Annotated in this window: 90 protein-coding genes, 1 tRNA gene, 1 pseudogene and 1 riboswitch; of the genes and pseudogenes, 41 read left to right on the forward strand and 51 right to left on the reverse strand. The window is 64.1% G+C overall.

Going from position 1 to position 113,422, the window contains the following annotated elements; genetic code table 11:
• From treY to PQQ53_RS27590, 8 genes are all read right to left on the reverse strand, one after another.
• Window positions 1-2,701 (reverse strand): malto-oligosyltrehalose synthase (treY, locus tag PQQ53_RS27555; protein ID WP_408327573.1); only part of this gene is annotated, 2,701 nt, incomplete at its 3' end.
• Complete coding sequence (gene malQ / locus PQQ53_RS27560; RefSeq protein WP_408327575.1) at window positions 2,698-4,923, reverse strand: 4-alpha-glucanotransferase; 2,226 nt, start codon at window positions 4,921-4,923, stop codon at window positions 2,698-2,700. The genes malQ and treY, both read right to left, overlap by 4 nt.
• Window positions 4,920-6,878 carry a malto-oligosyltrehalose trehalohydrolase gene (gene treZ / locus PQQ53_RS27565; RefSeq protein ID WP_408327578.1) on the reverse strand — a complete coding sequence of 653 codons (1,959 nt, stop codon included), beginning with the start codon at window positions 6,876-6,878 and terminating at the stop codon, window positions 4,920-4,922. Before treZ ends, malQ begins: the two co-directional genes overlap by 4 nt.
• Window positions 6,879-7,046: 168 nt before the next feature.
• Window positions 7,047-9,266 carry a glycogen debranching protein GlgX gene (glgX, locus tag PQQ53_RS27570; RefSeq protein ID WP_408146811.1) on the reverse strand — a complete coding sequence of 740 codons (2,220 nt, stop codon included), beginning with the start codon at window positions 9,264-9,266 and terminating at the stop codon, window positions 7,047-7,049.
• Between the two features lie 116 nt (window positions 9,267-9,382).
• Window positions 9,383-11,593, reverse strand: coding sequence for a 1,4-alpha-glucan branching protein GlgB (gene glgB, locus PQQ53_RS27575; protein WP_408327581.1), 2,211 nt, complete (start codon window positions 11,591-11,593; stop codon window positions 9,383-9,385).
• On the reverse strand, window positions 11,586-15,053 hold the full coding sequence (gene treS / locus PQQ53_RS27580; protein WP_408155725.1) for a maltose alpha-D-glucosyltransferase: 3,468 nt from the start codon (window positions 15,051-15,053) through the stop codon (window positions 11,586-11,588). The genes glgB and treS overlap by 8 nt, the downstream gene beginning before the upstream one ends.
• A complete protein-coding gene (locus PQQ53_RS27585; protein ID WP_408327583.1) occupies window positions 15,050-18,502 on the reverse strand; it encodes a maltotransferase domain-containing protein in 3,453 nt (1,150 codons plus the stop codon). Before PQQ53_RS27585 ends, treS begins: the two co-directional genes overlap by 4 nt.
• A gap of 455 nt (window positions 18,503-18,957) precedes the next feature.
• Window positions 18,958-19,620 carry a DUF1345 domain-containing protein gene (locus PQQ53_RS27590; protein WP_408155721.1) on the reverse strand — a complete coding sequence of 221 codons (663 nt, stop codon included), beginning with the start codon at window positions 19,618-19,620 and terminating at the stop codon, window positions 18,958-18,960.
• 384 nt (window positions 19,621-20,004) lie between these two features.
• On the opposite strand from PQQ53_RS27590, the gene PQQ53_RS27595 reads away from it, so the two are divergent.
• The 4 genes from PQQ53_RS27595 to PQQ53_RS27610 all read left to right on the forward strand — a co-directional run bounded on the left by PQQ53_RS27595 (window position 20,005) and on the right by PQQ53_RS27610 (window position 24,680).
• On the forward strand, window positions 20,005-20,640 hold the full coding sequence (locus PQQ53_RS27595) for a sugar dehydrogenase complex small subunit (RefSeq protein ID WP_408146822.1): 636 nt from the start codon (window positions 20,005-20,007) through the stop codon (window positions 20,638-20,640).
• 102 nt (window positions 20,641-20,742) lie between these two features.
• Window positions 20,743-22,344 (forward strand): GMC family oxidoreductase, encoded by a 1,602-nt coding sequence (locus PQQ53_RS27600; RefSeq protein ID WP_408327586.1) that lies wholly within the window; start codon window positions 20,743-20,745, stop codon window positions 22,342-22,344.
• An 18-nt stretch (window positions 22,345-22,362) separates the two neighbouring features.
• Window positions 22,363-23,796, forward strand: a complete 1,434-nt coding sequence (locus PQQ53_RS27605; protein WP_408327589.1) for a c-type cytochrome — start codon at window positions 22,363-22,365, stop codon at window positions 23,794-23,796.
• A 146-nt stretch (window positions 23,797-23,942) separates the two neighbouring features.
• The gene (locus PQQ53_RS27610; protein ID WP_408146828.1) at window positions 23,943-24,680 is read left to right on the forward strand and encodes a metallophosphoesterase; all 738 of its coding nucleotides are present in this window, start codon (window positions 23,943-23,945) and stop codon (window positions 24,678-24,680) included.
• 39 nt (window positions 24,681-24,719) lie between these two features.
• On the opposite strand, the gene PQQ53_RS27615 is transcribed toward PQQ53_RS27610, so the two are convergent.
• Both PQQ53_RS27615 and PQQ53_RS27620 read right to left on the reverse strand, forming a co-directional pair.
• Window positions 24,720-25,421, reverse strand: a complete 702-nt coding sequence (locus tag PQQ53_RS27615) for an RES family NAD+ phosphorylase (protein ID WP_408146830.1) — start codon at window positions 25,419-25,421, stop codon at window positions 24,720-24,722.
• On the reverse strand, window positions 25,418-25,780 hold the full coding sequence (locus PQQ53_RS27620; RefSeq protein WP_408146971.1) for an MbcA/ParS/Xre antitoxin family protein: 363 nt from the start codon (window positions 25,778-25,780) through the stop codon (window positions 25,418-25,420). Before PQQ53_RS27620 ends, PQQ53_RS27615 begins: the two co-directional genes overlap by 4 nt.
• Window positions 25,781-26,024: 244 nt before the next feature.
• Here PQQ53_RS27620 and PQQ53_RS27625 point away from each other — a divergent pair, with 244 nt between their 5' ends.
• Window positions 26,025-26,564, forward strand: coding sequence for a hypothetical protein (locus tag PQQ53_RS27625; RefSeq protein WP_408327591.1), 540 nt, complete (start codon window positions 26,025-26,027; stop codon window positions 26,562-26,564).
• 145 nt (window positions 26,565-26,709) lie between these two features.
• Here the strand turns inward: PQQ53_RS27625 and PQQ53_RS27630 are convergent, their stop codons facing one another.
• Entirely contained in the window at window positions 26,710-27,564 is an 855-nt protein-coding gene (locus tag PQQ53_RS27630; protein WP_408155709.1) for a LysR family transcriptional regulator, read from the reverse strand.
• A 101-nt stretch (window positions 27,565-27,665) separates the two neighbouring features.
• Between PQQ53_RS27630 and PQQ53_RS27635 the strand changes: the two genes are divergently transcribed.
• Window positions 27,666-28,049, forward strand: a complete 384-nt coding sequence (locus tag PQQ53_RS27635) for a tautomerase family protein (protein WP_408327594.1) — start codon at window positions 27,666-27,668, stop codon at window positions 28,047-28,049.
• A 128-nt stretch (window positions 28,050-28,177) separates the two neighbouring features.
• On the opposite strand, the gene PQQ53_RS27640 is transcribed toward PQQ53_RS27635, so the two are convergent.
• Window positions 28,178-28,822 (reverse strand): hypothetical protein, encoded by a 645-nt coding sequence (locus PQQ53_RS27640; RefSeq protein ID WP_408146838.1) that lies wholly within the window; start codon window positions 28,820-28,822, stop codon window positions 28,178-28,180.
• A gap of 66 nt (window positions 28,823-28,888) precedes the next feature.
• A complete protein-coding gene (locus tag PQQ53_RS27645; protein ID WP_408327597.1) occupies window positions 28,889-30,562 on the reverse strand; it encodes a methyl-accepting chemotaxis protein in 1,674 nt (557 codons plus the stop codon).
• 208 nt (window positions 30,563-30,770) lie between these two features.
• On the opposite strand from PQQ53_RS27645, the gene modE reads away from it, so the two are divergent.
• Window positions 30,771-31,607 carry a molybdenum-dependent transcriptional regulator ModE gene (gene modE, locus PQQ53_RS27650; RefSeq protein ID WP_408327600.1) on the forward strand — a complete coding sequence of 279 codons (837 nt, stop codon included), beginning with the start codon at window positions 30,771-30,773 and terminating at the stop codon, window positions 31,605-31,607.
• A 68-nt stretch (window positions 31,608-31,675) separates the two neighbouring features.
• On the opposite strand, the gene PQQ53_RS27655 is transcribed toward modE, so the two are convergent.
• The 4 genes from PQQ53_RS27655 to PQQ53_RS27670 form a co-directional block, all read right to left on the reverse strand.
• Window positions 31,676-32,377 carry a sulfate/molybdate ABC transporter ATP-binding protein gene (locus tag PQQ53_RS27655; RefSeq protein ID WP_408146844.1) on the reverse strand — a complete coding sequence of 234 codons (702 nt, stop codon included), beginning with the start codon at window positions 32,375-32,377 and terminating at the stop codon, window positions 31,676-31,678.
• Between the two features lies 1 nt (window position 32,378).
• On the reverse strand, window positions 32,379-33,053 hold the full coding sequence (gene modB, locus PQQ53_RS27660; protein ID WP_408146846.1) for a molybdate ABC transporter permease subunit: 675 nt from the start codon (window positions 33,051-33,053) through the stop codon (window positions 32,379-32,381).
• A gap of 24 nt (window positions 33,054-33,077) precedes the next feature.
• Entirely contained in the window at window positions 33,078-33,851 is a 774-nt protein-coding gene (modA, locus tag PQQ53_RS27665) for a molybdate ABC transporter substrate-binding protein (RefSeq protein WP_408146848.1), read from the reverse strand.
• Between the two features lie 135 nt (window positions 33,852-33,986).
• Entirely contained in the window at window positions 33,987-34,688 is a 702-nt protein-coding gene (locus tag PQQ53_RS27670) for a phosphatase PAP2 family protein (RefSeq protein WP_408327663.1), read from the reverse strand.
• Between the two features lie 366 nt (window positions 34,689-35,054).
• Here PQQ53_RS27670 and PQQ53_RS27675 point away from each other — a divergent pair, with 366 nt between their 5' ends.
• Together PQQ53_RS27675 and PQQ53_RS27680 are read left to right on the forward strand one after the other, a co-directional pair.
• Window positions 35,055-36,251, forward strand: coding sequence for an extracellular catalytic domain type 1 short-chain-length polyhydroxyalkanoate depolymerase (locus PQQ53_RS27675; RefSeq protein ID WP_408155701.1), 1,197 nt, complete (start codon window positions 35,055-35,057; stop codon window positions 36,249-36,251).
• A gap of 108 nt (window positions 36,252-36,359) precedes the next feature.
• Window positions 36,360-36,536 carry a DUF3563 family protein gene (locus PQQ53_RS27680; RefSeq protein WP_074766744.1) on the forward strand — a complete coding sequence of 59 codons (177 nt, stop codon included), beginning with the start codon at window positions 36,360-36,362 and terminating at the stop codon, window positions 36,534-36,536.
• Window positions 36,537-36,638: 102 nt separating this feature from the next.
• On the opposite strand, the gene PQQ53_RS27685 is transcribed toward PQQ53_RS27680, so the two are convergent.
• From PQQ53_RS27685 to PQQ53_RS27715, 7 genes are all read right to left on the reverse strand, one after another.
• Window positions 36,639-37,097 carry a TspO/MBR family protein gene (locus tag PQQ53_RS27685; protein ID WP_408146855.1) on the reverse strand — a complete coding sequence of 153 codons (459 nt, stop codon included), beginning with the start codon at window positions 37,095-37,097 and terminating at the stop codon, window positions 36,639-36,641.
• Window positions 37,098-37,142: 45 nt separating this feature from the next.
• Window positions 37,143-38,642 carry a cryptochrome/photolyase family protein gene (locus tag PQQ53_RS27690; RefSeq protein ID WP_408327603.1) on the reverse strand — a complete coding sequence of 500 codons (1,500 nt, stop codon included), beginning with the start codon at window positions 38,640-38,642 and terminating at the stop codon, window positions 37,143-37,145.
• Between the two features lie 198 nt (window positions 38,643-38,840).
• Window positions 38,841-39,260 (reverse strand): organic hydroperoxide resistance protein, encoded by a 420-nt coding sequence (locus PQQ53_RS27695; RefSeq protein ID WP_408155697.1) that lies wholly within the window; start codon window positions 39,258-39,260, stop codon window positions 38,841-38,843.
• Between the two features lie 171 nt (window positions 39,261-39,431).
• Window positions 39,432-39,884 (reverse strand): MarR family winged helix-turn-helix transcriptional regulator, encoded by a 453-nt coding sequence (locus PQQ53_RS27700; RefSeq protein ID WP_408146861.1) that lies wholly within the window; start codon window positions 39,882-39,884, stop codon window positions 39,432-39,434.
• A gap of 171 nt (window positions 39,885-40,055) precedes the next feature.
• Window positions 40,056-40,862 (reverse strand): BPSS1780 family membrane protein, encoded by an 807-nt coding sequence (locus PQQ53_RS27705; protein WP_408146863.1) that lies wholly within the window; start codon window positions 40,860-40,862, stop codon window positions 40,056-40,058.
• Entirely contained in the window at window positions 40,853-41,848 is a 996-nt protein-coding gene (locus tag PQQ53_RS27710; RefSeq protein ID WP_408146865.1) for a homoserine kinase, read from the reverse strand. The genes PQQ53_RS27705 and PQQ53_RS27710 overlap by 10 nt, the downstream gene beginning before the upstream one ends.
• Window positions 41,849-42,086: 238 nt before the next feature.
• A complete protein-coding gene (locus PQQ53_RS27715) occupies window positions 42,087-42,482 on the reverse strand; it encodes a hypothetical protein (protein WP_175165477.1) in 396 nt (131 codons plus the stop codon).
• Between the two features lie 200 nt (window positions 42,483-42,682).
• Here PQQ53_RS27715 and PQQ53_RS27720 point away from each other — a divergent pair, with 200 nt between their 5' ends.
• Window positions 42,683-44,209 (forward strand): AMP nucleosidase, encoded by a 1,527-nt coding sequence (locus PQQ53_RS27720; RefSeq protein WP_408146868.1) that lies wholly within the window; start codon window positions 42,683-42,685, stop codon window positions 44,207-44,209.
• Window positions 44,210-44,356: 147 nt separating this feature from the next.
• Here PQQ53_RS27720 and PQQ53_RS27725 read toward each other — a convergent pair whose 3' ends face one another.
• From PQQ53_RS27725 to PQQ53_RS27735, 3 genes are all read right to left on the reverse strand, one after another.
• A complete protein-coding gene (locus PQQ53_RS27725) occupies window positions 44,357-44,887 on the reverse strand; it encodes a chromate transporter (protein ID WP_408146870.1) in 531 nt (176 codons plus the stop codon).
• Window positions 44,884-45,465 carry a chromate transporter gene (locus PQQ53_RS27730; RefSeq protein ID WP_408146871.1) on the reverse strand — a complete coding sequence of 194 codons (582 nt, stop codon included), beginning with the start codon at window positions 45,463-45,465 and terminating at the stop codon, window positions 44,884-44,886. The genes PQQ53_RS27725 and PQQ53_RS27730 overlap by 4 nt, the downstream gene beginning before the upstream one ends.
• A gap of 272 nt (window positions 45,466-45,737) precedes the next feature.
• Window positions 45,738-46,481 carry an LOG family protein gene (locus PQQ53_RS27735; RefSeq protein WP_408146873.1) on the reverse strand — a complete coding sequence of 248 codons (744 nt, stop codon included), beginning with the start codon at window positions 46,479-46,481 and terminating at the stop codon, window positions 45,738-45,740.
• A gap of 1 nt (window position 46,482) precedes the next feature.
• On the opposite strand from PQQ53_RS27735, the gene polA reads away from it, so the two are divergent.
• The 3 genes from polA to PQQ53_RS27750 all read left to right on the forward strand — a co-directional run bounded on the left by polA (window position 46,483) and on the right by PQQ53_RS27750 (window position 51,690).
• Window positions 46,483-49,224, forward strand: coding sequence for a DNA polymerase I (polA, locus tag PQQ53_RS27740; protein ID WP_408327607.1), 2,742 nt, complete (start codon window positions 46,483-46,485; stop codon window positions 49,222-49,224).
• A gap of 155 nt (window positions 49,225-49,379) precedes the next feature.
• Window positions 49,380-50,735 (forward strand): NAD(P)/FAD-dependent oxidoreductase, encoded by a 1,356-nt coding sequence (locus tag PQQ53_RS27745; protein WP_408146877.1) that lies wholly within the window; start codon window positions 49,380-49,382, stop codon window positions 50,733-50,735.
• Between the two features lie 82 nt (window positions 50,736-50,817).
• Window positions 50,818-51,690 carry a dienelactone hydrolase family protein gene (locus PQQ53_RS27750; RefSeq protein ID WP_408146879.1) on the forward strand — a complete coding sequence of 291 codons (873 nt, stop codon included), beginning with the start codon at window positions 50,818-50,820 and terminating at the stop codon, window positions 51,688-51,690.
• 102 nt (window positions 51,691-51,792) lie between these two features.
• Here PQQ53_RS27750 and PQQ53_RS27755 read toward each other — a convergent pair whose 3' ends face one another.
• Together PQQ53_RS27755 and PQQ53_RS27760 are read right to left on the reverse strand one after the other, a co-directional pair.
• On the reverse strand, window positions 51,793-52,662 hold the full coding sequence (locus PQQ53_RS27755) for a sulfurtransferase (RefSeq protein WP_408146881.1): 870 nt from the start codon (window positions 52,660-52,662) through the stop codon (window positions 51,793-51,795).
• Between the two features lie 179 nt (window positions 52,663-52,841).
• On the reverse strand, window positions 52,842-53,948 hold the full coding sequence (locus tag PQQ53_RS27760) for an aromatic ring-hydroxylating oxygenase subunit alpha (protein ID WP_408155687.1): 1,107 nt from the start codon (window positions 53,946-53,948) through the stop codon (window positions 52,842-52,844).
• A 287-nt stretch (window positions 53,949-54,235) separates the two neighbouring features.
• Here PQQ53_RS27760 and PQQ53_RS27765 point away from each other — a divergent pair, with 287 nt between their 5' ends.
• The 4 genes from PQQ53_RS27765 (at window position 54,236) to folE2 (ending at window position 58,524) form a co-directional block, all read left to right on the forward strand.
• A complete protein-coding gene (locus PQQ53_RS27765) occupies window positions 54,236-54,544 on the forward strand; it encodes an exodeoxyribonuclease VII small subunit (protein WP_121320277.1) in 309 nt (102 codons plus the stop codon).
• Complete coding sequence (locus PQQ53_RS27770; RefSeq protein WP_408146885.1) at window positions 54,541-55,422, forward strand: polyprenyl synthetase family protein; 882 nt, start codon at window positions 54,541-54,543, stop codon at window positions 55,420-55,422. Before PQQ53_RS27765 ends, PQQ53_RS27770 begins: the two co-directional genes overlap by 4 nt.
• Before the next feature lie 87 nt (window positions 55,423-55,509).
• The gene (dxs, locus tag PQQ53_RS27775; RefSeq protein WP_408327610.1) at window positions 55,510-57,417 is read left to right on the forward strand and encodes a 1-deoxy-D-xylulose-5-phosphate synthase; all 1,908 of its coding nucleotides are present in this window, start codon (window positions 55,510-55,512) and stop codon (window positions 57,415-57,417) included.
• 300 nt (window positions 57,418-57,717) lie between these two features.
• Window positions 57,718-58,524, forward strand: coding sequence for a GTP cyclohydrolase FolE2 (gene folE2, locus PQQ53_RS27780; protein WP_408327613.1), 807 nt, complete (start codon window positions 57,718-57,720; stop codon window positions 58,522-58,524).
• 91 nt (window positions 58,525-58,615) lie between these two features.
• On the opposite strand, the gene tsaD is transcribed toward folE2, so the two are convergent.
• A complete protein-coding gene (gene tsaD, locus PQQ53_RS27785; protein ID WP_408327666.1) occupies window positions 58,616-59,644 on the reverse strand; it encodes a tRNA (adenosine(37)-N6)-threonylcarbamoyltransferase complex transferase subunit TsaD in 1,029 nt (342 codons plus the stop codon).
• A gap of 131 nt (window positions 59,645-59,775) precedes the next feature.
• Here tsaD and PQQ53_RS27790 point away from each other — a divergent pair, with 131 nt between their 5' ends.
• The 7 genes from PQQ53_RS27790 to PQQ53_RS27820 all read left to right on the forward strand — a co-directional run bounded on the left by PQQ53_RS27790 (window position 59,776) and on the right by PQQ53_RS27820 (window position 69,473).
• A complete protein-coding gene (locus PQQ53_RS27790; protein WP_408327614.1) occupies window positions 59,776-60,993 on the forward strand; it encodes a BaiN/RdsA family NAD(P)/FAD-dependent oxidoreductase in 1,218 nt (405 codons plus the stop codon).
• Between the two features lie 68 nt (window positions 60,994-61,061).
• Complete coding sequence (rpsU, locus tag PQQ53_RS27795) at window positions 61,062-61,274, forward strand: 30S ribosomal protein S21 (protein ID WP_028196180.1); 213 nt, start codon at window positions 61,062-61,064, stop codon at window positions 61,272-61,274.
• 224 nt (window positions 61,275-61,498) lie between these two features.
• Window positions 61,499-61,945 (forward strand): GatB/YqeY domain-containing protein, encoded by a 447-nt coding sequence (locus PQQ53_RS27800; RefSeq protein ID WP_408146975.1) that lies wholly within the window; start codon window positions 61,499-61,501, stop codon window positions 61,943-61,945.
• A gap of 78 nt (window positions 61,946-62,023) precedes the next feature.
• On the forward strand, window positions 62,024-63,892 hold the full coding sequence (dnaG, locus tag PQQ53_RS27805) for a DNA primase (protein ID WP_408327617.1): 1,869 nt from the start codon (window positions 62,024-62,026) through the stop codon (window positions 63,890-63,892).
• 92 nt (window positions 63,893-63,984) lie between these two features.
• Window positions 63,985-66,372 (forward strand): RNA polymerase sigma factor RpoD, encoded by a 2,388-nt coding sequence (gene rpoD, locus PQQ53_RS27810; RefSeq protein ID WP_408146894.1) that lies wholly within the window; start codon window positions 63,985-63,987, stop codon window positions 66,370-66,372.
• Between the two features lie 152 nt (window positions 66,373-66,524).
• Window positions 66,525-66,612 (forward strand) — tRNA-Ile (locus tag PQQ53_RS27815).
• A 1,697-nt stretch (window positions 66,613-68,309) separates the two neighbouring features.
• Window positions 68,310-69,473, forward strand: a complete 1,164-nt coding sequence (locus PQQ53_RS27820) for a porin (RefSeq protein ID WP_408146896.1) — start codon at window positions 68,310-68,312, stop codon at window positions 69,471-69,473.
• Window positions 69,474-69,590: 117 nt separating this feature from the next.
• On the opposite strand, the gene PQQ53_RS27825 is transcribed toward PQQ53_RS27820, so the two are convergent.
• A complete protein-coding gene (locus PQQ53_RS27825; protein ID WP_408327619.1) occupies window positions 69,591-70,730 on the reverse strand; it encodes a porin in 1,140 nt (379 codons plus the stop codon).
• Between the two features lie 275 nt (window positions 70,731-71,005).
• Here PQQ53_RS27825 and PQQ53_RS27830 point away from each other — a divergent pair, with 275 nt between their 5' ends.
• Complete coding sequence (locus PQQ53_RS27830) at window positions 71,006-71,359, forward strand: transposase (protein ID WP_408327622.1); 354 nt, start codon at window positions 71,006-71,008, stop codon at window positions 71,357-71,359.
• A gap of 112 nt (window positions 71,360-71,471) precedes the next feature.
• Here the strand turns inward: PQQ53_RS27830 and PQQ53_RS27835 are convergent, their stop codons facing one another.
• A complete protein-coding gene (locus tag PQQ53_RS27835) occupies window positions 71,472-72,215 on the reverse strand; it encodes a Crp/Fnr family transcriptional regulator (RefSeq protein ID WP_408327625.1) in 744 nt (247 codons plus the stop codon).
• A 158-nt stretch (window positions 72,216-72,373) separates the two neighbouring features.
• Between PQQ53_RS27835 and PQQ53_RS27840 the strand changes: the two genes are divergently transcribed.
• Complete coding sequence (locus PQQ53_RS27840) at window positions 72,374-74,005, forward strand: acyl-CoA synthetase (RefSeq protein WP_408327628.1); 1,632 nt, start codon at window positions 72,374-72,376, stop codon at window positions 74,003-74,005.
• A 129-nt stretch (window positions 74,006-74,134) separates the two neighbouring features.
• Here PQQ53_RS27840 and PQQ53_RS27845 read toward each other — a convergent pair whose 3' ends face one another.
• The 3 genes from PQQ53_RS27845 to PQQ53_RS27855 all read right to left on the reverse strand — a co-directional run bounded on the left by PQQ53_RS27845 (window position 74,135) and on the right by PQQ53_RS27855 (window position 75,796).
• Complete coding sequence (locus PQQ53_RS27845; RefSeq protein ID WP_408146905.1) at window positions 74,135-74,359, reverse strand: hypothetical protein; 225 nt, start codon at window positions 74,357-74,359, stop codon at window positions 74,135-74,137.
• A 291-nt stretch (window positions 74,360-74,650) separates the two neighbouring features.
• Window positions 74,651-74,854 carry a cold-shock protein gene (locus PQQ53_RS27850; RefSeq protein WP_121320308.1) on the reverse strand — a complete coding sequence of 68 codons (204 nt, stop codon included), beginning with the start codon at window positions 74,852-74,854 and terminating at the stop codon, window positions 74,651-74,653.
• Between the two features lie 306 nt (window positions 74,855-75,160).
• Window positions 75,161-75,796, reverse strand: coding sequence for a LysE family translocator (locus PQQ53_RS27855; RefSeq protein ID WP_408146908.1), 636 nt, complete (start codon window positions 75,794-75,796; stop codon window positions 75,161-75,163).
• A 433-nt stretch (window positions 75,797-76,229) separates the two neighbouring features.
• On the opposite strand from PQQ53_RS27855, the gene PQQ53_RS27860 reads away from it, so the two are divergent.
• Window positions 76,230-76,493 carry an H-NS family nucleoid-associated regulatory protein gene (locus tag PQQ53_RS27860; RefSeq protein WP_408327631.1) on the forward strand — a complete coding sequence of 88 codons (264 nt, stop codon included), beginning with the start codon at window positions 76,230-76,232 and terminating at the stop codon, window positions 76,491-76,493.
• A 152-nt stretch (window positions 76,494-76,645) separates the two neighbouring features.
• Window positions 76,646-77,875, forward strand: coding sequence for a serine hydrolase (locus tag PQQ53_RS27865; RefSeq protein WP_408327634.1), 1,230 nt, complete (start codon window positions 76,646-76,648; stop codon window positions 77,873-77,875).
• A gap of 196 nt (window positions 77,876-78,071) precedes the next feature.
• Here the strand turns inward: PQQ53_RS27865 and pcaG are convergent, their stop codons facing one another.
• Both pcaG and pcaH read right to left on the reverse strand, forming a co-directional pair.
• On the reverse strand, window positions 78,072-78,659 hold the full coding sequence (gene pcaG / locus PQQ53_RS27870; protein WP_408146914.1) for a protocatechuate 3,4-dioxygenase subunit alpha: 588 nt from the start codon (window positions 78,657-78,659) through the stop codon (window positions 78,072-78,074).
• A 3-nt stretch (window positions 78,660-78,662) separates the two neighbouring features.
• The gene (pcaH, locus tag PQQ53_RS27875; protein ID WP_408155667.1) at window positions 78,663-79,367 is read right to left on the reverse strand and encodes a protocatechuate 3,4-dioxygenase subunit beta; all 705 of its coding nucleotides are present in this window, start codon (window positions 79,365-79,367) and stop codon (window positions 78,663-78,665) included.
• A gap of 108 nt (window positions 79,368-79,475) precedes the next feature.
• Here pcaH and pcaQ point away from each other — a divergent pair, with 108 nt between their 5' ends.
• Complete coding sequence (pcaQ, locus tag PQQ53_RS27880) at window positions 79,476-80,465, forward strand: pca operon transcription factor PcaQ (protein ID WP_408146918.1); 990 nt, start codon at window positions 79,476-79,478, stop codon at window positions 80,463-80,465.
• A 311-nt stretch (window positions 80,466-80,776) separates the two neighbouring features.
• Window positions 80,777-81,907, forward strand: coding sequence for a 4-hydroxyphenylpyruvate dioxygenase family protein (locus PQQ53_RS27885; protein WP_408146920.1), 1,131 nt, complete (start codon window positions 80,777-80,779; stop codon window positions 81,905-81,907).
• 31 nt (window positions 81,908-81,938) lie between these two features.
• On the opposite strand, the gene PQQ53_RS27890 is transcribed toward PQQ53_RS27885, so the two are convergent.
• Complete coding sequence (locus PQQ53_RS27890; protein WP_408327637.1) at window positions 81,939-82,871, reverse strand: LysR substrate-binding domain-containing protein; 933 nt, start codon at window positions 82,869-82,871, stop codon at window positions 81,939-81,941.
• A 166-nt stretch (window positions 82,872-83,037) separates the two neighbouring features.
• Here PQQ53_RS27890 and PQQ53_RS27895 point away from each other — a divergent pair, with 166 nt between their 5' ends.
• Both PQQ53_RS27895 and PQQ53_RS27900 read left to right on the forward strand, forming a co-directional pair.
• Complete coding sequence (locus tag PQQ53_RS27895) at window positions 83,038-84,075, forward strand: DUF1338 domain-containing protein (protein ID WP_408327639.1); 1,038 nt, start codon at window positions 83,038-83,040, stop codon at window positions 84,073-84,075.
• A gap of 62 nt (window positions 84,076-84,137) precedes the next feature.
• Complete coding sequence (locus PQQ53_RS27900; RefSeq protein WP_408327642.1) at window positions 84,138-87,155, forward strand: FAD-binding and (Fe-S)-binding domain-containing protein; 3,018 nt, start codon at window positions 84,138-84,140, stop codon at window positions 87,153-87,155.
• Between the two features lie 52 nt (window positions 87,156-87,207).
• On the opposite strand, the gene PQQ53_RS27905 is transcribed toward PQQ53_RS27900, so the two are convergent.
• The 5 genes from PQQ53_RS27905 to PQQ53_RS27925 form a co-directional block, all read right to left on the reverse strand.
• Complete coding sequence (locus tag PQQ53_RS27905; RefSeq protein WP_042328876.1) at window positions 87,208-87,840, reverse strand: helix-turn-helix domain-containing protein; 633 nt, start codon at window positions 87,838-87,840, stop codon at window positions 87,208-87,210.
• A gap of 359 nt (window positions 87,841-88,199) precedes the next feature.
• Window positions 88,200-89,024 (reverse strand): isocitrate lyase/PEP mutase family protein, encoded by an 825-nt coding sequence (locus PQQ53_RS27910; RefSeq protein WP_408327645.1) that lies wholly within the window; start codon window positions 89,022-89,024, stop codon window positions 88,200-88,202.
• A gap of 490 nt (window positions 89,025-89,514) precedes the next feature.
• Complete coding sequence (locus PQQ53_RS27915) at window positions 89,515-89,805, reverse strand: DUF4148 domain-containing protein (RefSeq protein WP_408327648.1); 291 nt, start codon at window positions 89,803-89,805, stop codon at window positions 89,515-89,517.
• Between the two features lie 166 nt (window positions 89,806-89,971).
• Window positions 89,972-91,057 carry an aldose epimerase family protein gene (locus PQQ53_RS27920; RefSeq protein WP_408155753.1) on the reverse strand — a complete coding sequence of 362 codons (1,086 nt, stop codon included), beginning with the start codon at window positions 91,055-91,057 and terminating at the stop codon, window positions 89,972-89,974.
• Window positions 91,058-91,089: 32 nt separating this feature from the next.
• Window positions 91,090-92,307, reverse strand: coding sequence for a XylR family transcriptional regulator (locus PQQ53_RS27925; protein ID WP_408146940.1), 1,218 nt, complete (start codon window positions 92,305-92,307; stop codon window positions 91,090-91,092).
• Window positions 92,308-92,590: 283 nt separating this feature from the next.
• On the opposite strand from PQQ53_RS27925, the gene xylA reads away from it, so the two are divergent.
• The 6 genes and pseudogenes from xylA (at window position 92,591) to PQQ53_RS27955 (ending at window position 101,025) form a co-directional block, all read left to right on the forward strand.
• Window positions 92,591-93,913, forward strand: a complete 1,323-nt coding sequence (gene xylA, locus PQQ53_RS27930; RefSeq protein ID WP_408327650.1) for a xylose isomerase — start codon at window positions 92,591-92,593, stop codon at window positions 93,911-93,913.
• Between the two features lie 166 nt (window positions 93,914-94,079).
• Window positions 94,080-95,108, forward strand: a complete 1,029-nt coding sequence (gene xylF / locus PQQ53_RS27935; RefSeq protein WP_408146944.1) for a D-xylose ABC transporter substrate-binding protein — start codon at window positions 94,080-94,082, stop codon at window positions 95,106-95,108.
• A gap of 98 nt (window positions 95,109-95,206) precedes the next feature.
• On the forward strand, window positions 95,207-96,766 hold the full coding sequence (gene xylG / locus PQQ53_RS27940; protein ID WP_408146946.1) for a D-xylose ABC transporter ATP-binding protein: 1,560 nt from the start codon (window positions 95,207-95,209) through the stop codon (window positions 96,764-96,766).
• Complete coding sequence (locus PQQ53_RS27945) at window positions 96,763-97,962, forward strand: sugar ABC transporter permease (RefSeq protein ID WP_408146948.1); 1,200 nt, start codon at window positions 96,763-96,765, stop codon at window positions 97,960-97,962. Before xylG ends, PQQ53_RS27945 begins: the two co-directional genes overlap by 4 nt.
• Before the next feature lie 267 nt (window positions 97,963-98,229).
• Window positions 98,230-100,497, forward strand: a pseudogene (locus PQQ53_RS27950) (xanthine dehydrogenase family protein molybdopterin-binding subunit); the annotation flags it as partial.
• Window positions 100,486-101,025, forward strand: coding sequence for a (2Fe-2S)-binding protein (locus PQQ53_RS27955; RefSeq protein WP_408327669.1), 540 nt, complete (start codon window positions 100,486-100,488; stop codon window positions 101,023-101,025). The pseudogene PQQ53_RS27950 and the gene PQQ53_RS27955, both read left to right, overlap by 12 nt.
• 238 nt (window positions 101,026-101,263) lie before the next feature.
• Here the strand turns inward: PQQ53_RS27955 and PQQ53_RS27960 are convergent, their stop codons facing one another.
• The 7 genes from PQQ53_RS27960 to PQQ53_RS27990 all read right to left on the reverse strand — a co-directional run bounded on the left by PQQ53_RS27960 (window position 101,264) and on the right by PQQ53_RS27990 (window position 110,353).
• On the reverse strand, window positions 101,264-102,814 hold the full coding sequence (locus PQQ53_RS27960) for an efflux transporter outer membrane subunit (RefSeq protein WP_408327653.1): 1,551 nt from the start codon (window positions 102,812-102,814) through the stop codon (window positions 101,264-101,266).
• Complete coding sequence (locus PQQ53_RS27965; protein ID WP_408155652.1) at window positions 102,811-103,836, reverse strand: efflux RND transporter periplasmic adaptor subunit; 1,026 nt, start codon at window positions 103,834-103,836, stop codon at window positions 102,811-102,813. Before PQQ53_RS27965 ends, PQQ53_RS27960 begins: the two co-directional genes overlap by 4 nt.
• Window positions 103,833-104,042: a DUF1656 domain-containing protein gene (locus PQQ53_RS27970; RefSeq protein ID WP_408146954.1), complete on the reverse strand. Its 210-nt coding sequence runs from the start codon at window positions 104,040-104,042 to the stop codon at window positions 103,833-103,835. The genes PQQ53_RS27965 and PQQ53_RS27970 overlap by 4 nt, the downstream gene beginning before the upstream one ends.
• 43 nt (window positions 104,043-104,085) lie before the next feature.
• On the reverse strand, window positions 104,086-106,188 hold the full coding sequence (locus PQQ53_RS27975) for an FUSC family protein (protein ID WP_408327655.1): 2,103 nt from the start codon (window positions 106,186-106,188) through the stop codon (window positions 104,086-104,088).
• A 6-nt stretch (window positions 106,189-106,194) separates the two neighbouring features.
• The gene (locus tag PQQ53_RS27980) at window positions 106,195-106,863 is read right to left on the reverse strand and encodes a MarR family winged helix-turn-helix transcriptional regulator (protein ID WP_408155647.1); all 669 of its coding nucleotides are present in this window, start codon (window positions 106,861-106,863) and stop codon (window positions 106,195-106,197) included.
• 309 nt (window positions 106,864-107,172) lie between these two features.
• Entirely contained in the window at window positions 107,173-108,831 is a 1,659-nt protein-coding gene (locus PQQ53_RS27985; protein ID WP_408327658.1) for an ATP-binding protein, read from the reverse strand.
• 4 nt (window positions 108,832-108,835) lie between these two features.
• Window positions 108,836-110,353, reverse strand: a complete 1,518-nt coding sequence (locus tag PQQ53_RS27990) for an ATPase domain-containing protein (protein WP_408146961.1) — start codon at window positions 110,351-110,353, stop codon at window positions 108,836-108,838.
• Window positions 110,354-110,663: 310 nt separating this feature from the next.
• On the opposite strand from PQQ53_RS27990, the gene PQQ53_RS27995 reads away from it, so the two are divergent.
• The gene (locus PQQ53_RS27995; protein ID WP_408155645.1) at window positions 110,664-111,104 is read left to right on the forward strand and encodes a hypothetical protein; all 441 of its coding nucleotides are present in this window, start codon (window positions 110,664-110,666) and stop codon (window positions 111,102-111,104) included.
• Window positions 111,105-111,146: 42 nt separating this feature from the next.
• Here the strand turns inward: PQQ53_RS27995 and PQQ53_RS28000 are convergent, their stop codons facing one another.
• Window positions 111,147-111,773: a histidine phosphatase family protein gene (locus tag PQQ53_RS28000; RefSeq protein ID WP_408327661.1), complete on the reverse strand. Its 627-nt coding sequence runs from the start codon at window positions 111,771-111,773 to the stop codon at window positions 111,147-111,149.
• 104 nt (window positions 111,774-111,877) lie between these two features.
• Window positions 111,878-111,964, forward strand: a riboswitch (adenosylcobalamin (AdoCbl) riboswitch).
• Window positions 111,965-112,016: 52 nt separating this feature from the next.
• Between PQQ53_RS28000 and PQQ53_RS28005 the strand changes: the two genes are divergently transcribed.
• Together PQQ53_RS28005 and PQQ53_RS28010 are read left to right on the forward strand one after the other, a co-directional pair.
• Window positions 112,017-112,238: a CbtB domain-containing protein gene (locus tag PQQ53_RS28005; RefSeq protein ID WP_121320359.1), complete on the forward strand. Its 222-nt coding sequence runs from the start codon at window positions 112,017-112,019 to the stop codon at window positions 112,236-112,238.
• An 11-nt stretch (window positions 112,239-112,249) separates the two neighbouring features.
• Window positions 112,250-112,990, forward strand: coding sequence for a CbtA family protein (locus tag PQQ53_RS28010; protein ID WP_408146969.1), 741 nt, complete (start codon window positions 112,250-112,252; stop codon window positions 112,988-112,990).
• Window positions 112,991-113,422: the final 432 nt, after the last annotated feature.

Genomic DNA, 113,422 nt, shown 5'->3' on the forward strand with positions numbered 1-113,422 from the left:
CCCCCCTGGGCGCCTTACCCCCCTCGGCGTGGGCGGGGGGGGCGCCGCGGGGGGGGGGGGCGCGCCCCCCCCCCACCACCACCGCCCAGGCGTTGCCATGCCGCCGCGCAAACGCAATCACATTCGACGCATGCGCCCCGCGCACCGCGAGCGGCAGATACGTGCTCTGACTCAGCAACTCCGGCAGATGCGCGCGCAACGCGAGCACCCGTTGGATGACCGCGAGTTTCACGCGTCCATTGCGCCAGTTCGGCAGGAATTCAGATGGCGGCGTCTCGACGAGCCACGCCTCGCGTTTGGCGAAATCGACGGGTCGCCGGTTGTCTGGGTCGACGAGGCTGAAGTCCCATAACTCGGTGCCCTGATAAAGATCGGGAATCCCAGGCGATGCCAGCCGCAACACCGTCTGCTGCAAGCTGTTGAGCGCGCCCGCGCGGCTGATTCGCGCGACGAACGCAGACAGTTCCTTCAGGAACCCATCGCGCCGCTGCGGCGCCAGAATGTCGAACAGAAAATCGCGGCAACCGGCTTCGTACGCTTCGTCGGGTGCGAGCCAGTTGGTTTGCAGCTTCGCTTCACGCAGCGCCTTCAACTGCCATTGCGCGACGCGCTCGGCCAGTTCCCGCACGGCCGCTTCGTCGTCTACTTGCAGTTCCGGCGGCCAGCAGCCCACCAGCGTTTGATACAGCATCGCTTCGGCGGCGGGGCCGGGTGCCCACGCGGCGCTTGCGCCCTGACCCGGGCCAACGGTGCTGATCGGCTTGCCGTCGAGCGAGCGCCGTTGCGGCGCATTCAACGTGGACCATGCACGCAGCGTCGCGCCCCAATCGTCGGCGATTTCGCTCAACACCGCGAGCCGCGCGCGGACATCTTCGCCACGCTTGTGATCGTGCGTGGCCGTGGCGAGCAGCGCGTGCGGGAAGCGTTGCGAACGCTCGAGATTCGCCGCATGAAACTGCTCGACCGATAACGCGAATTCGCCCGGGTCCGAGCCCACTTCGTTGCGCGACAGCAATCGGCCGTAGCGATAGCACGCGGTATCTTCGATCGCCTTCGCGGCGACCGGCGCGGTCAACTGCGAAAACAACGTCTGCGCGGTGCGCCGCGAGGAATTCGCATGACTCGGCGGCACACCGTTCTGTGCCTGCTGCGGCGCTATGCCGGCCCGCGTGGGCGGCGTGTCGTCGGCACTGCCGCCGAGCCACGCGTTTACGCGCTCCAGCGCGACATGGTCCGCGCGCGACAGCGCTGCTCGCGCGCCGGCCAACGCCTGCTCGAAATCGTGGTTGTCGGCGGCGCTGCGCAAGCCGCTCTGCGGATAGATCCGATACACCGGGAAATGCACGACCAGTTCGGTCAGCACGCGGCGCAACGTGGTGAAGGTGAAGTCGCGCGTCGTCAGTGAATCGCGGGCGATGCGATGCAACGCCCGCGCCGCGCGGTCCAGTTCCGCGGAGAGGTTCTCCGCGAGAATCTTGCGGCGCGCGGCGAGCGCTTCGTCGGCGAAACGGGGGCTGCGGCCGGTGAGTTCGGCCCATGTCCGCGCGAGCGGTTCGGCGCCGGCCGGATCGTGCAGCAGCGCGCCCACGTCGTTCATGAAGTCGTAGCCGGTCGTACCGTCGACGGGCCAGTCGTCGCGCAGCGGCTCGCCGCGGCCGAGAATCTTTTCGACCACCACATAGGGCGCGGTGTCGCGCAGTTCGGTGAGCCGCTGCCGCAACCGCTGGCAGTATTCGCGCGGCTCGGCGAGACCGTCGATATGATCGATCCGCAAACCGTCCACGAGGCGTTCCTGATACAGCCGGAAAACCAGCGCATGCACGGCGTCGAACACTTCGGGCCGTTCCACCCGCACACCGGCCAGCGTCGAGATATCGAAGAAGCGCCGCCAGTTCACTTCATCGGAGGCGGTGCGCCACCATGCAAGCCGGAAATGCTGCCGCTCGATCAGCCGATGCAAACGGTCGCGCGTGACCGGGTCTTCGGGCGCATACGCCTGCAACACGAACTCGATGGCCGATTCGCCGTTTTGCGTGACGAACTCGCGCAGTGCGTCACGCCCTTCGGCGGCGCGCGGCTGATCGGTGGGCTGCGTCGTCAGTCCGTGGAAGCGTTCGGCGAGCGCGCTGAGATCGGCCCGGTCGGCGCTTTGCAGGATCGACGCGTAATCGATCGGGCATACGGGGAACACATGCGGACCGTAGCCGATATAAAAGCGCCCGCTGGCGGCCGCGAAACGCAGCGCGATCCGACCCGCCGCGAGTTCGTCGCCGTAGGCCGCGCCGAGCGTGGGCAGCAGCACCTTGCCGCGCAGCGCGGGATCGGGCGAATGCCAGTCGACGTCGAAATGCCGCGCATAGGCGCTATGGCGGCCCCATTCGAGGATATCGAGCCACCAGGCGTTGCTCGATCCGCCGACGCCCATGTGGTTCGGCACCATGTCGACGATCAGCCCCATGTTGTGCGCGCGCAGCTTGTCGACGAGGCGCTTCAAGCCCGCCTCGCCGCCGCATTCGGCGCTGACCTGGGTGTAGTCGACGGTGTCGTAGCCGTGCGTCGAGCCCGGCTCGGCGGTTGTGATCGGCGACGCGTACAAATGGCTGATGCCGAGCGCGGCGAAGTAGTCGACGTGTTGCGCGGCGTCGTCGAACGTGAAGCCTCGATGGAACTGGAGGCGCAGCGTGGAGCGCGGGGCGGTCATGGCGTATCAGGTTCCGGGGGAGTGCCAGAGGCAGCGGTGGAAGGACGGGGCGCGCCAGGAGCACGAACGCCGGAGGCGGCGCGGCGCGCGCGATCCACCGCCAGCAGGCGATCGTCGAGGGTGCCGTCGGCGAACATCTCCTCGATCGGCAGGCTCATGCGGCGGCGCCAGTTCGGATGCTCGTCGATCGAGCCGGGCAGATTCGGCTGATCGACCAGCGCGAGCAAGTCTTCGAGCGGAAACGTGACGAGCGGCCCGGGCGTCGCCGCGACGAACGCCAGCGCTTCATCGACCGGCGCGCTGTCGGGCGGCGGCGGGCCCACCTGCGGCGCGGCCACGCCGGCTTGCTGGAACGCGCGCCACAACGCGGCGCGGTCGGCCGCGCGCTCCTCCTGGGCGGCCTGCTCGGCGTCGCGGCCGTCGGCGCGCGCCATCGTCTGCCCGATCCGGTTGCGCCAGGTGATGTCACTGCCGCGCCACCAGCCGGCCACGGTCGGCAGATCGTGCGTGGTGGTGGTGCCGACCGCGTTGCGATCCCACTCCTGCGGCGGCTTGAAACCGTTGCCATCGTGCGCGCCCTCGAACCACAGCACGCGAATTCCGGCGATGCCGTGATCGTCGAGACGCTCGCGAAAACCGGGCGGCACGGTGCCGAGATCCTCGCCGATCACGATGGCGCGATGCCGCCACGATTCGAGCGCGATCAGGCGCAGCAGGTCTTCGAGGGGATAGCGCAGGTAGGCGCCGTTGCGCGCGCTCTCGCCTTCGGGCACGAGCCACAGGCGCCGCAAGCCGAGAATGTGATCGATGCGGATGCCCCCCGCGTGCGCGAACGTGGCGCGCAGCATGTCGATGAACGCGGCGAAGCCCTGGGTGCGCATCGCACGCGGCGAGAAGGTGGTGAGGCCCCAAGCCTGGCCGGCCTGGTTGAACAGGTCCGGCGGCGCGCCGACCGACACGCCTTGCAGCATGTCGTCGCGATACGACCATGCGTGACTGCCGGCGCTGTCGCAGCCCACCGCGAGATCGGCGATGAGGCCGACGGCCATACCCGCTTCGTGCGCCGCGTGCTGCGCGTGCGATAAACCCTTCGCGGCGAGCCATTGCAGGAACAGATGGAAATCGACCTCGTGACGGTTGGCGTCGGCGAACGCTTCCACTTCCGGGCTGCGCGGATCGCGCAACGCTTCGGGCCAGTTGCGCCAATGGCCGTTGCCGCCTTGCGCGAGTTGCGCCGCTTGCAGCGCTTCGAAACGCGCGTGGTCTTCGAGTGCGCGTCCGGCGCGCTCGCAGAAGCCGTGGAATTCGAGCGCGCGTGGCGTGTCCTGTGTGCGGTCGTGCGTGCTGAATTGTTCGTAGAGCGCGCGCAGCAGCTTCAGCTTCAGCGTGACCGCGCCCGGCCAGTCGATCAGCGGCAGACCTTCGAGCGCCGACCAGGCGTCGCCGGCCTGCGCGGCGTCGAGCGCCGCGCGCATGGCGTCCGTGCCGAACACCGCGGCGGGGTCGATATGCGTGACGTTCAGCCACAAGCGCGACGACGGCGAATAGGGGCTGAAGCGATTCGGCTCGGCGCTGAACATCGCGTGCGTCGGACTGACGGCGAGCGCATGCGCGCCACGCTGCGCGCTGTCGACGGCGACACGCGCGAGCGCCGAATAGTCGCCGATGCCGCCGTCACCGCTGCGCCGCAAGCCATACAGTTGCGCGGCGATACCCCACAACGGCGGCGTCGGTGTGGCACCGTCGGGATGCAGCGTGCGCCACGCGTCGTCGACGGTGTAGCAGCGCGAGGGTGCGATGGCCAGCGTCACGCGTTGCTCGTTGATCACGAGCGTGTGATAGCCGGGTTCGTCGATCGGCGCGAGCAGGGCCTCTTCGCCTTTGGGCGCGGTAAAACGGCCGTCGATGATCGAGCCGCTTTCGAGTTCGATCCGGTAGTGGCTGCCCGATTTGACCGCCGCGATGTGCAGCGCGATGCCGCGCCCGACCTCGGCGGTCATCAGCGGCGGCATTTTGCGGCCCGACGATTCGGCCTCCAAAGCAGCGGTGCTGTGGCGGATTTGCGTCGCGTTGCCGCACGGCAGACCCATCTGTTCGAGCAGCACCGCGAGGGTCTTCTCGGGGACATGCTGTGTCTTCTGGTGCGCGTCCTGCCACTCGACCTCGAAACCGGCGCGAGTGGCGAGGGTGGCGATCGTGTCGCCGGGGCGTCGGGTAGTCACGCGTGGCGCTCCTGTTGACCCGCGACGCGGGCATCGTGGCCGATGGCGTAGTCGCTGACGTCGCCGCTCAGCCATGCAACGAACGCGTGCGCCGGCAGCACGCCGGCGTCGATCTGCTCGCGCACGCGCGGCGGCGTTTCGAAAATGACCTTGCCGGCGGGGACGTGCTCGAACGCGACGTTTTCCTTCGACAGATTCAGCGCGATCGACAAGGTCTCGCCGTCGCCCAGTTTCCAGCGGGCGACCAGCGCGTTCGCATCGGCGCCGTTCGCCGTGCCCAGCACGCTCGCGCCGAGCGCCTTGCTGTGTTTCAGGCGCGGCGTGATCAGCTTGGCGCGTACGGCGAGCGCGGATTTATAGAAATGCATCCAGTCGAGACGGTCTTTCGCATCGGCATCGGCATCGGCATCGGCATCGGCATCGGCATCGGTATCGCCTTGCGCAGGCGCTTCGGCAAGCGCAGGCGGCGAAGATGCGGCGAACGTCTTCACATCGTTCGGGTCGGGAATCTGCGCGCGCCGCTTTTCATCGCTGAACGACGAGAAGCGCGCGAATTCGCGGCGGCGTCCTTCGCGCACGGCGTCGGCAAGTTCGCCGGTGTAGTCGGTGAAGAACAGGAACGGCTGCGTCGAGCCATATTCCTCGTCCATGAAGAGCAGCGGGATTTGCGGCGACAGCAGCAACAGGCCGGTGGCGGCGCGCAACGCGTCGTCCGAGGTCAGCTTGCGAAGCCGCTCGCCGAACGCGCGGTTGCCGATCTGATCGTGGTTCTGCAGAAACATCACGAACGACGTGGGCGGCAAATGCCCGCTCGCTTCGCCGCGCAATTTGCCGTCGTGAATCGGCGACGGGTCACCCTGATACGCGAAGCCCTCCGACAGCACGCGCGCAAGACGGCGGATCGGCTGATCTTCGTAGGCGTGGTAGTAGCCTTCCGTTTCGCCGGTCAGCAGCACGTGCAGCGTGTTGTGCGCGTCGTCGTTCCATTGCGCGTCGAAATGCGTTTCCAGCAGACTCGCGCTGTTGTGCTCGTTTTCCAGCACCAGATGCACGTGCCGGCCATGCTGCACCTTCGTGCGAATATGCTCGGACAGCTCGCGCAGCCATGCGTGATTGTCGATCGCGTGCACCGCGTCGAAGCGCAGACCGTCGATCCGGTATTCGTTGATCCAGTAGACAGCGTTGTCCGTGAAGAAGTCACTCACTTCACTGCGGCTGAAATCGATCGCCGGCCCCCACGGCGTATGCGTGCCCTCGCGGAAAAACGAGCGTGCATACGCGTGCAGATAATTGCCGTCCGGGCCGAAGTGGTTGTAGACCACGTCGAGGAACACCATGAGGCCCAGACCGTGCGCGGTGTCGATCAGCGCTTTCAGTTCTTCGGGGCGGCCGTACGCGGAATCGGGCGCATAGGGCAGCACGCCGTCATAACCCCAGTTGTGCTTGCCGGGGAAATCGTTCAACGGCATCAGTTCGATCGCGGTGACGCCGAGCGCGACGAGCGCCGGCAAGCGCTTCTGCACGCCCGCATAGCCGCCCATCGCGCCCACGTGCAGCTCGTACAGCACGGTTTCTTCCCATGGCCGCCCATGCCAGTTCGTGTGTTCCCAGCGGTATGCGCGCGGATCGATGACTTCGCTCGGACCGTGCACGTCCTGCGGCTGAAAGCGCGACGCTGGATCAGGCACCGCCTGCTCGCCGTCGAGCCGGAAACGGTACAGCGTGCCTGCACCGCCCTCCACGGTGGCTTCGAACCAGCCGTTGCCGGCGGCCGTCATCTCGTGCGCGCCTTGCGCCGGACCGTTTTCGATCGCGACCTGCACGCTCTTGCACGACGGCGCCCAGAAACGAAACCGCGTGCACGGCTTCGAACCCGTCGCGCCGAGCAACTGCGCGCTGAACGGCAGGCAATGCGCGTGATGATGCGCGTGAGGATCAATCGGACTTTCGGACATGATTCTTCACCATTCGAATGTGCTGTCGAACCGCGCTACGCGCCTGGCGCATGGCGTCGTGCGCGCGGAGCGCGTTCGCAAAACCGCACGCGTGACAGAGCGTGCCGTCCTGCCTGCTGTTCGTGCCGCGATGCGGCTGCCATCGCGTCGTTACTCAAGTGCCCGGCGTCAAGTGCTCGGCGACGTATCGCTGCTGGGCGGATGCGCGCCCGGATCGGGCGGCAATGCCGTCAGGAGCCGCGGCCCATGCTGCGCGCCGGCTTTCCAGCCCGCCTGCCAATCCGCTTCGCCGACCGGTTGCGCGGCCAGCATCACGAGCCCGTGCGCGGCCACCTCGACCTCGGCCACCGCCAGCCGATGTGGCGCGCTATCCGGTTCAGCAGTGTCTAACAGCACGTGCCATTCCAGATGTGGAGCGGGTGGCTGAAACCGCAGTGTTTCCTCATTTGCGTTGAGCATCATCAACAATACTTCGGTTTCGCCGTTCAAACCTGGTCCGGCGCGACGCAATGTGAATGCGCGGCCTTCGGGGTCCTGCCACGCTTCGATGGTGAGCGGATCGCCGTGCTCGTCGAACCAGCCGACATCGAACAGGCCCGGCAACACTTCGCGGTCGCCGAACAGAAAACGCGTTTCGCGTAGCAGCGGATGATGTTTGCGCAGCGCGATCACGCGCGCGACGAAATCGCTCATCTGGCGGCCGTCCGCCGACGCCGCGCGCTCCCAGTCGAGCCATGATATTTCGTTATCCTGGCAGTACGCATTGTTGTTGCCGTTCTGCGTGCGCAGCGATTCGTCGCCGGCCAGCACCATCGGCGTGCCGAGCGCCATCAGCACCGTGGCGATCAGCGAGCGGGCCACGCGTTTGCGCATGTCGAGAATCGCGGGGTCGTCGGTCGGGCCCTCCGCGCCCCAGTTGCGGCTGCAATTCTCGTTGTGGCCGTCGTTGTTGTCTTCGCGATTCGCTTCGTTGTGCTTCTGCTCGTAGGCGGTGACGTCCGCTAGCGTGAAGCCGTCGTGCGACGTGACGAAGTTGACCGACGCCCACGGTTTCCTGAAGCGCCGGTTAAAGAGATCGGCCGACCCGGTCAGACGCGCGGCGAGATCGGGGCGCAAGCCAGCGTCGCCGCGCCAGAAACGGCGCACGGTGTCGCGAAAACGATCGTTCCATTCGCCGAAGCCCGGCGGATGGTTGCCGAGCTGATAGCCGCCGGGGCCGATGTCCCACGGCTCGGAAATCAGCTTGCGTTGCGACAGGATCGGGTCCTGGCGCAACGCGTCGAAAAAACCCGAGCCGGGATCGAAGCCGTGCTGCTCGCGCCCGAGCGTTACGCCGAGATCGAAGCGGAAGCCGTCGATATTGAATGCCGTCGACCAGTACCGCAGCGAGTCCATCACCATCTGCAGCACGCGCGGATGCGGCAGGTTCATCGTATTGCCGCAACCGGTGTCGTTGATATGGTGGCGCTCGTCGCCTGGAATCAGGCGGTAATAGCTGGCGTTGTCGAGGCCGCGCCACGACACGGTCGGACCCATCTCGTTGCCTTCGCAGGTGTGGTTGTAGACCACGTCGAGAATCACCTCGATGCCGGCCGCGTGCAACTGGCGCACGGCAATGCGCATTTCGTCGAGCCGGTGCGTGCTCAGATACGACGGCTCCGGCGCGAAGAACGCGGCGCTGTTGTAGCCCCAGTAGTTGCGCAGGCCGCGCTCCACGAGGAAGCGATCGTTGAGAAACGCGTGGACCGGCAGCAACTCGACCGCGGTCACGCCGAGCTTCAGCAGATGCTCGATGAACTCCGGCGACGCCAGCGCCGCGAACGTGCCGCGTTCGTGCTGACGCAAATCGGCGCGCAGCATCGACGCGCCGCGCACGTGCGTTTCGTAGATGATGGTTTCGCCCCACGGCACGTTTGGGCGTTTGTCGTGCGACCAGTCGAACGCCTCGTCGATCACGACGCATTTCGGCATGGCCGGCGCCGAATCGCGCCGGTCGATGGAAAGGTCGGCGCGATTCGAGTGCACGCGATAACCGAACAGCGCATCCGACCAGCGAAACTGGCCGACCAGTTTGCGCGCATACGGATCGAGCAGCAGCTTGTGCGGGTTGAAGCGATGTCCCTGGTGCGGCTGATACGGCCCATGCGCGCGAAAGCCGTAAGCGGTGCCCGGATGCGCATTTGGCAGGTAGCCGTGCCAGACCTCGTCGGTGCATTCGGGCAGGGTGAAGCGACGGATTTCCTTGCGGCCGGTGGGGTCGAACAGGCAGAGCTCGATTTTTTGTGCATTCGCCGAGAACACTGCAAAGTTGACGCCGAGGCCATCCCAACTCGCACCGAGCGGATACGGCGAGCCGGGCAGAAGCCGGTCGGGCATTGCATGCGACATGATTCCCCTTTCTCTGTTCTGATTTGTGAACGCCAGCCTGGGTCTTCATGCAACGAGCGAGCGGCGCAAAGCGGGCAGCACCCACACACGCCGCGCGCCCGCTTACGGCAGGTCGTTCACTCCGCGCGCAACACGATCGTCGCGAGCGGCGGCAAGACGAGCGAAGCGGAATGCGGCCAGCCGTGGCTGGCGATGGCGTCGGTATGAATCAGCCCGCCGTTGCCCATGTTCGAGCCGCCGTACACGCCGGCATCCGTGTTCAGCACTTCCGCCCAGCGTCCTTCGCGCGGCATGCCGAGGCGATAGCCGACGCGCGGCACCGGCGTCATGTTGCAGACCACCACGAGTTCCTGGCCCGCGCCGTCGGTGCGCCGGTAGGCGAACACGCTGTTGCCGCTGTCGTCGCCGATCAGCCAGCCGAAGCCGCCCGGTTCGCTGTCCAGCAGATGCAGCGCGGACTCGTTGCGGTACAGGTGGTTCAGATCGCGCACCAGCAGCTGCACGCCGTGATGATGCGGATCGTCGAGCAGATGCCAATGCGGCGACGTGTCGTGATCGAATTCCGCCAGCTGGCCGAATTCGCCTCCCATGAACAGCAGCTTCTTGCCCGGATGTGTCCACATGAAGCCGAAGTACGCGCGCAGGTTGGCGAACTTCTGCCACCTGTCGCCGGGCATCTTGCCGAGCAGCGACCCTTTGCCGTGCACCACTTCGTCGTGCGACAGCGGCAGCACGAAGCGCTCCGAGTACGCGTACACCATCCCGAACGTCATGTTGTGGTGATGGTATTGGCGATAGACCGGGTCTTCTTGCATGTAGTGCAGCGTGTCGTGCATCCAGCCCATGTTCCACTTGAACTGGAAGCCGAGGCCGCCGTCTTCGACGCGCGCCGTCACGCCCGGCCACGCGGTCGATTCCTCTGCGATCGTGATCGCGCCGGGCACGCCCGGCACGTAGCCGACTTCGTGATTCAGGCGCTTCAGAAACGCGATCGATTCGAGGTTTTCGCGGCCGCCGTAAATGTTCGGCACCCACTCGCCGGCCGCGCGCGAGTAATCGCGATACAGCATCGACGCCACCGCATCCACGCGCAAGCCGTCGACGTGATAGCGCTTTAACCACGCAAGCCCCGACGCGACCAGGAACGCGCTCACCTCGTTGCGGCCGAGGTTGTAGATCATCGTGTTCCAGTCCTGGTGATAGCCTTCGCGCGGGTCGGCGTGCTCGTAGAGCGGCGTGCCGTCGAAGTCGATCAGGCCATGCGCGTCGTTCGGAAAGTGCGCGGGCACCCAGTCGAGAATCACGCCGAGCCCCGCTTCGTGCGCGCGGTCGACGAAGCGCGCGAACTGCTCGGGCTTGCCGAAGCGCGCGGACGGCGCGAACTGTCCGAGCGGCTGATAGCCCCACGAGCCGCCGAACGGATGTTCCGCGATCGGCATGAATTCCACATGCGTGAAGCCCATGCTCTTCACGTAGGGAATCAGCCGCTCCGCGAGTTCGTCCCAATCGAGGCCGCGCTGACCTTCTTCGGCGACACGCAGCCACGATTCCGCGTGCACCTCGTAGATCGAGAGCGGCGCGCGCGCGGTCTGCTTCCCGGCGCGCGACTGAATCCACGCGTGATCGGTCCACGGAAACTGCTCGACCTCGTCGACATGCGCGACCACCGACGCCGTGCCCGGGGGCTTTTCCGTTTGCATTGCGCACGGATCGGCCTTCAGCGGCAGCGGATGGCCGTCGCGCGACAGCAACTCGTATTTGTAGCGAGTGCCCGCGCCGACGCGCGGCACGAACAACTCCCACACGCCGGCCTGATGACGCAAGCGCATCGGATGACGGCGTCCGTCCCACGCGTTGAAGTCGCCCACCACCGACACGCGCCGCGCATTCGGCGCCCACACGGCGAAGCGCACGCCGGGCACGCCGTCCACTTCCATCGGCCGCGCGCCGAGACATTCGAGCACCGCGTACGGGTCGCCGTGGGCGAGGCGGCCCAGCGGTTCGTCGCCGAGCACCGGGCCGAACGAGTAGGTGTCCTCGACTTCCTGCACCACGCCGTGCCAGTCGATCCGCAAGCGATACGGCGCCGCCGACGTGACGCGGCCGGCGAACAGCCCGGGTCGCAACTGTTCGAGCTCGCCGAGGATCGCGCCGTCGGCGCGCGCAATCACGGTAACGTGCGCGGCATTCGGCAACAGCGCACGCACCACCGGACCCGCGTCCGTCGAATGCAGCCCGAGCTGCGAGAACGGATCGGGGTGGCGCGCTTCGACGAGCGCGTCGATGTCGAGCGGTTGGAGGCCAGCGGCCGGATCATGCTCACTCATAATCGCCCTCGGCCGGAGTAGGCGGTGTGGCGGCGCCTGGCGCCTGGGTGGATGGATCGTGATGAACGGGGGTGCCGGTGTCGCCGAGCAGACGGCTCGTGAGCGCGGCGAGACCGCGTACGGGCAAGTTGAGCCACGTCGGGCGGTTGGCCGCCTCGTAGCGGATTTCGTAAGCGGCTTTCTCGATCAGGAACAGATCGAGCAGCGCCTGTTCGGCTTCGGGCGCCACCAGCGGGGTGGGGGCATCCGCGACCGCCGCGCGGTACTGGACGAGGAAGGCGTCGGTCGCATGCGCGCGGAAGCGGTCGAACAGCGCACGCTTGCGATCCGCGGTCTGCTGCGGCGCGGCTTCCGTGGTGGACTGCGCCGCCGCGCTCGCATACGACAGCGAGCGCATCAAACCGGCGACGTCGCGCAGCGGACTCGACTTCTGCCGACGCTCCTCGAGCGAACGCGCGGGCTCGCCTTCGAAGTCGATCAGATACGCGTCGCCCTGCGCGACCAGCACCTGGCCCAGGTGGAAGTCACCGTGAATGCGGATGCGCAAGGCGCCGGCGTCGGCGGAGACCAGTTTGTCCACTGCTTCGACGAGCGCGGCGCGGCGGTCGATCAGGCTCTGCGCCAACGCTTTGGTGTCCGGATCGCTCATCTGTTCGATGCGCGGCGCGAGCAGATCGAGCGCGGCGGCGAGCATCGTCTGCGTGCCGTCGACCCACGCCTTCACTTGCGCGGCGTCGGCCGGTTCCGGCGCGAACGCCGGATCGTCGGTCGGCGACGCGAGTGCGACGTGCAGTTCGCCGAGCCGCCTGCCGATGATGCCGGCCAGCTCGCTATAGCCTTCCACCAGGATCACTTCGTTGGCGCGGTCCGGCGCCGTCTCCGCTTCCGTATCGACGACGATCGCAAGCTCGTCCACCGAGCGGCGCAGATAGTCGAGCGACCAGTTCCACGCATCGCCCTGATTGTCGATGAAGCCTTGCAGGATCGCGAGCGTATGCGGCACGCCCTCGGGATCCACGCGCACCACTTCGCCATACAGCGGCGCGGTGTTCGCATAGCCGAGCTGGGTCAGATAGCGGCTGATTTCCGCTTCCGGATGAATCCCGCTGACCAGCCGGCGCACCAGCTTGAGCACGGCGGCATCGGCGATGATCAGCGAGCTGTTGCTCTGCTCGGCCGCGAGCCAACGAATCTCCGGCCGCTCGCCGACGCTGTCCAGTTCGGCGAAACGTTCTGTGGGCAGGAACTTGATCTCGCTCTTCTGCACGGTCGGCACCACTGCGCGTTCACGCAGTTTGCGCATCACGTTGTGCGCAAAGATCGGCAGCGCGAACGCGTCCGTCAGATGGCCGACGTTGCGGCCGCGCCGCACGCGCGCCAACGCGAGCTGCATGAAAAGCGGCGTGGTGGTTTCGCCGCCCCACGTGATCGCGATCGGCACCACGTAGCGTTCGGTGTGGTCGCCCACGTCCACTTCGATTTCGGTGAACGCGAAGCCGCCGTTCGGGATCGTGGTCAACGCGGCGAGCCGCACCGCGTGCATCTTCTGATCCTTCGACGCGAACCAGCGGCGCCGGGACAGCCATGAAGGCAGCACTTCCGATTCGAGCAGGCGCACGTTCTCCGGCGTCGGGCCGGCCTGACCCTCGCGGATCACGATCGTGACGAATTCCGGCAGCGGCTCCGAATGCGCCTGCGCCCACGTCGGACGCTGGCCGCCCGCACACAGCATGAACCACAGGAAGCCGTACGGCGGGAAGGTCAGCAGATAGGTCAGCTGGCCGATCGCGGGGAACACGGAGTCCGCGGTCATTTCGATCGGCACCGCGCCGTTGAACTCGGACAGATCGAGTTCGACCGCCTGCGGCGCGCGCGACAGATTCGCCACGCAGAGGATCGGCGGCTCGCCCGGTATCTCGCGCAGATACGCGAGAATCTTGCGGTTTTCCGGCTTCAGGAAACGGATCGTGCCGCGCCCGAAGGTCTGCTTCGCGCGCCGCGTGGCGAGCATGCGGCGCGTCCAGTTCAGCAGCGAATGCGGATCGCGGCTTTGCGCTTCGACGTTCACCGCGTCGAAGCCGTACAGCGAACCCATCACCGGCGGCAGCACCAGTTGCTCCGGATCGGCGCGCGAAAAACCGCCGTTGCGGTCCGATGACCACTGCATCGGCGTGCGCACGCCGTCGCGGTCGCCGAGGTGGATGTTGTCGCCCATGCCGAGTTCGTCGCCGTAGTAGATCACGGGCGTGCCGGGCATCGACAGCAGCAGCGAATTGATCAGCTCGATGCGGCGGCGGTCGCGCTCCATCAACGGCGCGAGACGGCGGCGAATGCCGAGATTTAGCCGCGCGCGGCGGTCGCTCGCATAGGTGTTCCACAAATAGTCGCGCTCGGAGTCAGTGACCATCTCCAGCGTCAGTTCGTCGTGATTGCGCAGGAAGATCGCCCACTGGTTCGACGCGGCCAAGTCCGGCGTTTGCCGCATGATGTCGGTGATCGGGAAGCGGTCCTCGCTCGCAATCGACATGTAGATGCGCGGCATCAGCGGGAAGTGGAAGGCCATGTGGCATTCGTCTTCGTCGCCGAAATACTCCTTCACGTCTTCCGGCCACTGGTTCGCCTCGGCGAGCAGCATCCGGTTCGGATACTCGGCATCGATGGTCGCGCGGATCTTCTTCAGCACCGCGTGCGTTTCCGGCAGGTTCTCGTTGTTGGTGCCTTCGCGTTCGACCAGATACGGCACCGCGTCGAGCCGCAGCCCGTCGATGCCCATGTCGAGCCAGAACCGCATCACCTGCAGCACTTCCTTGAGCACCGCCGGATTGTCGAAGTTCAGATCGGGCTGGTGCGAATAAAAGCGGTGCCAGTAATAGGCGCCCGCGACCGGATCATGGGTCCAGTTCGACGGCTCCGAGTCGATGAAGATGATGCGCGTTTCCTGGTATTTCTGATCGGTGTCGGACCACACGTAGTAGTTGCGGTGATTCGAACCCGGCTTCGCGCGGCGCGCGCGCTGAAACCACGGGTGCTGATCCGACGTGTGGTTGATCACCAGTTCGGTAATCACGCGGATGCCGCGCGCGTGCGCTTCCTGGATGAAGCGCTTCACGTCCGAAAGCTGGCCGTAGTCGGGATGCACGTTGCGGTAATCGGCGATGTCGTAGCCATCGTCACGCCGTGGCGATGGATAGAACGGCAGCAGCCAGATTGCGTTCACGCCGAGTTCGGCGATGTAGTCGAGCTTCGCGATCAAACCGGGGAAGTCGCCCACGCCGTCGTTGTTCGCATCGAAAAACGACTTGATGTGCACCTGGTAGATGATCGCGTCCTTATACCAGAGCGGATCGTCGCTCAGGGCCGCGGGTTTGCCGCGCCGCTGCGAACGCGGCCTGGCCGTGTGGGCCGGGGCCGTGCCGACTGGCGCCTGCACCGTGGATTGGGCTGAGTCGTCACGCTTCATGTCGCACCTTCCGTTGGGGTTGGGTTGCCAGCGTCTGCGTGATGGGCGCTGTCGGGGTCGCTGTCGGCGTCATCAGGCCGCTCGGCGGGCAGGCCGCCGAGCGGCGCGATGCGCCAGATCGAAAACGGCTGGCCCGAGCCGAGTTGCACGTGCTGCCAGCGGCCATGCCATTCGAAGCGCGCACCGGTCATCTGGTCGGTGACTTCCAGCGCGCCATGATCGTGCAGATGCCAGCGCTGGAACGTGTCCCACGACAGTTCGATGTCCGCGCCCTGTTCGTTGAACGCATCGAGGTTGATCGCGACGACGATCACGTTGTCGCGTGCCTCGGTCGCTTTCTCGAACAGCAGGATGTGGTCGTTGTGTGCGGTGAGGAAGGTCAGGCCGAGATGCGTTTGCAGCGCCGGGTTGGCACGGCGAATCCGGTTCAACGCGGTGATCTCGCCGGTGATGTTGCCGGGCCGGTTCCAGTCCCATGCGCGCAGCTGGTACTTCTCGGAGTCGAGATACTCCTCGCTGTTCGGCAACGCGGCGGCTTCGCACAACTCGAAGCCGCTATACACGCCCCACAGGCCCGCCAGCGTCGACGCGAGCGCCGCGCGAATCAGAAAGCCCGAACGTCCTTGCGACTGCAGATGCCGCGGGTTGATGTCCGGCGTATTGACGAAGAAGTTCGGCCGGTAGAAATCGCGCGCATCGGTTTTCGTGAGTTCGTTCATGTACTCGATGAAATCGCGCTTCGATTCGCGCCACGTGAAGTACGTGTACGACTGCGAGAAGCCGATCTTGCCGAGCCGGTTCATCATGCGCGGACGCGTGAACGCTTCGGCGAGGAAGATCGTGTCGGGATAGCGCGCGCGCACGTCGCCGATCATCCATTCCCAGAACGGCAGCGGCTTGGTGTGCGGATTGTCGACGCGGAAAATCTTCACGCCCGCTTCGATCCAGAACAGGATCACGTCGCGCAGCGCGAGCCACAGGTCGGGCTTGGCGTCGTGCGCGTAGAAGTCGGGATTGACGATGTCCTGGTACTTCTTCGGCGGATTCTCCGCGTAACGCAAGGTGCCGTCCGGGCGCCACGCGAACCACGTCGGATGCTCCTTGAGCCAGGGGTGATCGGGCGAGCACTGGATCGCGAAGTCGAGCGCGATTTCGAGGCCGTGCGCGTGCGCGGCGGCGAGCATCGCCTTGAAGTCGTCGAGCGTGCCCAGTTGCGGATGCACGGCGGTGTGGCCGCCTTCGGCCGCGCCGATCGCATACGGACTGCCGACGTCGCCCGGCTGCGCGGTCAGCGTGTTGTTGCGGCCCTTGCGATTCGCGAGGCCGATCGGGTGGATCGGCGGGAAATACAGCACGTCGAAACCCATCTCGCGGATGCGCGGCAGTTTCGTCGTCACGTCCGCGAAGGTGCCGTGGCGCGATTCGTCGTCGCTCATCGAGCGCGGGAAGATCTCGTACCAGCTCGCGAAGCTCGCGGCGGTGCGGTCCGCGTCGATCTTGTAGATCACCGGATCGCGGCTCAGGAACGGCCGGTGGCGCGCGGCGGTCATTGCCTTCGCGGTGGTCGGCGCGAGGATCAGCGCGAGCTTCGTGTCGACGTCGGCCTTGGTGAAGAGCTTGACGATGTGTTCGAGCGGTTCCTTGACCGCGCCTTCGGTCGTCTCCACTTCGGCGAGCACCAGCGCGAACAGGTGCGTGGCTTCGTCGAGTTCGAGCTCGACGGTCTGGCCCGCCTTCAGCTTCTTCTGGATGTGCTCGACGAGTGACGCGAAGTCGTCGCGCCACGCGACCACCGTGAATTCGTGACGGCCCAGCCGTTCGAGCGGAATGCGCGCTTTCCAGATGTCGAGGCCCGCGGGCTGCGCCGGGGCCATCAGCACTTCGTGCCAGGCGGTTTCGTCGGCGGCGCGCCAGATCACGGCGGCGGCGATCTTGTCGTGACCTTCGGCGAAAATCGCGGCGCTGATTTCGGCGCGCTCGCCCACCGTGCGCTTGGCGGGAAAGCGGCCGTGGTCGACCGAGGGCGTGACGCTCTCGATCGCCACGCGCGGCGCGTCGAGCGCTTCGAGCACGGTCTTGCGTCCGCTGCGCTTGCTGTTCGCCTTGTCGATGGGCGGCGCGAGGCGGATCGGCTTTTCGCTCACCGCGCGGAACAGGCGCACGGCGCCGGGCGCGAGCGTGAACGGCGTCAAGCCGGCGGGCTCGGTGTGCCCCGCCGTATCCAGCGGCACGAAGCGCGTGAAGTTGCCCGGCACGCCCGCGAGGAAGCGCGCCGGATCGACGCGCAGCGGCGCGCCGAGTTCGGGATTGATGGCGATCAGGATCGCTTCGGCGGCGTCGCGCAGATCCGGCTGGTCGGCGCGCAACAGCAGGGCGGCGGGCGCGCCTGGCCCGCTTAGCGGGCGCAATTCACCGTTGGCGTGCAGCGTCTTCGTCGTGCGAGCGAGTTCGTTCGCGCGCGTGACCCGTTCGGTGAGATCGAATTTCTTCGCCTGCACGGCGAGCGCGAATTGCGAAGCGTCGCCGCGCGTTTGCGACATCGGCTCCGTGATGCCGTATTCGAAGCCCATCGGCATCATCCAGCCGGTGCCGAGCGCGGCCGACGTGAAGAGCGCACGCCGGTAAGCCCGTTCGACGATCGCGGCGTCGTGGACGTCGCTCAACTCGGCGGCGAGCCGCGTGCCGTACGGCGCCTCGGGGAAGGCAATCGGCGCGCCGGCGCGCGCGAGCGCCGCGTGCTCCTCGACCATCCAGCTCGAGCGGAAGTCCCACCAGCGCACCGACGAGAACACGCTGTCGAAGCCCGCATCGGCGAGGCCGAGCAGATCGCCGCGCGCGAGACCGGGCGTCGCGGCGAGGAAACGCACGTCGGGATGCTTCTCGCGCAGCGCGTCGCCGAGTTGCCGCCAGACGGCCGCCGGCACGCGATGCGGCGAATCGAACCGGAAGCCGCCGACACCGGCGTCGGCGAGCGCCAGCAACTGTTGCGTCCACCAGTCGACCAGCGCGGCGCGGCTGCCCGCGTCGCCGAAGTTCGCATACGCGACGTTGTCCTCGCGATGCACGTGGCGCGGATCGAGCCGCGCCTCGTCTGACTCGAATGCATGAAACCAGCCTGCATGTTCGGCGTACAGCGCGCCATCGGCGGCCATCCGGTCGATCACCAGATCGACCAGCAGCGTCAGGCCGTTCTGGCGCGCGGCGTCCGCGAGCGTGCGGATCGCGTCGGTGGCCGGTTGCGCGGCCTCGAATACCGAGTGCAGCCGGGCGTGGTTGCCGACCACCTGTCCGTGGCCGGCCTGTCCGGGCTCGAAGAGACTGCCGATCACCGCGTGATCGAAGCCCAGCGCGGCTGCGTGAGCGAACTGCGTGGGCCATGCATCGAGCGGCCCAACCAGGAGTGAATGAAAAAAGTAAATCCGCGGCGCGTACCCGTTTGGAGATTCCATCGGTCGTTTCCAGATTCGTCCTGCTGCGGTGTGGATGCAAGTGGCATGCGATCACAGCGCTCATTGGGCTTCCAGAGCCGGATGCCGCGCGGTGCAAAAGCGAGGGCGCGTACTGGTCAATGTAGTGCAAAGATCGTCACGCCGCTTGCCAGTCGAAGGTGCTTTGACGCCAGAGGCCGGTCGCATGAGGCGGGTCCGAACTATTCGGAGGACCGAGCAAACGATGTGCCAGTCGGCGCAGGCTGGGATCGGGGGGGGTATTCGCGCGCCTGGAAGGAAGGCGCGCCGGGGAACAGGACACGGCGAAAGCGTGGCGGCGCGCGCTTCGCGTGTAAAACGGTCGGGCGCCGGGCGGGTTTTACACAGCGCGCAGGACAGGCCGGGCGATTACCGCAAAAGGCGAATTTGCGGCGGCGGGCGGGTGCGGGTGGGCCGCATAGGCCGCATAGCCCACGTTATGAGCCGAGCAGGCCCGCGGCGATATTCACGCACAAGCCTAGTACGGCCACATTGAAATAAAACGACAGAATCGATTGTGCGAGCGCGGTGCGGCGAATCGTACGCGAGCGCAACACGACGTCGGACGTTTGCGATGCCACGGCGATGGTGAATGAGAAATACAGGAAGTCCCAGTAGTTCGGTTGGAGCTTGTGATCGGGAAACAGCAGCGCGGTTTCCTTGGCATCGGTGTCGTAATAGAGCCGTGCGTAGTGCTGCGTGAAAATGGTTGGAATCAGAAACCACGCGCCGATCAGCGTGAGACCGGTCAGCAGGTAGTGCCATGCGCTCGACGACCCGGCGGTTCCTTTGGCCGACGCCAGCTCCATCACGATCGCCGCGATACTCGCGATGGTCGCCAGACAGATGACGAACAGCACGACGCCAGCGTTTTCGTCATCGCGTACCGCGGATTCGCGGACCCGATGTTCGTCGGCGAAGGCCATGTGCACCCAGATCATCAATAGGTAACTCCAGACCGCGGCGTCCCAGCCGATCAGCGCGCGCGCCGTCGAACTCGTGTGGATGGGCACCATCAGCGCGACCACGATGCCGATGACGAGGCCGATCACCGTTCTGGGTCGATTGCGAAGAACCTGCGGATAGTATTTTGTGAGCATGGAGTCAGGGGCCAGGGCGTGGTGTCGCGGATTCTACTCGCGTGCGGGCGAGCATTTGGCGAATCGGTCGGTCGCGGCTATAGTCTCTCGCAGCGGCCTTGCGTGCCGCTTTCAGTTGAAAGGCAACCGGCAGGGAGCGTCGCGCAACGCAGGCCGCGAATGTGCCGCATAGCGAGCACCGCACCGTGCAGGCGAATCACCTGTCACGAGGTGTCACCGGCGCGAGGCGAGGTGGCTTGCATGGCTTCATGCGCGCACACAAGACCGTTTGAGCGGCGTCGGAAGATCAGGGTTGGGGAAGCGCACAATCGAGGCAACGCGCGAACGGCGTCACACTGGCGCAGCGTTGCACGTTGAAAAATGACTCACCATCTGGGAGTCCCCATGACAGATGTTCCTGAGGATACCGATGCGCACGAGGCCGTGACGCATCCCGCCGGGTTATCGTCATCCGCTTTGTCTTCGCCGTCACCGTCGCTTCACTGTTCGTATTCGGCCTCGCGCAGAGCATGGGTCCTCGGCGCCTGCGCCGCTTCGGCGGCGCTCGCGTTTGGCGGCGCGGGCCGCTCATTGGGTTCGTTCTCGTGGATCGCGCCGGCGCTCGCCGACGCGCCGCCCGCAGGCGGCGGACTCGACGCCTTCCTCGCATTGTCGCAACGTCTCACCGGCCGCCCCGGCTTCGATGCTGTGCTAGGCCAACGTGTCTACGGCGCGCTCGGGAGATCAGACAGCCAGTTCACGCAGCACGTCGCCGCGCTCAACACGTGGCTGCAAGGTCATGGCGGCGTGCCGTCCGACATCGTCACCCAGGCGTTGCAGGCCGAGCAGCCGGCGCTCGCGGAATCGGTCGGCGCGATCATGCGCGCGTGGTATCTGGGCCTCGTCGGCGACCTGCCGCGTGTCGAGGTGATCGCGTATGAGAAAGCGCTGATGTTCGACCCCGTCAAGGACGTGCTGACCGTTCCCTCCTATTGCCGCGACGTGCCGTTCTACTGGACACGCAAGCCGTTGAGCGGCTGAATGACATGCGCGCTTGCGCGCGCCGCATCGTTCGGTCGAGCCGTGCGACGGCGCCGGTACGCGCCATAGCCAGCAACAATAAGCCAGCAAAAGAGGGCAGCGATGGCAAACTCACAAAGCGCCGATATCGTCGTGGTCGGCTCGGGTGTCGCAGGCGGACTGGTCGCGCATCAGCTGGCGCTGGCGGGCGCATCGGTGATTCTGCTCGAAGCCGGGCCGCGCATTCCGCGCTGGCAGATCGTCGAGAATTTCCGCAACTCGCCGGCCAAGTGGGACTTCTCGACGCCGTATCCGTCGACACCTTACGCACCCCATCCCGAGTACGCGCCCGCCAACAATTATCTGATCCAGAAGGGCGACCATCCGTATGCCGCGCAGTATGTGCGGCTGGTCGGCGGCACGACCTGGCACTGGGCCGCCGCCGCGTGGCGGTTGCTGCCGTCGGACTTCCAGTTGCACAAGCTGTATGGCGTGGGACGCGACTGGCCGTATCCCTATGAAACGCTGGAGCCGTGGTATGCGCAGGCCGAGGTGCAACTGGGCGTGTCTGGGCCGGACAGCGCGATCGATCTCGGCTCGCCGCGCTCGAAGCCTTATCCGATGAACGCATTGCCGCTGTCCTACATGGATCAGCGTTTTAGCGACGTGCTCAATGCGCAGGGCTTCAAGGTCGTGCCGGAGCCGATGGCGCGCAACAGCCGTCCATACGATGCGCGGCCGATCTGCTGCGGCAACAACAACTGCATGCCGATCTGCCCGATCGCCGCGATGTACAACGGCGTCGTACACGTGGAAAAGGCCGAGCAGGCCGGCGCGAAACTGATTCCCGAAGCGGTGGTGTACCGCGTCGAAGCGGACAACAAGGGGCTCATTACGGCGGTCCACTACAAGGACCCGAGCGGCAACAGCACACGCGTGAGCGGCAAGCTGTTCGTGCTCGCCGCCAACGGCATCGAAACGCCGAAGCTGATGCTGATGTCGACCTCCGACAAATTCCCGCGCGGCGTCGGCAATAGCGCCGACCAGGTGGGCCGCAACCTGATGGACCATCCGGGCGCGAGCGTGAGCTTCCTCGCCAACGAACCGCTGTGGCCGGGCCGCGGCCCGATGGAGATGACGTCGATCGTCAACTTCCGCGACGGCGCGTTCCGCTCCGATTACGCGGCGAAGAAGCTGCATCTGTCGAATGGCGTGCCGACTCTGGGCGTGACCGCCGAGTTGCTGAAAAAAGGCCTCACCGGCGCGGAACTCGACCGGCAGATTCGTGACCGCGCGGCACGCACGCTGAGCATCGGCAGCTTCCACGAGCATCTGGCGGAGCCGCACAATCGCGTCGTGCCGTCGGCGGATCACAAGGATGCGCTCGGCATCCCGCAGCCCGAGATCTACTACTCGATCAGCGATTACGTGAAGAAGAGCGCCGCCAACACGCGCGACCTGTATGGGCAGATCGCGGCGCTGTTCGGCGGCACTGAGATCACGTTCGACGATTCTCTCGTGCCCCACAGCCACATCATGGGCACCACGATCATGGGCGACGATCCGGCGGATTCGGTCGTGGATGCGGACTGCCGCACGCACGATCACTCGAATCTGTTCATCGCGAGCAGCGGCGTGATGCCGAGCGCCGCGTCGGTGAATTGCACGCTGACGATCGCGGCCTTGTCGCTGAAGCTGGCCGACAAGCTCAAGCGCGAAATCTGAGCCGATCGGGGAGCCGCCATGACGAAGAGCACCTCTCGCGCGCCGCCCGAAGATGCGCACGTGCAGCGTGCGCGGCGTCGCCGCATCAATGGTGCGATGCTGGCGGCGGCGTTTTCGCTGTTCGCACTGGGTGTCGCGTGGCATGAGGCGCACGCGCCGAAAGCGCGGCCCGCAGACGAATTGCCGATCATGCAGGCCCGCGCCGACGACGCGTCGCAACCGGCCCCTGCCCTCGCGACACCCGTGGTGTCGGGCGGCATCGATCTGGTCAAGCGCGGTGCCTACCTGGCGCGCGCCGGCGATTGCGCGGCCTGCCACACGGCGGACCCGTCGCGTCCGTTCGCGGGCGGGCTGCCGATCGACACGCCGTTCGGCATCATCGTGACGCCGAACATCACGCCGGACCCCGACACCGGCATCGGCCGATGGAGCGACGCCGATTTTCTGCGCGCGATGCACGAGGGCATCGGCAAGGGCGGCGAACGGCTGTACCCGGCGTTCCCCTATGCGGAGTACACGCGCGTCACCGAACAGGACCTACTGGCGATTCGCGCCTACCTCAACACGCTCACCCCGATCCACTTCACGCCGCCGGCGAACAGTCTGAAATTCCCGTTCAACCAACGCTGGCTGATGGCGTTCTGGAATCTGTTCAATTTCACCGAAGGCCGCTTCGTTCCCAATCCGAAGCAAAGCGCCGAGTGGAATCGCGGCGCGTATCTGGTGCAAGGCCTCGCGCATTGCGAGGAGTGCCACACGCCGCGCAATTTCATGCAAGGGCTGAAATCGAGCGCGCGCTTCTCGGGCGCGGTGCAGGCCGGTTGGCACGCGTTCAACATCACGCCGGACAAAATCAGCGGCGTGGGCGAATGGCGCGATGACGAACTGATTGCCTATCTCTCGACCGGCGCCGCACCAGACCGCGCGAATGCGGCCGGTCCGATGGGCGAAGTGGTGGCCGACAGCACGCAGTATCTGTCGCGGGTCGATCTGCGCTCGATCGTCATCTATCTGCGCTCGGTGCCACCGGTCAGCGGCGGCGAAGCGCGCCCGCGCCACCAATGGGGCAATCCCGCCGACGACGTCAGTGCGCTGCGCGGCGCCGCGATAAAGGGAGTGAACGGGGCGCAGCTCTTCGTCGCCAATTGCGCGAGCTGCCACAGCTGGACGGGGCAAGGCGTAGGCGCGAGTGCGCCGGGGGCGTATCCGTCGCTGATCCACAATTCGACGGTCGGCGCGAGCGGCGCCGACAATCTGGCGCAGGTAATTCTGCACGGCGTCAGACGCACGACGAAGCATGCGGACGTCCTGATGCCCGCTTTCGGCAACCAGTTGACCGACGCGCAGGTGGCCGCGATCGCCAACTACGTGACGCGGCAGTTCGGCAATCCCCAGTCGACAGTGACGGCCGAGCAGGTCGCCAGCCTGCGTCCGCCGTCCCGCCCGCAATAGACTGCGCCGGATTGGTGCGTTTCCGGTAAGGAAGCCCGGAAATGCGCCGCTTTTGCGTCGATTTACGTCATTTTTGCTCACTGAGGCGCCAGGATACGATAGGCACCCCGCATACGCACTCGCGGATGCAGCATTATCATGAGCAAATGTCCACCGTACTCGTCAACCCAGTTCAGCATCATGCAGCCAATGCGAGCGGCCGCGATTTCGTGGTCGGCGATCTGCACGGCTGCGTCGACGCGTTGCGCTATCTGCTGCGCCTCATCGCGTTCGATCCGGCGCGCGACCGGCTCTTTTCAGTCGGCGATCTGGTCGATCGCGGCGAACATTCCGAGCAGGCGCTGGCACTGCTTGAGAAGCCGTGGTTTTTCGCCGTGCTCGGCAATCACGAAGACACGCTCTGCGCTGTCGCAGAAGGGCGTTTGCGGCGTCAGTGGTGGTATGGAATCGGCGGCGCGTGGGCGGCGAATCTGTCCGACGAACGCTTGCAGCACTATGCGGAACGGCTGCGGCCGCTGCCGCTCGTGCGCGTGGTGGGCAGCGGCAAGGAGCGCTTCAACATTCTGCACGCCGAATTTTTCGGCACCGACGCCGAGCTCGACGCCGGGAATTTTTCGGCCGACACCCGCCAGCAATTGCTCTGGGGACGCGAGCTCGCGGTAGGCAACGCCGATCCGCTGCGGCAACGCGGGCTCTCGCTGACCTATTGCGGCCACACGCCGATGCGCGACATCACGCAGATCGGCTCGCAGGTGTTCATCGACACCGGCGCGTTCGGCCCCGGCGGCAAGCTGACGATCGTGCAGCCGCAGGCGCTGCTGCGCTGGTCGATTTCGGTCGAGGAAGCGCGCGCCGAGGGGGCGGCCGCGCTGGCGCTGCCCTGATCCGTGCGCGCGGGGCTTCGCCCTGACCCATTCGGCCAGTCAGCCGACCTGGCTGAGTTCGAACACCATATCCACGCTCGTGCCGTTCCAGTTGTATTCAAGATACGCCGCGTGATGGCAGTCGCGCAGCAGCGTGGTCCGGAACGCGGCAAGGCACTCGCCATCACTGTCTCGCACCGACGGATACACGATGCCCGGCGCACCCGCCTCGCGCACGGCGCGGCCGAGCGACTGCCCGGCCAGATAATCGTCCGGCGAGAGCACGGCGAGATCGAGTGACGCATCGTTGCGCAGATCGACCACGCTGCCTTGCGCCGCTACCGTGTAGAGGCGCATCTGCTGCCGCATCGGCGGCTCGGCGGTTGCTTGCAGAAATTTCCCCGTGTGATAGCGCGTTTCGGCGATCGCGGTGGCGCGCGAACGGGCGCAGTAGAACACGCCGTACGTGCCGTCGGAGAAGCGGCTGCCGAGCGGGTTCAGATGCGTCAACGCGGCCATGATCGGGCCATAGCCCGGGCCGAAGCGGCGCTCTTCGCGCGGCACCAGATCGAGTTCGCCGACTTCGGTGCGCAGCCGGTCGTTAGTCATTGCTTCGAGCGCGTACAGCGCGTCGAAATCTTCGGGGGAGGCGACCCGGTCGAACAGATTCACGGCCGGAAAACGCGTCGGGATCACACGATACGCGGGCGACCAGTCGAGCGGCGCGGGTGGCCAGCGGTCCTGCCAATGCGGTTGTGTCACGCCCAGCCGCCTCGCATTGCGTCGAGATACTGGCGCACGGCCACGAGATCGCTGATGTTGCCCGCCAGCATGCGGTCCAGCGCGCGGCGGCCGCCGAACGGCGGCGCGCTGTTGGGGCGTTTGATCCAGGCGTCGGCGGCGCTGGGTTGCGGCAGCAGGATTTGCAGCGCCTTGTAGATGCCGAGCAGCAGCGACAGACGCTCGAGCGTGTCGCGCCCGAGGCGCGCCGTCTCTGGCGCCGCTTTCCATTTGAAGAAGGTGGAGCGGCCCGGCGAGCCGAGCAGCACGATCTGCTCGTCGGCGTTCAGGTCCCAGTCGCGCGCGATGTTGAAAAACGCGCGCAGACCCGCCGCCGACATCTGCGGGAACGTGGGTGCCGAAACGGGCCGGCGAATCGGCTCTTCGGGCGAGTTGAGGCGGGCAGCGTGAGCCATATGGGGGTAAGTCCCTACGTGTACTGAATATTGATATTAGTCCAAATGTGGATTTTTGCAAGAGAATATAATCCCGACTCGTTATGCAGTCGAAGATCAGGAGAAGCAGCAGATGTGGGTTCGAGCAGTAGCAGCGGCGCTCGCCGTTTGGTGTGTATCGGAGGCGGCTATGGCTGCGGGTTACACGGAAGTCTGGAATCCGCCCGAAGCGAGCAGGCATGCCGCGAAGCCGGAGAAAAAGAAGGGGGCGGCGGGCAAGCTCAAGGCGGGTTCGAAGGTCGAGGCAAAGACGGGTTCAAAGCACGCGGTGAGCGCTGCGGGGCATAAGGCGCCGCGTGTGGCGTCGGCAGGCGGAGCCGCGGCGCATGGCGGAGTGAAGAAGGTCGCGGCGAAGGGCAACGTCAAGGGCTGCCCCAAAGTATCGGCCGCGTGCAAATCCGGCACGAAAGCCATCGTGACGGTGCAGGCTAAAAAGCCCCATGCATCGCTCGCGCAGACGCAGACGAAGTCGCATCAAGGCAAGATCGTCCATGCGAACCTGGTTCAAAGCCGCACTGCGCATGCCCATCCGGTCAAGGTCGCGGCGAAACCGGCGGCCTCGCATATGAACGCGCCGGCCGCGTCCGCAAACGTTAGCGCCGCGCCGCTCGACGCGGCCGCCAATCCGGCGACCGCCAGCAGCGGATCGCTGCCGCCGATTCTCCGCTGATCGCGACTCACGCGGCGCATTTGCGTCTGGACTTGCCGCCCGGCGGTTCCAACGCCGTGCGGCGAGGCTCGACGAACGCCGCCGATGCTAGCCGGTAGCGCATCGCGCTGAGCCTGATCCGCGACTGAGCGCGGCGACCGGCGCGTCACGCGGTCGCTAGCCCGTTCGCCACCAGGCGCAGCGTTTCCACCGAGCGCGGGTCGCGCACCCGCGAATGCAGCGTAACGCGTGACTCCGGCAGCGCCGGCAAGCCAAGCCGCGCGCCGACATCGACCAAACCGCGCGGCGCCACCCTGCGCGCCAGCGGCGACACGGCCAGTCCCGCCGCCACCGCTGCGCCGACCGCCGCGACCCCGCCGCCGATGAATACTTCCTGCCACACAATTCCCGCCTCCTTCAGCGTGCGCAGTGCCACGTCGCGCACGTTGCACGGCGGACTCAGCAGCGCCAGCGCCAACGGCTCGCCGGCCCTCCTGGGCAGCCACGCGGGTGTCGCGAGCCAGCCGAGCGGCTCGCTGAACAGCACTTGGGCGTCGTCGCGCGGCGGTTCGTCGGCGCCATAGCGAACGATCGCCGCATCGAGCCGACGTTCATCGAATTGCGCGAGCAGTGCCGCCGACTGGCCCATGTGCAATTCGACCACCAGACCGGGGTCGTGCGCATTGAGCCGGCCGAGCAGCAGCGGTAGATCGGGCCCGGCGACATGCTCGCTGAGTCCCAGCACGAGCCGCCGGCGCTCCACCGACAACGAACCCAGCGCGCGCTCGTGCGCGTTCAGCAATTCGCGCGCGGCGGCAAGAAACGCGTGGCCGTCGGCGGACAGGCGCACCACGCGCGGCGTGCGCTCCAGCAATTGCTTGCCCAGATGCGCCTCCAGCCGTTTGAGCTTCAGACTGACGGCCGATTGCGTCGTGTCGAGCGCGTCCGCTGCACGCGTGAAACTGTGCAGATCGGCGACCAGAACGAAGGCTCGCACCGCATCGAGATCGAGGACTTTCATTTCCAATGAATATAGATGAAATAGCCAATGATGTCTGTTTATTATGGATTGACGCGCCTAAGCTGTGTTGACCTAATCGAAGCAAGCAAAGGAGAGTCATCATGCCGCTCACACGAATCGCATTGCGCGCCGGCAAGCCGGCCGAATACCGGAAAGCGCTGACCGAGGGCATTCAGCGCTCGCTGGTCGACACTTTCAACGTGCCGAAGGACGACCAGTTCGTGCTAATCACCGAGCACGAGGCCGACAATCTGATCTATGACCGCCAGTATCTGAATATCGAGCGGAGCGACGATTTCGTCGTGATTCAGCTGACTGTGAGCAACACGCGCTCGATCGAGCAGAAGAAGGCGCTGTATCGGCGGATTGTCGATGAGCTGGCGAAGTCACCGGGGCTGCGGCGAGAGGATGTGCTTATCAGTCTCGTCGAGGTGGAGAAGGAGAATTGGTCGTTTGGGAATGGGGTGGCGCAGTACGCGACGTGAATGAGTGGGTGAAATCGGTGGGGGCTGGCGGTTGATTATGGACGCGAGTCGCCGGATGAGGGGAGGTTGGCTGAGTCCCCTCATGCGCCCTGAACGAACTTTCAGATTTTCTAAAACTGCCATTTACATCACGGATGAGTTCCAGATTGGTCATTCACCCACAGCAAAAACTGCCTGAATTCCTTCAGGTCGGATGTTGGCCTCTGCGTGACATCAAGAATCATGCACGAGACGTACGCCATCAACACCAAAACCATTATCACGCCGACAACATACTGCATCGGCCAATGTCCGGCACCACCACTCAATATGGCCAGGACGGCGCCAAGCATAAAAGTGATCAACGGATGCGACATTATTGGTGAGCGAGGGTGAGGGTCGTTTAGCGTATCGGTGAATGCAAGTACCTCTTTCGCTCTTGCCGCAAGAGAATCTGCTTCAAGACGGTTTTTGAATGTCAAATATCGAATGTATTGATAGTTCTTTGAGAAGTACCGCATCGGCTTTGGATGGAGGCGGTAGAGTTCGGCGAAGACCTCCGAACGAGCCCTCTGAAACGATACCGCCCATATGACCGTTATTGCCAGAAGAGCCGCAAAGTACGGATGCCATGACGACGCAAAGAATCCGAATGTGGCAGCGGCCAGAAAGAGAGCCTTTGTTGCCCACAGCGTGATTTTCCAGAAAATGCTTGCTTCGCTGTAAATCCTGGTTATTACCTTCCAGCGAGATATCGACAAATATACATCGTGAATTGAAATGAACATGTCCATGGCAAACCCGACTCCCATTTGAGCGACGTGCGTGATGCAAGGATCAAGTGATTGGCACAGGCGAGACTAGAACGTATCCCAGTCACTATCTCCACTCGCGAGCGCCCGCTTCGGCACCGCACCTGCAGACTTCGCCGACACCTCATCGACCACAGGCCTCATCGCCGCAGCGAAGCCTCGAGCCTCTCCAATGCGAAACACCGACACCGCCTGCTTCATCTTCCCCGCCTGCCCTTCGAGCGATTGCGCAGCCGCCGCGGCCTGTTCAACGAGAGCCGCGTTCTGCTGCGTGGTCTCGTCCATTTGCGTCACGGCCTGGCCGACCTGCTGGATACTGCGGTTCTGTTCCTCGGAGGCCGTGGCGATCTCGCCAACGATATCCGACACGCGGCGAATCGCTTCCTTGATGTCGACCATCGTCGCACTGACTTCCGACGCCTGCTGCGTGCCGCCCTGAATCGTCGCGACCGACGTGGAGATCATTTCCTTGATCTCCTTTGCCGCGCTGGCCGAGCGCTGCGCGAGACTGCGCACCTCGCTCGCGACGACCGCGAATCCGCGGCCCTGCTCACCCGCGCGTGCGGCTTCGACCGCCGCGTTCAGCGCGAGGATGTTGGTCTGAAACGCGATGCCTTCGATCACCCCCGTGATCTCGGAGATTCTCGTCGAGCTGCCGCTGATCTGACCGATCGTTTGCACCATCCCTTCCACGGCGGTACTGCCCGTGTCGGCGACACTGGCGGCTTTCAGCGCGAGGGTATTCGCATGACGCGCGTTGTCGCTGTTCTGGCTGACCGTCTGCGTCAGTTCCTGCATGCTGGCCGCGGTCTGTTCGAGCGAGGCGGCCTGCTCTTCGGTCCGCGCGGACAAGTCGATGTTGCCGCTGGCGATCTGTTTCGACGCCACGCTGACCGACTCGGCGCTTTCGCGAATCGAGCCGATCGTCGTGGCGAGCCGCTCCTGCATGCGCGCGACGGCGTACAGGATGCTGCGGCGATCCGCGCCGCCGACGTCGACACGCGCGCTCAGGTCGCCGCTGGCAATCAGCTCGACAACCTGCGCGACCGCCGCCGGTTCACCGCCGATCTGTTGCACGATCGCGCGCGTGACCACCAGCCCGAGGCCAATGGCAACCGCCACGCCGACGAGTGCGCAGATCGCGATCCACCACGTCACCGACGCGACCAGCGTGGCGCCGTCGGCGACACGCTGCTTCGCAAGCTCGTCGCGTACGTCCGACAATTTGATCACCAGGGTGCGCAGCTTGACGTGCATCGGGTCGGTGGTCGATTTCAACTCGGCAAGCGCACCCGTCTGGTCTCCCTGATCGGCGAGCGCTTCGACCTTTGCGACCGACTTCATATAGGCCGGCCAGGCGGTGTCGAAATCGCTGAGCAACTGCTTTTGCGCGTCGTTGGATGCGTGCGTGCGTTCGTAGTCGAACGCGGCGAGGATGGCTGCTTCGCCGCCGTGATTCAGTCTGACCGTGTCGGCCCGGCCGGCAGGATCGGGGTTCAGGATGTATGAATACAGCCGGCGAAAATGCGAAGCGGCCTGCCAGGCGGCGGTGCCGTCCTGGCGCATCGGAATGAATTCGCGATCGTACATTTCGGTCTGCATCGTCGCGACTTCGCGCACCTTGAGCACACCAACCGTGCCGACGATGGCCGTAACGAATGCGCACAGCATCAATGAGCCCACAAGCTTCTGGCTAAGCTTGAGATTGGAAAGCCACTGCATCTTGGGATAAGTCTCTCGATTGGAACAAAGGGGACGCCGACTTCGTGTTGTTTTATAGAAAATTCAGGTTGTCTGACGTTAATGCGGGATAACGGCAATCCAGGGCGGCTTCTTAAGCCTGACGCGCCGGTCGGGCGGGCGGTGGTGCACCTACGCGTCGTTATAATGATTCGCTGTCCCTTTCCGGACCTTCCACCCGCTCCTCGCCATGACATCCGACCGCACCGATCCTCCCCACGAATCTCTTGAACTCGGCGGTTCCGTCTGGTTCCAGGCCGGCGCGCAGACGCTCGGCGGCGCGCCGCGCATCGCGCTGCTCGCGGCGATCGGCGAAACCGGCTCGATCACCAGCGCGGCGAAAGCGGTCGGCATGAGCTACAAAGGCGCGTGGGACGCCGTCGATACGATGAACAACCTCGCCGGCGAACCTCTCGTCGTGCGCCTGACCGGCGGCAAAGGTGGTGGCGGCACCACGCTCACGCCGCGCGCGGTGAAGCTGATCGAGACGTTTCACGCGGTCGAACGCGAGCATCGGCGCTTTCTCGAACGCGCGGGCGCGGCGATCGAAGGCTTCGCGACGGATTGGGATCTGATCGGCCGCATCGGCGTGAAGACCAGCGCGCGCAATCAGTTTTACGGCACGGTGTCGGCAATCACGCGCGGCACGGTCAATGACGAAGTCTCGCTGGCGCTGCCCGGCGGTCACACGATCGTCGCGGTCCTCACGCATGAGAGCACCGAGGCGCTGGGCCTGGTGGAGGGTGTGGCCGCGTTCGCGCTGATCAAGGCGTCGTGGGTCGTGCTGCTCGTCGAAGGCGAAAGCGGCGCGCCGCCCAAGCTGTCGGCGCGCAATCAGTTGCGCGGCGCCGTGCAGAGCGTGAAGCGCGGCGCGGTCAATGCCGAGGTCTCGCTGATGCTTGCTGGCGGCGCGGTCGTCACGGCGGTCGTCACGAATGACAGCGTCGATGCGCTCGGTCTCGCCGAGGGCTCGAACGCCGTCGCGGCGTTCAAGGCATCGAGCGTGATTCTTGGGGTGAAGGATTGAGGGCGGTGAAGGGGCGGTGGCGCACGCCACACCCGTAAAAAACGTCCAGCGCCGCATGCCCGTCTGAGTCAAGACTCGCTGCGCGCGTAGCCGGCAAACGGATGATTCTCGCGCACGCAACCGTCGCTGACTTGCACGACCTGATCACCGAACGCGGCGACGTCGTCGGGATCGTGTGTGATCAACACCATCGGAATGTCGAGCCGCGTTTGCAGATCCGACAACTCCTGGCGCATACGCTGGCGCAATGCGCTATCGAGCGCGGAAAAGGGCTCGTCCAGCAGTAGCAGCCGGGGTTGCGCGACCAGCGCCCGCGCCAGCGCCACACGCTGCTTTTGACCACCCGACAACTGCACGGGATGATTGCCCGCGACGTTTTGCAATTCCAGCGCGTCGAGCCAATAGTCGACTTGCGGATGCGCATGCCGCGCGCGCGGATTGAACCAGCCCTGCCGCAAGCCGAAGCCGATATTCTGCCGCACGTTCAGATGCGGAAACAGCGCGTAGTCCTGAAACAGGTAGGCGATCTTGCGCGCTTGCGGTTTCAGATCGACACCGCGCGCGCTGTCGAACAGCGCGTCGCCATGCAGCGTAATCGCGCCTTCGTCGGGACGCAGGAGCCCGGCGATCGCCTGCAAGGTCAGACTCTTGCCCGCGCCGGACGGCCCGAACAACACCACGCGCTGGGTGGTCGCCCGGAACGACACGTCGAGCGTGAAGCGGCGCTCGGCGCTCTCGAAGGTCTTGCGAATGTCGACGGCGAGCGGCATGTCAGCGCGAACTCAAAAGCGTGTGCTGCGGCACCAGACGGCCCGCGAGCAACAGGATCACGACGCACGTCATGGAGGTCACGAGCACGAGGAAATTCGCGGTGCTGTCGTCGCCGGCTTGCACCGCCGAATACACCGCCACCGAGAGCGTTTGCGTGCGGCCCGGCAGGTTGCCCGCGATCATCAGCGTCGCGCCGAATTCGCCAAGCGCGCGCGCGAACGCCAGCAGGCCGCCTGCGAGAATGCCGCGCGCGGCGAGTGGCAGGGTCACGCGGAAAAAGACCGCCGTTTCGCTGACGCCGAGGGTGCGCGCGGCCCGTTCGAGCTGCGGATCGACAGATTCGAACGCGGCGCGCGCTGATTTCAGCACCAAGGGAAACGCCACGACCGTCGACGCGATCACCGCACCCTGCCACGTGAACACCAGCTGAATATCGAAGCGGTCGAGCCACGCGCCGATCACGCCGCGGCGTCCGAGCAGCACGAGCAGGTAGTAGCCGAGCACGGTGGGTGGCAGCACGAGCGGCAGCATCAGCAGCGAATCGATCACGTCGCGCGCGCCGGAGCGCCAGCGCGACAAACCAAAGGCCGCCGCGACGCCGAACACCAGCGTGAGCGCGGTAGCCCAGCCCGCCACTTTCAACGACAGCAGAAGCGGAATCCAGGCCTGTTGCATGAGCGCGTGCGAGTCCCGTTGGCGTTAATGAGCGGGCTTGAAGCCGTACTTCGCGAGTACGCTCTGGCCGGCCGGCGACAGCACGAAGTTCATGAAGGCCCGGGCATCGGCCGCGTGACGGCTGCCTTCGACCTGCGCGATCGGATAGGTGATCGGCGTTTGCGTCGGCACGTTCAGCGCGACCTTGACCTTGTCCGGCATGACCGCGGCGTCGGTGCTGAATACGAAGCCGGCGTCGACCTCACCGCGCGCCACGTAGTCGAGGCTCTGACGCACGTTCGACGCCAGCACGGCCTTCGCGCTCACCGCGTCCCACACGCCGGCGGCCTGCAGCGCGCCCTGCGTGTAGCGGCCGACCGGCACCGAGGCCGGATCGCCGAATGCGATACGTTTCACGTTCGCCGACGTCAGATCGCTCAACGTGGCCGGTGCGAAACGGCTGTCGGACGGCACGATCAGCACCAGCGAATTAGCGGCGAAGTCGCGGCGGGTGGCCGGCACGATCACCTTTTCGGCGGCGGCCTTGTCCATGGCCTTCTGATCCGCGGAGGCGAACACGTCGGCGGGCGCACCTTTGACGATCTGCTGCATCAACACGTCGGAAGCGCCGAAGTTCAGCAACACCTTGGTGCCCGGATGCTGCTGCTCGAAGACGTCGCTGACCGCCTTGAACGCGTTGGTGAGGCTGGCGGCGGCGGAGACGACGAGTTCATCGGCGCGAGCATTCGCGCTGATCACGACGGGCAGCGCACTGGCGACGCACAGCGCGTGTTTCAGAAAGCGGCGGGCAAGTGTCATGGAGGACCTGGATGTCCGGCGCGGACCGGAGCGACGGAATAAAACCTTATCGTAATATATGACTAGTTATAACGGTACTCACGACGAAGCCTTATCCACGCGCATAAAGCGCTTTGGGGATGCAGCAGGGGGTGTTCAGACGCGGGGCGTGGGCGGAGGGGCGAGCGTGTTCAGCGTTTGCGAGAACGGTGCCGTGGCCGGATGGACATTGCGCAAGGCTTTCCACTTGGCCCGGATGAAAGGCCTGTCATGGCCGGATACCGTCAGCGCGATGTTCGTCACCCAGCGCTGGGTCGGCACGTGTACGCCGTGCATGAGCACAGCGAGAACCAGCATGCTGATTGCGACCGGCAATGCCGACAGACGGCCCGGTTCGGCATTCCACGCCATGCGCACGAACACCAGCGCAGCCAGTGCACCGACGAGGCAACCAGTGACCGCTTCAGACGGCGAGTGAGCGCTCAGCACGACGCGCGACAAGCCCACCGCAATCCCCGCAGCCAGCCCCAGCACGACGCCGATCACCCGGACGGCGGGACGCGCGGGCAGCAGCATCAGGAACAGGGCGACGGGATAGACGGCAGTGGATAGCATCGCGTGTCCGCTGACGCCGGTGAAATCCAGCTCGCGCACGCCGACGCCCCAGCCGAGAAACGCCAGCTTGGTGACAGTTACCAAGCCGATCGCCGCCCCGAGCAGTAGCAGCCAGCCTGCCCCCATGCGCCACGTATAGCCCAGCCCCAGCCAGAGCGCGATGGCGAAGGCGAGCGGCAGCGTCATGCCGGCACCGCCGAGACTGGTAATCGAATACCACAAATGAAGAGGTAAATCGGGCATGGCAGGAGTGCGGCCCAGGCCGCGCAGAATCGGATTGGTGAAGAAATCGACGCGCAAACGGCGCGCGGCGCCGACGCGGCGCAGGCCTGCACATCGATTGATTTAGCCGCCAGTATAGACGGCTGTTGCATCGCGGTCTTGCCCGGCGCCGCGCCTTTGGCCGCCGAAGCTTAGGCGTCAAACAGGCACTGAAGCAGTTCGACGCCTAAGCGCTTCGAAGGTTCTCCGGGTGGAAATGTTGGACCTGGCTGCGGTCCTGGGTGTTCAGCATCGCATGAGGATTGGTGTTATTGTGCATTGCACAACGAAACGTCGTTCAAAGTTTTACCGAACGAATCCTGTCCCTTTTTGCGAGGTTATCCGCTGATGGCAAAAAGCCTATCGAAAATCTGGCTGCGCGGGCTGAAGCGGCTGCTCGCGATTCAAACCGAGCACGCTCAAAAGACCACCAAGCGCCCCACGCCGCGCCCGACGCGGAGCGCCACCACCAAGCCGTCGAGTAAGGTTCGGCCGGTCAAGCCGGCGGCCGCGCTGCGCGTGCCCGCGAAGCGCGAGACGCCGCGCGCCGTCGTGCGCGAGTCGCGGGTGCGCCCGCGCGCGTCGGCCTGGGCGAGCGGCTCGTGGACGCGCTCGTTCCATTCCGCGCCGGCCGCACCCGGGCGCCTCGTCAATCACCTTCAATACGGCCTGTATATCCCGTCGGGACATGCGTTGGAGGCGATGCCGCTGGTCGTCATGCTGCACGGCTGTACCCAGTCGATCGACGAATTCGCCGAAGGCACGCGGATGAACGTGCTGGCGGACCGCTTCGGCTTTGCCGTGGTGTATCCGGAGCAATCGAAGCATGCGCATTCGCACCGCTGCTGGCATTGGTATGACGCGGGCGAAAACGCCGGCGGGGCCGAGGCGCGCGCCGTGGTGTCGCTCGTGGACGCGCTGGTCGCGCAGCATGGCTTCGATTCCGAGCGCGTGTACGTGGCCGGGATTTCCGCCGGTGCGGGCCTGACAGCGTTGCTCGCCGTCAAATATCCGCAGCATTTTGCCGCAGTCGCGTTGCATTCTGGCCCTGCTTTCGGCGAAGCCCGCTCGGGCATTACCGCGATGGATGTGATGCGGCGCGGCGCACGCCGCGAGCCGGCTGCGCTCGCCGACGAGATGACCGACGTGGCCCACTACCCCGGCATGCCGGCGATTGTCATCCACGGCGACGCCGATCACGTCGTCGCGCCGGTCAATGCGGATCAATTGGCGGAGCAATTCCTCCGCCTGAACCGGATCGTCGACGCGAACGGCGCCCGCAAATCCGGTGAAGTCCGCGAGGAGCGCAAGGGTGGCGTCGTGACGCGCGATTTCGTGCGCGGCGGTCGGCGCGTGGTGCGGCTGTGCCGGGTGCAAGGGCTCGCTCACGCCTGGAGCGGCGGCGACGACGCCGTGCCGTTCCATTCGTCGAAAGGCCCGGATGCGAGCGCCATGGTGTGGGAATTCTTCAGGCATCAGCGCCGGACGGGCGGCGGCCGTATCGCGGAAAGCGCCGCCACGGCGGCCTCGTCGGCCGGACGGTGACCCGGAAACAACGCCTCGGAAATGAGCAGTAGCGCGATCCTAGGGTTTTCCCTATAATACGGGTTATCCCTTAAGAGTTAACGCCTAAATTCATTGACGAGGTCGATCATGTACCTGCTTAGCCGACTGTTCCTCTTTCTGACGAAATCGCCCGACCAACTCGCGAAAGAGCGCGCTGACGCGTTCCTCGCCGAAGCGACGGATCTGTACGATCTCGAATTCCGCATGCGCAAGCTCGATCGTGAGGCGAACGTCCGTCAACCGTCGTGGATGAGCCAGCACTAAGCTGAGCGAGTCAAAAGCATCGGCGCGTAGTGAAACGCCGATGCCCCGGGCGAAGCGCCCAAGCCGTGACCCACGCTCAGCCAGGCTGACGCAAAGAACGGCTCACACAGCCGGATTCAATTGCCACAGCGCGTAATTCAACACCGCGGCGAACGCCACCCAGGCGACGTACGGCACCAGTAACACGCCGGCCAAGCGATCCCGTCGCCAGAACACGAACGTCAGCGCGACGATCAGGATCAGCAGAATCACGATATCGGCCAGCGCAAGATCCGGTCGATGCAGGCCGAAAAACAGCCACATCCATGCGGCGTTGAACAGCAGCTGCACCACCCATAAGACGATCGCCGAGCTCGAACCGTCGCGTTTCCACACGCGCCACGCCGCAATCGCCATCAGCACATAAAGCACCGTCCAGGCCGGCGGGAACACCCAGTTGGGTGGATTGAACCCAGGTTTTTGCAGCGACGCGTACCAGGCATCGGGCAGAAACTGGCTCGCGACCAGCCCGGTAGCCAGCGTCAAAATCAGAAACACGAGCAGCGACGGCAAACGGCGCATCTTCACCTCCCCTTGAAATACCGACCAAGCAATGTAAGCGTGTGCTCACTTCCCGAAACGTGCCAGCGTGCGAGCGCGTGCTTCGGCGTGATCGACGATGGGCTCCGGATAGTCCTTGCCCAGTTCCACGCCGAATTCCGCGAGACGCTGCGCGCCGGCCTGCCACGGCGCGTGAATCCATCTGGACGGCAGCTTCGCAAGCTGCGGCAAATAGCCTTTGATAAAGCGCCCCTCGGCATCGAATTTTTCGGATTGCGTGATCGGATTGAAGATCCGGAAGTACGGCTGCGCATCGCATCCCGTCGATGCCGCCCATTGCCAGCCGCCGTTGTTCGCCGAGAAATCGAAATCGTTGAGTTGTTCGGCGAAATAGCGCTCGCCGAGCCGCCAGTCCACGCCCAGATCTTTCACCAGAAAGCTCGCCGTGACCATCCGTAGACGGTTGTGCATGTAGCCGGTGCGGTTCAGTTGCAGCATCGCGGCGTCGATCAGCGGATAGCCGGTACGCCCGTCGCACCAGGCGGCGAACGCTTCGTCGGCCTGTGGGCCTCGCTCCCAACGCAGCCGGTCGTACTCTTGCCTGAACGATGCGCCGCTCGCGAGGCGCGGATGATGCGCGAGGATCATGAAGTAGAAGTCCCGCCAGATCAGCTCCGAGAGCCACGTAGCCGAACCTTGTCCGTCGGGCTGCAACGACATCTCGTGGGCGAGCCGCGCGAGCGTGCGGATCGACACCGTGCCGAAGCGGAGATGGACCGATAGATAGCTCGGGCCGTTGGCGGCCGGGAAGTCGCGCCGCTCCGCGTAGCTGTCAATGCGGCTCATAAAGTCGTCGAGCAGACGCTGGGCGCCGCTCATGCCGGTGGACAACTCCAGTTCCGCGAGGTTGCTCGGCGTGAAGCCGAGCTGATCCAGCACGGGCAATTTCCGGTCGAGCTTCCGTGGCGGCGCTGCCAGATGCTTCGCATACGTTTCCACCGGATACGGCTTCAAATCGAAGGCCGTCAATTGCTTGAGCCACGCGCTCTTGTACGGCGTGAACACCGTGAACGGCTTGTTCTGGCCGGTCAACACCTCGTCGCGCTCGACAATCACCTGATCCTTGAACGTCAGCCACTGGCGCCCGGCTTCGGTGAGACGCTCACGCACCGTCTCGTCCCGCTCGATCGCGACCGGCTCGTAATCGTGATTCGCGAATACCGCATCGACGCCGAGTTCGGCAGCGAGACTCGGCACGAGGTCGGCAGGATCGCCGTGCAGCACGATCAGGCCGCCGCCTTTCGCGCGCAGCGCATCGTCCAGTTCATGCAGCGATTCGAGGATGAATTCGACGCGGCGGTCCTGCACCTGGGTGCCCGGATGACGAGCCTGCCAGGCGTCGACGAGCGGTTGCAGGATCGTCGTGTCGAGTACGAACGCGCACCAGACCCGCTCGCAATGCTTGAGCGCGTAGTAGAGGGCAGCGTTGTCGGTGTTGCGCAGATCGCGGCGGAACCAGACCAGACCGGTGTCGAAGGAGTCGTTCAGTCGTCGGGCGCGTGTCATCGGGATGGTTAGTTTTCGGTCGGGGTGAAGAGGCTGCGTCATACGAGGCAGCACGGGCCGGTGTCGCAGATTGCGTGCCGCGTCCGCCAAACGGAACAGCGCCCGCCCCTATTGTGCAGGGTGCGGGCGCCATTTGTGGCGACGCGCAGACCGCGCGCCGCTTTGGCCGACTCAATAACCACTCGGCCGTGCCACCACTTAGGCGACTTCCAGACGAACCGCGACGTTGTTGCGCGTGGCGTTCGAGTACGGGCAGACCTGATGCGCCGCATCGACCAGTTCCTTGGCCGCATCCGCGGGCAGGCCCGGCAGCGAGATGCGCAGATCGATATCGAGCGCGAAACCACCCTTGTCGTTCGGACCGATGCCCACTTCGGCGGTCACTTGCGTGTCAGCGGGCAAAGCCTGCTTTTTCTGGCCGGCGACGAACTTCATCGCGCTCAGGAAACAGGCCGAGTAGCCGGCGGCAAACAGTTGTTCCGGATTCGTGCCCGCCGCGCCGTTGCCGCCCAGTTCACGCGGTGCGGCCAGCTTGACGTCCAGCGCATTGTCCGACGACACAGCACGGCCGTCGCGGCCACCAGTACTCGTTGCGCTTGCTTTGTAGAGGATGTTCATGGCCTTGCTCCTTATTCGGTTGTCAGGGTCTGCATGGTTGCCGCTATCTGCTGGGCCGCCATTCCGGCGGTGTCCTATCGAAGCGGCATGTCGTTAAGATAGTACACAAATCATTTGTGTGCAAACTAATTTTTGAATCGGCACGATAGTGTGCGTTTGACGGCAGCGCGGTTACTGATCCATGTAGTCGTTGAGCGTGGCGCGTAGGCGGGTCAGATCGTCGCGCAGGCGCAGCAGGAATTCCGGTGTCTGTTGGGTCGCGCAGAGAATTTCCGCAGGCACCTCGCGCGCCTGGCGCTTGAGCGCCGCGCCGGCTTTGGTGAGCCGGATATACACGAGCCGCTCATCGTCGACGCCGCGTACCCGCTCCAGCAGGCCTTGCGCTTCGAGGCGTTTGAGCAGCGGCGTGACCGTCGCCGAATCGAGATTCAGGCGCGCGGCCATGTCCTTGACGGTGACGTCGTCGCTTTCCCACAGCACCAGCATCGTCAGATATTGCGGGTACGTGAGGCCTAGCTTTTCGAGCAACGGCTTGTACGCTTTCGTCATGGCAAGCGACGTCGAGTAGAGGGCGAAGCAGAGTTGTTCGTCGAGCGTGAAGGGCAAAGCGGGGCGCTGGGTCATGATGCATCTCGTCTGAAGTAGCGTACAAATCGATTGCACACAAACCATTGTGCCGCAAATTCATGCAGCGTGACGAGTGTGGAGAAGGCGCGGATGAAGCGGCGCAGGGGAAGAAACTGGCGGGCGGGCGCCAGAACAGCGCCCGCGCCGCGATGGCATTCGAACGGACGCCTAGGCCGCCGGCGTGGTCGGCAGATCCGGCGCTTCGGGCGTTTGCACGCCGAAGCAGCCGCGATAGGTCGCGTAGAACGAACAGTACAGCATGGTCGTGACGATCATCGTGGCCGGCATCAGGATCGCGAACGCGAAGTCGGCCGCGCCCAGCGCCTGCATCAGCGCGGACAGGCCGAGCGACACCGTCATCGCCACTGCGAACCACAGCGCGCCGAATACGACGAACGCGCCGCGATTGCGCCAGCAACTGACGACGCTGAAGAACATCGCCTTCGCAGGCGGCACGTCATGCCATGCGGCGAGAATCGGCGAGAACCAGAAGATCATCGCCACGGGAATGTAGAACGCGAAGGCCGTGATCACCGCCAGCGGAATATTGCTGTTGGCGATCGCCTCCTGATCCAGCGCGCCGCCGCCGAGCATCACCTTCAGCAGCATGCCGCCGTCGGCGAGCGCCGAGCCGGCCAGCACGAGGCCCATCGCGATGACATACAGCACGCCGAGCACCAGCAGCCGCCGTGTGACCACCGGGCCGTACGAGTGAAAGCCGTCCACCAGAATGGTCGGAAACACCGGCTTGCCCGCGATCGTGTTGCGGCACGCCGCCATGAAGCCGACCGCGACACCCGGAATGAACGCCAGCGGCAGCACCCCGCCGACCACCGGAATCTGCGAAACGAGCGTCATCACCAGCAAGTAGGTGAAGAACAGCGTCAGGAATGCGAGCGGGTTCTTGCGGAACAGCCAGATACCCTGCCGGAACCACACATAGCCGGTTTTCGCGGGGACTTCGATCAGTTGCATGGAGTATGGATGCCTGGATGTGCAACGCCGGACAGGCGTTCGCGCAGAATGCGCTCGAAATGGCCGGGATCGTGCGGTTTGAGCAGTTCGGCCGCGCGCGGCAGATGAAAATCATACAGGCGCGAGACCCAGAAGCGGTACGCGCCGGCACGCAGCATGTCGCCCCAATGGCGGTTTTCTTCGGCAGTGAACGGGCGCACGGTCTGGTAGGCGCGCAGCATCGCTTCGGTGCGCGCGTCGTCCAGCTTGCCGGTGGCGAGGTCGATGCACCAGTCGTTGACCGTCACGGCGACATCGAACAGCCACTTGTCGCAACCGGCGAAATAGAAATCGAAGAATCCGCCGAGGCGCACTTCATGGCCGGTGTCCGGCGCGGCATGCGCGAACATCGCGTTGTCGCGGAACAGGTCGGCGTGACAGGGGCCTTCGGGCAGCGCGGCGTAATCGGCCGAGGCGAAGAAGGCTTCCTGATGCGCGAGTTCGGACGACAGCAGATCGCGCTGCGCGCCTTCCAGAAACGGCAGGATGGTCGGCACGGTTTCGCGCCACCACGGCAGGCTGCGCAGATTCGGCTGATAGCCGGTGTAATCGCGCCCGGCGAGGTGCATGCGCGCCAGCATCTGCCCCACTTCGACACAGTGCTCGACGCCCGGCGCCAGCTCCGGCGCGCCTTCGAGCTTGGTGACGATGGCCGCGGGCTTGCCGAGCAGCAGGCCGAACAGTGCGCCGTCCTCGCGCGGCATCGGGTCGGGCACCGGCACGCGGTGCGCGGCCAGGTGACGCATGAGGTCGAGGTAGAAGGGCAGTTGTTCGGCGGTCAGCTTTTCGAAAATCGTCAGGACGTATTCGCCGCGCGTCGTCGTCAGAAAAAAGTTGCTGTTTTCAATGCCGGACGAGATGCCGCGAAACTCGACGACATCGCCGAGATCGTAGTGACGCATCCATTCTGCTAGTTGGGGTTCGTTGACAGCGGTGAAGACAGCCATGCGGGAAACGTCGGATCAGGTTGGTCGGGCTGGCGCGAGGCGGCCAGTGCGATATGTGGCAAATGCGGTGCTGAAAAGGTGTTGTGCGGGAGCGATCAGGGCCGCGTGGCGAACCCCGCATCGCAACGCCATGTTGCGAGGATAAAGCACGGCGGCCAGGCCCCAACCCCGGGCGCCGCCTTGCGAAGTGCGTGGCAAGCGCTGCGGAGGTCCGCACCGGGCCGCTGCCCGGCATCCATCAATAGCGCAGATTCACCGACGGCAAACGCGTGCTGGCGCGGCCGTTGTCGCGCACGGTGGGCGAGGTATCGAGCGGCGCGCTCATCTGGTAGCGCGTGCCGAGGTTCGAATTCACGTTGATTTCAACCGGTTTGCCCTTGTCGCGGTATTCGGTGATTTCGGTGCCGTTGGCGCTGCGCTCGTGGAAGCTCGGCGTGCGCGGCACGTTGATTTCGACCTTCGAGCTGACCTCGGCGCCCGGGCGATTGATCTTCTCCAGGTCAGGCAGCCCGGCCCGTTCGTTGGCGGACTGGGGCGCGTTGGGCGGCGGAGTGTCATCGACAGGCTGGGCAGCCATCGCGGCGTTGCCAAAGGCGAGGGCCAGTGCAACGGCGACGGGAAGGAGCGGCTTCATGGTGATTCTCCAATATGGTGCCCCGATTCTAGCAAATCCAGCCTGGCGATCGGGCGCGATCGCCTTATTTTGCGCCGCTTTCGCGCGAGGCGTCTGCAATCTTGCAGACAGTGCGTGCGCATGTGTTGCAGGTAACGCCAGGTGATTTGGCTAACCAGTGTTCCGTGGTAATGTCGTCTCATCAATAGGGGCGAATGAAGATGATCAACGATACCAATCAACGCGCGGTGCAGACTCCCGCCAGCAGCTTCCGAACCGAATCCTTCGACGACGCGACCGAAGCCGTCACCCGTCTCTCGGCGATCTACGAAGCGAACACCTCATTCCTGCGCGATGCGTTCGCGCGCTATCGCCGCAACGAAAAGTTCGAGCGCCGTGTGCGCGCCTGCTATCCGTTCGTGCGCGTATGCACCGAAGTCAACACGCATATCGACTCGCGCCGCTCCTATGGTTTCGTCGCAGGTCCGGGCGTGTTCGAAACGACCGTGACGCGGCCCGATCTGTTCGGCGACTACTATCGCGAACAGTTGCGCCTGCTGGCGAAGAACCACCATGTGCAGATCGAAGTCGGCGTGTCGGACCAGCCGATTCCGATTCATTTCGCGTTCGCCGAGGGCATTCACCTCGAAGGCGATCTGGATCGCGAGCGCCTGTTTTTGATGCGCGACGTGTTCGATACGCCGGACCTCGCGCTGCTCGATGACCGCATCGTCAACGGCACGTATGAGCCGTTGCCCGGCGAGCCGCATCCGCTCGCGCTGTTCACGGCGGCGCGGGTCGATTTCTCGCTGCATCGGCTGAAGCACTATACGGCCACGTCGCCCACGCATTGCCAGAACTACGTGCTGTACACGAACTACCAGTTCTATATCGACGAGTTCGTGAAGCTCGGCCGAACGATGATGGCCCATACCGACGACGAGGATCTGCGTGCCTATCGTAGCGAATACACGTCGTTCGTCGAACCCGGCGACGTGGTCACGTACAACGAGAATCTCGGCGAGCAGTCGCAGGAGGGCACCGCGCCGCCGCGTCTGCCGCAGATGCCCGCGTACCATCTGAAGCGCGCGGACGGCAGCGGCATCACGATGATCAACATCGGCGTCGGCCCGTCGAACGCGAAGACGATCACCGATCACATCGCCGTGCTGCGTCCGCATGCGTGGATCATGCTCGGTCACTGCGCGGGTCTGCGCAATACACAGCGCCTCGGCGACTACGTGCTCGCGCACGGCTATGTGCGCGAGGACCACGTGCTCGACGCCGATTTGCCGCTGTGGGTGCCGATTCCGGCGCTCGCCGAAGTGCAGGTCGCGCTGGAGCGCGCGGTCGCGCAGGTCACGCAACTGGACGGCGTCGAGTTGAAGCGCGTGATGCGCACGGGCACGGTGGCGAGCGTGGACAACCGCAACTGGGAGTTGCGAGATCATCGCGAGCCGGTGCAACGGCTGTCGCAAAGCCGCGCGGTCGCGCTCGACATGGAAAGCGCGACGATCGCCGCGAACGGTTTCCGTTTCCGCGTGCCTTACGGCACCTTGCTGTGCGTGTCGGACAAGCCATTGCATGGCGAACTGAAGCTGCCGGGCATGGCGGATCAGTTCTATCGTGCGCAGGTCGATCAGCATCTGCAGATCGGCGTGAAAGCGATGGAGATATTGCGCACGAACGGGCTGCATCGTTTGCATAGCCGGAAGCTGCGCAGCTTTGCCGAGGTGGCGTTTCAGTAAGCGCGGTGTTGGCGGGCGGCGTGGGCAGCCTTCGATGGGGCTCGTCCATGCCGGCGCAATGCGTTCGCATGAGGCCTTGCTTCTGCTCCTGCTTGTGCTTTTGCTTTTGCCGCCGTGCTTCAATCGGCATGCTTCAACCGTGTTGCGCTAGAACTGCCCGAACCCCGTCAACCCGATCAAGCTGCCGGCAGCCAGCAGCCACAACGGATGAATCCGCGTCTTCAACGCCATCACGGCGGTCAATGCGGTGATCGCCCAGGCAATCGCTGTGGGATTCGACGCTTTGGCGATCAAGGCCGCGCTCGCCGCGACGATGCCCGCCGTCACCGGCATCAACCCCAGCTGCGCGTAGCGCCGCCACGGACGGTCCTTGAAGCGGTCCCAGGCATGCAGCGCGAGGATCGTCACGAGCGACGACGGCCCGAACTTCGCCACCGACGTCACCAGCATGCCCGCCCACCCGGCCACGTGCCAGCCGATCAGCGTGACGATCATCAGATTCGGCCCGGGCGCGGCCTGTGCGAGCGCGAACAGCGCGCTGAATTCGCTGGCCGGCATCCAGTGATGGACCTCCACCACCTGCCGCTGCATCTCCGGAAGAATCGTATTGCCGCCGCCGAACGCGAGCAGCGAAAGCTGACTGAAAATGACCGCAAGCGAAATGAGCGTGTCGTTCATCGCGCGCTCCTCGCTGCGATGTAGATGCTGAGCGGCGTCAGCACCAGCATGGTCGGCAGCAGTGGCAGCCGCAGAATCGCAATCGCGACGAAGCCGAGTGCGGCGATGAGCGCGGCGAGCGGCTTGCTGCGTAACGGCAGCACGATCTTGACGGCCATCGAGATCAACAGGCCGGCCGCGGCAGCGGCGAGGCCGGCGAACAGATGACGCACGTGCGGATCGTTTTGCGTGTGTTCGTACAGCACGCCAAGGCCGATCACCACCAGCGACGGCCCCGCGATCAATCCGAGCAGGCCGGCGAGCGCGCCGGGCACGCCGCGAAAACGCATGCCCATTGCCACCGACAGATTGATCACGTTGCCGCCCGGCAGGAATTGGCACAGGCCGAGCAGGTCGGTGAATTCTTCGGCGCTGAGCCAGCGGCGCTGTTCGACCAGCGCGCGGCGCGCGAGCGGCAAGGCGCCGCCGAACGAGATCAGACCAAGCCCCAGAAAGCCGCCGAAGATTTCGCGCAGCGTGGGCGTAGGGGCGAGTGGGGACTCGGGTTGGAGTTCGGAAGAGGAGAGATTGTGGTCCATGTCGCTAACCGGCTTGCAGTTCAAGCTCGGGAGATTAGCGCCGAACCCGGCGGCGAGCAAAACCATTTTTGCGCGGCGTGTGACGGGCTTGGTGGTGTTGCCGTGGCTGACGGCCTGGGCGCGGCGCGAGCCTGGTGTCGAGCCGTCGTCAAGCGAAAGAAAGAAACGAAAACGGGCAGCCCACAGGCTGCCCGCCAGAACCCGCGTGCCATGTGCATTGCATGGGCCGTACTTGCCCGCGCGAACGCGCGCAGCGGGTACGCAGCATCACATCACAGATAGAACATCCGGTCTTCATCCGATTTGGTCGGCTGCGGCTCGGCTTCTTCGCGGTCTTCATAGAACTTCAGCACCGCTTCGAGCACCTGATCCGGATCGTCGATCACCTGCATCAGATCGATGTCGTTCGGATTGATGAGGCCCATCGGAATGAGCGAGCTCTTGAACCACGCAAGCAGGCCTTCCCAGAATTCAGCGCCCACCAGGATGATCGGCACGTGGCGCGACTTCTTGGTTTGAATCAGTGTGAGCACTTCGGCCAATTCATCCAGCGTGCCGAAGCCGCCCGGCATGACGATCACCGCGTCCGAATTCTTTACGAACGTGACCTTGCGCGTGAAGAAATGGCGGAAGCGCAACGAGATGTCCTGCCACTGGTTGCCCGATTGCTCGTGCGGCAGTTCGATATTCAGGCCGACGGAAGGTGCCTTGCCCGCATGCGCGCCCTTGTTGGCCGCTTCCATGATGCCGGGGCCGCCGCCGGAGATCACCGCGAAGCCCGCGTCCGACAGCTTGCGGGCGATTTGTGTGGCGAGCTTGTAGTACGGCGAACTCGCCTTCAGGCGCGCCGAACCATAGATGCTGACAGCCGGGCGAATCTCCGAGAGGTACTCGGTCGCCTCGATAAACTCTGCCATAATCGTGAACATCTGCCACGATGCGCGGGCCTTCTTGGCCGTTGCGCGCTCTTGATCTGCGAGTGATCGCAGACTCGGAATCACTTTTCTCTTAGTCATAATGCCTGAAGAACGAAGCCTTGAAGGTAAGACCCTGCTATTGGTCGACGGTTCGAGTTATCTGTACCGGGCCTACCATGCGATGCCTGATCTGCGCGGGCCCGAGGGTGGTCCGACGGGTGCGCTCTACGGGATGATCAACATGCTGCGGCGCATGCGCAAGGAAGTCACAGCAGAGTATAGCGCGTGCGTGTTCGACGCCAAGGGCAAAACATTTCGCGACGACTGGTATCCCGACTATAAGGCGAACCGCCCATCGATGCCGGATGACCTGTCGCGCCAGATCGAGCCGATTCACGTCGCCGTGCGCGCGCTCGGCTGGCCGCTCCTGATGATCGACGGCGTCGAAGCCGATGACGTGATCGGCACGCTCAGCACCGCAGCGGAAGAGCGCGGCATGAACGTGATCGTGTCGACTGGGGACAAGGATCTGGCGCAGCTCGTGTCGGATCATGTCACCCTCATCAATACGATGACCAACGAAAAGCTCGACCGCGCCGGCGTGATCGCCAAGTTCGGCGTGCCGCCGGAGCGCATCATCGACTACCTGTCGCTGATCGGCGATACCGTCGACAACGTGCCGGGCGTCGAGAAATGCGGGCCGAAAACCGCGCTCAAATGGCTCACGCAATTCGAGTCGCTGGATGGCATCGTCGCACATGCGGACGAGATCAAAGGTGCGGTAGGAGACAATCTGCGGCGTGCGCTCGATTTTCTGCCGATGGCGAAAAAACTCGTCACCGTCGAGCGCAATTGCAATCTGACCGACCATATCGTGTCGATCGAGGAAAGCCTGCAAAGCCGGCCCGAATCGCGCGAGGAACTGCGCGACGTGTTCACGCGCCACGGCTTCAAGACCTGGCTGCGCGAGGTGGAAATCGCGGACGCGGTGGAAGGCCCGGAAACCGACGTGCCGCCGGCGCTGTCGGTCGATCACGAGCGGCACTACGACACCGTGCAGACGTGGGAGCAGTTCGACGCGTGGCTCGCAAAAATCAACGCGGCCGAACTGACTTCCATCGATACCGAAACCACCGCGCTCGATCCGATGGTGGCGCAGATCGTGGGCTTGTCTTTGTCGGTGGAACCCGGCCGCGCCGCTTATGTGCCGCTCGCGCATCGCGGTCCGGACGCGCCCGTGCAACTGCCGCGCGACGAAGTGCTCGCGAAGCTCAAGCCGTGGCTTGAAAGCGCGGAGCACAAGAAGGTCGGTCAGCATCTGAAGTACGACGAACAGGTGCTCGCGAACTACGGCATCGAAATGCGCGGTATCGAACACGACACGCTGCTGCAGTCGTACGTGCTCGAATCGCATCGCACGCATGACATGGACAGCCTCGCGCTGCGCCATCTTGGCATCAAGACGATCAAGTACGAAGAGGTCGCTGGCAAGGGCGCATCGCAGATCGGCTTCGATGAAGTCGCGCTGGAGCAGGCCGCCGAATACGCGGCCGAAGACGCCGACATCACGCTGCGTTTGCATCAGGCCTTGTATCCGCAGGTGGCCGCCGAGAAGGCGCTCGACCACGTTTACCGGGCGATCGAAGTGCCGACCTCGCGCGTGTTGCGCAAGATGGAGCGTACCGGCGTGCTGATCGATGCGGAAAAGCTGCGTCAGCAAAGCAGTGAAATCGCCACGCGTTTGATCCAGTTGGAAAGCGAGGCGTACACGCTCGCCGGCGGCGAATTCAATCTGGGCTCGCCCAAGCAGATCGGTCAGATCTTCTTCGAGAAGCTGGAACTGCCGGTGGTCAAGAAGACCCCGAGCGGCGCGCCGTCCACCGACGAAGAAGTGCTGCAGAAACTCGCCGAAGACTATCCGCTGCCGAAGATCCTGCTCGAACACCGTGGTTTGTCGAAGCTGAAGTCGACCTACACGGACAAGCTGCCGCGCATGGTCAACGCGCAAACAGGCCGCGTGCATACGAACTACGCGCAGGCGGTCGCGGTGACGGGGCGTCTCGCATCGAACGATCCTAACTTGCAGAACATTCCGGTGCGTACCGGCGAAGGCCGTCGTATCCGCGAGGCGTTCATTGCGCCGCCAGGCCACAAGCTGGTCTCCGCGGATTACTCGCAGATCGAGTTGCGCATCATGGCGCATATTTCCGGCGACGAATCGCTGCTGCGCGCGTTCTCGCAAGGTGAAGACATTCACCGCGCCACCGCGGCGGAAATCTTCAGCGTGACGCCGCTCGAAGTGTCGAGCGATCAGCGGCGCGTGGCCAAGGTCATCAACTTCGGCCTGATTTACGGCATGAGCGCGTTCGGCCTCGCGTCGAATCTCGGCATTACGCGCGACGCGGCCAAGATGTATATCGACCGCTACTTCGCGCGTTATCCGGGCGTCGCCAGGTACATGGACGAAACGCGTCTGAGTGCGAAGGCAAAGGGCTACGTCGAAACGGTGTTCGGCCGCCGCCTGTGGCTGCCGGAGATCAACGGCGGCAACGGTCCGCGCCGCCAGGGCGCCGAGCGTGCCGCGATCAACGCGCCGATGCAAGGCACGGCCGCGGATCTGATCAAGCTGTCGATGATCGCGGTGCAGAACTGGATCGAAGAGTCGAAAATCGGCACGCGCATGATCATGCAGGTACACGACGAACTGATCCTCGAAGTGCCGGACGCCGAATTGTCCGAAGTGCGCAAGCGCCTGCCCGAATTGATGTGTGGTGTCGCCGAGCTGAAAGTGCCGCTGGTCGCCGAGGTGGGCGCCGGCCTGAACTGGGAAGAGGCCCATTGATACATGGGTGACGGCGCGATACCGTCGTGCGCATGTCACACATGCTAATTGATGGCTTGTGACAACCCGTGCTGCTCGCGGACAATTGCTGAAAGACGGCGCGTGGCCACGCGCCGTCCGCGACGCATAATTCATCGGCAAACACGGAGAGTGCAATGCATCGATTTATCGTCGTTGGCGGGGGCGCGGGAGGGCTGGAACTGGCGACACGTCTGGGCGACCGCTATGGCGCCCAGAAGCGCAAAGGCGGCGCGCGTGCGCAAGTCACGCTCGTCGACCGTTACCCCACGCATATCTGGAAGCCGCTGTTGCACGAAGTGGCGGCGGGCAGCATGGACCCGTTCACACAGGAACTCGAATACGCGGCGCAAGCGCGCTGGCATGACTTCGAGTTTCAGCAGGGCGAGCTGATCGGGCTCGACCGCGCCAACAAACGTCTCACGCTCGGCACCGTGATCGATGACGACGGCGCCGAACTGTTGCCCGAACGCGAGCTCGAATACGACACGCTGATCATCGCGATCGGCAGCACCACGGCGTTCTTCGGCGTGAAGGGCGCGGCCGAGTTTTCGCTCGCACTCGACACGGTCAGCCAGGCCGAGCGTTTCCGCAAACGCCTGATCGCGGCCTGCATGCGCGCCGAGCATCAGGTGCATGAGCCTGTCGAATCGAGGCCGGGGCCGGGCACATCGTCTGCCAGTGAGCCGCGCATTCAGGTGGCCATCGTCGGCGGCGGGGCGACCGGGGTCGAACTGTCGGCGGAATTGCGCAACACCGCGCAAGTGTTGTCGGCGTATGGTCTGCATAAGCTCGATCCGCGGCATGACGTCGGCATCGTGTTGATCGAGGCGGGGCCGCGCATTTTGCCGGCTCTGCAGGAGCGCGTCTCGACGGCGACCGCCGAACTGCTCACCAAGCTCGGTGTGAAGCTGCTGATCGGCGAGACGGTCGCTGAAGTCGCGCCCGGCATCATCCGTACCGCGAGCGGGCACACCGTGCGCGCCGACCTGACGGTGTGGGCGGCGGGCATCAAGGCGCCGCCCATCCTGAGCCAGCTCGACGGCTTGACCGTCAACCGGCTCGGCCAGCTCAACGTGCGCCGCACGCTGCAAACGGAAATCGACGACAACGTGTTCGCGCTCGGCGATTGCGCCGCGTGTCCGTGGCCGGGCAACGAGCGCAACGTGCCGCCGCGCGCGCAAGCCGCGCATCAGCAAGCGAGTTTCCTGCTGAAAGCGCTGTCCGCGCGGCTCGACAACAAGCCGCTGCCGGAATTCACCTATCGCGACTTCGGCTCGCTGGTCTCGCTCGGGCACTTCAGCGCGGTCGGCAATCTGATGGGCGGGGTGATCGGCGGCAACATGCTGATCGAAGGGCTGTTCGCGCGCTTCATGTACATGTCGCTGTACCGGCTGCATATCGCGGCGCTGCACGGCTACGCACGGATGGTGCTCGATACCTTCGCGCACTGGCTGCGCCGCTCCACCTTGCCGCGCGTGAAGCTGCACTGACGGCGTAAGCCGTGGTTGAAACTGCAACGGGATGCGCGTCAGGCGTATCCTGTTGCCTCTAACAATCAACCGAGGAGCGCGCATGCTGAAGCCCGAAATCGATAGCCTGGTCCCCCACGTTCCCTTCAATCGACGCACCTTCATCAAGGCCGCGCTCGGCACCGGTTTTGCGGCGGCCGTGCTGCCGGTCTCGGCGCAAACCATCCATACCGACAGCGACGGCCTCGAAGCCGGCGAAGTGGCTGTGCGTTCGGGCGGCACGCTGGTGCCGGCGTATCGCGCGCAGCCCAAGGGCAAGACGCATCTGCCGGTGATCATCGTCGTTCATGAGATTTTTGGCGTGCACGAGCACATCGCCGACGTGTGCCGCCGCTTCGCCAAACAGGGTTATCTGGCAATCGCGCCGGATCTGTATCAGCGGCAGGGCGACGCGACCGTTTTCACGAGCATGCAGCAGCTCAACGACCAACTGGTCAGCAAGGTGCCGGACGAGCAGGTCATGGGCGATCTCGACGCGACCGTCGCGTGGGCTGGCGAGCACGGCGGCGATCTGAACCGGCTCGGTGTTAACGGGTTTTGCTGGGGCGGGCGGATTGCGTGGCTGTATGCCGAACACAACCCGCGGCTCAAGGCCGGCGTCGCCTGGTATGGCCGCGTGGCGGGCGCCAAAACCGCGAACACGCCGGCCAATCCGCTCGATGAGGTTGCGCAGTTGCACGCGCCGGTATTGGGACTCTACGGGTTGCAGGATCAGAGCATCCCGCAAGACACGCTCGAGCAGATGAAGCAGGCCATTGCGCAAGGCCCGCAGGCAGGACGCGGCTCGCAGTTCGTCGTCTATGACGATGCAGGCCATGCGTTTTTCGCGGATTATCGGCCGAGCTACAAGAAGGCCGATGCCGAAGATGGCTGGCGCCGTGCGCTGGTGTGGTTCAAGCAGCACGGGGTGGCCTGAGGATTCAACTGGATCGTGGCGTCCTTCGTACGATCAAAAAAAGGCCGTTGCCGCCTATGCGCGGCAACGGCTTTTGTGCCTATCGCTCAGGGCGTCCTGGACTCAGGGTTTCGCGCCGGTCGCAACCGGCCGCTTCGGATCGGAACTCCATTCGCTCCACGAACCCGCATACAACGCCGCGCCATGCAGGCCGGCAATCTCCATGGCCAGTGCGTTCACGCATGCGGTCACGCCCGAGCCGCATTGCAGCACCACGTGTTCGGGCGGCGTGTCGCCGAGCAGCGCGTGGAATTCCTCGCGCAGCGTATGAGCCGATTTGAAACGCTCGTCGGCGGTGAGGTTGTCCTTGAAGAAGCGGTTGAGCGCGCCGGGGATGTGGCCGCCTACGCGATCCAGCGTTTCGTTCTCGCCGCGATAGCGATCGGCCGCGCGTGCGTCGACCACCACGTGCTCCTTCGAACCGAGATTGCGCTCGACCGTCTGTGCATCGACGGTCACGGCGAGCGGCGCGCCGGCGTTGAAGTCGCCGGTGTTCTGGGCCGGCACGTCCTGCGTCAGCGGCTGACCGGCGGCTTGCCAGGCCGGCAGGCCGCCGTCGAGCAACGCCACCGCGTCGTGCCCGAGCCAGCGCAGCAGCCACCAGACGCGAGCGGCGTACATGCCGCCTTGCGCGTCATAAGCGACTACTTGCTGGCCCTGCTTCAAACCGCGCGATTCGAGCGTCTCGACCAGCCGCGCGCGATCGGGCAGCGGATGCCGCCCGTTCGTGCCATTCTTCGGCCCGGACAGATCGCGATCGAGATGCAGGTAATGCGCGCCCGGCAGATGTCCGGCCAGATACGCTTTCTCGCCCGCTTCCGTGTCGGTCAGGTCGAAGCGGCAATCGATGACGAACACACTGCCTGGCGCGGCGGCGAGCCGTTCCGCAAGATTGGTCGCGGAGATCAGGGTGGTGTAGTGAGTGTGGGGCATGATGTCTCCTCGATACGGGCGATGGCGGTTGCGGCCGGGCGTCTCGGCGCCACGGACGGATGGCCGGGCTATCTTGTAAGTCTAAACAAAAAAAAGACGGGCCGAGCCCGTCTTTCCTGATGTCGATGCGGCTTGCGCAAGAGTCGGAGGATTCGTGATCGAACGCCGAGCGAGCGCGCTCAGATCGCGCCCAGTTCGCGCCGCAAAAACTCGTGGAAGTGCTGCATGCCGTCTTCCATCGGGCTCTGATACGGGCCGACCTGCGACTCGCCGCGTTCCATCAGCGCGCGGCGGCCTGCGTCCATGCGTTCGGCGATCTCGTCGTCTTCGCGGGCCGTTTCCATATACGCGGCGCGCTCTGCTTCGACGAAATCACGTTCGAACAACGCGATTTCCTCAGGGTAATAGAACTCCACCACGTTGGTGGTTTTCTGCGGACCGCGCGGAATCAGCCACGACACGACCAGCACGTGCGGATACCACTCGATCATGATGCCCGGGTAATACACCATCCAGATCGCGCCGAAGTCGGGCGGGTTGCCGCCGCGAAAACGCAGCACTTCGTCGTGCCACTTGCGGTAGGTCGGGCTGCCCGGCTGCTCCAGATCCTTGTGCACGCCCACCGTCTGGACGCTGTACCACTCGCCGAACTCCCAGGTCAGGTCGTCGCAATTGACGAAGCTGCCGAGGCCCGGATGGAACGGCGCGACGTGATAGTCCTCCAGATAGACCTCGATGAAGGTCTTCCAGTTGTAGTTGCACTCGTGCACTTCGACGTGATCGAACATGAAGCCCGAGAAGTCGAAGTGTTCCTTGGTGCCGAGGCGTGCCAGATCGCGTGCGACGTCGCGCCCCTGCGTTTCGAACAGCAGCCCTTGCCAGTTCTGCAGCGGCGTGGCGCCGAGATTCAGGCAGGGGTTGTCCGCGAAATGCGGCGCGCCGAGGAGTTCGCCCTTCAGGTCGTACGTCCAGCGATGCAGCGGACAGACGATGTTCTCCGTCTGGCCGCGGCCGTTGAGCATGATGGCTTGCCGGTGGCGGCACACGTTCGACAGCAATTCGACTTGCGACTGCTGGTTACGGACGAGCACCCGCCCCTCGCTTTCGCTGGGCAAGGCAAAATAATTCCCCGCTTCGGGCACCATGAGATCGTGGCCGATGTAACGAGGACCTTTCTTGAAAAGGGTTTCGATTTCGCGCGTAAGGAGCGCTTCGTCAAAGTAAGCCGTGACTGGCAGCTGGCTGTGGACAGACCGCAACTGCAATGCATTGCTCAGATTGGACATTCCCACTCCCGTGAAGACGTGAAAGCAGTGAACAACCCAACCATCGATAGATTCGATTTAGGGAGCCCGCGATTATACCCGTTTCCCCTTCTTTGGGGCGCTTAAGTCCCTGATTTGGGTCAAAAATGTCATGAAAGTTCGGGATTTTCGCCGCAGACCAATCGTTTTTTTTCTGCGAGACTTCAGGGGCGGCGCGGGACGCGCACGGTCGACTCAGGCCGGCGAGCGGCTCGGAAATGGCGCTTTTGCCGTAGAATGTCCGACTTGTTTTAATTTTGCGACTATTCATGGCGAAGACCGCGTCGAAAGATACTGCTGCTGCGCCAGCCGAAGGCGTCGATACCACGCCGCTGCCCGAGAACTATGAGGCCGCTCAGGCAGAGCTGGAAGCGCTGGTGGCGCGCATGGAAGGCGGCAGCCTGAGTCTCGAGGAGTCGTTGAGCGCATACCGGCGCGGCGCGGCCCTCGTGGCGTTTTGCCAGCAGCAGCTCGAAAAGGTCGAGCAGCAGGTGCGCGTGCTCGATGGCGAGACGCTCAAGCCGCTGCCCATGAATACCGCAGGCACAGCCGCTACTGAAAGCGGGGACGACCTATGACATTCGAACAATGGACGCGCTCGGTACTCGAACGTGTCGAAACGGCACTGGAACACTATCTGCCGGGCGAGGCTACCGAGCCCGCCAAACTGCATGAAGCGATGCGCTACGCGGTGCTGGGCGGCGGCAAGCGGGTGCGTCCGCTGCTGTGCCATGCGGCGGGCGAGCTGACCGGCGCGCGCGCCGAATGCCTCGATGCGGCGGCGGTGGCGCTCGAAATGATCCACGTGTATTCGCTTGTGCACGACGACATGCCCTGCATGGACGACGACGCGCTGCGTCGCGGCAAGCCCACGGTACACGTCCAATATGACGAAGCCACGGCGCTGCTGGTCGGGGACGCGCTGCAATCGCAGGCTTTCGTCGCGCTGACCTCGGACGTGCTGGCCGCGCCGCAGCAGGCTTCGCTCGTGCGTGAACTGGCGCTCGCGAGCGGCTCGCTCGGCATGTGCGGCGGGCAGGCCATCGATCTGGCGAGCGTCGGCCACACGCTGACGCGCACGCAGCTCGAAACCATGCACCGGATGAAAACCGGCGCGTTGCTGCGCGCCGCGGTACGCATGGGCGCACTGGCGGGCGAAGCGCTGGATGCGGACGCGATGCGTTCGCTCGACGCTTATGCGGCCGCCGTCGGTCTCGCGTTTCAGGTCGTCGACGACATTCTCGACGTCACGACCGATTCCGCGACGCTCGGCAAGACCGCCGGCAAAGACGCGAAGGACGGCAAGCCGACCTACGTGTCGATTATCGGGCTCGACGCGTCGCGCTCGCTCGCTGCGCAGCTGCGCAGCGACGCGCACGCCGCGCTGGCGCCGTTCGGCGCACGCGCGCAGCGTCTTGCCGAATTGGCCGACCTGGTGGTGAACCGGGTTAGCTGAACGCGAAAGCCCGCCGCCGCGCACCTTTTATCCTCGGGGTGCATGTATGAAGTGCGGGCGCGTAAGTTTTCCTACAATGGAACGACGATGTACGACTTGCTGAAAACCATCGACGACCCGGCAGCCTTGCGCCGCCTCGATCGCCGCCAATTGCAACCGCTTGCCGACGAGTTGCGTGCCTTCGTGCTCGACAGCGTATCGCAGACGGGCGGCCATCTTTCGTCCAACCTCGGCACGGTCGAGTTGACCATTGCTCTGCACTATGTGTTCGACACGCCGCACGACCGGATCGTCTGGGACGTGGGCCATCAAACCTATCCGCACAAGATCCTGACGGGCCGCCGCGACCAGATGCACACGCTGCGTCAGCTCGGCGGCATCTCGGGCTTTCCGAAACGTGACGAGTCGGAATACGACACCTTCGGCACCGCGCACTCCAGCACGTCGATCTCCGCCGCGCTCGGCATGGCGGTCGCGAGCAAGCTGCAGGGCGACAACCGCATGGGCATCGCGGTGATCGGCGACGGCGCGATGACGGCCGGCATGGCCTTCGAGGCCATGAACAACGCCGGCGTCGAAGACGACGTGCCGCTGCTGGTGATCCTGAACGACAACGACATGTCGATCTCGCCGCCGGTCGGCGCGCTCAATCGCCATCTGGCGCGCCTGATGTCGGGCCGCTTCTACGCCGCCGCTCGCGCGGGCGTCGAACGCGTGCTGCGCGTCGCGCCGCCGATGCTCGACCTCGCCCGCAAGCTCGAAGAGCACGCGAAGGGCATGATCGTGCCGGCCACGCTGTTCGAAGAATTCGGTTTCAACTACATCGGTCCGATCGACGGTCACGACCTCGATTCGCTGATCCCGACGCTGCAGAACATCAAGGAACTGCGCGGCCCGCAATTCCTGCACGTCGTGACGAAGAAAGGCCAGGGCTACAAGCTGGCCGAGGCCGATCCGGTGCTGTACCACGGCCCGGGCAAGTTCAATCCGGCCGAAGGCATCAAGCCGGCCACCACGCCGTCGAAGAAGACCTACACGCAGGTGTTCGGCGAATGGCTGTGCGACGCCGCCGAGCTGGATTCGCGCGTGGTCGGCATCACGCCGGCCATGCGCGAGGGCTCGGGCATGGTCGAGTTCGAAAAGCGCTTCCCGGATCGTTACTTCGATGTCGGCATCGCCGAGCAGCACGCGGTGACGTTTGCCGGCGGTCTCGCCGCGGACGGCATGAGGCCGGTGGTCGCGATCTACTCGACCTTCCTGCAACGTGCTTACGACCAGCTGATTCACGACGTCGCGCTGCAAAACTTGCCGGTGGTGTTCGCCATCGACCGCGCGGGTCTGGTCGGCGCGGACGGCGCAACGCACGCGGGCGCTTACGACCTCGCGTTCATGCGCTGCATCCCGAACATGACCGTGATGGCGCCGTCGGACGAAAACGAATGCCGGCAGATGCTGTACACCGCGCTGCAGCAGCCGAACCCGACGGCGGTACGTTATCCGCGCGGCGCGGGTACGGGTGTCGCCACCGTCAAGCAGATGGCGGCGCTGCCGGTCGGCAAGGGTGAAGTGCGGCGCGAGACTTCGCAGCCGGTGGGCAAGCGCATCGCGATTCTCGCCTTCGGCACGATGGTCGCGCCGTCGCTGGCGGCGGCCGAGCAACTGGACGCCACCGTCGCGAACATGCGCTTCGTGAAGCCGCTCGATGCCGAGCTGGTCCGTCAACTGGCCGAGACGCACGACGCCATCGTCACCGTCGAGGAAGGCTGCGTGATGGGCGGCGCGGGCTCGGCTTGCGTCGAAGCGCTGCTCGAAGCGGGCGTGATGCGGCCGGTGCTGCAATTGGGCCTGCCGGACCGCTTCATCGATCACGGCGACCCGGCCAAGCTGCTCGCCGCATGCGGTCTCGACGCCGTGGGTATCGCCAAGTCGATTCGCGAGCGGTTTCTGTCGAACGGCGCGCTCGGCGTTCAATCGTCGGTGAAGCGCGTCGCGTAAGGCGTTGCCGGCCGGCATGCCGCCGCGATGCAATGGCGGCTGCCGCTCTCGTTTTTGCCATCTCCAACTTGAATCGATGGGCTTCCGGGTCCATCTTCCAGCGCCGGCCAAGGCCGGCGTTCGCCGTTGCGCGCACTATCCGCACGGCCGCTGAGAGCCCCTGAATCTGTCGGTTCGCGGCAGCCCCCGTTGGGCCATCGCCCAATCCTCCCATTCCCCAAGGGGACTTCGTTCGGGTTGGGACTTTCTGCGGAGCGGAAAACTCGGGGCGGCCCGGCGCTTTCCTGAAAGGACAAAAGAATGAACCAGATGAATCCCGCCTTTGTGATGCCCGACGTGCAAAGCACGCCCGACACGCGTCAGATCCCGATTCAGCGGGTCGGCGTCAAGGGCGTGCGTCACCCGCTGACGGTGCGCACGCAAAGCGGCGAAGTGCAGCCGACGGTCGGCACGTGGACTCTCGACGTGCATCTCCCGGCTGAGCAGAAGGGCACGCACATGTCGCGTTTCGTCGCGTTGCTCGAAGAGAACAAGGCGCCGCTCGAACCGGCCACGTTTCGCACCATGCTCGCGGCGATGCTCGAGAAGCTCGAAGCCGAGGCGGGCCGCATCGAAGTGTCGTTCCCGTACTTTGTGAACAAGACCGCGCCGGTTTCGGGCGTGCAGAGTCTGCTCGACTACGAAGTCACGCTGACGGGCGACACCCGTAACGGTACGACGCGCCTGTTCCTGAAGGTGTTGGTGCCAGTCACGAGCCTGTGCCCGTGCTCGAAGAAGATTTCGCAGTACGGCGCGCATAACCAGCGCTCGCATGTCACGATCCATGCCGAAGTGACCGGCGACGTGGCGGTGGAAGAACTGGTTCGCATTGCCGAGGAAGAAGCGTCGTGCGAACTGTGGGGCTTGCTCAAGCGTCCCGACGAGAAGTTCGTCACCGAGCGCGCATATGAGAATCCGAAGTTCGTCGAAGACCTCGTGCGCGACGTCGCGCAACGTCTGAATGCGGACGAGCGGATCGTCGCGTATGTGCTCGAAGCGGAGAACTTCGAGTCGATTCACAATCACAGCGCGTATGCGGTGATCGAGCGGGACAAGCGGGTGGGATGAGGTAGGCCCCTGCGCGTGTTCGCTCTGGTTTGACCGCATTGAAAAAGCCGCTTTTTGAAGCGGCTTTTCTTATGGTGCGACGATCTTCGGTTCAGCGTGCAAGGGAAGTCAGATCCCAGCGCGGCTTGACCGTGAACGCGTAGTCTTTAGCCGATTGATCGGGCCAGCGCTGCAATCGCAACGCACCGGCCAGCGCGATCATCGCGCCGTTGTCCGTGCACAGCGACAAGTCGGGGTAGTGCACGAAGAAGTTGCGCTTTTTCGCGGCGGCGGACAGCGCTTCGCGCAGTTGCCGGTTGGCACCCACGCCCCCTGCGACGACCAGCCGGTTGAGCCTGGTCTTTTTCAGCGCCGCCAGCGACTTCGCGGCCAGCACTTCCACCGCGGCGTCGACGAAGCCGCGCGCCAGATCGGCCTTCGCCTGTTCGCAGATATTCGCGCCGCCGAGCTTCTTCGCGTGCGTGAGGACGGCGGTCTTCAGGCCGCTGAAGCTGAAATCGAGGTCGCCGGAATGCAGCATCGGGCGGGGCAGGACCACCGCGCCGGGCATGCCGAATTCCGCCATCCGCGACACTTCCGGGCCGCCCGGATAACCGAGGCCGAGCAGCTTGGCGGTTTTGTCGAACGCTTCGCCGGCGGCGTCGTCCAGCGTTTCGCCGAGCGTCTCGTAGACGCCCACGTCCGTCACGCGCATCAGTTGCGTATGTCCGCCCGACACCAGCAGCGCGACGAACGGGAACGGCGGCGGCTCGTCCACCAGCAGTGGCGACAACAGGTGCCCTTCGAGGTGGTGGATGCCGATAGTCGGCTTGTCCCACGCCATTGCCAGCGCATTGGCGACGCTCGCGCCGACCAGCAACGCGCCCGCGAGCCCCGGCCCTTGCGTGTAGGCGATCGCATCGATGTCGCTACGCGCTGCGCCGGCACGCTCCATCACCTCTTCGAGCAGCGGCAGCGCGCGCCGGATGTGGTCGCGCGACGCCAACTCGGGCACGACGCCGCCGTATTCCCGATGCATCGCAATCTGCGAATGCAGCGCGTGCGCGAGCAGGCCGCGCTCAGTGTCGTAGAGCGCGAGACCGGTTTCGTCGCAGGAGCTTTCGATGCCGAGAACGAGCATGATGGTGGGTTTGAGCGGACGCGCGAGTGACGACACTCCTGCGTCCAGAAATAAAAAGGCCAGCCTGAAAGTATAGCAGTGCGGGCACCAGGCCGCAGACGGCGGTGGACGCGCAGGTACAATGCGGCCCCATGGAATCCTTCGATATCGCGGTAATCGGCGCAGGCGCGGCCGGCATGATGTGCGCGGCCGTGGCCGGGCAACTCGGCCGGCGCGTGGTGCTGATCGACCACTCGCAACGTCTCGCGGAAAAAATCCGCATCTCGGGTGGCGGCCGCTGCAACTTCACGAACCTGTACGCCGGGCCGGCCAATTACCTGTCGGCCAATCCGCATTTTTGCCGCTCCGCGCTCGCGCGCTACACGCCGCGCGATTTCATGGCGTTGCTCAAGCGCCATCACGTGACGTGGCACGAGAAGCACAAGGGGCAACTGTTCTGCGACCAGTCGAGCGACGCGGTCATCGACGTGTTGAAGAGCGAGTGCGACGCGGGGCGCGTCGCATGGCGCGCGCCGTTGTCGGTGGAAGGCGTGCGGCAGGACGCACAGGGCCGGTACACGCTGGATACGCTGTCGGGCCCGATCACCACGCGCGCGCTCGTGATCGCGACCGGCGGGCTGTCGATCCCAAAGATTGGCGCCACCGATTTCGCCTATCGGCTTGCCAAACAGTTCGGTCACAAATTGATCGACACGCGTCCCGCGCTCGTTCCGCTGACCTTCGCCGCCGCCGACTGGGAGCCGTTCTCGGCGCTCTCCGGCGTGTCGCTCGAAGTGCAACTGGCGACTGGTAACAGGAAGACCGGCGCCGAATTTACCGAGGATCTGCTGCTCACGCACCGTGGCCTGTCGGGTCCGGGCGTGCTGCAAATCTCCAGCTACTGGCAACCCGGCGAGCCGATTCACATCAACCTGCTGGCGGAGCGCGACGCGACGACCGCGCTGCTCGAAGCGAAAACCGGTACGAAGCGCCAGATCGCCAATCTGCTATCCGAATGGGTGCCCCAGAGGCTCGCCCACGTCTGGCTGGAAACCCACCAGATTCCTGCCGAAGCCCGCGTGGCCGATCTGCCGGACAAGATCTTGCGGCGCATCGGTGAGGCTTTGTCGCGCTGGACGCTCACCCCGAACGGCACCGAAGGCTATCGCAAGGCCGAGGTGACGCGCGGCGGCGTCGACACGCGAGACCTGTCGTCAACGACGATGATGAGTGCGAAGGCGCCGGGGCTGTACTTCATCGGCGAGGCGGTCGACGTGACCGGCTGGCTCGGTGGCTACAACTTCCAGTGGGCGTGGGCCTCGGGCGTGGCGGCCGGCCAGGCGGCCGCGGAGTACGTCCAGGGGGCTTGACGGCGCATTAGCTTTGTGAGAAAGCTCTGCTATACTCCTGAACCTTTACAAAGTTCCGTTATTGAAAAATGACGACCATCCGCGTAAAAGACAACGAGCCGTTTGAAGTCGCCATGCGCCGTTTCAAACGCACCATGGAGAAGAACGGCTTGCTGACGGAACTTCGCGCTCGCGAGTTTTACGAAAAGCCTACGGCTGAACGCAAGCGCAAGAAGGCCGCCGCGGTGAAGCGTCATTTCAAGCGTCTGCGTGGCCAGATGCTGCCAAAGAAGTTCTACTGATTCTGGCGTTGCCGCGGTTCCGGTCAAACGGAGCGGCGACATCCACCCGGTGAGGGCACGCGAGGTGCCATCACGGAAAACACGGTCCATCGGGCCAGCCGGCAGGGTCGCATCCACCACGCACATTGCGCCAACCCGCTTGAGGAAGCAGTCCCCAAGCGGGTATTCGTGTTGATGCAGTTGACCCGGCCGCTTTTTCAACTTTCAACGCATTCAGGTGAATGATGAGTCTCAAGGACCGGATCAACGACGATATGAAAGCAGCCATGCGGGCGCGCGAGACCGAGCGTCTCGGCACGATCCGCCTGCTGCTCGCCGCCATCAAGCAGCGCGAAGTCGACGAGCGCGTCACGCTCGACGATGCCGCGATTACCACGGTCGTCGACAAGATGATCAAGCAGCGCAAGGATTCGATCAGCCAGTTCGAGGCCGCCGGCCGCACGGATCTGGCCGACAAGGAAAAGGCCGAGCTGGCAATTCTGTCCGCCTACATGCCGGAGCAGATGTCCGAAGCGGAAATCGTTGCCGAAGTCCAGGCCGCGGTCGCGCAAACCGGTGCGGCCGGCCCGCAGGACATGGGCAAGGTGATGGGCGTGCTCAAGCCGAAGCTGGCCGGCCGCGCCGACATGACCGCGGTGTCGGCGCAAGTCAAAGCCGCGCTCGCGAAGTAATTTGAGTTTGTCCGGCCTGCGCGCACCGTCGTCCGACGCCGCGCGCAGCGTTGAGCTTTTTAGGCAGCGTCATTTACTGTGATTCCACCGTCATTCCTGCAGGACCTGCTCAACCGCGTCGATATCGTCGACGTGGTCGGCCGGTATGTGCAGCTGAAAAAGGGCGGCGCGAACTTCATGGGGTTGTGCCCGTTTCACAACGAGAAAAGCCCTTCGTTTACGGTTAGTCCGACTAAACAGTTCTATCACTGCTTCGGCTGCGGCGCGCATGGGACGGCCATCGGCTTCCTGATGGAGCACGTGGGCTCCTCGTTCCCGGAGGCGGTCAACGACCTCGCGCAATCGGTGGGCTTGACGGTGCCGAACGAGCCGTCGCCGGGATATGGCGCAGGCGGCTCCGGCGGCTATGCGCCGGCGGCGTCCAAAGCCGTCACCACGGCGCTTTCCGATGTCATGCAGACCGCTTGCGACTTCTACCGCAAGCAGTTGCGCGGCGCGCCGGGCGCGATCCAGTACCTGAAAAAACGCGGCTTGACCGGCGAGATCGCCGCACGCTTCGGTTTGGGCTATGCGCCGGACGGCTGGCAGAATCTCGAAGCGGCCTTCCCCAATTATCGCGACGACGCGCTGGTGGAATCGGGCCTTGTGATCGTTAGCGAAAAATCCGACGCACAGGGGCAGAACCGTCGCTACGACCGCTTTCGCGAGCGGATCATGTTCCCGATACGCAACGTGAAGGGGCAGGTGATCGGCTTCGGCGGCCGTGTTCTGGACGGCGGCGAACCGAAATATTTGAATTCGCCCGAAACGCCTCTATTTAACAAGGGCAGCGAGCTGTATGGGCTGTTCGAAGCGCGTCTGGCGATTCGCGAACAGCACTACGTGCTGGTGGTGGAAGGCTATATGGACGTGGTCGCGCTGGCCCAATTGGGGTTTCAGAACGCGGTCGCCACGCTCGGCACGGCTTGCACGCCGGTTCATGTGCAGAAGCTGATGCGCCAGACGGATACGGTTATCTTCAGTTTCGACGGCGATTCGGCAGGGCGGCGCGCCGCTCGCCGGGCGCTGGACGCCTGCCTCCCGCATGCGGCGGACAACCGGACGATCCGCTTCCTGTTTCTGCCGTCCGAGCATGATCCGGATAGCTATGTGCGCGAATTCGGCACCGAGGCGTTCGCCGAACAGGTCGAGCGCGCGATGCCGCTCTCGCAGTTCCTGCTCAACGAAGTGCTGACGGGCAAGGAGCTGGATCAGCCGGAAGGCCGGGCGCGTGCGCTGTTCGACGCCAAACCGTTGCTGCAGGCCCTGCCGGCCAACGCGTTGCGCGCGCAGATCATGCATATGTTCGCCGACCGGCTCGACGTGCCGTTCGACGAGGTGGCGGCCCTCTGCGAGGTCGACTCCCGGATCGCGGCTGCGGCACGCCTCGCGCCGGCCCGTAAGGACCGGCGCAGCGTGACCGGGATCGAAGAAAAGACGCTGCGCAATCTCGTGATGTATCCACGCACGGTGGCGGTGCTCGACGAGGACGCCGAGCAGGCGCTGCTGAGCGTGACCCGGCACGGCGAACTGTTCGAGGAAGTGACGACGCACGCACGTGCGCTGGGCGATTCGGCGGAGTTTCAGTTGTTGTCCGACCTATTGCGAAACGGCGCAAACGCCCCAACTTTCGAGGAAATCTTTCGCAAAATTCTAGACTATGATGAAAATGTCCGGGATTTGCTGCTGAAAGACCCTCAGGACGCGACCGTCGTCGAGGAGCGGCGCGAGCAGGAACGGATCGTGGGCGAGGAACTGAAAGCGGCGATCCTGAAGATGCGGTACGACGCGTATTGCGACCGTCTCGAGCAGCTTTCGCGGCAATCCCGGCATACGCCGGAGGAGTTTGCGGAGCTTTCGGAATTGAATCGGAAACGGGCCGACATGAAGCGTCAGCTAGGTCTGTGAGGGAGAGAGCGGAAACCTTGGGTGGTATAATCAAAGGTTTCTAGCGGTTTGTTTTTCAAGGGTTTTCCTAGCAAAGGCGAAAAGGCGATGCGATGGCAAAGACTACAGGCGGAAATCAGGCGGCAACCGGTACACGCTCCAAAGAGCCGACCAGAAAGGTCACCGAGGCCAAGTTAGTTTCTTCCGCCAGAAAAACGTCTGCTGTCAGTGTTGCACCGGCTGCCGGGAAGAAATCCTCGGCCGCTTCCGCTGCACGAGCGGATCCGGTCAGGGGGGCGAAAGCTGTACCGGCTGCCAGCCAGCCGGGTGTCAGAAGCGCAAGGGAAGCGGCTGCCGCGCAGGACGATGCGGTAGTGCGCGAGACTTCAGTATCCACGGTTCTACCGGCTGTTGTCCACCAGCCGCGAGTCGAGACTACAGCCGGTACGGCGAACTCCATGACGAAAAAGCTGAACGAAGTACCCGTCGATGACGATGCAACCCAGACCGAAGAAACCCCTGCCGCCGCACCGGGCAAGGTGGAAAAGGTCAAGGCTCGCGACCGTCGTGCCAAGGAAAAAGCGCTTCTGAAAGATGCATTCGCGTCGTCGCAGCCTGGCACGGTGGAGGAGCTCGAGGAACGCCGCTCCAAGCTGCGCGCGCTGATCAAGCTCGGCAAGGAACGCGGCTTCCTCACGTACGCGGAAATCAACGACCACCTCCCGGACAACTTCACCGAGACCGAGGCGATCGAAGGCATCATCAGCACGTTCAACGACATGGGCGTGGCGGTCTACGAGCAGGCCCCCGACGCTGAAACGCTGCTGCTGAACGACAACGCGCCCGCCGCTTCGTCCGACGACGAAGTGGAAGAGGAAGCGGAAGTCGCGCTGTCCACCGTCGACTCCGAATTTGGCCGCACCACGGACCCCGTGCGCATGTACATGCGCGAAATGGGTACTGTCGAGCTGCTCACGCGTGAAGGCGAAATCGAAATCGCGAAGCGGATCGAGGACGGTCTGAAGCATATGGTGATGGCCATCTCCGCGTGCCCGACCACGATCGCCGACATCCTCGCGATGGCCGAGCGCGTGGCGAATGAAGAGATTCGTATCGACGAACTGGTCGACGGCCTGATCGACGCCAACGCGGAAGATGCCGACGGCTTCTCCGCGCAGGAGGCGGAAGCGATCGAGAGCGAAGACGAGGAAGCCGAGGAAGAAAGCGACGAGGACGAGGAAGAAGACGACGGCACCGCGCAAGCCACGGCCAACGCGGCGCAGATGGAAGCGCTCAAGCGTGCGTCGCTCGAAAAATTCGCGATGATCAGCGAATGGTTCGACAAGATGCGCCGCGCGTTCGAGAAGGAGGGCTACAAGTCCAAGTCGTATCTGAAGGCGCAGGAAACGATCCAGAACGAACTGATGACGATCCGCTTCACCGCGCGTACGGTCGAGCGTCTGTGCGACACGTTGCGCGCGCAAGTGGATGAAGTGCGTCAGGTCGAGCGTCAGATCCTGCACACGGTGGTCGACAAGTGCGGCATGCCGCGTGCGGAATTCATCGCGCGTTTCCCGGGCAGCGAAACGGATCTCGAGTGGGCGGACAAGATCGTCGGCGAAGGTCACGCGTATAGCGCGATCCTCACGCGTAACATTCCGGCGATCCGCGAACAGCAGCAACGTCTGCTGGATCTGCAGGCGCGTGTCGTGCTGCCGCTGAAGGACCTGAAGGAAACCAACCGCCAGATGGCGGCCGGCGAACTGAAGGCGCGGCAGGCGAAGCGTGAAATGACCGAGGCGAATCTGCGTCTCGTGATCTCGATTGCGAAGAAGTACACGAACCGTGGTTTGCAGTTCCTCGACCTGATTCAGGAAGGCAACATTGGCCTGATGAAGGCTGTGGACAAGTTCGAATACCGTCGCGGCTACAAGTTCTCCACGTATGCGACGTGGTGGATTCGCCAGGCCATTACGCGTTCGATCGCCGACCAGGCGCGTACGATCCGGATTCCGGTCCACATGATCGAAACGATCAACAAAATGAACCGTATCTCGCGTCAGATTCTGCAGGAAACCGGCCTCGAACCGGATCCGGCAACGCTGGCCGAGAAGATGGAAATGCCGGAAGACAAGATCCGCAAGATCATGAAGATCGCGAAGGAGCCGATCTCGATGGAAACGCCGATCGGTGACGACGACGATTCGCATCTGGGCGACTTCATCGAGGATAACAACACGGTCGCGCCGGCCGACGCCGCACTGCATGCCAGCATGCGCGATGTCGTGAAGGACGTGCTCGACTCGCTGACGCCGCGCGAAGCGAAAGTGCTGCGCATGCGTTTCGGTATCGAGATGAGCACCGATCACACGCTCGAAGAAGTCGGCAAGCAGTTCGACGTGACGCGTGAGCGGATCCGTCAGATCGAAGCCAAGGCGTTGCGCAAGCTGCGTCACCCGAGTCGCTCGGACAAGCTGAAGTCATTCCTCGAAGGGAATTGATCGAAGCAGGCGTTGGCGGCAGATAATGTTGTGCTTGAAGGGGCCTCCCGATTGTTTCGCTTAGGCGAAGCGGTTGCGGAGGTCCCTTTTTCGTGTAGTATGTCGGCCAATCAGCGAATGGGCCCGGCCTTCAAGACCGGGTCTTTTTTGTTGGGCTGGACGCCGTGTTGGTTGCAGGCAGTGGACTCATAATCCACCGGAGAAATCCCACCGTGGGTTCGAATCCCACCCGGCCCACCAAAGCTTGAAGAAAGGGTTCCGAGTTTTCGGGACCCTTTTTGTTTGGCGCGAGGCGCGATGATTGAAGCGCTCTGGCGATTGAGGCCTGCGCCGCGTTATTGATTCCATTTGACGGATTTCGAGCCGAATCTCGGTGCCGCGCAAAGTGTGTTCGTCATTCGGTCTGGCGAATTCGCTAAAGCGCTTTCACCTTCGTCTCGTGTGTTCGAACAGGTTTGATAAATGGGCCAATCGTAGTAGGTCCGATCAATAGCGTCTTTTTCTTCCAGTACACGCCGTTAAAAATCCCTTTCTTGCCTTGGCGGTCTACCGTAAAGCCGCCCGCACGCGATGCCGGCAATCTCTCAGTAGTCGGTCCGAATTTCGTTCTGCGGGCGTGGCACGTCGCTTGCTGCAGGTCGGCTTCCACGTGATATCAATATAACGAGAATCATCATCCGATCCGACCACACCGCTACCGACCTGGCCCCGGCTCAACCGCCGCTAGCCATGCCAGTCGACGACACCGGGGCCAACGCGCCGCGACGACACGTCAGCGCGTTGGCGCGCGTTACCTTCTGCTTCGCCTGGCTGTTTGGATTGGAGCCGTTCCTGGCAGGACCCGCTGACGCGGAGTCGCCCCCGAAGAAGCTCGAGCATCATTAACCCACGCCAGCACGCCGTTCGCCGCGCATTGTGCGAAACGTCGTCGTGCTTCGGCGTTGAAACTTTCGTTGCGAGCCGAAGCAATTTTTGCAGTTTGCATTGACGAGCGTGGGATTGTGCTGCGCCGGGCAAGAGGAAGCGCAAGCCAATGAGCCCATTCGGGTGCCGTGGGAAATGCTGGCTAAGGCTCTAGTTCGCCGGGAATTAGGGAAACTCCGCGTCAAAAAGGGAGTGGCCTGTCCGTTAAAAGACTAGGGAAGGCCGTTAGATGTTTGCCGTCCGCTTTCAGCACGGGTTCTGTCACGCGGCGGCCGGCGCCGCAGTTCACCTCCGGGCAACGCCTGTGCTGAAGGCGTCCCCTTTTGTATGCGCTCCGGCAGAAGAACCGCCTGCGATGGATGAGCGCTCGACGCAGCGAGAATCGATGAAACCGCCTGAGGGCGGTTTTTTTCATTCGATCGGCAGGGCGGCCCAAGCAAGCGTAGCCAGCCAATCCCACCATTCTTGAACGAACAATTCACGCAACTGATGAAATGAATAATCACCAATTAACAGGGCTAATTGATTAGCCCAAAGGAGACAGCATTAACGCCATTAAGTTCCCGGTTTTGTAAAATAAATTTACATCCGCCGCCGAAATCCGCTTCATTCAATTGCCTTATTTTCAGGCACTCCCCAGCTTCAATCATTAATCGTTCCGACCCGATTACGTCAGGCGTATTAAAACGTGTTGCATATGCACAACTTCGAATATTGAGAGGTTGCAAATAACTTCTGGCCAGAGCAGATATGCGCCTCCGCATATCTTGCGATAAACGCATGTAAAACAATGACTTAATGCCGTGGCCGCCGACATTGTTGCGGATTCTGAAAAATCCTGTTGTGTAAATTGCTCGCGCCGCTACTAGGGTGTCCCCCTACACTCACGCTTCGTTTGAAGGGTGCCCGGCTGATCTAACCAGTTCGGCCAAAAGGGCGGCAGCACAGGCGGTGCATGCGCTGCCGAGGCAGGTCCCGCTCCCCGCGTAAATTTATCGAACTTGGAGTCCCACATGAAAAAGAGTCTCATCGTCGTTGCGGTTGCCGCATCGTTCGCATCCGTCGCTCACGCACAAAGCAGCGTGACCCTGTATGGTCTGTTGGACGCCGGTCTGACGTACACCAGCAACGTTGACCACAACTCCAAGTGGGCAGCAGGCAGCGGCGGCATCAACCAAAGCATGTTCGGTCTGCGCGGTTCGGAAGACCTGGGCAACGGTCTGAAGGCAATCTTCACGTTGGAAAGCGGCTTTAACGTCAACAACGGCCGTTTCGCTAACAACAACGGCATGTTCAACCGTCAGGCATTCGTCGGCCTGTCGAGCGCGCAATTCGGTACGGTTACCTTGGGCCGTCAATACGACGCAGCTCAAGACTACCTGGCACCGCTGACCGCAACGGGCAGCTGGGGCGGTACGTACTTCGCGCACCCGTTCAACAACGACAACCTGAACACGAACGGCGGCCTGTCGGTCAACAACTCGATCAAGTACTCGAGCGCTAACTACGCTGGCTTCACGTTCGGCGGCACGTACGGCTTCTCGAACCAGGCTGGCCAATTCGCGAACAACCGCCAGTACAGCCTTGGTGCTGCATACCAATGGCAAGGCCTGCACCTGGGCGCTGCTTACGCACAGCAGAACAACCCGGGCGCAACGAACGCAGCAGGCACGGCAAGCAACGGCGGCGCTTCGGACGGCGTCGTGGCAAACACGGTTGGCCCGATCCAGGGTCAGTTCCGTCAACGTCAATTCGGCGCAGCCGCTTCGTACGCATTCGGCCCGGCAACGGTCGGTGCTGCGTTCACGCAGTCGCGTATCGACAACCTCGTTGGTGCAGCAGCCGGCCAGCGTCAAGGTCGTTCGAACAACTACGAAGTCAACGCCAAGTACAACGTGACCCCGGCTCTGGGCCTGGGCGTTGCATACACGTTCACCGACGCACGTGGCTACGGTGAAAACGTTGACGGCAACGACATGAAGACCCGTTACCACCAGATCGGCCTGCAAGCTGACTACTCGCTGTCGCGTCGTACGGACGTCTACGCTCAAGCCGTGTACCAGCACGCAATGGGCGACGGCGGTGTCGCTTCGATCTACAGCGGCGACAACACGGTTCCGACGTCGTCGTCGAAGAACCAGACGGCTGCTACGGTCGGTCTGCGTCACCGCTTCTAAGCTTCAGCTGAAGCTGCCTGTAGTACAGAAAGGTGCCGTTCGCGGCACCTTTTTTTATGCGCGCGGCAATTCGAATGCCACGCGCCTCGCGGGGTCCTCGCGGGCCCCGCCGCCTCTTTAGAAAATCGTGCGCAGACCGAGTGCAACGCCGGTCTGATTGCTGCGGCCCGGCAGTTCGACCGAGGCGGCACCCGACACCTTGTCGAAATCGACCGTGCCATACACCTCGGTGCGCTTCGACAATGCGTATTCAGCAAGCGCGACGAACGTATAGCGGTAGCCGCTACCCACTTCACCATTGCCGATCGCCGCATTCGACATGTGGTCGTAGTACGCCGCGCCGGTCAGCGTGAGCGCGGGCGTGGCCTGCCACGTGACGCCGGCGAACGGGCCGTTGTCGACCCGACCCGATCCCTTGACGATATCGACCCCCGGCACGAGCGTCTGCTGCGCGAGCGCGTTGTCGACGAAACCCGTGTCGTCCTTCGAATGCAGATAGCCGACGTACACCTTCGTGGAACTGAACGCGTAGACCGCGTTCGCGTTGAAGATGGTCTGCTTGTGATTGCTGTTGTCGCTGTTCTGCTGCACGCCGGCCGCGACGCTCAACGGCCCGGCCATGTACGACAGCGTGACGCCGTACATATTGCCCGCGCCGAGATGTCCCGGTATCTGGCCCGAGAAGCCGTCCTCGCCGGTCGATTCCGAGTTGGTGCCGAACGAGTACATTGCGGCCAGGGTCAGGCCTTTGTACGTGCCGGTGTATTTGACGGCGTTGTCCGCGTAGAGTCCCGCGCCGAGTGCACCCGGCAGCCACGAGTTTTCGGCGTAGTTGCCGACCGTGAGCGGGTCGTAGGTATCGCCGAGCAGGTCGAACAGAGGCGTTTTCTGACGGCCGAACGTCACGGTGCCGTACGGGCTGCTCAGGCCCACGTACGCATTGCGGTTGAAGATCCGCAGGCTGTCCGAGGCGGAGCCGTCCTGCAGATTGATGCCGCTTTCCAGATCGAAGATCGCCTTCAGGCCGCTGCCGAGATCCTCCGAGCCGCGCAGACCCCAGCGGCTATTGGTAATCGCGCCGTTGGTCATGTACAGGCGGCTGTCGTTCTTTGCGTTGGAGTTCGTCAGATACCGTACGCTCACGTCGGCGACGCCGTACAGCGTGATCGAACTTTGCGCCATGGCCTGTTCGGACGTCACGGCGAGGGCAGCCCCGCCCACGAGTGCGGCGGTCTTGAGGAGTCTTACTTGTCTCACTGGAATTCCTGCAAATGCGGTTATGGATTTTTCATTCAAACGCGGCGCGCGCAGGCAAGCTGGGCGCCGGGCGCGCCGATGATAGACCACGGCCTTCACCGCGCCATTGGCCCTTTGGCGCAATAACATATTGTGCTTTCCGGCGATTGCACCGACGGGTCTGACAAGAATTAACTTTCGCGAATGCAGGCTTCGGTTAATCTCAAAATAACTGATTAATAGACCCCATTTTCGCGGCGATGCCGGCAGGTGTGCTGTCTGCGCGCGTTGACTTCATGAATACAATCCCTGCGAATCCAGCGGTTCATTGGCCGGCTTTTCAGGAACTGACCGATGAGCAGTGGCAGCGTATCGCGCCGCTGCTGCCTGAAATGCTCGATCACGGACCTCGGCGCGGACGTCCGAACATAGACATCCGCCGGGTGCTGAATAGTGTGATGTGGGTGCTGCATACGCGAGAGCCGTGGAGCGCGATGCCCGAGGCTTATGTGCCGTATCAGACCGCTCATCGCTATTACCTGCGCTGGAAGAGGGCAGGCGTGCTGAACGCCGTGGCGTTGGCGCTGTTCAAGAGCGAAGCGATTCTGGAGCGGCGCGTCGTACGCAAGAGCGACGCAGACGCCAGTTAGATCGTTCACGACGGGCATTCGCTGCGCGGCGATAAGCAGAAGCCGTCATATGGGCAACCAGTGACGGCTTTTTTGTCGGCCGCGCAACGAGCGCGCCATTGCGATGCCACCCCTAGATCTGCTCCCGGCCGAACGCGCTGAGGCGTTCGAGATCGAGCACGTCGATCTGGTTATACGAGAGGCGCAGTATTTGCAGCCGTTCGAGGTTTTGCAACGCCTGATTGATCCGCTGGCGCGACACGCCCGCCAGCAGGCCTACCTCTTCCTGCGAAATGGCGAGCGTGCGGCCCGTCTCGGGATACAGGTCCGGGTTGAATAACTGCGCGAGCGACTGCGCGACGCGTGCGTCCACATCGAGCAACCGGCTATTTTGAATCGACGCGATGAATTCGCCCATGCGGTTGTTCAGTTGCCGGATCACGAAGCCGGTGAACGGCAGGCTCGACTCCAGCAGCGCATGAAAGGTCGCGGACGGCACGAACATGACGAGCGAAGGTTGGATCGCTGCCACGTCGTATTTGCGCAATTCCCGCTTGATCACGCTGCCTTCGCCGAACCAGCCGCCGGGTGGCACCCCCGACAGCGTGCAACTGCGTCCTGACGCGTTGTAGATGGCGAGCTTGATCAGGCCGGAATGCACGCCGATCCAGTAGTCCGACGGCTCCTGGCGGCGCGCGATCCATGCTCCGCCGTCCAGATGCCCGGCGTGCGAAGTGGCGAGGACCATCGCCTGGTGCTCGCCAGCGAGCGCCCGAAACCACGCGCAGCTGGCGAACAGCCCCGCCAGATCGGCGCGCGCCACCCGCTCCGGCCGGTGCGGACGGGCATCGAGGGCGGTGAGCGGGGCGTCGGTCATAAACGGGTTAAGCGCGTCGGCAGCAGAAGTCGGTTCGGGAAAGTCTCGGGCGCACTACTCTGTCATTTGGATGACAGACAGTTCACCATGGCACTTGCTAGGCTAGCTCATCAATCAGAATAATCGACGGCGCGGCCCGCGCCTCAGGAGACGATGCAATGAAGCACATGTTCGAAGAAGGCCTCGAGCAACGCGAGGCCAACTATGTCCCGCTGACGCCCATCGATTTCATCGTGCGCGCAGCGGAAGTCTACGGTGAGCGGCTCGCGGTCGTCCATGGGGAGATTCGCCGCACGTGGCGTCAGACTTACGAGCGCGCGCGGCGCCTGGCCAGCGCGCTACGGCAGGCCGGTATCGAACGCGGCGATACGGTCGCCGTGTTGCTGCCCAACATCCCGCCGATGGTGGAAGCGCACTTCGGCGTGCCGATGGCGGGCGCCGTGCTCAACACGCTCAATACGCGGCTCGACGTGTCGTCGCTATTGTTCATGCTGCGCCACGGCGAGGCCCGGGCGTTGATCGTCGACACGGAGTACGGCGAGTTCGCACGCCGTGCGGCGCTGGAATTCCCCGCGTTGCGGGTGATCAGCGTGGCCGACGCGATGCCCGCCGATGCCGCGCAATTCGTCCGCGCGACGGACTACGAAGCGTTCCTGCAAGCCGGCGACCCGGTTTTCGCCTGGACTCAGCCGGCCGACGAATGGGACGCCATCGCGCTGAACTACACCTCGGGCACGACCGGCGATCCGAAAGGCGTGGTCTACCACCACCGCGGCGCGTATCTGAACGCGCTCAGCAATATTCTCGAATGGGACATGCCGAAGCACGCGGTCTACCTGTGGACCTTGCCGATGTTCCACTGCAACGGCTGGTGTTTTCCGTGGACCGTCGCCGCGCGGGCGGGCGTCAATGTCTGCTTGCGCAAATTCGATGCGAAGACGGTGTTCGACCTGATTCGCCGCGAAGGCATCAGCCACTATTGCGGCGCGCCGATCGTGCAGAGCGCGCTCGCCAACGCGCCGGCCGAATGGCGCGAGGGAATTGCGCATCGCGTCTCGACGATGGTGGCGGGCGCGGCGCCCGCGCCCGCGGTGATCGCGAAGATGAAGGAGATCGGCTTCGATCTGACGCACGTGTACGGGCTGACTGAAACCTATGGGCCCGCCGCGGTCTGTGCGAAGCAGGAAGCGTGGGAAACGCTCGACGACAGCGCCCGTGCCGAGCTGAACGCGCGGCAGGGCGTGCGCTATCACCTGCAGGCCGCTGTCACCGTGCTCGATCCGGACACGCTCGCGCCGGTTCCCGACGACGGCGAAACGCTCGGCGAGATCATGTTTCGCGGCAACATCTGCATGAAGGGTTATCTGAAGAACGAGCGCGCAACCGAGGCGACCTTCCGCGGTGGCTGGTTCCATACCGGCGATCTCGGCGTGCGGATGCCCGACGGTTATATCCGCATTCGCGACCGCAGCAAGGACATCATCATCTCAGGCGGTGAGAACATCTCGAGCATCGAGGTCGAGGACACGCTGTATCGTCACCCGGCGGTATCGGTCGCCGCCGTGGTGGCGATGGCCGATCCGAAGTGGGGGGAGGTGCCGTGCGCGTTCGTCGAACTCAAGGAGGGCGCTCAGGCAACCGAAGAAGAGATCATCGCGCACTGCCGATTGTTTCTGGCCGGCTACAAGCTGCCGAAAGCAGTGCGCTTCGGCGAATTGCCGAAGACGTCGACGGGAAAAATTCAGAAGTTCGAACTGCGTGCGCGGGTCAAGGCCGAGCGCGGCGAATAGCGCGCTGTTTGGGCAACGGCGTGCCGGCGGGCGCGATTATCGCTACCGGCGCTACGGATACTGAGGGCGCTGGATCGCGCCCGCAAGACATGCGCTCTCAGCACGTCACCGTGCAGCGTAGCCGTGCGCTCAACCGCGCGTGTCGACCCAATGATGCGCCCAGCGTGCCGAGTGCTGCAGAGCCTGTTCTTCGCTCGTGAAGTAGTCGAGAGAATAGAACTGGTAGCGCCCGTCGGTACGTGCGCTGTCGGCGCGTTCGAGCAACAGGTTGGATGAAAAACTGCCGTCGGGCAAACGATGCGCCGAGGGTTGGACGGCATAGCCGTTGTAATGATGAATATGTTTGCTTTGCATTTTATATTTTAATGATGTTCGAGTGCGCGCCGGCCGTACGAACCCGTGATACGAGTTACGCGGACGAGCTGATTCAAGCCATTGCGAGCCGAATCCTGACGCAGTCGGGGTGCGAAAAATGGGCGTTGAAGCCGGAGGGGAGAATGAGGTGCAACGAGGCGTTTGGCGCTTAGGCAAGCTGCTCGAAATCGAATGCAGCTAAAAGCGATCGCGCCAACTGTGGGAGACAAAAGCTCCGCGAGGATATCGCTGCAGCCCGATGTCCGTTGCCGGACACCGAGCCCTTCAAACTTACAGCGGCTTGATGTTAGCCGCTTGCAGACCCTTCGGGCCTTGCTTCGTTTCGAAGCTCACTTTCTGATTTTCAGCCAGCGTCTTGAAGCCGTCGCTGCGAATTTCCGAGAAGTGTGCGAACAGGTCGTCGCCGCCCTTGTCCGGGGTGATGAAGCCAAAGCCTTTGCTGTCGTTGAACCACTTAACGATACCGGTATCCATGAAGAATCCTTGAGGAAAAAATTGAAGAATTTGCTCTGTTGAAGAGCGCGTGAAGCGTCAAGGAGGGAGAGGACAACGAATACCGCTGAGGGAGCGAGACATTGATGAACAGCAATCGAACTTCTTGAACTTCGGGTGCCACATTAACCGCGCAGACGTGTCAGCGTCAACACATAACTTGTAACTGTTTTGCGAGGTGCGCTAAATCGCCGTCACGTGGCGGCTGCCGATAGGGTCCCGGTTGCGCGCATGCCGCGCCCATCAACGCGGCATGCCATTCGGGAGTTCGAATGGGCGGCGGCGCTTTCAGATGCCCACTTTGTGTGCATTCAGAATCAGGCGCAATCCCAGCGCGGCCACCGCGGTCGCGGCAATGCGATCGATCCAGGCCTTCCATTGCAGATAGATTTCGCGCGGCCGTTTGCTCGAAAAACACAACGCGACGATCGTGTACCAGCCGGCCTCGATCGCGAAGATCGCAGGCGGCAGCGCAAAGTAGCACCATAGCGGCGGATGCTGCGGAAGCAGCGCCGCGAAGATACTGCCGTAGTAGACGGCCGTTTTCGGATTACTCAGTTGCGTGCTCAAGCCGATCCAGAAAGATTTACGCGGATTGCCGGAGGCGGCTTGCGCCGCATCGAACGCGAGCGGCCTGGCCGCACCGCGCCAGATTTTCGACGCTAGATAGATCAGGTAGATGCCGCCGGCAACCTTCAGGCCGACGTAAAGCCATTCGACCGTGGCGAGCAACGTGTAGAGGCCGAGCAACGCGATGCCGCTGAAAAACACGCCACCAATGCCCATGCCGAGCGCCGTCGCGAGACCGTCGCCGCGTGACAGCCCGATCGCATTGCGAGCGACGATGACGAAGCTCGGTCCCGGGCTCATGGCGCCTAGCAGCAGCGCGGCGAGAATGGTGAGGATGGCGGTTGAGGCGGGCATTGTCGTGTCTCCTGCGCGGGGTGTTAATTGATGAAACATAGCATGACACAGCCCGGTTCGTTCCTGAATAGGCGGCTATTGCAGTGTCCACGGATAGCGCAATAAAGGAATGAGAAATGGAAAAGCCCCACTCGCATACGAGTACCGCGTTGCGGCAAACAAAATAAATTGGATGCTAGAATCGGCTGCCATACGCTGAAGCTCCCTCGACATCACGGGGCGAGGCACGAGCGCAATTCGAGCCGCTTGCCTGCAAATTCTCCTTACTCCAAGATTTAAAGGCATGACTTCCCGATGCGGTTTGGACACATCGTGACATTGGCGTGAATTCGAATTGCACGCTATCCATCTGAATCACACATAGACTTCGCATTGTTTTGCGGAATCCTTTCTGTGCAAACGCGAGCATGATTAGCTGCGACATCGGTACGTTATGAAAGAGCGAGAAGAACAACGGCTGTTCGACCTCGATGGGAATGCGCGCGAGCGTCTGATCGAGTGGATCCTCCGTCGCATGGATGATTACGGCATTACGATGGAAGCGCTCACCGACTCGCTCGAAGCCGACGCGAACGCGGTTCGCGCAGTGCTGTATCGCGACGCCTTTGGCAATACGTGGGACGGTCACGGCGATAAACCGGACTGGCTTGCACGCGCGATTTACGCCGGGCAGAACATCGATCATTTCCGCTGCTAACCGAATTTTTGCCGCACGCACCTCGTCTGTTCATCGGGCGGCGTGCGCCTTGGCCGTTGATCGCATCGGCTATTAGCTTTAACATCGGGCGGGTCGTTGCCGACTCCGTGACCATTCCATTCGGGCTCACGCGGCACAGAACTGGAAGCTTCATGCCGTACGGTCGTCGAATTTTTTCATCTGCATCTCCCTCTCATTGTTTCCTTGCGTGTCTGCGCTACGGCGTGGTGTTCGGTCTGTTGTGGCTGAATATCGGCTGGTCGTTCGGTGCGGCCTCTGACGCGACAAGGCATTCCGCAGCTCGTATGAACCGGCAAGTTGTGCCGTCCGTGCCGCACGCGTCCAAGTCGAAAATCCGAAATTCCGGTAAAGCGAAAAAGCCCCCCACCGGCAAGGGCCGGCGTCGCGTCGCGCGCAAGCGCAAGCACGTGACGAGCGCCGGGCAGCCCGTGCACATCGGCAAGCTCACATCCAAACCTCGCCGGCAGGCCGCGCGCAATACGAAGGGGACTCGCCACGCGAAGCGCTCCGTGGCGCCGGCGGCTCGGCACAGCGACCGGCATCCGTCGGCGTCGCGCGCGTCAGCGCAGGCCGGGCCGCGGCTCCTCGCTCGCTGCGGCTATACGCCCCGCTCGCGCGCATTGCTTCGCGCGCGAGCCGTCTACGTCGTCGACGAACGAACGCATACCGTGCTCACCGAAAAGCAGGCCGACCAGGTCATGCCGATTGCTTCGGTATCCAAACTGATGACCGCGGTCGTCTCGCTCGATGCAAAGCATGCGCTGAGCAAGCCGCTCAACGTCACGGTGCAGGATCAGGATTTCGACAAGTTCACGGGCTCGCGCCTGAGCGTCGGTTCCAGGCTGTCACGCGACGACATGCTGCACATTGCACTAATGTCGTCGGAGAACCGGGCGGCGGCCGCACTCAGCCGCGATTACGCGGGCGGCCGGCCGGGCTTTGTCGCGGCGATGAACGCAAAGGCCCGCGCGCTCGGCATGTGGCATACGTCGTTCGTCAATGGCACGGGGCTGTCGCCGCAGAATGTCTCGACCGCACGCGACTTGTCGCGGCTGGTCGAGGCGGCCAGCCGCTATCCGCTGATCCGCGCGTATTCGACCGATCGCGCGCAAATCGTTTTTCCCGGCGGCGGCCGGGCACAACTGAGTTATCACAACTCCAATGCGCTGGTACGGGGCGGAGACCGGTCGATCGTCTTGCAGAAGACCGGCTTCATCAACGAGGCGGGGCACTGCGTCGTCGTGCGAATGATGGTGCATGGCCGGCCCATCGACATCGTCGTGCTGGGCGCGCCGGGCGCGCACGATCATATTGCCGACGTGATCAGAATCGGCCACTGGCTGCGCTGCTCGCTGCACTGAGCCGTCTTTCGGCAAACGCAGAACAAAAAAAAGCCCGCGCGAGGCGGGCTGAACAACTTGGAGTTTCGCGATCCAGTCGCTGGACGGATCACGTTCAGTGTATGTGAAAGCTATCTGAAAGTGTTAAATGTGCGCTTCACAGGCTGCTTCACAGGCTGCTTCACAGGCCGCTTCACATGCTGCTTCGCAGCTCACTTTACAGGTCGAAAAACACGGTTTCCTTGTCGCCCTGCATGTGAATGTCGAAGCGGTACACGTTCGCCGTATTCGGTTCGCGACGCGCGATCAGCGTACCGCGCCGGTCGGCCGGAACTGCAGCCAGCACCGCATCGCGTTCGTTCGCCTGCGCTTCGTCTTCGAAATAGATACGCGTGAACGTGTGCAGCAGCATGCCGCGCATCGTCAGGATCACATTCACGTGCGGCGCTTCATCGGGGTTCGCGCGGCCCGGCTTCACCGTTTCCACGAAAAAGCGCTTGTGCGGATCCGTACCCGTGCCGACGCGTGCAAAGCCGCGAAAGCCGGTCTTCTGGACTTCCTCACGCGATTCCGGATAGTGGCCGTTCGAGTCCACTTGCGACATCTCGACCATCGCATCGCCGATCACCTTGCCGTCACCGTCGAACACCTGGCCGATGATCGTGATGTGCTCCCCGGCCGCTTCGCGGTCGGCCAGAACGTGCGTGAACAGGCTCTTGAAATCGAAGTCGTATTGTTGCGGGCAAAGACCGTAGGCGAAATAAGGTCCAACGGTTTGCGAAGGCGTTTGCTTCAGAGTGGTCATGGCTTAGCGCTCCATCGGGGTTTCGTTCGGGCCGCGCAGCACGATGTCGAAATCGTAGCCGAGTGCATAGGCCTCTTGCGTCGTGTCGAGCGAGAAGCTCGAGATCATGCGTTCGCGGGCGTGCTCCGGCGTGCCCTGGTAAATCGGGTCGAAGGCCAGCAGCGGATCGCCGGGGAAGTACATCTGCGTCACGAGACGCGAGCCGAAGTGGTTGCCGAACAGCGAGAAGTGGATGTGCTGGGGGCGCCATGCATTCGGATGATTGCCCCACGGATACGCGCCGGGTTTGATCGTCAGGAAGCGGTAGCGGCCTTCGTTGTCGGTAATGCAGCGACCTGAGCCGAGGAAGTTCGGGTCGAGCGGCGCGTCGTGCTGATCGGCCTTGTGCACATAACGGCCGGCTGCGTTGGCTTGCCAGATTTCGACCAGCGTATTGCGCACCGGGCGGCCGCCTTCGTCGAGCACCCGGCCCGTCACGATGATGCGCTCGCCGAGCGGTTCGCCGTTGCGCACCGCGTTGCGCGTCAGATCGTGATCGAGCGCGCCGAGGTCTTCCATGCCGTAGACCGGCACGCGCTGGTCGCGCAGCCGTTCCTTGAGCGGAATCAGCTGACGCGTCGGGCCACGCTTGGTCGACGAACCATAGTTGGAATAGGTGTACGGGGGATGGGACGCGAAATCGCGCGGGGTAAGAAAGGAATCTTCCATGAGTGTCTCCTTCGAGGGATTGTGGGATACGACGTTATGGAGGGACTTTATCCAACCCGAGCGGTTATGCAAAATGACGTTTTCGCCCTTTTCGTATAACCTTACGTTATGCAACGCAGTCTCGCGGATAGCCGCGTCAAATTCCGTCATCTGCAGTGTTTTCTGGCCGTCGCCCAGTTCGGCAGCGTCCAGCGGGCCGCCGACAGCCTGTCGATCACCCAGCCCGCGGTCTCCAAAACGGTTGCCGAACTCGAAACCCTTCTCGGCGTGAAGCTGTTCGAGCGCGGCCGCCACGGTGCTGTGCCGACCCGTGAGGGGCAACTCTTCATGCCGCACGCGAGCGCGTGCGTCAGCGCGCTGCGCCAGGGCGTCGACCTGCTGGCGCGCGCCGAAGGCGCCGCGGCGGCGACGCTGGAAATCGGCATTCTGCCGACCGTCGCGGCGGCGCTGATCCCGCCGGTGCTGAAACGGTTCGCGGCGCTCTGGCCGCGCGTGATCGTGCGTCTTGCCAACGGTGCGAACCCGGAATTGCTCGAGCGCCTGAAAGCGGGCACGATCGAATTTGCCATCGGGCGCCTCGCCGATCCCGAGCGCATGGTCGGCCTCAGTTTCGAGCAGTTGTTCACCGAGCCGCTGGTGGCGGTGGTGCGGGCCGGGCATCCGCTGGCGCTGGGTCCGGGTTTGCCGGCGACGTCGCTGGAAGATTTTCCGGTGGTGCTGCCGCCGTTCGGCACACTGATCCGGCAATCGGCGGACAGTCTGCTGATCGCGTGGGGCGTGCAGCCGCTGTCGGCGTTCGTCGAAGTGCTCTCGGTCTCGACGGGCCGCGCGTTGACGCTCGAGAATGACGCCGTGTGGTTCGTGCCGCTGAGCGCGGTGGAATACGAGCTGGCGCACGGCATGCTGGCGCGTTTGCCGCTGCCGTTCGCGGGCACCGGCGAGCCGGTCGGCCTGATCCGGCGCTCGGACACGCAGCCGTCGCCAGTGGCGCGGGCGTTCATCGACGCGGTGCGCGAGGTCGCGCAGCAGCGGATGGCGGCGGCCGCTTCAGATAAGCCCGTGCGCAAACGTAGCCGACGCAAGGCATCGGCGGCTTGATGCGAACGGCACGATTCCGTGCGATGGGGGCGACCGGTCGGAGCAGTGAGAAGAGCACAAACGGCGGCGCCACCGGCTCGGTGCAAGGAGCGCCGCTCCCGCCGTATGAACCGTTCAGTACAAAATGAAGGTTGCGAACGCGCCGCCAACCGGTGTACAAACACGGTGCAAACGCCGCCGGAGCCGCGTGTGCCGCAGTACACCATGCAGCGGGCGCCGCCCTGCGGCTACCCGCCCCTGATAGCCGGCGGTTTGCACCGAACCTCAGAAACACCGGACACAGCGTCGAAAGACTGTACAAGGAGATTGACATGCCCAGCGACTTGCCCACTCCAGACGCCGCGCTGCGCGCCGTGTCGGCGCCTGAGCACAATCCGCTCGGCACCGCCGGCCTCGAATTCGTGGAGTTCGCCGCGCGCGACCCGCGAGCGCTCGGCGATACCTTCACCAAACTCGGCTTCAAGGCGATCGCGCGGCATATCAGCAAGGACGTCACGCTGTATCGGCAAGGTGAGATGCATTTCCTGATCAACGCGGAGCCCGATTCGTTTGCCGCGCGCTACGCCGAGGAGTACGGCGCGGGCATCTGCGCGATCGGCATTCGCGTGGCCGACGCGCAGCGCGCCTTCGATCGCGCGATCGAACTCGGCGCCTGGGCGTTCGAAGGCGAGAAGATCGGCGCGGGCGAATTGCTGATTCCGGCGATCCAGGGCATCGGCGACTCGCACATCTATTTCGTCGACCGCTGGCGCGGGCGCGGCGGCCAGCGCGGCGGTCTCGGCGACATCTCGATCTTCGACATCGACTTCCGGCCCATCGAGATCGACACGGCGCACGCCGATCTGAGCCATACGGGCATCGGCCTCGTCGCGGTCGACCACCTGACGCAAACGGTCGGTGAAGGCCGGATGCAGGAATGGCTCGACTTCTATCGCGACCTGCTCAACTTCCGCGAGATTCACGAGTTGCACGCGAACTGGCACGTGTCGGCCGAATCGCGCGTGATGGTGTCGCCGTGCGGCGCGATCCGCGTGCCGCTGTATGAAGAGGGCACGCGCCGAACCAATCTGATGCACGAGTATTTACCGGACCATCCGGGCGAAGGCGTGCAACATATCGCGCTCGCCACCGACGATATCTTCGCGTGCGTCGAGCAACTGCTCGCGAACGGCGTCGAGTTCGTCGAACCGCCGCCGCGCTATTACGATCAACTCGACGCGCGTCTGCCGGGCCACGGGCTCGACGTCGAGCGGCTCAAGTGCACGCATGTGCTGGTGGATGGCGAGATCGGCGCCGACGGCGTGCCGCTGCTGTTTTTTCAGACCTTCGTGCGCCGCCGCACCGGCGAGATCTTCTTCGAGATCGTGCAGCGCCAAGGGCATCACGGTTTCGGCGAAGGCAATCTGAGCGCGCTCGCGCAGGCACGCGAAGCCGGCGCCTGATACCCGGCCGCCTGCGCGGGCGCCTGCCCGCTTAATCGGTATCGGGCTTGCCCGCCAACTCGGGATAGATTGCGCTGTAGGACGCGGCTTCCTGCAACAGCCATTCGCGGAAACTCGCGAGCGGCTTGCCGTGGCTGAGTTCGGTGGGATAGACGAGGTAGTACGCCGAGTCCGCGACCGCCGGCGTGTCGAGCGGTATCACGAGCCCAAGCTGCTCGAGCTGCGTATCGACGAAAAAGCGCGGCACCAGCGCGATGCCGAGACCGGCCGCGGCGGCGCTGATCAACATCGTGTGGAGTTCGTAACGCACGCCCTGCATGGTCCGGTTGTCGTCGACCTCCAGGCTCGCGAACCATGCCGCCCAGCCATCCGGCCGCGTGGTGGAGTGCAGCAGCGGATAGTCCAGCAGGTCGGCGGCGTGCCGCACGGGCCGCTTCAGCAGACTCGCCGCGCACACCGGCACCACTTCCTCGCAGAACAGAAAATCCGCCGACGTGCCCGGCCAGGTCGGCTTGCCGTAGTGAATCGCCGCTTCGAAATGGGTTTTGGCGAACGGGAACGTGCCGGTGCGCACGCCCATGTTCACGCGCACATCCGGGTACTGCGTATTGAATGCCGCGAGCCGCGGAATCAGCCATTGCGATGCGAATGTCGGCAGCACGGCCAGTTCCAGATAACCGCCGCCGCTGCCATGCGCGATGATCGACAACGTGTCGCGGTCGAGCTGTTCCAGCGAGCGCCGCACCTGCGCGCCATACACCTTGCCCGCTTTCGTCAGCACCACGCGCTGTTTGACGCGCACGAACAGCCGCACGCCAAGATTGCTCTCCAACGTATTGATCTGCCGTGACACAGCGCTTTCGGTAAGAAACAGCTCGCGCGCCGCATGCGTGAAGCTTTCGTGCCGCGCGGCGGCTTCGAAAGCAAGCAGCGCGCCCATGTTGGGGATCTTGAACTTTCGCACGTTGATTCCAAAAACGCATCAAGTGGCGATTTTATCTCGCTTTACGGTGCCCCGGCGGATTTTGAATAATCTCGCCTTCAGAATGCCGTGCCGCCTTTTTGCGCCTGTGCCGACGGATTCCGTAGAGGCTTGGGCGAGCGCGCGAAGCGCTACGTGGAGAACCGATATGCGAAACATCAAGAATGCGAATGTCGAACAACTGCTGCTGAAACTGCTGGGCGCCGACAAGACCGCGCGGCTCTTCGCGACGCTCAACCATCCGCGCATCCTCGACGAATGGAACGACGGCAGCGTCACGCGCGCGGAACTCGCTCAGGCGATGAACATGGCGCTTTTCGAGGACCTGCTGGCGCGCTCGGCGAACGGCCGCCAGTACACCGAAGAGACGCTTGCCGCCGGTGGCAGCGTGTACTTCGACCACGGCGCGCTGCGCACGGTGCGCTGGCCGCACAGCGGCGCGCTGCCGCCCGGCGAAGCGGCGTTCGCGCGCATTCTGCGGCCGCTCGGCTTCAGCATCAATGGCCGCTATCCGCTCGATCGTCTCGGCATGACCGGCCGCGCGTGGGCGCATGACGACGCGCCCGACGAGATCGCACAATTCTTCGTCAGCGAATTGCATCCGGCGCGTTTCTCGGCGACGTTTCAGCAGGTGGTGACGAAGGTGATCGGCGCGTCGCGCGATCCGTTGACGCCGCGCGCGGCCGGGCAGTTGTGGGAACTCGAACGCGACGGCGTGTTGCCGCTCGACGTGGCGCATGAATTGCTGCCGGTGATCGTCGGTGCGTTCGCGCGCCAGCACGAGACGCCATGCGAAGCCGATTACGAAGTATTGTTGAAGGAGTCGGCGGAAATGGCGTGGATTGCAACCGAAGGCAACGCGTTCAATCACGCGACCGATCGCGTCGAGGACGTCTTCAAACTCTCCGACGACGAGAAGGCCAAGGGTCGTCCGATGAAGCCGGAAGTCGAGCGCTCGCGTTCGGGCCGCGTGTTCCAGACCGCGTATCGCGCGGACAGGGTGCGGCGCGAATTCCGCACGGTTGAGGGCGGCATCGTGACGCGTGAAGTGCCGGGCTCGTTCTACGAATTCATCACGCGCAAACGGAGTTTCGATCAGGACGCGCGCCGCTGGGAAACGGACCTGCGTTTCGACGCGGGCAACGCACAGGGTATCTTCAAGATGACCGCGAGCCAGGCCGCCTGAGCGCCCGGCGGCAGAACGGGCGGGCGAGTGGTGGGCTGGCGGCAGCGGAGACGAGGAACGCAGTGGGAACGTCATTGGATGAAGAACAGGGCGTGAAGGAGCCGGGCGATCCGCATGCATCGATCGTGTCGGGCGCGTCGGGCGAGCGGCGCGTCGCCAGGCCGTTCACGGGCACCGCCGCCGTGATGCAGACGCTAGAGAGCGACTTGCGCCGGCATGTGCGTGGCGAAGTACGTTTCGATCAGGGCTCCAAAGCGCTGTATGCGTCCGATGCGTCGAACTATCGGCAGATTCCGCTCGCCGTCGTCGTGCCGAAGGATGTCGACGATCTGCTCGCCACGCTCGCCGCGTGCCGCCGCAACGACGTGCCGTTTCTCGCACGCGGCGGCGGCACGTCGCAAAACGGCCAATGCGTGAATGTCGCGGTCGTGGCCGACGCGAGCAAGTATGTGAACCGCGTCGTGTCGGTCGATCCTGTCGCGCGGGTGGCGATCGTCGAGCCCGGCGTGGTGTGCGATACGTTGCGCGATGCCGCCGAACAGCACGGCCTCACGTTCGCCCCCGATCCGGCGACGCACAGCCGCTGCACGCTCGGCGGCATGATCGCCAACAACTCGTGCGGCGCGCATTCGGTGATGGCCGGCAAGACCGTCGAAAACGTCGAGGCGCTGGAAATCGCGACCTTCGACGGCGCACGCTTCTGGGTCGGCCCGACATCCGATGACGAACTCGAACGTATCATCGCGGCGGGCGGCCGTCAGGGCGAAATCTACGCCGCGCTCAAGCGCTTGCGCGACACGTACGCCGCGCAGATTCGCGCGAGATTCCCGCAGATCAAACGGCGCGTGTCGGGCTTCAATCTCGATCAACTGCTGCCGGAAAACGGCTTTAACGTCGCGCGTGCGCTGGTCGGCACGGAGGGCACGTGCGCGGTGACGTTGCAGGCGAAAGTGCGGCTCGTGAAAAGTCCGGCGAAGCGCGTGATCGTCGTGGTCGGCTTCACGGACATCTACACGGCGGCGGATGCCGTGCCGCATTTCATGCGCTGCGGGCCGATCGCGATCGAAGGTCTCGACCGCGCGATCATTCGCGGCTTGCAGGCGCGCGGTTTGAAGAAGGACGAGATCGCATTGCTGCCGCCAGGCGATGCCTGGGTCGTGCTCGAATTCGGCGCGGATACGCAGGAGGCAGTGCTGCGCGGCGCGCAGGCGGCTGCCGCCTATTTCTCGTCGGGCGCCGCGGGGCCGAACGTGTCGGCGCTGCTGGTCGAAGACCGTGCGTTGCAGGCGAAGGTGTGGTCGATCCGCGAGACGGGCGCGTCGGCGGTGGCGTTGTCGGTCGATGCGGGCGCGCCCGATCCAGTGGTCGGCTGGGAAGATGCGGCGGTCGACCCGCTGCGCCTCGGCGATTATCTGCGCGCGTTCCAGGCATTAGTGGATCGATACGGCTACGAGACGAGTCTCTACGGCCATTTCGGCGACGGCTGCGTGCACGCGCGCATCACCTTCGATCTGCGCAGCGCACAAGGCGTATCGACATGGCGCGAGTTCCTGCGCGAGGCGGCGGAACTGGTGGTGGCGTTCGGTGGCTCGTTGTCGGGCGAACACGGCGACGGCCAGGCCAAGGCCGAGTTCCTGCCGATCATGTACGGCCCTGAACTGATGCAGGCCATGGAGCAGTTCAAGGCGATCTGGGACCCAGCCAACCGTCTGAATCCAGGCAAGGTGGTGCACGCGTATCGCGCCGACGAAAACCTGCGGATGGGCCCGGCCTACAAACCGGTGACGCTGCAAACGAAGCTCACGTTCGCCAGTCCGGAAGGCGAAGGCTTCCAGCGCGCGATCGAGCGATGTATCGGCATGGGCAAGTGCCGCTCGCTCGACGGCGGCACGATGTGCCCGAGTTATCGCGCGACGCGCGAGGAGAAGTATTCGACGCGTGGCCGGGCGCATCTGTTCTGGGAGATGCTGCAAGGCGATGTGATCGCAGACGGCTGGCAAAGCCGCGAAGTGAAAGATGCGCTCGACACCTGCCTCGCGTGCAAGGGCTGCAAATCGGATTGCCCCACGCATACGGACATGGCTTCGTACAAGGCGGAATTTCTTTCGCATTACTACGAGAGCAATCGTCGGCCGCGTCAGGCCCTGTTCATGGGACGGATCGGCGAATGGGCGCCGTGGGCGGCGCGCTTTGCTCGCCTGACGAACTTCATGACGACGGCGCCGGGTCTGTCTACGGTCGGCAAATGGGTCGCCGGTGTGGCGCAAGCGCGCGAGTTGCCGCAGTTTGCCGGGACCACGTATCGACAGATCGCGCGGCGCGCTCCGCAATCTGCGCATGACGTTCGCGATGGCGCGAAGAAAGTCATCCTCTGGGTGGATACGTTCAACGATCATTTCACGCCCGAAGTCGCGCAAGCCGCCGCCGATGTACTCGAACAATTGGGCTGGCACGTCGTGCTGCCGAAGAACCGCCTGTGCTGTGGACGACCGCTGTACGACTTCGGTCTGCTCGAACGCGCCCGCGAACTGCTCACGCACATGCTCGACGACCTTGCGGACGATATCGCCGCCGGTGTGCCGCTGGTCGGTCTCGAACCGGGTTGTCTGTCGGTATTCAAGGACGAACTACTGAAGCAACTGCCCGATCACGCGTTGGCGAAGCAACTGTCGGCGCAAACTTTTCTGTTCTCCGATTTCGTCGCGCGCCAGCCGTTCGACTGGCCGACGCTTGCCGCCGACGTGATCGTCCATGGGCATTGTCATCAGAAGGCGCTGTTCGGCATGCAAGGCGATACCGCGCTACTGAACAAGCTCGGTGTGAAATGGAAGCTGCTCGACACGGGATGCTGTGGCATGGCCGGATCGTTCGGCTTCAACGTGGAGCATCATGCGTTGTCGCAGAAGATCGGCGAAGACAAGCTGTTTCCGGCAGTGCGTGAGGCGGCCGCGGCGAATCACGAGACGATCGTGCTGACCAACGGCTTCAGTTGCCGTGAGCAGATCGAGCAGGGGACAGGGCATCACGCGCTGCATATCGCGCAACTCGCGCAGCGGGCGTTGGCGGCGCACCTGGTTTGATCGGCAGCATAGGCACGCGAGGGCGCATCCAGGCGGCGCGCGTGCGCCCGAACTATTTCTTCGTCGATTCGATGGTGACCGGTGTTTGCGGGATGTCCGCGCTGGTCGCCATCCACAATACCTCGGCGTCTTCTTCGCTGGTGGAGACTGCCGCGTGACCGGTGCGGCTGTCGAAGTACAGACTGTCTCCGGCGTTCAGATGCGTCGGCGCGTAGAGCTCCGAATAGAGGCACACGCTGCCGCTGATCACGTAAAGGAATTCTTCGCCTTCGTGGCGGCCCCAGTCGTCGAACGCGTCGAGCGTGTGTGCGGAAATGCGGATGCGAAACGGCAACATCGCTTTGTGCGCGAGGTCGGTGGCGAGCAACTCCATCTGATAACCACGGTACGCGTGGCGCTGGCCTTCGTTCTTGCGGGTCAGCGCGCGGCGGCCGCTGGCGCTCACCTTCGGCGTGGAGCCGAACAGCTCGCCGATTTCGATCTTCAGCCCGAGGACGATTTTCTGCAGCACGTCGAATGTGGGGGACATCAGGCCGTTTTCGACTTTGGAGAGCGTCGAGCGGGAGACGCCGCACAGGCGGCTCGCGGTTTCCAGCGTCAGGTCCTGCGCCTGACGGGCGGCGCGCACGCGCCGGCCGAGGTCGGTGGTTGACGGGTCGGCGGGTTTGCTGAGATGGGTATCCATGGGGCTGCTGCTTTTTCGGGTACGCGCTTCACGATGGCGGGTTGTGTTTCCGATAATAACATTTGGCGTGAGGGGCGGAATTGGCGGGGCGGGGTGATCGGTGCGGCGGGTTGTCGGGAAGCTTCGAGGGCCTGCGCATAGGCGCTGCCGACAATGGGCGGAGAAGGGCGCGCAGCAGTACACATGCGCACGCGCTTTTCTCATTGGAAACCATGGAGACTTTTGTGCGGTAGACCGCGCGCTTGCCGGCTGCTTCGATCGGTATATCGACCACTGCGCCGGTAGCGCGCTCAAGCACTGGAAAGCGGAAGGGCTTTCCAGTTGCCGGCTTGGCTCGACAGAGACTTGGCTATCGGACCTCAAGCCCCTTTGCTGAACAGTTCGTTGAGTTGCGCGCCGGATGCCGCACCCGCAAAGCCGTCGAAGCGGCCGTCGGCCAACGCTTGCGCGGCGTGCATGAAGCCGCCCCATGCCGCGCGGGCTAGCGCGCCGCCGACGCTGATGCGCCGCACGCCGAGCGCGGCCACGTCCTGCAGCGTGAAATTCGACGTCGAGCCGATCAGCAGGTTGACGGGTTTCGGCGCCACGGCGGCGACTACCGCCTCGATCTGCTCGCGTGTCTGAATGCCCGGCGCGTACAGGCAGTCGGCGCCGGCCGCGGCATAGGCCTTGAGACGCGCGATGGCGTCGTCGAGGTCGGGCTGGCCGGCGAAGAAGTTCTCCGCGCGGCCGATCAGCAAGGTATCGCCGCCCGTTTCGTCGATCGCGCGCCGTGCCGCGCTGATTCGCTGTACCGCGACGTCGATCGGGAACAGCGCCGCGGCGGGATCGCCGGTCGAGTCTTCGATGGACAGGCCCGCCACGCCGGTTTCGACCGCCAGCCTGACGCTTTCGGCGACGTCAGCCGGATCACGGCCGAAGCCGTTCTCGAAGTCCGCGTTGACGGGCAGATCTGTCGCTTCGACGATCTCGCGCAAGTGCGCGAGGACCGCGTCGCGAGGCAGCGTGTTGTCGGCGTGCGCGGTGGACCATGCGAAACCGGAGCTCGTGGTGGCGAGCGCCTGAAAGCCCAGCGTTTGCAGATAGCGGGCGCTGCCCGCATCCCACGGATTGGGCAGCACGAAACAGCCGGACGTGTGCAGGGCACGAAAGGCGGCGCGTTTCTCGGCGAGGGTGCGGGGCATGGTGAGTCTCCAGGAAATGGGAAGCCGTAGCTCCCGTATCGATCGAGGCACTTCGGGATTGACCACTAGGAAGTCTATTACTGTGCGCTCGACTTGATGACGTCGACGATGGTCGCATTGCTGAATCCGGCCGCGCGGACTTATTTGCAGCGTGGACTTTGTGGACATTGTTGTGCGCGCTTGCCTCAGTGCTCAGGCAAATGCTACCGCTGTCACGGCTCGCGGTGATAGGCGTGACTGGAGAACAGGCTGGGGCTAACGAGGGAAGTAAGGCGGCACGCCCGTATTCGCGGGCCTAGCGAAGGACGCTATGTCGGCGCGCCTCGCGATGCGATGCGACAACACGCAAGCAATGAGTAGATGACGGAATGACGAATAACGAAGCGCTCTCACTCCATTCGCCGTGCGATACACAAGAAACACGAAAGCGGATCACGCGTTAAAAAACATGACCCGCTTCGCACGGCGAACGAGGAGCAGTAATGCTCGATCACTGCCCCACACTTCCCCCCGCTTGCGACGACCCCGTCGCCGTTGTCCCATAGCCGGTCGCATCGGCCCGAGCCGCTGCATTCTGCGCGGCGACACGCGCTTCGGCTGCCTGAATATCGGCGGGATAGCTGGAATCGGTGGACTTGCCCGGCTGGTATCCCGCCTGCTCGATCTGCTTGAGTTGCGCCTTGACCTCCGCACGCGTGAGCGGCTGTTCGGATTGAGCGAACGAGGCCGCCGGCGCAGCAAGGACAACTAACACCGCCACTGCTGTGACTAGCGATTTCATGATGCTTCCCTCCGGGACTGTTTATCCGGCACCGAGATTTTCGGCACCATTAACGGAGTCTAGGAAGCAATTAATCCAGCGGAAACCACCAGGGTGTTAATTCAGTATTGCATCAAACAATAAGTCGGGGCGCTGTAATGTCCCGTGTAAGAGGCAAGAAAACCCGTCATACGCCCTTGCGCACATCGACCCGATACGCAGTTACTTGCCTGTAAGTATCGCCGGCCTGCACGATCACCTCGTCCTGGCCGGCCATATTGACCTGATTCGGAAAGCCGCCTGCTTCGAGACACAGTCCCGCATGACGTTGATACCTGACACCACCGCGTCCGACGTCGCCATTCAGAAAGTTGCCGGTATAGAACTGTAAGCCGCGCTGATCGGTCGACACGGTCAATTCGCGTCCGCTGCCAGGGTCGTATGCGCAGGCTACCTGACGCAGCGGCGGCGCGCCTTCGCTCGCCTCGGCGCCGGATGTATCGCGCAGCACGTAGCAATGATCGAAGCCACCCGCCCTCGCGAGTTGCGCGTGCGGCCAGTCGAGGCGCCCGCCGATCGGCGCGCTTTGCCGGAAGTCGAAGGCGTTGCCCGCAACCTCGGCGAGCTTGCACGGAATCATTCCGGCGTCGACTTCGAAGAACTGCTCGGCATCGATCGACAACACGTGGCCGCGAATGTCGGTACCCGGCTTGCCCGTCAGATTGAAGTACGGATGACTCGTCAGATTGAGCGGCGTCGGCGCATCGGTGATCGCTTCGTATTCGATGGTCAATGTGCCGTCGTCGTCGAGCGAATAGCGCACTTGCGTGGTGACGTTGCCCGGAAAACCGGCATCGCCTTCCGGCGACTCCAGTCGCATCAGCAGCGCGCCATTGTCTTCGCTCACGTCCCACAGCGCGCGATGAAAACCCACGCTGCCGCCATGCAGCAGGTTCGCGCCTTCGTTGCGGTCGAGCGTGTACTCGATACCGTCGAGCGTGAAGCGCGCATCGGCGATGCGGTTCGCCCAGCGGCCAATCAGGCCGCCCATATAAGTCGTGGCTGCAACGTATTCGGCGGGTGTGTCGTGACCGAGCAGAATATCGCCGAGACGTCCGGCGCGATCCGGGGCATGCCACGAGACCAGCGTCGCACCGAGGTCGCTAATGGCGACTTTCATACCGTGCGCATTACGCAGCGTATAAAGCCGGACCCGATCGCCGCCCTGCAGGGTGCCCCATGGCTCGGAAGAAAGTTGTGCGATGCTGATCATGTCGTCGGTGGAAGTAAAGAGTAAAGGCATGCTCAGCCGGGCGCGGCTGTCGAATTCGCGCGCTCCTGGTATTCGCGCGGCGTACAGCCGAGTTCACGACGAAATACCGCGTACATGTATTGCAGCGACGTGAAGCCGCAACGAATCGCCACTTCCGCGCTGGACGCGTCGCGTTTGGCCAGCAGCGCCTTCGCCACATCGAGCTTATGGCGCAGGATTTCCTGATGCACGGTGCACTTGCGTTCGCGCCGGAAGTACTCTTCGAGCGACGAGCGCGACACGCCCACATAGTCGGCCACCTGTTCGGTGCGAATCCCCTGGCACGCGTACTGGCGGATGAAGTGCCGCGCGCGCATCACATACGGACTCGCGAGCGGCTGATGCCCCGTCGATTCGAGCACGTTGATGCCGACCGGCGGCACGAGAATGCGCCGCCCCGGAAAACGCGCGCCGTGCAGCATCTGATGCAACAGGTGCGCGGCGGTGCGGCCCATTTCTTCGGTGCCCTGAATCACGGAGGAGAGTGGAATACGCGTCAATGTGCGCGTCAGCGGATCATTGTCGATGCCGATGATCGCCACTTCCTCGGGCACCGGAATGCCTGCGATCAGACACGCTTGCAGCAGATGCCGCGCGCGCGCATCGGTCACGGCGATGATGCCGACCGGCTTCGGCAGTTGCCGCAGCCATGCGGTGAGTTGCTCGGTCGCCTGATTCCACGACGGCGCGCTGGTCGACAGGCCGCGATAGACCTCGCTGTCGATCTGCGCGGCGCTGCGTCCGTCGGCGCGGCGCAAATGAGCGAACGCGAGTTCACGCTGCTGCGCCCAGCGGTTTTCTTGCGCTTGCGGCAAGCTGTACAGCGCGAAATGTTCGAGGCCCGAGCCGATCAGATGCGTATAGGCGAGCGACACGAGCTTGCTGTTGTCGGTCGCGATATAGGGTAAGTCCGGAGGGTAATGCGCCGGATCTTCGAACGACGAGCCGACCGCGACCACCGGCAGCGGACAATCGCGCAGCGCTTCGCCCACGGCGGGGTCGTCGAAATCGGCGATGATGCCGTCGCCGTCGAAGCGCTCGATGCCGGTCAGCCGGCAGCGAAAATCTTCTTCGAGGAAGAGATCCCACGCCACCCGCGTCGACAGCAGGTAGTTGCCGATACCGGTGATGATCTCACGGTCGTAGACCTTGTTCGCGTTGAACAGCAGCGCGATCCGATGGGACGTCTGTGGTGTTTGCGGACGGGGCATGGCGATGAGCGGCGCGCGGATCGTCTAACCCACGGCCTTTGTCTCCTGTTTAGCGGGCGCTTGAGTGTGCACTAAAGACAGCGCCTTTTTTAAGCGTCCGGTTATTCTAGGCCGCGAATCGTGCGCCGGTGCGAAACAAACGCGCGGGCGGTAAGAAACATCAAGCGCGCTGCGCAATTTCGCAATTGCCGATGCATCGCGCACGCGGCAGCATGGCGTCACCCTGGTCGACCGGCATGGCGGCGGTTTCGGGTTGCGGTGCAACATAAAACTGGAGACGCCGATGTCTTACTTCGAACACATCCCCGAGATCCGCTATGAAGGGCCGCAATCGGACAACCCGCTTGCATACCGCCATTACGACAAAAGCAAACGGGTGCTCGGCAAGACGCTCGAAGAACATCTGCGCCTCGCGGTGTGCTACTGGCATACCTTCGTCTGGCCCGGCGTCGACATTTTCGGGCAGGGCACCTTCAGGCGTCCGTGGCAGCAAGCCGGCGACGCAATGGAGCGCGCGCTGCAAAAGGCCGACGCCGCGTTCGAGTTCTTCTCGAAGCTCGGCACGCCGTACTACACGTTTCACGATACCGACGTTGCGCCCGAAGGGGCGAGTCTGAAGGAATACAGCGAGAACTTCCAGCGCGTCACCGACTATCTGGCGCGCAAGCAGCAGGATACCGGCATCAAACTGCTGTGGGGCACGGCCAATCTGTTCTCGCATCCACGTTACGCGGCGGGCGCGGCGACGAGTCCCAACCCGGACATCTTCGCGTTTGCCGCAACCCAGGTGCGCCACGCGCTCGACGCGACGCAACGGCTCGGCGGTGAGAATTACGTACTGTGGGGCGGCCGCGAAGGCTACGACACGCTGCTCAATACCGACCTCATGCGCGAACGCGAACAACTCGCGCGCTTCCTGCGCATGGTGGTCGATCATGCGCACAAGATCGGCTTCAAGGGCTCGCTGCTGATCGAACCGAAGCCGCAGGAGCCGACCAAGCATCAATACGATTACGACGTCGCGACCGTGCATGGTTTCCTGCTGCAATATGGGCTGGAAAAGGACATTCGCGTGAACATCGAGGCCAATCACGCGACGCTCGCGGGCCATTCGTTTCATCACGAGATCGCTACCGCCTATGCGTTGGGTATTTTCGGCAGTGTCGACGCGAATCGCGGCGATCCGCAAAACGGCTGGGATACCGATCAGTTTCCGAATAACGTCGAGGAACTGACGCTCGCGTTCTACGAGATTCTCCGGCACGGCGGCTTTACGACCGGCGGCATGAACTTCGATTCGAAAGTGCGGCGCCAAAGCGTCGATCCCGAAGATCTGTTCTACGGCCACATCGGTGCGATCGACAACCTCGCGCTCGCGGTCGAACGCGCGGCGGTGCTGATCGAAAACGATCGGCTCGAACAGTTCAAGCGGCGGCGCTACGCGGGCTGGGACGCGGAACTGGGCCGCAAGATTCTCTCTGGGGATTATTCCTTGGCGACGCTCGCCACGGATGCGCTGGCGCGCGACCTGAACCCGCAGCATGCGAGCGGTCAGCAGGAGCGGATGGAAAACATCGTGAATCAGGCGATTTATAGCGGACGCTGAAACGCATCAGAGTGTGAGCAATAGAAGCAGAGGCATCACATAAAAAATCACGCGGCCACGTCGACTGCGTGAAACAGGAAGCTTTGGGTTGACGCTTGTCCGGTCTTGTCGCTCGCAGCGCAAGCCGGCCAATCCGGTATTCCGGTTATCAAAATAGGAGACAGTCATGCAATTCAAAACACGTCGTAATGTCCTGAGTTCGCTCGTGTGTGGAGCCGTACTCGCCAGCCTGTCGCTCGCCGCGCCGCTCGCGCACGCCAGCAAGGATCATCCGGAAATCGGCTTCTGTATCGACGATCTGCGCGTCGAGCGCTGGTCGCGCGATCGTGACTATTTCGTCGCCGCAGCGGAAAAGCTCGGCGCGAAAGTCTCGGTGCAATCCGCCGACGCGAGCGAAGAACGCCAGATCTCGCAGATCGAAAATCTGATCTCGCGCGGTGTGGACGTGATCGTAATTGTGCCGTTCAATTCGAAGACGCTCGGCAACGTGGTTGCCGAAGCGAGGAAGGCGGGCATCAAGGTCGTGTCGTATGACCGCCTGATTCTCGATGCCGATATCGACGCTTACATCTCGTTCGACAACGAGAAGGTCGGCGAAATGCAGGCCCAGGGCGTTTATGACGTGCGGCCGAAGGGTAACTACTTCCTGCTCGGCGGCGCGCCGACCGACAACAACGCGAAGATGCTGCGCGCCGGCCAGCTGAAGGTGCTCAAGCCCGCCATCGACAAGGGCGAGATCAAGGTGGTCGGCCAGCAGTGGGTGCCGGAGTGGAGCGCATCGACTGCGCTGCGCATCATGGAAGATGCGCTGACGGCGAACAACAACAAGATCGACGCGGTGGTCGCTTCGAATGACGGCACCGCCGGCGGGGCGATCCAGGCGCTGGCCGCGCAGAACCTCGCGGGCAAGGTACCGATCTCGGGCCAGGACGCCGACCTCGCAGCGGTCAAGCGCGTGATGGCCGGCACGCAGACGATGACGGTCTACAAGCCGCTCAAACTGATCGCGGGCGAAGCGGCGAAGCTCTCGGTGGCGCTGGCGAAGGGCGACAAGCCGGCGTTCAACGCGCAATACGACAACGGCAAGAAGAAGATCGATACGGTCCTGCTGCAGCCGACCAAGCTGACGAAGGCCAATGTCAACCTCGTCGTGACGGATGGCTTCTACACGCAGGCGCAGCTCGCGAGCCAATAAGACGGAAGACGGGCGCGGTGTGATTGCCACGCTTCCCGGGCCATGGCGCCGGGGGGCGTGGTCGAGCACCGGCCCAACTTGCAGCGAGGCAATAGCGAATGACGCAACCTCTACTGACGATGCGCGGCATCGTCAAAGCTTTTTCGGGCGTGAAAGCGCTCGACGGCATCGACCTGACGGTCTCGCCGGGCGAATGCGTCGGCTTGTGCGGCGAAAACGGCGCCGGCAAATCGACCCTGATGAAAGTGCTGTCCGGTGTGTACCCGCACGGTACCTGGGATGGCGAAATAACCTGGGAAGGCGCGCCGCTGAAGGCCACCGGCGTACGCGACACCGAACGCGCGGGCATCATCATCATTCACCAGGAGTTGATGCTGGTGCCGGAGTTGTCGGTCGCGGAGAACATCTTTCTCGGCAACGAGATCACGCTGCCAGGCGGCCGCATGAACTATGCCGCGATGTACCAGCGCGCCGACGAACTGCTGCGCGAACTCGGTATCAGCGGCATCAACGCCGCGCAGCCCGTGATGAACTACGGCGGCGGTCATCAGCAGTTGATCGAAATCGCGAAGGCGCTGAACAAACGCGCGAAGCTGCTGATTCTCGATGAACCGTCGTCGTCGCTGACTTCGTCGGAAATCAGCATTCTGCTCGACATCGTGCGCGATCTGAAGCGGCGCGGCATTGCCTGCGTGTATATCTCGCACAAGCTCGACGAAGTGGCCGCCGTTTGCGACACGATCAGCGTGATCCGCGATGGCCGTCACGTCGCGACGGAACCGATGCATGCGCTCACCACCGACCGCATCATCTCGCTGATGGTGGGCCGCGAGATCAAGAATCTGTTTCCGCGCGAGCCGCATCCGATCGGCGACGTGATCTTCGAAGCGCGCAATGTCACCTGTTTCGACGTCACCAATCCGCGCCGCAAGCGGGTGAACGACGTGTCGTTCGCGCTGCGGCGTGGCGAGATTCTCGGCGTGGCGGGGCTGGTGGGCGCGGGCCGCACTGAGCTGATGCAGGCGATCTTCGGCGCGTATCCCGGTGTGAGCGAGGCGAGCGTGCTGATGGACGGCAAGCCGCTGAAGATTCGCGCCCCCGACGACGCGATTCGCGCCGGCATCGCGATGGTGCCGGAAGACCGCAAACGCCACGGGATCGTGCCTGGGATGAGCGTCGGCCACAACATCACGCTCGCGGTGCTCGGGCGGTTCGCCTCGGGTGGACGGATCGACTCCGCCGCCGAACTCGACACGATTCATACGGAGATGAAGCGGCTGTCGGTGCGCGCCGCGCATCCGATGCTGTCGATCGCGAGCCTGTCGGGCGGCAATCAGCAGAAGGCCGTGCTCACGCGCATGCTGCTGACCGATCCGAAGGTGCTGATCCTCGACGAACCGACGCGCGGTGTCGACGTCGGCGCGAAGTATGAAATCTACAAACTGATCTTTCAACTGGCGCAGCGCGGCATGTCGATCGTGATGGTGTCGTCCGAAATGCCCGAGGTGCTCGGCATCAGCGATCGCGTGCTGGTGATCGGCGAAGGCGAGTTGCGCGGCGACTTCGTCAACGACGGCCTCACGCAGGAGGACATCCTCAGTGCCGCGATCCGTCCCGTGCAGCGATTAACGAACCCTACCGCAGCGAGTGCAGCATGACGCCCGACGTTACTTCCCAACGCGCCGACAACCCCCCGCCGCGAGGCGCATTCGGCGGCCCGCAGCGTATTCAGCAACTGTTCGCGCGCTACAAGATTCTCGCGTTGCTGATCGCCGTGGCCATCATCTGGATTTTCTTTTCGACGCTCACGCATGGCGCGTTCGTCACGCCGCGCAATCTGTCGAACCTGCTGCGGCAGATGTCGATCACCGGCATGCTCGCGTGCGGCATGGTGTTCGTGATCATCGCCGGTGAAATCGATCTGTCGGTCGGCTCGCTGCTCGGTCTGCTCGGTGGCGTCGCGGCGATCCTCGACGTCAACCGGCACTGGCCGATCGGCGTGACCGTGCCGGTGGTGATGCTGCTCGGCGTGCTCGTCGGCATGTTCAACGGCTGGTGGTCCACCTACCGGCGCGTGCCGTCGTTCATCGTCGGGCTCGGCGGGATGCTCGCGTATCGCGGCATTCTGCTCGGTGTGACCGGCGGCTCGACGATCGCCCCGGTGTCGGACAGTTTCGTGTTCGTCGGCCAGGGTTACTTGCCGCGCCTCGCGGGCGACACGCTCGCCGTCGTGCTGTTCGTGCTGCTCGCGTTTCTGACGATACGGCAGCGCGCCAATCGTCAGCGTTATCAGTTGCGGGTCGTGCCGATCTGGCAGGACATCGTCAAGGTGGTCGGCGCGGGTGCGATTCTCGCGGGTTTCGTCGCCACGCTCGATCGTTACGGCGGCATTCCGGTGCCGGTTCTGCTGCTGCTCGCGCTGCTCGGCGTCTTCACGTGGATCGCGACGCAGACCGTGTTCGGCCGGCGCATCTATGCGGTCGGTTCGAACCTCGAAGCGACGCGTCTGTCGGGCGTCAACACGAACCGCGTGAAGCTGGCGATCTTCGCGCTAATGGGGTTGATGTGCGCGTTCGCCGGGATCGTCAATACCGCGCGGCTCGCGGCCGGCTCGCCGTCGGCGGGCTCGATGGGTGAACTCGATGCGATCGCCGCGTGCTTCATCGGCGGCACGTCGATGCGCGGCGGCTCCGGCACCGTGTACGGCGCGTTGATCGGCGCACTGGTGATGGCGAGCCTCGACAACGGCATGTCGATGCTCGACGTCGACGCCTACTGGCAGATGATCGTCAAGGGCAGCATTCTCGTGCTGGCCGTGTGGATCGACGTCGTGTCCGGATCGAACCGGCGCTGATGGGCTGAAGCTGAAGCTGAAACCGAAACCGCAGCGCCCACAGGGTGCGTCGCCCGACGCACCCTGTATTTAATGAAACACCCCACGACTAACCCCTTCCTTGGATCAAGCGCCTGATCCCCGCCCCGCACCCCTTCGACTTGAACACGCGAATTTAAGTCTCCCGTCCGCTGCTCCGTCTTATTACTATTCCGCGGAAACACCGCCGCGCGCGTAGCCGCGCGTTCGCAGCTTCCTTGTCACCGTGCAAGCTGATCGAGCCATGTCATGTTAAAGCGCAGAACCTTCCTGCTCGGCGGCGCCGGCGCGGTGGGCGCGTTGCTGGTCGGCTGGGGGGTGTTGCCGCCGCGCCAGCGGCTGAACACGTCGACGCCGCTGCCCACCCAAGGCTCGCAAGTCGCGCTCAACGGCTGGGTCAAGATCGCCGCCGACAACACCGTGACGATCATGATGAGCAAGGCGGAGATGGGGCAGGGCATCCATACCGGCCTCGCGATGCTGCTCGCCGAGGAACTCAACGCCGACTGGTCGCGGGTCAGGGTCGAGGAGGGGCCGATCGACAAGATCTACAACAGCGTGCAGAACATCATCGACGATCTGCCGTTTCGCCCCGACGACGACAGCGCGTTCAAGCGCACGACGATCTGGCTCACCCGCAAAGCGATGCGCGAGGCCGGCACGATGATGACGGGCGGCTCATCGAGCATCAACGATCTCTGGACGCCGATGCGCGAAGCCGGCGCGTCGGCGCGCATGATGCTGATCGGCGCGGCGGCCGAGCAATGGAAGGCGCCTGCCGCCGAATGCCGCGCGGAAAACGGCTACGTGCTGCACGGGCCGGACCATAAGGCGAGTTTCGGTGAATTGTCGTCGTTGGCGGCGCTGCAGGCGTTCCCGCGCAAGGTGGAGTTGAAGAATCCCACCGACTTCAGGCTGATCGGCCAACCCATCCGCCGCATCGAGGCCGCGCCGAAGGTCAACGGCGCGGCGCGCTTCGGCATCGACGCGCTGCCCGACGGCCTGTTGTACGCGGGCGTCGTGATGTGCCCGACGCTCGGCGGCTCGGTCGCGCATTTCGACGAGACTGCCGCGCGACAGATGCCGGGCTTTATCAAGGCGTTGGCCTTCGCACCGTATAGCGGCGGCAGTGGTGGCGTCGCGGTGATCGCCGACAACCCGTATCGCGCGATGAACGCGGTCGAGAAGATCGACGTGACCTGGCACGATGGCGCCGCCGCGAGCGTATCGAGCGCGGACGTGGACCGGCGTCTTGCGCAGGCGCTCGACGACAGCGACGGCCACGTCTACTTTCATCGCGGCGACGTCGATGCCGCCTTGCGCGGCGCGGCGCGTGTCATCGATGCCGAGTATCACGCGCCGTATCTCGCGCACGGCGCGGTCGAGCCGGTCAATTGCACCGTGCAGGTCGCGGACGGCGCGGCCACCGTCTGGGTCTCCACGCAAATGCCCGCGCTCGCGCGGCAGCACGTGGCCAAGGTGCTCGACATCGACGCCGACAAGGTCGACTTGCAGACGCAACTGCTCGGCGGCGCGTTCGGCCGGCGGCTGGAGCTCGATTTCATCGTCCAGGCCGCAGTGATTGCGCGCGAAGGCGGCGGCCATCCGGTGCAGACCATCTGGTCGCGCGCGCAGGATTTCACGCACGACTTCTATCGGCCCGCGTGCGTGTCGCGGCTCAAGGCCGGGCTCGACGACCACGGCAAAGTGCTCGCGTGGCGCAGCACGTCGGCGAGTCAGGCGATCGTGCCGGAATCGCTCGCGCGCTACTACGGCGTGCCGCGCATTCCCATCGATAAAACCACCTGCGAAGGCGCGTTCGATCAGCCGTACGAATGGCCCGCCGCGCGCGTCGCGCACAAGATCGTCGAGTTGCCGGTGCCGGTCGGCTTCTGGCGCTCGGTCGGTCATTCGCACCAGGCGTTCTTCACCGAGAGCTTCACCGATGAACTCGCCGCCGCGGCTGGCCAGGATCCGATCGCGTTCCGCGCGGCGCTGCTCGCGGAGCATCCGCGCCATCTGGCGGTATTGAAGCGTGTCGCCGAGTTGTCGGAGTGGGGGCAGCCGTTGAAACCGGCCGCCGACGGCGCGCCGTGTGCACGCGGTGTCGCGTTGCACGAGGCGTTCGGCAGCGTGGTCGCGCAGGTGGCGGAGGTGTCGCTCGGGCCGAAGCGGCAGATTCGCGTGCACCGGGTGGTGTGCGTGATCGATTGCGGCCTGCCGGTGAATCCGAATCTGATCGCTCAGCAGATGGAGAGCGGGATCGTGTTCGGTCTGTCGGCCGCGCTGCAGGACGAGATCTCGATCGTCAAGGGCCAGGTGCAACAGAAGAACTTCGTCGATTTCCCGGTCGTGCGGATGAACGATTGTCCGGTGATCAAAACCGACATCATGCCGAGCCGGATGCACCCGCAAGGCGTCGGCGAGCCGGCCGTGCCGCCGATCGCGCCGGCGGTCGCCAATGCGGTGTTCACGCTGACCGGCACGCGTTTGCGCACGCTCCCGTTGCGGCTCGCCAACCTGCCCGTCGCGGCTTCGAATCCGCAGGGATGCAAGGCTGCGCCGAGACAGCAGGCAAGCAAGGGGTCGCTGAACATCAACGGCCGCGCGGTGGCGGTGCACGCCGAGCCGGACATGCCGCTGCTGTGGGCGCTGCGCTGCGAACTCGGCATGACCGGCACCAAGTTCGGCTGCGGCGTGGGGATTTGCGGCGCATGCACGATCCATCTGGATGGCGCCGCCTGCCTCGCCTGTCAGACGACGATGTCCTGCGTGGGCTACGCGCAGAAAATCACGACCATCGAAGGCGTGCAAGGCGCCGAAGCGCAAGCGTTGAAAGCGGCGTGGATCGACCTCGACGTAGTGCAGTGCGGCTATTGCCAAAGCGCGCAACTGATGGCGGCGTGCGCGCTGCTCAAGCAAAAGCCCGATCCGACCGATGCGGATATCGACGCGGCGATGTCGAACATCGTGTGCCGTTGCGGCACGTATCCACGGGTGCGGGCGGCGATCCACCAGGCGGCCGGGAAGCGCCGGCTGGCTTAGTGCCGCCGGCGCGTATTCGGCAAAGGCTGCGCTAGTGCCGGCAGATGCCGTACGGGCTCAATTCGCCAGCATCTCGACCACGGCGACCACCGCCGTGAAGATGCCGATACATCCGCCCAGCGTGACTGCGCCTTGCATGAATGGCGACATACGTGACCCCGTAATGTGTGGTTGGTGTCATGTATTTAATCGCAAATGAAAGGCAAAAGAAAGGTTATCAAAAATAATTCGTAAGCATTCAGGGCGCTTTGGCAGCGGTTGCGGTTGCCGTCGCTGCGGTCGGCATGGTCTTCGCCGCGGGTCCTGCTGCCTGAGGCGCCGCCACCGCGGGCGCGCTCAGCACATCCATCTCCCAACCGCCGCCGAGCGCGAGGAACAGGTTGACCTGATCGATCGCCACCTGGCCTTCGGCGGTCGCGACCTGAGACTTCACCGAGGTCAGCGTACGCGTCGCGTCCAGGTCCGAGATGAAGGACTCGCGCCCGGCGCGATACAGCCGATGCGTTTCATCCGCCGACTCGGCGGCCGACTTCAACGCGGCGCGCAATGATTCGGCGCGCGCGTAGTCGGAGGCGTAGGTTGCGAGATTGGTTTCGGTCTCGCGCAGCGCGGTCAGCACCACGCCGTCGAACTTGGCGAGCGCCACATCGCTCGACGCCTCTGCCTCACGCACGCGACCACGCGCGCCATTGGTGGGGAAGTTCCAGTTGATCAGCGGACCGAAAGCCCAACGCGCCGTGGGCAGCGTGGGGATGTCTTCAAGAATCCCGGTATAGCCTGCTGACGCACCGAGGCTGATCGTCGGATACAGCGCGCCTGTGGCGACACCAATGCGCGCCGTCGACGCCGCCAGTTGACGCTCGGCTTCGCGCACGTCCGGACGGCGCTTGAGCAGCGCGGCGCCGTCGCCGACCGGAATCGGCTGGCGGATTTGCGGCAGCCGCTCGCAAGCCAGCACAGCCGGCGGAAGATCGGACGGTGCACGGGCGAGCAGCGCGGCGAGCCGGTATTGCGCGATCTTGCGGCGCGCCGTGTAGCGCGGAATATCCGCCGACAACGTATCCACCTGAGTCTGGCCGCGCGTCACGTCGGACTGGTTGCCACGGCCCGCGTCACGCAGACGTCGCGACACGTCCACGCGCTGCTTCTGCAACGCGAGCGACTGTTGCGCGATCCTGAGTTCCTCGGCCGCCGAGCATTGCTCGACGTAAGAGCGCACCACGTCCGCCACCACGGTGATCCGCGCGAGGTCGCCGGCGGCCTGCACGGACTCGGTGTCCGCCTGCGCCGCTTCCACGCCGCGCCGCAGCTTGCCGAACAGGTCGAATTCATATGAGATGCTGATGCCGAAGTTACCCTCGTTGGCGACCGGCAGTTTTTCGAACAGCAGGTACTGTTCGGCCGATTCCTGCGCGCGCTCGATCTCCGCCGACGCCTTGCCGGAGAAGCCGCCCTGCGCCTGCGCGACGCCCAGCGCTTCACGCGAGCGCGCGAGATTCGCCGCCGCGACGCGCAAGTCGGTGTTCGATTGCAGCGCCTCGTCGACGAGACCGTTCAGCACCGGATCGTCGTACAGCTTCCACCACACGGTGGGCACGTTGCGAGTCGAGGTCAGCGCCGGATCGGCGCCTTCCAGCGGCGCATTCGCAAGCGGCGCGTTGACGAGTGCCTGCTGCGGCAGCGCGTAATTCGGGCCGACGGTCATACAGCCGTTGAGCGCGACGGCGAGCGGCAACAGCGGCAGCAGGGGCCACAGCGGGAAAGAGGCCAGGTTTCGCGACAGCTTCATTGCGAGGCGCCCGATGAAACCGCCGCTGACGCCGGCCGTGCAGCAGACGCACTCATAGCAACCGACGCAGCCGGAGCCGAAGCCGCCGACGCATCCACCGGACCTGAAGCACCCGCCACACCCGAAGCACCCGCAACACCACGCCTCCTCACCGGCGACAGATCGCGCACCGACACCGTCGCGGTGCGGCCGGCGATCATCCGGAAGTCGGCGGGCACTTCATCGAGCGCGACGCGCACCGGAATCCGCTGGGCGAGCCGCACCCAGCTGAACGCCGGATTCACGTTCGGCAGCAGATTCGAGCCTTGCGTGCGGTCGCGGTCCTCGATACCGGCGACGATGCTCTGCACGTGCCCGCGCAGCGCGGCCGGCTCGCCCATCACCGTGATATCGACCGGCTGGCCGATGTCGATGCCGCGCAGCTTGGTTTCTTCGAAATAGCCGTCGACGCGGAACGAATGCATGTCCACCACTGCGACCACCGCGCGGCCCGCCGCGACGAATTCGCCGGTGCGCGGCGCGCGGTCGTTCAGATAACCGTCCACCGGGCTCACGATCGTTGCACGTTGCAGGTTCAGTTTCGCGGTGTCGATCGCCACGTTCGCATCGGCGAGCGCGGCTTCGCCCGCCTCGACGCGCGAGCGGCTTTCTTCCGCGACCTCGGCGGCGACCAGGTTGCCGAGCTTGCGGTTGCGCGCATCTTCGCGGCGCGCCTGGTCGAGCGTCGCGCGACGCTGCTGCGCGGTGGCCTGGGCCTGACGCAGCGCGAGCGTGTAGCGGGCCTGATCGATCACGAACAGCACCTGGCCTTGCTTGACCTGCTGGTTGTCCACCACCTCGACCGACGAGATGAGCCCCGAGATATCCGGCGCGACCTGGATCACGTCGGCGCGTACGTGTCCGTCGCGGGTCCACGGCGCGAACATGTAATAGGCGACGAGTTTCCACAGCACGAGGGCTGCCACCACGACCACGATCAGGGTCAGCAGAATCTGACCGACGGAGAACCAGGTTTTTTTCACGTTATTAGTCTGTGCGAAACGACAACGACAAGGCCCAGCACCAGCACGTAGATGCCGAGATCGAAGATGGAGCGATGCCAGACGAAGCGGTAGAAACCGACGCGTCCGAGCACCGTGCGGATCACCAGGTTGATCAGATAGGCGACGAACATCAGCACGAGCACGGCCGGCACGAACACGCCGAAGATATCGATTTCACCGATCATCGCGGGGAGTCAGGAAGGTGGAACGGGTTGCAGGACAGGCGCATCAGGCTGCGGTCTCCGGGTCGGGCGGCGTCGGTGACGTCAGCGTCGCCGGAAACAGCGAAAGACGCAAGCCGATCAGCGCGTGCAGCGCGTCGCGTAACTGACGGGCCGAGGTGGGCGACGTGGCGGTGGGCGCCGCCGCGTTGGCGAGCCCCTGTGAAGTCACGCGCGCGACCGCGGCATCGATCGAGCGCATCAGACTCTCGGGCACCGGCTCGCGCTTGCGGTGGTCGACGCAGCTCTCGTAGTAAGTACGCACTCCATCGAGGACGTGGGCGATCGCGGCCGGCGCTTCGCCGCCGAGTTTGTGGGTCAGGCGGCGCAGATCGAGCGCGTTGAAGCCGATGCGCAGATCGCGGAAGCTCTCGATCGACGGATGGCGGTGATCGTCGGTGGCGGCCAGACGCGGGATCAGTTGCATCAGGCGGTCGAGCATGCGCGCGGCGAGATTGCGCGGGTCTTCGATCGGCAGCGTCGAGGCCGTGAGCGCGACGTCGGCCCAGCTCGAACGCAAGAGCCGCGACGCGGCGAGTTCGGCGCCGAACGGGCGCGTCACGCGGGTCCACAGGTACGCGTACAGCAGGCCGGCAAGGCCCGCGAGATTGGCGTTCATGAACGTGAGGAAGTTCGCGTCGTACGCGTCCTGAATGCTGATGAAGGTGGCCGTGTTCACGGCAACCAGCACTGTGACCATATTGAACTGCGGGCGCGGAATCAGCGTGCCGACCAGGATGAACGGCGCCGCGAACAGAAGCACCAGCATCGGGAAGTCGTGCACGTGCGGCAGCACTGCGAACAGGTAGATGCCCGCGGCCCCCACGCTGATCGCGGTCGCGAGGAAGAAGCGGAATACCATCGGCGCGGGTTCGTCGAGCGCCGCGAAGAAGCAGCAGGCCACCGCCGCGAGCGTGACCGCGCTGGCGCCGTCGTTCCAGCCCGAGCTGATCCACAGGCTGCACGCGAGCACCACGGCGAGTCCCGCCGACACGGTGGCGAACAGCATGATGCCGCGGTCGTAGAAGCGCTGGGTGCCGCCCAGACGCCAGTGGCGGAAGTGCGGCCGCCACGAGCCTTCTTCGCGCGTGATGATGATGCGCAGTGAACGGCAGTCCTGCCACACGTCGATCACCTGCTTCATGCGCCACAGCGCGTTCGACAACAGCGCGCCGTCCCAGCTCGCGAGCGCGGCGGCGGGCGGGCGCATGGCCGCGATGCGCTCGCGCAGCGAATCGGCGGTGGTGTCGGGGTGATAGCCCTCGCTCACGGCGGGCAGCGGTTCGTTGAACCACTTGATCACATCGGCGAGCAGCGCTTCGAGCCCTTCGGGCCAGCTATGGCGGCCGCTGTTGTAGAGCGCGATCAGCGGATCGGCGAGCGACGACATGATCGGCAGCAGCAGTTGCATGCGTCCGCGCAGTTCGTGCGTGCGCGCCAGCACGTCCGGCCGCGTGTGGTCGTAAGCGAGTTGGCTCAGCAGCAATTCCAGACCGTTGATGGTGCTGGCGAGCCGCTGGCGCGCGCCCGAGATCGCCGAGCCGGCGATGCGTCCCGACAGCGTTTCGGTCGCATAGAACGCGGCATCGCGAAACCACGCGTCGGTGCGCTCGATGATGGTCGGCGCGAGGCGGCTCGGAAACAGCGAGCTGCCGACGATGCTCGCGCAGACGATACCGAGCGTGATCTCCTCGGTACGGCTGATCGCGAGGTCGAACACGCCGGCCGGGTTCGTCACCGAGGGCAGCGCGATGATCGGCGTCGTATAGGCGGCCAGCATGAACACGTAGCTGCGCGCGGTGCGGTCGGACACGGCGAGGTAGAGCAGCGTGCCGGTCCACAGCGCGACGATCACGCTGAACAGATACGGCGATTCGACGAAGGGCGGCACCAGCAGCACGGCGGCCGCGGCGCCGAGCGCGGTGCCGAGCGCGCGATACAGCGCTTTCGAGCGCGTCGCGCCGACGAACGGATTCGACACGATGTAGACCGTGGCCATTGCCCAGTAAGGCCGTGGCAGTTCGAACGCGAGGCCGATGTAGAGCGCAAGCATGGCCGCGGCAAAGGTCTTGACCGAGAACAGCCAGTCACGCAGGGTGGGATAGACCATGAGCCGTTATGCCGGATCGCCGGTGTGATGCGGCGCCGCTGCGTCTGCTTCGCCTTTGTTGGACTTGGGCGCCTTGGCGGCTTTGCGGGTCTTGCTGGCAGTGGGCGTGTGCTTGGCCGGTGCCTGCTGGGTTTGTTGTGGGCGTTGCGCTCGCGGCGAGGGTTGCGCACCTTGTATGCGTCGCGCCTGCTGCATCGGTTGGCCAGACTGGGTGCGCTCGCTGCCGCCCGGTTCGGCGCGTTCGGCGGCGTCGCTCGTGAAGGCATCGAGCACGCGCAAGGCCGCTTCGAGATCGCTGCGCGATATGCCTTTGAGCGCCTGCGCCCGCAACGTGACCAGTTCTTCTTCCATTTTCGCGGTGACGGCGCGGCCTTCGTCGGTGAGCGCCACGGTTTTCGCGCGGCGGTCTTCGGGGTCTTCTTCCCGGCGCATCAGGCCCGCTGCGCACAGTTGATCGAGCAGCCGCACGAGCGACGGCCCCTCGATGCCGACGTGATCGGCGAGCGTGACCTGGCGCACCGCCGCGCCGATCCGGCTGGCGGTCAGGAGCGGCGTGGCGCACGCCTCGGAGACATTGAAGGCCGCCAGCACGCCGTGGCTCGTGCGCCGCCACTTTCTGGCAGCGACAACCAGGGTGCTGCTGACGGTGCGGCGCAGGGTATCGAGATTCGGCATGCGCGGTATTGTATTTTCCAGAACATTCGTTAGCAAGCTATTGAATTGGAAATTTTTCGCGCGGGTGGAGTCTGCGGGAGCAGTGTGACAATGCTTACTGAATATGACGGACGTGTGCCGTTGTTATTAGCTTTGCGAGTTGTTCAGTCAGACGGTCATGGCGTCCGCACGATCGATCGTGCGCCATGGGAAGGCGGTAGGGGCTGTGCATGCGCGGACATGAACGCATGCCGGCAGCGTCAGTCGCAAGGGCATGCGACCCGGGAATTCGTCAGCGCGCCGCTCGCGGCAAGCGACACCGCGTCACGCTCAAGCCGCGAGCCCGAGCCGCACGGTCCGCGCGAGATCGTCGAGCTGAAACGGTTTGCGCAGAATCGTGCAGCGCTTCACCGCCAGACCGGAAATATCCACGTCGGCATAACCGGTCGCGAGAATCACCGGCAAGTCCTCGCGCATCGCGCGCGCGGCGGCGATCACGTCGATGCCGTTCATGCCCGGCATCGCGAAGTCGACCATCAGCAGGTCGGGCTTGTCGTCCTGCAAGCGGTTCAGGCCGGCCTGGCCGTCCGCGGCTTCGGTCACCGTATAGCCGAGCATTCTCAGCGACTCGACCAGCATGGCGCGCACCTCGCCGTCGTCTTCGACCACCAGCACGCGCTTCTCGCCGACGGCGTTCGCTTCGGCATCGGACGCCGCTTCGGTCCGCGTGGCTTCGCGTTCGCGCAGCGGCAGCCAGATCTCCACCGTGGTGCCTGCGCCTTCGTCGCTGAAGAGCCGCGCGGTGCCGCCCGCCTGCCGCGCGATGCCATAGACCTGACTCAGGCCGAGCCCCGTGCCCTTGCCGATCGGCTTGGTGGTGAAGAACGGATCGAACACGCGCGATACGACGTCGGGCGGCACGCCCGAGCCGGTATCGACGACTTCGACCACCACGTAACGGCCGTCGTCGAGCGTCGGGTCGGGTGCCGCGCGCACGCGCACGCGGATCTTGAGCTGGCCGCCAGCCGGCATCGCGTCGCGCGCGTTGATCGCGAGATTGAGGATCGCCAGTTCGAGCTGATTGGCATCGGCCTGGGTCCACATCTCGCCGTTGTCGAACTCGTTGGTGTAGCGGATGCTCGAACCCAGCGACACCGTGATGATGTCGCGCATGCCATGCAGCAACGCGACCACGTCGACCGCTTTCAGATCGAGATTGCTGTTGCGCGAGAAGGTCAGCAACTGGCCCGTCAGTTTCGCGCCGCGTTCGGTCGCGCGTTTGACGGTGGCGGCCATGCCGCGAATGCGCTCGTCGGCGCTGACCCGGGCGATCAGCTCCGCGTTGACCATGATCACGTTCAGCAGGTTGTTGAAGTCATGCGCGATGCCGCCGGTCAACTGCCCGAGCGCTTCCATCTTCTGCGATTGCACCAGCACTGCCTGCACTTTGGCGCGCTCGTGAATCTCCATCATCAGCCGGTCGTTGGCGGACGCGAGCTCATGCGTGCGTTCGGCGATGCGGCTTTCCAGCGAATCGTTCAGCTGCACCAGCGCCGCTTGCGCTTCGATCCGTTCGGCCAGATGGCGGCGCGATTCATACTGCCGCGCGCGCGCCCGCAGCGACGAGGCCACTGCCCGCCGCAGCGTTTCCGAATTCAGCGGACGTTCGAGCACGACCACGTTGCCGAGCCGTTCGAGCACTTCCAGCCCGCGCGCGGAGCGATGCCCGACGCGCGACGCGGCGAGCAGGATGAACGGGAAGTCCGACCACGCCGGCTGTCTTTCGAGCCATGCGAACAGGCGCGACGCATGGCTGCCTGCAAGCGCTTCCTCGGCGATCAGCGCGGCGCCCGCGCCGGTGTCGAGCGCGCTGGTGAGCGCGTCGGCGTCGCGGCACCTCACGCACACGCGTTCGTCTTTGTGCAGGACTTCGGCGATCACCTCGGCGTCGCGGCCGAACGGCGCCAGGATGAGGACGCGGTGCTCCATGACCTTACCGCCTCGACGTGTCGATGACGCGATCCGGCGCGCCGAGCAGGGCGGTGCCGCCGCGATAGGACGGCAAGCCGGACAGCACGCCCTCGAAGTCGCGCAGCGCTTCGCCCACTTCCACGCCATCGCTGCCGAGCCGGAACTGGCGGATCGAGCGCTCGTGCGCGTTCGCGCGGCTCTTCACGGCGGTCACGGCCGTCAGCACTTCGCCGTGGTGTTCGAAGTAGCGGAACAGCACGACGACGTCGCTGAGATAGCTGATGTCGACATCGTTCTGCACTTCGCCGATGATGCCGTGCTGCCCCAGCACCAGCATCGTGATGACGCCTTGCTGATTCAGGTAGCCGAGCAGTTCGTGCATTTGCAGCAGCAGGTAGCGCTCGCCGGGCATCGCCTGGAGATACGCGTTCAGGCTGTCGATCGCGACATAGCGCGCGCCCCTTTTTTCGACCGCGTCGCGCACGTCGCTCGCGAATTCGCCCGGCGAGATTTCCGCCGGATCGATCTGGCGCAACGTCAGCAGACCGCTCTCGACGTGCGGCGCGAGCTGCATGCCGAGCGTGGCGCAGCGGATCGTCAGCGTGGTGAGCGTTTCGTCGAACACGTAATAGACGCAGCGCTCGCCGCGCTCGAGCGCCGCGATCAGGCACGACACCACGGTGGTGGTCTTGCCGACTCCCGACGGGCCGATCATGAGCGCATTGGTGCCGGGAATCAGTCCGCCGCCGAGCAGCGCATCGAGACCGGCCGTGCCGGTGCTGACCGGCTCGGAGTCGAACTCGGCGTGATGCTCGGCCGCGACGAGGCGCGGATAGACGTGGATGCCGCCCGTGTCGAGCGTGAAGTCGTGATAGCCCTCGCGGAACTTGATGCCGCGCATCTTCGCGATGCGCGCGCGGCGCCGGTTGCCGCCGTAATCGTGCGCGAGGTTGTCGAGCGTGATCACGCCGTGCGCGATGCTGTGCAGCTGCACGTCGCCGGGATCCGACGAATTGTCGTCGAGCAGCAGCACCGTGCATTCACGGGTCGCGAAATAGCGTTTGAGCGCGAGAATCTGGCGGCGGTAGCGCAGCGGGTTCTGCGAAAGCAGACGCAGTTCCGAGAGACTGTCGAGCACGATGCGCGCGGGTTTGAGTTCTTCGACCTGCTGGATCACGTTGCCCACGGTTTCACCCAGCTCGACTTCCGCGGGATGCAACACGGTCTGCTCGTATTGTGGGTCGAGGCCTTCGTCGGAGAGCAACTCGAGGATCGCGAAGCGGCTGACGTCCCAGCCGTGGCTTTCGCCCACGGAGACCAGCTCGGCGCGGGTTTCGGAGAGCGTGATGTAAAGGCCGGTCTGGCCTTCCTCGGCGCCCTTGAGTAGGAATTGCAAGGCCAGGGTGGTTTTACCTGTGCCCGGTGCGCCTTCCACGAGGTACATCCGGTTGGGTGTGAGACCTCCTCCGAGAATGTTGTCGATTCCTTCGATGCCGCTGGAAAGGCGGGTCGGGGTGTCGGCGGCAATTTTGTTTGACATGGCGTAGCGATGTGCGTCGGGTTGGGTGGCGCAGTTTTCTGGGCCGGTACGGCGGGTACGCAAGTTGTGTGCCATTGGTGCGGGGAGTGGGTTGCTGCGCGGGAGGGGGAATACGCGGGGTGGTGGCGTGCGGTTCGGCGGACTCGGCTGGTTTGATCCAGTGCGCGATGTCGTGCGAGCAAAGGACGGCATGTGGCGCTCATGACGCGTGAGTCGCCCATGGGCACGGAGCGTGCTCCACGCGTTGAACCAGGTTGGGAATGCGTCAGTGCCGTACGCCAGTCCTCTTTTCAACAGTCCCGCTGCCGATATGAACAATTTCCGATTACTTGCCGCTGTATGTGCCGCCGCATCGTTCGGTGTGTTATTGCCGGGCGGCGCCTATGCCGACGATACGCCCAGCCCGTGTGCCGCGCTCAAGCGGATCGTAGCGGCCGCGCCCGACGGTCTTGCGTCGTTGACGCCGGAAGACGGCAAAGGCGTCGCGCAACCCTATGGCGACGACGCGCAATGTTCCGCGAGTCATCGCAGTTTCCAATGCACGTGGACGCCGCATGGCGATGCCGGCTCGAAGCTGGACGCGCTCCAAGCCGTGGCGGCGGATATCGCTTCGTGTTTGCCGGACGCGACGCATGATCAGAATTCGCCGGGACGCCAGCACTTTTATCTGGGTGCGAAGGGCAGGCGGACCGATATCACGCTGACGCCGGCGGGGGCGAACGGTTTGCGTCTGGTGGTGTCGGGGAAGTGAGGAAGTAGCGCTCGGGCGGCTGGCGGTTACGACCGGATGCGACTAGAGGGAGGCGGGCCGCCATGTCCAGCCACGCTGTGAATACCGCAATTCGACCATCGACAGTGGCGTGATCTCGATGCGCGGAAACACCGTGGGCGATGCCCCCGTCGCATGCACGATCGCAGCGCGCAGCAGCGGAGCGTGTGTCACGGTGACGACCGTGTGTGCGTGGGTCGATGCGGCGCTCGTTTTGCCGGTTGTTGTTGCGCCGCCGGCATCATCCCGCGTGCCGAGCGCGTCGAGCCATTGCCCCATGCGCGTGACTAGCTGACTGAACGATTCGCCGCCGGGTGGCGCGGCGTCGGGGTCACGCGTCCATGCGGCCAGCTCCTGCGGCGCTTCGATGGCGAGATCGGCGAGGCGCCGTCCCTGCCAGTCGCCGTAGTTGATATCCGCCAGCGCGGCGTCGACGGTCGCGGCGAGGCCCAGCGCCGACGCCGTATCGCGTGCGCATAGGGCCGGGCTGACGAAGGTCGCCGCGTCGCCGGGAAGCGCGGCACGCAGGCGTGCCGCATTGGCTTCGACTTCGGCGAGGCCGCGCGTGTCCAGCGGATCGTCGGCGGGAAAGCGGCCTGCGCGCTGCGCGGCGGTCGATGCGTGGCTCAGCAGTAACAGTCGCATGCTCATTCCGTTCGTTTCCCTCGATACCGCGCCGACACGCAACGCCGGCCCGCATCGCGTGGCCTCCGACGTTCACGAAGGCCGAAGTTTAGCGCGTAGAATAACGGGGCTGCGAAGCACGGAAGCCGGTGAGAGCCCGGCGCGGTCGCGCCACTGTAATCGGCACCACTAGCCGAAAGCCAGACCTGAGCTTCGCACCATCCCTCTGCAATCGACTTTCGGGGCGCGCTACCCCCAGGAGATGTCCTCATGACCGAAGCTGTTTTCGACTCTGCTTCCCAACCCGTCGCCCAACCTACGCCAATTCCGCTGCGCGAGTTGCTGCCGTGGGTCGTGTTCGGCGGTTTGCTGTTGTTGCTCGCGCTTTACTTCGTTGGTGCGGAACAGGGCGCCACGTCGCTGGTGCCCGGTATGTACGTGCATGAATTCGTGCACGACGGCCGTCATCTGCTTGGCTTTCCCTGCCACTAACGGAGTCGGACATGGTTGGTAAATTGTTGGTACGCGGGATGCTCGCAGGCATCGCCGCAGGATTGCTCACGTTCGGCTTCGCCAGAATGGTCGGCGAGCCGCAGGTCGATCAGGCTATTTCGTTCGAAGAAAAGGTCGAGGCCGCGCATGGCGATGCGCCCGAACCCGAACTCGTGAGCCGCGACACGCAAGCGGGCCTGGGCCTGCTGACGGGCGTGGTGACTTATGGGGCGGCGTTCGGCGGCCTGTTCTCGCTGGTGTTCGCCTATGCGTATGGGCGAGTGGGCGCATTGAGCGCGCGCGCCTTGTCCGCATGGCTCGCGCTTGGCGCGTTCATTGCATTGGTGATCGTGCCGAACATCAAGTACCCGGCGAATCCGCCGTCGGTCGGCGACCCCGACACGATCGGCATGCGCACGGGGCTGTTCTTCCTGATGATTGCAATCTCGCTGACGGCGATGGTGTTCTCACTGAAGGTCCGGCGGCGCGCGGTGATGAAGCTCGGCGCATGGAACGGCTCGATTGTCGCGGGACTGGTGTTCGTTGCGATCATCGCGGCGGTGCAACTGTCGATGCCGGCCGTCAACGAAGTGCCGGCGGCTTTCCCTGCAATACTGCTGTGGAAGTTCCGCGTCGCGGCGATTGGCATGCAGGTGATCATGTGGACGACGATCGGACTGCTGTTCGGCGCGCTGGTCGAGCGTGGTGCTTTCATGCGCGTGAATGGGCGCGCGGTGACAAAGTCGGCTTGACGTTGGACGAGGCGGGCGTGACCACGAAGATGGCCGCGCCCGGCGCGCAACGCGCGAGAAAGGTTTTACATCAATGACTTGGCGCGGTTGCGGGAAGGTTATCCACAGGCTTGCGCACTTTTTCTGTGGACAAGTTTTCGCGGGGCGGCTCTGCTCATCGATATAGATGAGTGGCCGCAAAGCAAGTTCATCAAACTCTTCGCGACTCTCTGTCTGGTAGGAGGAATATCCAACCGTGCGACAGGAAAACGTCGGTTCCCTCTCCATCTGGTATCCGTATGCTCTATTAGTCGATCGCTGGGTTTGCTCGACGCGCCAGATTGGATCGGATGACTAACTAATTCGTCGCCCCCTCACGGCGCCTCTTTTCTGCGCTTCTCAACTTTTCGAAAATAATTGCATCGGAGGGGTTGACGGGGTGCGGGCCGCATC

It is taken from the genome of Paraburkholderia strydomiana (assembly GCF_046030495.1).
In the GTDB taxonomy this organism is placed as follows: Bacteria; Pseudomonadota; Gammaproteobacteria; order Burkholderiales; family Burkholderiaceae; genus Paraburkholderia; species Paraburkholderia strydomiana_A.

Bases quoted from the DNA above. Each gene is read 5' to 3' on its own strand.
- treZ (WP_408327578.1), bottom strand. From the start codon at position 6,878: ATGTCCGAAAGTCCGATTGATCCTCACGCGCATCATCACGCGCATTGC.
- glgX (WP_408146811.1), bottom strand. From the start codon at position 9,266: ATGTCGCATGCAATGCCCGACCGGCTTCTGCCCGGCTCGCCGTATCCG.
- glgB (WP_408327581.1), bottom strand. From the start codon at position 11,593: ATGAGTGAGCATGATCCGGCCGCTGGCCTCCAACCGCTCGACATCGAC.
- treS (WP_408155725.1), bottom strand. From the start codon at position 15,053: ATGAAGCGTGACGACTCAGCCCAATCCACGGTGCAGGCGCCAGTCGGC.
- PQQ53_RS27585 (WP_408327583.1), bottom strand. From the start codon at position 18,502: ATGGAATCTCCAAACGGGTACGCGCCGCGGATTTACTTTTTTCATTCA.
- PQQ53_RS27590 (WP_408155721.1), bottom strand. From the start codon at position 19,620: ATGCTCACAAAATACTATCCGCAGGTTCTTCGCAATCGACCCAGAACG.
- PQQ53_RS27595 (WP_408146822.1), top strand. From the start codon at position 20,005: ATGACAGATGTTCCTGAGGATACCGATGCGCACGAGGCCGTGACGCAT.
- PQQ53_RS27600 (WP_408327586.1), top strand. From the start codon at position 20,743: ATGGCAAACTCACAAAGCGCCGATATCGTCGTGGTCGGCTCGGGTGTC.
- PQQ53_RS27605 (WP_408327589.1), top strand. From the start codon at position 22,363: ATGACGAAGAGCACCTCTCGCGCGCCGCCCGAAGATGCGCACGTGCAG.
- PQQ53_RS27610 (WP_408146828.1), top strand. From the start codon at position 23,943: ATGTCCACCGTACTCGTCAACCCAGTTCAGCATCATGCAGCCAATGCG.
- PQQ53_RS27620 (WP_408146971.1), bottom strand. From the start codon at position 25,780: ATGTCGGCGGCGGGTCTGCGCGCGTTTTTCAACATCGCGCGCGACTGG.
- PQQ53_RS27625 (WP_408327591.1), top strand. From the start codon at position 26,025: ATGGCTGCGGGTTACACGGAAGTCTGGAATCCGCCCGAAGCGAGCAGG.
- PQQ53_RS27630 (WP_408155709.1), bottom strand. From the start codon at position 27,564: ATGAAAGTCCTCGATCTCGATGCGGTGCGAGCCTTCGTTCTGGTCGCC.
- PQQ53_RS27635 (WP_408327594.1), top strand. From the start codon at position 27,666: ATGCCGCTCACACGAATCGCATTGCGCGCCGGCAAGCCGGCCGAATAC.
- PQQ53_RS27640 (WP_408146838.1), bottom strand. From the start codon at position 28,822: ATGGACATGTTCATTTCAATTCACGATGTATATTTGTCGATATCTCGC.
- PQQ53_RS27645 (WP_408327597.1), bottom strand. From the start codon at position 30,562: ATGCAGTGGCTTTCCAATCTCAAGCTTAGCCAGAAGCTTGTGGGCTCA.
- modE (WP_408327600.1), top strand. From the start codon at position 30,771: ATGACATCCGACCGCACCGATCCTCCCCACGAATCTCTTGAACTCGGC.
- PQQ53_RS27655 (WP_408146844.1), bottom strand. From the start codon at position 32,377: ATGCCGCTCGCCGTCGACATTCGCAAGACCTTCGAGAGCGCCGAGCGC.
- modB (WP_408146846.1), bottom strand. From the start codon at position 33,053: ATGCAACAGGCCTGGATTCCGCTTCTGCTGTCGTTGAAAGTGGCGGGC.
- modA (WP_408146848.1), bottom strand. From the start codon at position 33,851: ATGACACTTGCCCGCCGCTTTCTGAAACACGCGCTGTGCGTCGCCAGT.
- PQQ53_RS27670 (WP_408327663.1), bottom strand. From the start codon at position 34,688: ATGCCCGATTTACCTCTTCATTTGTGGTATTCGATTACCAGTCTCGGC.
- PQQ53_RS27675 (WP_408155701.1), top strand. From the start codon at position 35,055: ATGGCAAAAAGCCTATCGAAAATCTGGCTGCGCGGGCTGAAGCGGCTG.
- PQQ53_RS27680 (WP_074766744.1), top strand. From the start codon at position 36,360: ATGTACCTGCTTAGCCGACTGTTCCTCTTTCTGACGAAATCGCCCGAC.
- PQQ53_RS27685 (WP_408146855.1), bottom strand. From the start codon at position 37,097: ATGCGCCGTTTGCCGTCGCTGCTCGTGTTTCTGATTTTGACGCTGGCT.
- PQQ53_RS27690 (WP_408327603.1), bottom strand. From the start codon at position 38,642: ATGACACGCGCCCGACGACTGAACGACTCCTTCGACACCGGTCTGGTC.
- PQQ53_RS27695 (WP_408155697.1), bottom strand. From the start codon at position 39,260: ATGAACATCCTCTACAAAGCAAGCGCAACGAGTACTGGTGGCCGCGAC.
- PQQ53_RS27700 (WP_408146861.1), bottom strand. From the start codon at position 39,884: ATGACCCAGCGCCCCGCTTTGCCCTTCACGCTCGACGAACAACTCTGC.
- PQQ53_RS27705 (WP_408146863.1), bottom strand. From the start codon at position 40,862: ATGCAACTGATCGAAGTCCCCGCGAAAACCGGCTATGTGTGGTTCCGG.
- PQQ53_RS27710 (WP_408146865.1), bottom strand. From the start codon at position 41,848: ATGGCTGTCTTCACCGCTGTCAACGAACCCCAACTAGCAGAATGGATG.
- PQQ53_RS27715 (WP_175165477.1), bottom strand. From the start codon at position 42,482: ATGAAGCCGCTCCTTCCCGTCGCCGTTGCACTGGCCCTCGCCTTTGGC.
- PQQ53_RS27720 (WP_408146868.1), top strand. From the start codon at position 42,683: ATGATCAACGATACCAATCAACGCGCGGTGCAGACTCCCGCCAGCAGC.
- PQQ53_RS27725 (WP_408146870.1), bottom strand. From the start codon at position 44,887: ATGAACGACACGCTCATTTCGCTTGCGGTCATTTTCAGTCAGCTTTCG.
- PQQ53_RS27730 (WP_408146871.1), bottom strand. From the start codon at position 45,465: ATGGACCACAATCTCTCCTCTTCCGAACTCCAACCCGAGTCCCCACTC.
- PQQ53_RS27735 (WP_408146873.1), bottom strand. From the start codon at position 46,481: ATGACTAAGAGAAAAGTGATTCCGAGTCTGCGATCACTCGCAGATCAA.
- polA (WP_408327607.1), top strand. From the start codon at position 46,483: ATGCCTGAAGAACGAAGCCTTGAAGGTAAGACCCTGCTATTGGTCGAC.
- PQQ53_RS27745 (WP_408146877.1), top strand. From the start codon at position 49,380: ATGCATCGATTTATCGTCGTTGGCGGGGGCGCGGGAGGGCTGGAACTG.
- PQQ53_RS27750 (WP_408146879.1), top strand. From the start codon at position 50,818: ATGCTGAAGCCCGAAATCGATAGCCTGGTCCCCCACGTTCCCTTCAAT.
- PQQ53_RS27755 (WP_408146881.1), bottom strand. From the start codon at position 52,662: ATGCCCCACACTCACTACACCACCCTGATCTCCGCGACCAATCTTGCG.
- PQQ53_RS27760 (WP_408155687.1), bottom strand. From the start codon at position 53,948: ATGTCCAATCTGAGCAATGCATTGCAGTTGCGGTCTGTCCACAGCCAG.
- PQQ53_RS27765 (WP_121320277.1), top strand. From the start codon at position 54,236: ATGGCGAAGACCGCGTCGAAAGATACTGCTGCTGCGCCAGCCGAAGGC.
- PQQ53_RS27770 (WP_408146885.1), top strand. From the start codon at position 54,541: ATGACATTCGAACAATGGACGCGCTCGGTACTCGAACGTGTCGAAACG.
- dxs (WP_408327610.1), top strand. From the start codon at position 55,510: ATGTACGACTTGCTGAAAACCATCGACGACCCGGCAGCCTTGCGCCGC.
- folE2 (WP_408327613.1), top strand. From the start codon at position 57,718: ATGAACCAGATGAATCCCGCCTTTGTGATGCCCGACGTGCAAAGCACG.
- tsaD (WP_408327666.1), bottom strand. From the start codon at position 59,644: ATGCTCGTTCTCGGCATCGAAAGCTCCTGCGACGAAACCGGTCTCGCG.
- PQQ53_RS27790 (WP_408327614.1), top strand. From the start codon at position 59,776: ATGGAATCCTTCGATATCGCGGTAATCGGCGCAGGCGCGGCCGGCATG.
- rpsU (WP_028196180.1), top strand. From the start codon at position 61,062: ATGACGACCATCCGCGTAAAAGACAACGAGCCGTTTGAAGTCGCCATG.
- PQQ53_RS27800 (WP_408146975.1), top strand. From the start codon at position 61,499: ATGAGTCTCAAGGACCGGATCAACGACGATATGAAAGCAGCCATGCGG.
- rpoD (WP_408146894.1), top strand. From the start codon at position 63,985: ATGGCAAAGACTACAGGCGGAAATCAGGCGGCAACCGGTACACGCTCC.
- PQQ53_RS27820 (WP_408146896.1), top strand. From the start codon at position 68,310: ATGAAAAAGAGTCTCATCGTCGTTGCGGTTGCCGCATCGTTCGCATCC.
- PQQ53_RS27830 (WP_408327622.1), top strand. From the start codon at position 71,006: ATGAATACAATCCCTGCGAATCCAGCGGTTCATTGGCCGGCTTTTCAG.
- PQQ53_RS27835 (WP_408327625.1), bottom strand. From the start codon at position 72,215: ATGACCGACGCCCCGCTCACCGCCCTCGATGCCCGTCCGCACCGGCCG.
- PQQ53_RS27840 (WP_408327628.1), top strand. From the start codon at position 72,374: ATGAAGCACATGTTCGAAGAAGGCCTCGAGCAACGCGAGGCCAACTAT.
- PQQ53_RS27845 (WP_408146905.1), bottom strand. From the start codon at position 74,359: ATGCAAAGCAAACATATTCATCATTACAACGGCTATGCCGTCCAACCC.
- PQQ53_RS27850 (WP_121320308.1), bottom strand. From the start codon at position 74,854: ATGGATACCGGTATCGTTAAGTGGTTCAACGACAGCAAAGGCTTTGGC.
- PQQ53_RS27855 (WP_408146908.1), bottom strand. From the start codon at position 75,796: ATGCCCGCCTCAACCGCCATCCTCACCATTCTCGCCGCGCTGCTGCTA.
- PQQ53_RS27860 (WP_408327631.1), top strand. From the start codon at position 76,230: ATGAAAGAGCGAGAAGAACAACGGCTGTTCGACCTCGATGGGAATGCG.
- PQQ53_RS27865 (WP_408327634.1), top strand. From the start codon at position 76,646: ATGCCGTACGGTCGTCGAATTTTTTCATCTGCATCTCCCTCTCATTGT.
- pcaG (WP_408146914.1), bottom strand. From the start codon at position 78,659: ATGACCACTCTGAAGCAAACGCCTTCGCAAACCGTTGGACCTTATTTC.
- pcaH (WP_408155667.1), bottom strand. From the start codon at position 79,367: ATGGAAGATTCCTTTCTTACCCCGCGCGATTTCGCGTCCCATCCCCCG.
- pcaQ (WP_408146918.1), top strand. From the start codon at position 79,476: ATGCAACGCAGTCTCGCGGATAGCCGCGTCAAATTCCGTCATCTGCAG.
- PQQ53_RS27885 (WP_408146920.1), top strand. From the start codon at position 80,777: ATGCCCAGCGACTTGCCCACTCCAGACGCCGCGCTGCGCGCCGTGTCG.
- PQQ53_RS27895 (WP_408327639.1), top strand. From the start codon at position 83,038: ATGCGAAACATCAAGAATGCGAATGTCGAACAACTGCTGCTGAAACTG.
- PQQ53_RS27905 (WP_042328876.1), bottom strand. From the start codon at position 87,840: ATGGATACCCATCTCAGCAAACCCGCCGACCCGTCAACCACCGACCTC.
- PQQ53_RS27910 (WP_408327645.1), bottom strand. From the start codon at position 89,024: ATGCCCCGCACCCTCGCCGAGAAACGCGCCGCCTTTCGTGCCCTGCAC.
- PQQ53_RS27915 (WP_408327648.1), bottom strand. From the start codon at position 89,805: ATGAAATCGCTAGTCACAGCAGTGGCGGTGTTAGTTGTCCTTGCTGCG.
- PQQ53_RS27920 (WP_408155753.1), bottom strand. From the start codon at position 91,057: ATGATCAGCATCGCACAACTTTCTTCCGAGCCATGGGGCACCCTGCAG.
- PQQ53_RS27925 (WP_408146940.1), bottom strand. From the start codon at position 92,307: ATGCCCCGTCCGCAAACACCACAGACGTCCCATCGGATCGCGCTGCTG.
- xylA (WP_408327650.1), top strand. From the start codon at position 92,591: ATGTCTTACTTCGAACACATCCCCGAGATCCGCTATGAAGGGCCGCAA.
- xylF (WP_408146944.1), top strand. From the start codon at position 94,080: ATGCAATTCAAAACACGTCGTAATGTCCTGAGTTCGCTCGTGTGTGGA.
- xylG (WP_408146946.1), top strand. From the start codon at position 95,207: ATGACGCAACCTCTACTGACGATGCGCGGCATCGTCAAAGCTTTTTCG.
- PQQ53_RS27945 (WP_408146948.1), top strand. From the start codon at position 96,763: ATGACGCCCGACGTTACTTCCCAACGCGCCGACAACCCCCCGCCGCGA.
- PQQ53_RS27960 (WP_408327653.1), bottom strand. From the start codon at position 102,814: ATGAAGCTGTCGCGAAACCTGGCCTCTTTCCCGCTGTGGCCCCTGCTG.
- PQQ53_RS27970 (WP_408146954.1), bottom strand. From the start codon at position 104,042: ATGATCGGTGAAATCGATATCTTCGGCGTGTTCGTGCCGGCCGTGCTC.
- PQQ53_RS27975 (WP_408327655.1), bottom strand. From the start codon at position 106,188: ATGGTCTATCCCACCCTGCGTGACTGGCTGTTCTCGGTCAAGACCTTT.
- PQQ53_RS27980 (WP_408155647.1), bottom strand. From the start codon at position 106,863: ATGCCGAATCTCGATACCCTGCGCCGCACCGTCAGCAGCACCCTGGTT.
- PQQ53_RS27985 (WP_408327658.1), bottom strand. From the start codon at position 108,831: ATGGAGCACCGCGTCCTCATCCTGGCGCCGTTCGGCCGCGACGCCGAG.
- PQQ53_RS27990 (WP_408146961.1), bottom strand. From the start codon at position 110,353: ATGTCAAACAAAATTGCCGCCGACACCCCGACCCGCCTTTCCAGCGGC.
- PQQ53_RS27995 (WP_408155645.1), top strand. From the start codon at position 110,664: ATGAACAATTTCCGATTACTTGCCGCTGTATGTGCCGCCGCATCGTTC.
- PQQ53_RS28000 (WP_408327661.1), bottom strand. From the start codon at position 111,773: ATGAGCATGCGACTGTTACTGCTGAGCCACGCATCGACCGCCGCGCAG.
- PQQ53_RS28005 (WP_121320359.1), top strand. From the start codon at position 112,017: ATGACCGAAGCTGTTTTCGACTCTGCTTCCCAACCCGTCGCCCAACCT.
- PQQ53_RS28010 (WP_408146969.1), top strand. From the start codon at position 112,250: ATGGTTGGTAAATTGTTGGTACGCGGGATGCTCGCAGGCATCGCCGCA.